Annotated in this window: 96 protein-coding genes, 1 tRNA gene and 1 riboswitch (1 of these 98 running past the window's edge); of the genes, 37 read left to right on the top strand and 60 right to left on the bottom strand. The window is 68.8% G+C overall.

The genetic code is table 11. The features are described 5' to 3' along the window. The 8 genes from ASC46_RS11585 to ASC46_RS11550 form a co-directional block, all read right to left on the bottom strand. A protein-coding gene (locus ASC46_RS11585) for an NAD(P)H-dependent flavin oxidoreductase (protein ID WP_055459473.1) crosses the window boundary here: on the bottom strand, positions 1 to 16 show its 5' portion. It extends 1043 nt beyond the left edge of the window; 16 of the gene's 1059 nt are visible here — the first part of the coding sequence; it begins with the start codon at positions 14 to 16; its stop codon lies off the left edge, out of view. A gap of 113 nt (positions 17 to 129) precedes the next feature. After that, positions 130 to 525, bottom strand: coding sequence for a Na+/H+ antiporter subunit G (locus ASC46_RS11580; protein WP_055459472.1), 396 nt, complete (start codon positions 523 to 525; stop codon positions 130 to 132). A gap of 21 nt (positions 526 to 546) precedes the next feature. Then, positions 547 to 816, bottom strand: coding sequence for a K+/H+ antiporter subunit F (locus ASC46_RS11575; protein WP_055459471.1), 270 nt, complete (start codon positions 814 to 816; stop codon positions 547 to 549). Next, positions 813 to 1304 carry a Na+/H+ antiporter subunit E gene (locus ASC46_RS11570; RefSeq protein ID WP_055459470.1) on the bottom strand — a complete coding sequence of 164 codons (492 nt, stop codon included), beginning with the start codon at positions 1302 to 1304 and terminating at the stop codon, positions 813 to 815. Before ASC46_RS11570 ends, ASC46_RS11575 begins: the two co-directional genes overlap by 4 nt. 3 nt (positions 1305 to 1307) lie before the next feature. Next, positions 1308 to 2843 carry a monovalent cation/H+ antiporter subunit D gene (locus ASC46_RS11565; RefSeq protein ID WP_055459469.1) on the bottom strand — a complete coding sequence of 512 codons (1536 nt, stop codon included), beginning with the start codon at positions 2841 to 2843 and terminating at the stop codon, positions 1308 to 1310. Next, entirely contained in the window at positions 2840 to 3211 is a 372-nt protein-coding gene (locus ASC46_RS11560) for a Na+/H+ antiporter subunit C (RefSeq protein WP_055459468.1), read from the bottom strand. Before ASC46_RS11560 ends, ASC46_RS11565 begins: the two co-directional genes overlap by 4 nt. Before the next feature lie 2 nt (positions 3212 to 3213). Continuing rightward, complete coding sequence (locus tag ASC46_RS11555; protein ID WP_055459467.1) at positions 3214 to 6084, bottom strand: monovalent cation/H+ antiporter subunit A; 2871 nt, start codon at positions 6082 to 6084, stop codon at positions 3214 to 3216. Positions 6085 to 6398: 314 nt separating this feature from the next. After that, positions 6399 to 6755 (bottom strand): hypothetical protein, encoded by a 357-nt coding sequence (locus ASC46_RS11550; RefSeq protein ID WP_055459466.1) that lies wholly within the window; start codon positions 6753 to 6755, stop codon positions 6399 to 6401. Between the two features lie 544 nt (positions 6756 to 7299). Between ASC46_RS11550 and ASC46_RS11545 the strand changes: the two genes are divergently transcribed. After that, complete coding sequence (locus tag ASC46_RS11545; RefSeq protein ID WP_157672334.1) at positions 7300 to 9882, top strand: glycosyltransferase; 2583 nt, start codon at positions 7300 to 7302, stop codon at positions 9880 to 9882. A 161-nt stretch (positions 9883 to 10043) separates the two neighbouring features. Continuing rightward, positions 10044 to 10241 (top strand): hypothetical protein, encoded by a 198-nt coding sequence (locus tag ASC46_RS11540; RefSeq protein ID WP_055459464.1) that lies wholly within the window; start codon positions 10044 to 10046, stop codon positions 10239 to 10241. On the opposite strand, the gene ASC46_RS11535 is transcribed toward ASC46_RS11540, so the two are convergent. Continuing rightward, positions 10216 to 12036 (bottom strand): glycosyltransferase family 2 protein, encoded by a 1821-nt coding sequence (locus ASC46_RS11535; protein WP_157672333.1) that lies wholly within the window; start codon positions 12034 to 12036, stop codon positions 10216 to 10218. The two genes, ASC46_RS11540 and ASC46_RS11535, sit on opposite strands and share 26 nt — an antisense overlap. Before the next feature lie 314 nt (positions 12037 to 12350). Between ASC46_RS11535 and ASC46_RS11530 the strand changes: the two genes are divergently transcribed. The 9 genes from ASC46_RS11530 (at position 12351) to ASC46_RS21255 (ending at position 21300) form a co-directional block, all read left to right on the top strand. Then, positions 12351 to 13190 carry a transporter substrate-binding domain-containing protein gene (locus ASC46_RS11530; protein ID WP_072249491.1) on the top strand — a complete coding sequence of 280 codons (840 nt, stop codon included), beginning with the start codon at positions 12351 to 12353 and terminating at the stop codon, positions 13188 to 13190. A gap of 122 nt (positions 13191 to 13312) precedes the next feature. Next, a complete protein-coding gene (locus ASC46_RS11525) occupies positions 13313 to 15016 on the top strand; it encodes a lysine--tRNA ligase (RefSeq protein WP_055459462.1) in 1704 nt (567 codons plus the stop codon). A 115-nt stretch (positions 15017 to 15131) separates the two neighbouring features. After that, the gene (gene ubiE / locus ASC46_RS11520; protein ID WP_055459461.1) at positions 15132 to 15890 is read left to right on the top strand and encodes a bifunctional demethylmenaquinone methyltransferase/2-methoxy-6-polyprenyl-1,4-benzoquinol methylase UbiE; all 759 of its coding nucleotides are present in this window, start codon (positions 15132 to 15134) and stop codon (positions 15888 to 15890) included. Positions 15891 to 15897: 7 nt separating this feature from the next. After that, complete coding sequence (gene ubiB, locus ASC46_RS11515) at positions 15898 to 17466, top strand: 2-polyprenylphenol 6-hydroxylase (RefSeq protein WP_055459460.1); 1569 nt, start codon at positions 15898 to 15900, stop codon at positions 17464 to 17466. 173 nt (positions 17467 to 17639) lie between these two features. Beyond that, positions 17640 to 18848, top strand: a complete 1209-nt coding sequence (gene coaBC, locus ASC46_RS11510; protein ID WP_055459459.1) for a bifunctional phosphopantothenoylcysteine decarboxylase/phosphopantothenate--cysteine ligase CoaBC — start codon at positions 17640 to 17642, stop codon at positions 18846 to 18848. Further along, a complete protein-coding gene (dut, locus tag ASC46_RS11505; RefSeq protein ID WP_055459458.1) occupies positions 18845 to 19315 on the top strand; it encodes a dUTP diphosphatase in 471 nt (156 codons plus the stop codon). The genes coaBC and dut overlap by 4 nt, the downstream gene beginning before the upstream one ends. 33 nt (positions 19316 to 19348) lie before the next feature. Continuing rightward, positions 19349 to 19801, top strand: coding sequence for an RrF2 family transcriptional regulator (locus ASC46_RS11500; protein ID WP_019402126.1), 453 nt, complete (start codon positions 19349 to 19351; stop codon positions 19799 to 19801). A 121-nt stretch (positions 19802 to 19922) separates the two neighbouring features. Further along, positions 19923 to 20909 carry a cysteine synthase A gene (gene cysK / locus ASC46_RS11495; RefSeq protein ID WP_055459457.1) on the top strand — a complete coding sequence of 329 codons (987 nt, stop codon included), beginning with the start codon at positions 19923 to 19925 and terminating at the stop codon, positions 20907 to 20909. Between the two features lie 229 nt (positions 20910 to 21138). After that, positions 21139 to 21300: a hypothetical protein gene (locus tag ASC46_RS21255; protein ID WP_157672332.1), complete on the top strand. Its 162-nt coding sequence runs from the start codon at positions 21139 to 21141 to the stop codon at positions 21298 to 21300. Between the two features lie 60 nt (positions 21301 to 21360). Here ASC46_RS21255 and typA read toward each other — a convergent pair whose 3' ends face one another. Further along, positions 21361 to 23190: a translational GTPase TypA gene (gene typA, locus ASC46_RS11490; protein ID WP_055459456.1), complete on the bottom strand. Its 1830-nt coding sequence runs from the start codon at positions 23188 to 23190 to the stop codon at positions 21361 to 21363. Positions 23191 to 23394: 204 nt separating this feature from the next. Between typA and ASC46_RS11485 the strand changes: the two genes are divergently transcribed. After that, positions 23395 to 23847 (top strand): MarR family winged helix-turn-helix transcriptional regulator, encoded by a 453-nt coding sequence (locus ASC46_RS11485; RefSeq protein ID WP_055459455.1) that lies wholly within the window; start codon positions 23395 to 23397, stop codon positions 23845 to 23847. After that, positions 23844 to 25187, top strand: coding sequence for a multidrug effflux MFS transporter (locus ASC46_RS11480; protein WP_055459454.1), 1344 nt, complete (start codon positions 23844 to 23846; stop codon positions 25185 to 25187). The genes ASC46_RS11485 and ASC46_RS11480 overlap by 4 nt, the downstream gene beginning before the upstream one ends. 4 nt (positions 25188 to 25191) lie before the next feature. Here the strand turns inward: ASC46_RS11480 and ASC46_RS11475 are convergent, their stop codons facing one another. From ASC46_RS11475 to fdxA, 4 genes are all read right to left on the bottom strand, one after another. Beyond that, positions 25192 to 26301 carry a site-2 protease family protein gene (locus tag ASC46_RS11475; protein WP_055459453.1) on the bottom strand — a complete coding sequence of 370 codons (1110 nt, stop codon included), beginning with the start codon at positions 26299 to 26301 and terminating at the stop codon, positions 25192 to 25194. Positions 26302 to 26396: 95 nt separating this feature from the next. Next, a complete protein-coding gene (argH, locus tag ASC46_RS11470; RefSeq protein WP_055459452.1) occupies positions 26397 to 27806 on the bottom strand; it encodes an argininosuccinate lyase in 1410 nt (469 codons plus the stop codon). 155 nt (positions 27807 to 27961) lie between these two features. Beyond that, positions 27962 to 28735: a ferredoxin--NADP reductase gene (locus ASC46_RS11465; protein WP_019402118.1), complete on the bottom strand. Its 774-nt coding sequence runs from the start codon at positions 28733 to 28735 to the stop codon at positions 27962 to 27964. Positions 28736 to 28877: 142 nt separating this feature from the next. Continuing rightward, positions 28878 to 29207 carry a ferredoxin FdxA gene (gene fdxA / locus ASC46_RS11460; RefSeq protein ID WP_019402117.1) on the bottom strand — a complete coding sequence of 110 codons (330 nt, stop codon included), beginning with the start codon at positions 29205 to 29207 and terminating at the stop codon, positions 28878 to 28880. Between the two features lie 137 nt (positions 29208 to 29344). Between fdxA and ASC46_RS11455 the strand changes: the two genes are divergently transcribed. Then, a complete protein-coding gene (locus tag ASC46_RS11455; protein WP_055459451.1) occupies positions 29345 to 30541 on the top strand; it encodes an amidohydrolase family protein in 1197 nt (398 codons plus the stop codon). Positions 30542 to 30577: 36 nt separating this feature from the next. Here the strand turns inward: ASC46_RS11455 and ASC46_RS11450 are convergent, their stop codons facing one another. The 13 genes from ASC46_RS11450 to ASC46_RS11390 form a co-directional block, all read right to left on the bottom strand. Continuing rightward, positions 30578 to 31009, bottom strand: coding sequence for a MarR family winged helix-turn-helix transcriptional regulator (locus ASC46_RS11450; RefSeq protein WP_055459450.1), 432 nt, complete (start codon positions 31007 to 31009; stop codon positions 30578 to 30580). 37 nt (positions 31010 to 31046) lie between these two features. After that, complete coding sequence (locus ASC46_RS11445; RefSeq protein WP_055459449.1) at positions 31047 to 31751, bottom strand: ABC transporter ATP-binding protein; 705 nt, start codon at positions 31749 to 31751, stop codon at positions 31047 to 31049. Continuing rightward, a complete protein-coding gene (locus tag ASC46_RS11440) occupies positions 31748 to 32521 on the bottom strand; it encodes an ABC transporter ATP-binding protein (protein ID WP_055459448.1) in 774 nt (257 codons plus the stop codon). The genes ASC46_RS11445 and ASC46_RS11440 overlap by 4 nt, the downstream gene beginning before the upstream one ends. After that, on the bottom strand, positions 32518 to 34479 hold the full coding sequence (locus ASC46_RS11435; RefSeq protein WP_245280534.1) for an ABC transporter permease: 1962 nt from the start codon (positions 34477 to 34479) through the stop codon (positions 32518 to 32520). The genes ASC46_RS11440 and ASC46_RS11435 overlap by 4 nt, the downstream gene beginning before the upstream one ends. A gap of 250 nt (positions 34480 to 34729) precedes the next feature. Beyond that, positions 34730 to 35935, bottom strand: a complete 1206-nt coding sequence (locus tag ASC46_RS11430) for an ABC transporter substrate-binding protein (protein ID WP_055459446.1) — start codon at positions 35933 to 35935, stop codon at positions 34730 to 34732. Positions 35936 to 35983: 48 nt separating this feature from the next. Continuing rightward, entirely contained in the window at positions 35984 to 36568 is a 585-nt protein-coding gene (locus ASC46_RS11425) for an amino acid synthesis family protein (protein ID WP_055459445.1), read from the bottom strand. After that, positions 36565 to 37149: an amino acid synthesis family protein gene (locus ASC46_RS11420; protein WP_055459444.1), complete on the bottom strand. Its 585-nt coding sequence runs from the start codon at positions 37147 to 37149 to the stop codon at positions 36565 to 36567. The genes ASC46_RS11425 and ASC46_RS11420 overlap by 4 nt, the downstream gene beginning before the upstream one ends. Further along, on the bottom strand, positions 37142 to 38062 hold the full coding sequence (locus ASC46_RS11415; RefSeq protein WP_055459443.1) for a UPF0280 family protein: 921 nt from the start codon (positions 38060 to 38062) through the stop codon (positions 37142 to 37144). The genes ASC46_RS11420 and ASC46_RS11415 overlap by 8 nt, the downstream gene beginning before the upstream one ends. Next, positions 38059 to 39552, bottom strand: a complete 1494-nt coding sequence (locus ASC46_RS11410; protein WP_055459442.1) for a hypothetical protein — start codon at positions 39550 to 39552, stop codon at positions 38059 to 38061. Before ASC46_RS11410 ends, ASC46_RS11415 begins: the two co-directional genes overlap by 4 nt. A 1-nt stretch (position 39553) precedes the next feature. Then, positions 39554 to 42343, bottom strand: coding sequence for a molybdopterin-dependent oxidoreductase (locus ASC46_RS11405; protein ID WP_055459441.1), 2790 nt, complete (start codon positions 42341 to 42343; stop codon positions 39554 to 39556). Position 42344: 1 nt separating this feature from the next. Next, the gene (locus ASC46_RS11400) at positions 42345 to 43196 is read right to left on the bottom strand and encodes an FAD binding domain-containing protein (RefSeq protein ID WP_055459440.1); all 852 of its coding nucleotides are present in this window, start codon (positions 43194 to 43196) and stop codon (positions 42345 to 42347) included. A gap of 257 nt (positions 43197 to 43453) precedes the next feature. Beyond that, positions 43454 to 44701, bottom strand: a complete 1248-nt coding sequence (locus tag ASC46_RS11395; RefSeq protein ID WP_055459439.1) for a TIGR03862 family flavoprotein — start codon at positions 44699 to 44701, stop codon at positions 43454 to 43456. Between the two features lie 6 nt (positions 44702 to 44707). Beyond that, entirely contained in the window at positions 44708 to 45133 is a 426-nt protein-coding gene (locus tag ASC46_RS11390; RefSeq protein WP_055459438.1) for an Lrp/AsnC family transcriptional regulator, read from the bottom strand. Positions 45134 to 45258: 125 nt separating this feature from the next. Between ASC46_RS11390 and ASC46_RS11385 the strand changes: the two genes are divergently transcribed. Then, entirely contained in the window at positions 45259 to 46374 is a 1116-nt protein-coding gene (locus tag ASC46_RS11385) for a saccharopine dehydrogenase family protein (RefSeq protein ID WP_055459437.1), read from the top strand. Positions 46375 to 46474: 100 nt separating this feature from the next. Here the strand turns inward: ASC46_RS11385 and ASC46_RS11380 are convergent, their stop codons facing one another. Then, complete coding sequence (locus ASC46_RS11380) at positions 46475 to 47260, bottom strand: SDR family oxidoreductase (RefSeq protein WP_055459635.1); 786 nt, start codon at positions 47258 to 47260, stop codon at positions 46475 to 46477. Positions 47261 to 47435: 175 nt separating this feature from the next. Here ASC46_RS11380 and ASC46_RS11375 point away from each other — a divergent pair, with 175 nt between their 5' ends. Further along, positions 47436 to 48566: an NAD(P)/FAD-dependent oxidoreductase gene (locus ASC46_RS11375; RefSeq protein WP_055459436.1), complete on the top strand. Its 1131-nt coding sequence runs from the start codon at positions 47436 to 47438 to the stop codon at positions 48564 to 48566. 102 nt (positions 48567 to 48668) lie between these two features. After that, positions 48669 to 49961 (top strand): nicotinate phosphoribosyltransferase, encoded by a 1293-nt coding sequence (gene pncB, locus ASC46_RS11370; protein ID WP_055459435.1) that lies wholly within the window; start codon positions 48669 to 48671, stop codon positions 49959 to 49961. Positions 49962 to 49970: 9 nt separating this feature from the next. Here pncB and ASC46_RS11365 read toward each other — a convergent pair whose 3' ends face one another. After that, entirely contained in the window at positions 49971 to 51569 is a 1599-nt protein-coding gene (locus ASC46_RS11365; protein ID WP_055459434.1) for a peptide chain release factor 3, read from the bottom strand. A 174-nt stretch (positions 51570 to 51743) separates the two neighbouring features. Between ASC46_RS11365 and pncA the strand changes: the two genes are divergently transcribed. After that, the gene (gene pncA, locus ASC46_RS11360) at positions 51744 to 52379 is read left to right on the top strand and encodes a bifunctional nicotinamidase/pyrazinamidase (protein WP_055459433.1); all 636 of its coding nucleotides are present in this window, start codon (positions 51744 to 51746) and stop codon (positions 52377 to 52379) included. A gap of 136 nt (positions 52380 to 52515) precedes the next feature. Here pncA and polA read toward each other — a convergent pair whose 3' ends face one another. From polA to ASC46_RS11335, 5 genes are all read right to left on the bottom strand, one after another. Beyond that, complete coding sequence (polA, locus tag ASC46_RS11355; RefSeq protein WP_055459432.1) at positions 52516 to 55524, bottom strand: DNA polymerase I; 3009 nt, start codon at positions 55522 to 55524, stop codon at positions 52516 to 52518. 110 nt (positions 55525 to 55634) lie between these two features. Further along, a complete protein-coding gene (locus ASC46_RS11350; RefSeq protein WP_055459431.1) occupies positions 55635 to 56690 on the bottom strand; it encodes an acyltransferase family protein in 1056 nt (351 codons plus the stop codon). 122 nt (positions 56691 to 56812) lie between these two features. Beyond that, positions 56813 to 57307, bottom strand: coding sequence for an MmcB family DNA repair protein (locus tag ASC46_RS11345; RefSeq protein WP_425349127.1), 495 nt, complete (start codon positions 57305 to 57307; stop codon positions 56813 to 56815). Positions 57308 to 57372: 65 nt separating this feature from the next. Further along, positions 57373 to 57951 carry a Yip1 family protein gene (locus tag ASC46_RS11340; protein WP_055459430.1) on the bottom strand — a complete coding sequence of 193 codons (579 nt, stop codon included), beginning with the start codon at positions 57949 to 57951 and terminating at the stop codon, positions 57373 to 57375. Between the two features lie 100 nt (positions 57952 to 58051). Next, positions 58052 to 59680 (bottom strand): GMC family oxidoreductase, encoded by a 1629-nt coding sequence (locus tag ASC46_RS11335; RefSeq protein WP_096335364.1) that lies wholly within the window; start codon positions 59678 to 59680, stop codon positions 58052 to 58054. Between the two features lie 222 nt (positions 59681 to 59902). On the opposite strand from ASC46_RS11335, the gene ASC46_RS11330 reads away from it, so the two are divergent. From ASC46_RS11330 to ASC46_RS11315, 4 genes are all read left to right on the top strand, one after another. After that, positions 59903 to 62452 (top strand): ABC transporter ATP-binding protein, encoded by a 2550-nt coding sequence (locus tag ASC46_RS11330; protein WP_055459428.1) that lies wholly within the window; start codon positions 59903 to 59905, stop codon positions 62450 to 62452. A 77-nt stretch (positions 62453 to 62529) separates the two neighbouring features. After that, complete coding sequence (locus ASC46_RS11325; protein ID WP_082464806.1) at positions 62530 to 63396, top strand: MBL fold metallo-hydrolase; 867 nt, start codon at positions 62530 to 62532, stop codon at positions 63394 to 63396. Between the two features lie 102 nt (positions 63397 to 63498). Next, a complete protein-coding gene (locus ASC46_RS11320; protein WP_055459426.1) occupies positions 63499 to 64530 on the top strand; it encodes an MraY family glycosyltransferase in 1032 nt (343 codons plus the stop codon). Continuing rightward, a complete protein-coding gene (locus ASC46_RS11315; protein WP_425349126.1) occupies positions 64527 to 65456 on the top strand; it encodes an NAD-dependent epimerase/dehydratase family protein in 930 nt (309 codons plus the stop codon). The genes ASC46_RS11320 and ASC46_RS11315 overlap by 4 nt, the downstream gene beginning before the upstream one ends. On the opposite strand, the gene ASC46_RS11310 is transcribed toward ASC46_RS11315, so the two are convergent. The 5 genes from ASC46_RS11310 to ASC46_RS11290 form a co-directional block, all read right to left on the bottom strand. Beyond that, entirely contained in the window at positions 65383 to 67350 is a 1968-nt protein-coding gene (locus ASC46_RS11310) for a nucleoside-diphosphate sugar epimerase/dehydratase (RefSeq protein WP_055459425.1), read from the bottom strand. The genes ASC46_RS11315 and ASC46_RS11310 overlap by 74 nt on opposite strands. Before the next feature lie 92 nt (positions 67351 to 67442). Continuing rightward, positions 67443 to 68078: a TetR/AcrR family transcriptional regulator gene (locus tag ASC46_RS11305; protein ID WP_055459424.1), complete on the bottom strand. Its 636-nt coding sequence runs from the start codon at positions 68076 to 68078 to the stop codon at positions 67443 to 67445. Positions 68079 to 68171: 93 nt separating this feature from the next. Further along, positions 68172 to 68963, bottom strand: a complete 792-nt coding sequence (locus ASC46_RS11300; protein ID WP_055459423.1) for an ABC transporter ATP-binding protein — start codon at positions 68961 to 68963, stop codon at positions 68172 to 68174. After that, on the bottom strand, positions 68960 to 70003 hold the full coding sequence (locus ASC46_RS11295; RefSeq protein WP_186438007.1) for a FecCD family ABC transporter permease: 1044 nt from the start codon (positions 70001 to 70003) through the stop codon (positions 68960 to 68962). The genes ASC46_RS11300 and ASC46_RS11295 overlap by 4 nt, the downstream gene beginning before the upstream one ends. Before the next feature lie 4 nt (positions 70004 to 70007). Continuing rightward, positions 70008 to 71984, bottom strand: a complete 1977-nt coding sequence (locus ASC46_RS11290; protein WP_072249497.1) for a TonB-dependent receptor plug domain-containing protein — start codon at positions 71982 to 71984, stop codon at positions 70008 to 70010. A gap of 34 nt (positions 71985 to 72018) precedes the next feature. Beyond that, positions 72019 to 72211: riboswitch (cobalamin riboswitch) on the bottom strand. A 384-nt stretch (positions 72212 to 72595) separates the two neighbouring features. On the opposite strand from ASC46_RS11290, the gene ASC46_RS11285 reads away from it, so the two are divergent. After that, positions 72596 to 73435, top strand: coding sequence for an ABC transporter substrate-binding protein (locus ASC46_RS11285; RefSeq protein WP_055459421.1), 840 nt, complete (start codon positions 72596 to 72598; stop codon positions 73433 to 73435). On the opposite strand, the gene ASC46_RS11280 is transcribed toward ASC46_RS11285, so the two are convergent. From ASC46_RS11280 to ASC46_RS11230, 11 genes are all read right to left on the bottom strand, one after another. After that, entirely contained in the window at positions 73432 to 74916 is a 1485-nt protein-coding gene (locus ASC46_RS11280) for a cobyric acid synthase (RefSeq protein WP_055459420.1), read from the bottom strand. The two genes, ASC46_RS11285 and ASC46_RS11280, sit on opposite strands and share 4 nt — an antisense overlap. Then, on the bottom strand, positions 74916 to 75530 hold the full coding sequence (cobO, locus tag ASC46_RS11275; protein ID WP_055459419.1) for a cob(I)yrinic acid a,c-diamide adenosyltransferase: 615 nt from the start codon (positions 75528 to 75530) through the stop codon (positions 74916 to 74918). Before cobO ends, ASC46_RS11280 begins: the two co-directional genes overlap by 1 nt. Beyond that, positions 75527 to 76060, bottom strand: coding sequence for a bifunctional adenosylcobinamide kinase/adenosylcobinamide-phosphate guanylyltransferase (gene cobU, locus ASC46_RS11270; protein WP_055459418.1), 534 nt, complete (start codon positions 76058 to 76060; stop codon positions 75527 to 75529). The genes cobO and cobU overlap by 4 nt, the downstream gene beginning before the upstream one ends. Positions 76061 to 76160: 100 nt before the next feature. Beyond that, positions 76161 to 76481 carry a thioredoxin gene (gene trxA / locus ASC46_RS11265; RefSeq protein WP_019403177.1) on the bottom strand — a complete coding sequence of 107 codons (321 nt, stop codon included), beginning with the start codon at positions 76479 to 76481 and terminating at the stop codon, positions 76161 to 76163. A gap of 136 nt (positions 76482 to 76617) precedes the next feature. Further along, positions 76618 to 80124 carry a double-strand break repair helicase AddA gene (gene addA / locus ASC46_RS11260; RefSeq protein ID WP_055459417.1) on the bottom strand — a complete coding sequence of 1169 codons (3507 nt, stop codon included), beginning with the start codon at positions 80122 to 80124 and terminating at the stop codon, positions 76618 to 76620. After that, a complete protein-coding gene (gene addB / locus ASC46_RS11255) occupies positions 80121 to 83282 on the bottom strand; it encodes a double-strand break repair protein AddB (protein ID WP_055459416.1) in 3162 nt (1053 codons plus the stop codon). The genes addA and addB overlap by 4 nt, the downstream gene beginning before the upstream one ends. 2 nt (positions 83283 to 83284) lie before the next feature. After that, entirely contained in the window at positions 83285 to 84031 is a 747-nt protein-coding gene (locus tag ASC46_RS11250) for a nucleotidyltransferase family protein (protein WP_210165994.1), read from the bottom strand. A gap of 20 nt (positions 84032 to 84051) precedes the next feature. After that, positions 84052 to 85641, bottom strand: a complete 1590-nt coding sequence (tsaE, locus tag ASC46_RS11245; RefSeq protein WP_245280533.1) for a tRNA (adenosine(37)-N6)-threonylcarbamoyltransferase complex ATPase subunit type 1 TsaE — start codon at positions 85639 to 85641, stop codon at positions 84052 to 84054. 27 nt (positions 85642 to 85668) lie between these two features. Continuing rightward, positions 85669 to 88125: a sensor histidine kinase gene (locus tag ASC46_RS11240; RefSeq protein ID WP_082464805.1), complete on the bottom strand. Its 2457-nt coding sequence runs from the start codon at positions 88123 to 88125 to the stop codon at positions 85669 to 85671. Positions 88126 to 88325: 200 nt separating this feature from the next. Further along, positions 88326 to 89726 (bottom strand): adenosylhomocysteinase, encoded by a 1401-nt coding sequence (gene ahcY, locus ASC46_RS11235; RefSeq protein WP_055459412.1) that lies wholly within the window; start codon positions 89724 to 89726, stop codon positions 88326 to 88328. A 93-nt stretch (positions 89727 to 89819) separates the two neighbouring features. Further along, positions 89820 to 91058, bottom strand: a complete 1239-nt coding sequence (locus ASC46_RS11230) for an MFS transporter (RefSeq protein WP_055459411.1) — start codon at positions 91056 to 91058, stop codon at positions 89820 to 89822. A 195-nt stretch (positions 91059 to 91253) separates the two neighbouring features. On the opposite strand from ASC46_RS11230, the gene ASC46_RS11225 reads away from it, so the two are divergent. The 3 genes from ASC46_RS11225 (at position 91254) to ASC46_RS11215 (ending at position 94110) form a co-directional block, all read left to right on the top strand. Next, positions 91254 to 91925: a response regulator transcription factor gene (locus tag ASC46_RS11225; RefSeq protein ID WP_055459631.1), complete on the top strand. Its 672-nt coding sequence runs from the start codon at positions 91254 to 91256 to the stop codon at positions 91923 to 91925. Continuing rightward, the gene (locus ASC46_RS11220; protein ID WP_141659681.1) at positions 91922 to 93268 is read left to right on the top strand and encodes a sensor histidine kinase; all 1347 of its coding nucleotides are present in this window, start codon (positions 91922 to 91924) and stop codon (positions 93266 to 93268) included. Before ASC46_RS11225 ends, ASC46_RS11220 begins: the two co-directional genes overlap by 4 nt. Before the next feature lie 203 nt (positions 93269 to 93471). Continuing rightward, complete coding sequence (locus ASC46_RS11215) at positions 93472 to 94110, top strand: outer membrane protein (RefSeq protein ID WP_055459410.1); 639 nt, start codon at positions 93472 to 93474, stop codon at positions 94108 to 94110. Between the two features lie 6 nt (positions 94111 to 94116). Here ASC46_RS11215 and ASC46_RS11210 read toward each other — a convergent pair whose 3' ends face one another. From ASC46_RS11210 to fabA, 4 genes are all read right to left on the bottom strand, one after another. Beyond that, the gene (locus ASC46_RS11210) at positions 94117 to 94773 is read right to left on the bottom strand and encodes a DsbA family protein (protein WP_055459409.1); all 657 of its coding nucleotides are present in this window, start codon (positions 94771 to 94773) and stop codon (positions 94117 to 94119) included. Between the two features lie 73 nt (positions 94774 to 94846). Further along, positions 94847 to 95692: an enoyl-ACP reductase FabI gene (gene fabI / locus ASC46_RS11205; protein WP_280949165.1), complete on the bottom strand. Its 846-nt coding sequence runs from the start codon at positions 95690 to 95692 to the stop codon at positions 94847 to 94849. 28 nt (positions 95693 to 95720) lie between these two features. Further along, entirely contained in the window at positions 95721 to 96938 is a 1218-nt protein-coding gene (gene fabB / locus ASC46_RS11200; RefSeq protein WP_055459407.1) for a beta-ketoacyl-ACP synthase I, read from the bottom strand. An 87-nt stretch (positions 96939 to 97025) separates the two neighbouring features. Further along, complete coding sequence (gene fabA / locus ASC46_RS11195) at positions 97026 to 97547, bottom strand: 3-hydroxyacyl-[acyl-carrier-protein] dehydratase FabA (protein ID WP_055459406.1); 522 nt, start codon at positions 97545 to 97547, stop codon at positions 97026 to 97028. A gap of 226 nt (positions 97548 to 97773) precedes the next feature. On the opposite strand from fabA, the gene irrA reads away from it, so the two are divergent. From irrA to otsA, 4 genes are read left to right on the top strand one after another with little or no spacing between them, the layout of a single operon-like run. Continuing rightward, positions 97774 to 98292: an iron response transcriptional regulator IrrA gene (gene irrA, locus ASC46_RS11190; RefSeq protein ID WP_096335286.1), complete on the top strand. Its 519-nt coding sequence runs from the start codon at positions 97774 to 97776 to the stop codon at positions 98290 to 98292. A gap of 19 nt (positions 98293 to 98311) precedes the next feature. After that, positions 98312 to 99079, top strand: coding sequence for a trehalose-phosphatase (otsB, locus tag ASC46_RS11185; RefSeq protein WP_055459405.1), 768 nt, complete (start codon positions 98312 to 98314; stop codon positions 99077 to 99079). Next, positions 99076 to 100860, top strand: a complete 1785-nt coding sequence (locus ASC46_RS11180; RefSeq protein ID WP_055459404.1) for a glycoside hydrolase family 15 protein — start codon at positions 99076 to 99078, stop codon at positions 100858 to 100860. Before otsB ends, ASC46_RS11180 begins: the two co-directional genes overlap by 4 nt. Further along, positions 100857 to 102281: an alpha,alpha-trehalose-phosphate synthase (UDP-forming) gene (otsA, locus tag ASC46_RS11175; protein WP_055459403.1), complete on the top strand. Its 1425-nt coding sequence runs from the start codon at positions 100857 to 100859 to the stop codon at positions 102279 to 102281. The genes ASC46_RS11180 and otsA overlap by 4 nt, the downstream gene beginning before the upstream one ends. A gap of 15 nt (positions 102282 to 102296) precedes the next feature. Here otsA and ASC46_RS11170 read toward each other — a convergent pair whose 3' ends face one another. Continuing rightward, on the bottom strand, positions 102297 to 102830 hold the full coding sequence (locus ASC46_RS11170) for an SH3 domain-containing protein (protein ID WP_055459402.1): 534 nt from the start codon (positions 102828 to 102830) through the stop codon (positions 102297 to 102299). 243 nt (positions 102831 to 103073) lie between these two features. Between ASC46_RS11170 and ASC46_RS11165 the strand changes: the two genes are divergently transcribed. Both ASC46_RS11165 and ASC46_RS11160 read left to right on the top strand, forming a co-directional pair. Further along, the gene (locus ASC46_RS11165) at positions 103074 to 104066 is read left to right on the top strand and encodes a 2-hydroxyacid dehydrogenase (RefSeq protein WP_055459401.1); all 993 of its coding nucleotides are present in this window, start codon (positions 103074 to 103076) and stop codon (positions 104064 to 104066) included. A gap of 36 nt (positions 104067 to 104102) precedes the next feature. Further along, the gene (locus tag ASC46_RS11160) at positions 104103 to 104912 is read left to right on the top strand and encodes a C40 family peptidase (protein WP_055459400.1); all 810 of its coding nucleotides are present in this window, start codon (positions 104103 to 104105) and stop codon (positions 104910 to 104912) included. On the opposite strand, the gene ASC46_RS11155 is transcribed toward ASC46_RS11160, so the two are convergent. Then, positions 104903 to 106009 (bottom strand): OpgC family protein, encoded by a 1107-nt coding sequence (locus ASC46_RS11155; protein ID WP_072249489.1) that lies wholly within the window; start codon positions 106007 to 106009, stop codon positions 104903 to 104905. The genes ASC46_RS11160 and ASC46_RS11155 overlap by 10 nt on opposite strands. Positions 106010 to 106237: 228 nt before the next feature. Between ASC46_RS11155 and ASC46_RS11150 the strand changes: the two genes are divergently transcribed. Together ASC46_RS11150 and ASC46_RS11145 are read left to right on the top strand one after the other, a co-directional pair. Continuing rightward, positions 106238 to 107350 (top strand): TRAP transporter substrate-binding protein, encoded by a 1113-nt coding sequence (locus tag ASC46_RS11150; protein ID WP_055459399.1) that lies wholly within the window; start codon positions 106238 to 106240, stop codon positions 107348 to 107350. A gap of 26 nt (positions 107351 to 107376) precedes the next feature. Beyond that, positions 107377 to 108093 (top strand): sulfate transporter family protein, encoded by a 717-nt coding sequence (locus ASC46_RS11145; protein ID WP_055459398.1) that lies wholly within the window; start codon positions 107377 to 107379, stop codon positions 108091 to 108093. On the opposite strand, the gene ASC46_RS11140 is transcribed toward ASC46_RS11145, so the two are convergent. The 3 genes from ASC46_RS11140 to ASC46_RS11130 form a co-directional block, all read right to left on the bottom strand. Next, the gene (locus ASC46_RS11140) at positions 108094 to 109098 is read right to left on the bottom strand and encodes a complex I NDUFA9 subunit family protein (protein ID WP_055459397.1); all 1005 of its coding nucleotides are present in this window, start codon (positions 109096 to 109098) and stop codon (positions 108094 to 108096) included. 124 nt (positions 109099 to 109222) lie between these two features. Then, positions 109223 to 111028: a translation elongation factor 4 gene (gene lepA / locus ASC46_RS11135; protein ID WP_055459396.1), complete on the bottom strand. Its 1806-nt coding sequence runs from the start codon at positions 111026 to 111028 to the stop codon at positions 109223 to 109225. A 175-nt stretch (positions 111029 to 111203) separates the two neighbouring features. After that, a complete protein-coding gene (locus tag ASC46_RS11130) occupies positions 111204 to 111680 on the bottom strand; it encodes an Lrp/AsnC family transcriptional regulator (protein ID WP_055459395.1) in 477 nt (158 codons plus the stop codon). Positions 111681 to 111825: 145 nt separating this feature from the next. Here ASC46_RS11130 and ASC46_RS11125 point away from each other — a divergent pair, with 145 nt between their 5' ends. Next, complete coding sequence (locus tag ASC46_RS11125; protein WP_055459394.1) at positions 111826 to 112836, top strand: 1-aminocyclopropane-1-carboxylate deaminase; 1011 nt, start codon at positions 111826 to 111828, stop codon at positions 112834 to 112836. A 168-nt stretch (positions 112837 to 113004) separates the two neighbouring features. Here the strand turns inward: ASC46_RS11125 and hrcA are convergent, their stop codons facing one another. Beyond that, positions 113005 to 114174, bottom strand: coding sequence for a heat-inducible transcriptional repressor HrcA (hrcA, locus tag ASC46_RS11120; protein WP_245280532.1), 1170 nt, complete (start codon positions 114172 to 114174; stop codon positions 113005 to 113007). A gap of 201 nt (positions 114175 to 114375) precedes the next feature. Here hrcA and ASC46_RS11115 point away from each other — a divergent pair. Continuing rightward, positions 114376 to 114460: transfer RNA gene (locus ASC46_RS11115), tRNA-Leu, on the top strand. A 372-nt stretch (positions 114461 to 114832) separates the two neighbouring features. Beyond that, on the top strand, positions 114833 to 115103 hold a 271-nt coding region (locus ASC46_RS11110), incomplete at its 3' end, for an IS5 family transposase (protein WP_055459393.1).

The following is a 115103-nucleotide window of genomic DNA, read 5'->3' as shown; positions in this document are numbered from 1 at the left end:
GGTGGAGGCGCTGCATGATATCGGTCCGTTCACTCGGGAATGGACGAACGATAGCGCCATGCCATCCATCAGGAAAAATGGTTTTCGACGATCCCTGCCATCTATGAAAGAGATGGCCCGTGGTTGTCCTTACTTGCGCTCGAAGCCAGCTAGCTCGTCCGTCGAGCCCGGGGAGGGGTCGAGTGTCGCCCACCCCTTCTCGCTGCCGGTGGGCGGCAGCTTTGCGCGCTCGCGCCTGTCCCGCAGGATATGCGCCTTGGCGACCATGAAGGCTGTCACCGGTGCCGTCAGGAAGAGGAAGAGCGTGATGAGCAGTTCGTGAATGGACAGGGTGCCGCGCACCACCGCCGCATAGGCCATCGAGGCGATGAGGATGGAGCCGACGCCGAGAGTCGTCGCCTTGGTGGGGCCGTGCAGGCGGCGCATCATGTCCGGCAGCTTGGCGAGCGCGAAGGAACCGACGAGCAGGAAGAAGGCGCCGACGACGATGAGGGCGGCGATGAGGAATTCAGCGACGATGGGCATCGGTCCGTCCCTTGCCGGGGGTCATTCGATCACGTTGCCGCGCAGCAGGTACTTGCAGAACGACACCGTCGTGAGAAAGCCGACCATGGCGAAGAGCAGCGCTGCCTCGAAATAGGTCGGCGCCTCGAACAGCATGGCGATGACGACGATGAGCGCGATGGCGTTGATCACCATGGTGTCGAGGGCGAGGATGCGGTCGAGCACGTCGGGCCCTGCGACGATGCGGTAGACGTTGAGCACCACCGAAAGCCCGATGGCGACGAGCGCGATCTGGCAGGCGAGCGTGATCATTCGAAGATCCTCTTCAGCCGGGCCTCGTAGCGGGCCTTGATCTGGGCCACGGTGCCGGCCGGGTCGTCGACATCGAGGCAGTGGACGAGCAGCGCCCGCCCGTCGGCGGACAGGTCGGTACTGACCGTGCCCGGCGTCATGGTGATGGTGCCGGCGAGCGTTGTGATCGCCTCTGGTGCCGTGAGCTCGAGCGGAACGGTTATGAAGGTGGAGCGCAGGGCGTCGCCCCGGTGGAAGAGGACGAGCCGGGCGACCTGCACATTGGAGACGATGATATCCCACAGCACGACCAGCACGTATTCGACGATCACGAGCGGCGCGCCGATCTTCGGTCGCTCCGGCCAGTAGACGCTGGTGATCTGGGGAATGCCGATGCCGAGAATCAGCCCGAGCACCACGTGGCCGGCCGAGAAGTCATTGGCGAGCAGCAGCCAGACGAGCGTGATGAACAAGGTCAGGATGGGATGGGGGACGAGGATCTTGCGCATGGCTCAAAGTCCCGTCGCGCGGGCGGTCTTGATGGTGCCGAGCACCGCCTCGACATAGGCGCGCGTGTCGAGTGCCTGCTGCGCCGTCTCCGTGACGGCACGCGAGACGGGCGCGGCGAAGACCGACAGCAGGATCATGCCGGCGACGAGGGCGCCGGCGGCCATCGTCGGCAGCGCCCGGCGCTTCGGCTCATCCTCTTGCTCCTGCGGCGGCTGGGCGGCGCTCTTCCAAAAGAGCACGCTGCCGGCCCGGGCGAAGCCGACGAGCATGATGAAGCTACTACCGAGCACGATGGTCCAGATCAGGCCAGCATGGGCGGTCTCGCGCGTCGCGTCGAGGATGAGCAGCTTGCCGAGAAAGCCCGACAGGGGCGGCAGGCCGACCATGGCTATGGCCGCGAGGAAGAACAGCCCGCCATAGACGGAGTCGCGCGGGAAGGGGGGAGCGGCATTCAGCCGGTCGCGCGCCCGGCCGCGCCGGACGGCGATGAGATCAACAAGGAGGAAGAGCGCCGCGCCGGCGAGGGTGCTGTGCAGGAGATAGTAGAGGGCGGCGGCGACGCCGACCTGGTCGAAGAGGCCGACGGCGATCAACAGCGTGCCCATCGAGGCGACGACGGCAAAGCAGACGAGGTCGAGAAGCGTGCGGCTGGCGAGGACGCCGATGGCGCCGATGGCCAGGGTGACGATGGCGGCGGGAATAACCCAAGGTGCCGCGACGAGAGCCAACGGCCCGGCATCGGTACCGAAGACGAGGCCGTACATGCGCAGGACGGAATAGGCGCCGACCTTGGTCATGATGGCGAAGAGCGCGGCGACCGGCGCCGAGGCGGCGGCATAGGTCGTCGGCAGCCACCAGTGCAGCGGCACCAGTGCCGCCTTGATGGCGAAGACCATGAACAGCAGGAGCGCGCCAGTGCGAAGAAGCGCGATGTCTCCCGCGGCAACTTGGCCGGCCTTCACGGCCAGATCCGCCATGTTGAGCGTGCCGGTGACCGAATAAATGATGCCGACGGCGAAGAGGAAGAGCGTCGAGCCGATGAGGTTGATGGTGACGTACTGGAAGCCGGCCTTGAGCCGGCGCGGCCCGCCGCCGTGCAGCATGAGGCCGTAGGAGGCGATCAGCATCACTTCGAAGAAGACGAAGAGGTTGAAGAAGTCGCCGGTCAGGAAGGCGCCGTTGATGCCGAGCAGCTGAAACTGGAAGAGGGCGTGAAAATAGCGGCCGCGGCGATCCCAGCCGTGAATGGCGTAGACGACGACGATGAAGGCGAGACAGGCCGTCAGCAGGAGCATCATGGCCGACAGCCTGTCGAGCACTTGCACGATGCCGAAGGGTGCCGGCCAATTGCCGAGCAGATAGGCACGCGATTCGCCATCGCCGGCCAGCTGGTAGAGGCCGAAGGTGAGGAGGACGAGCATTAGCGTCGCGGCGATCGAGACAATGCGCTGGTGGAAGATGTCGTTGCGCGCGAACAGGATGAGATAGGCGGCGGTCAACGCCGGCAGCAGGGTGGGGGCGACGATCCAGTGGCTCATCGGGACGCCTCCCCGCCACGGGATTCGATATTCGCGCCTTCGTTCATCTCTCGCATGGCGACGTTGTCCGATCCCGTCTCGAGGAAGCTGCGCAAGGCCAGGACGACAATGAGCGCCGTCATACCGAAGGAGATGACGATGGCGGTCAGCACCAGCGCCTGCGGCAACGGATCCGTATAGGTGGTGGCGAGGGGGTGGATGATCGGCGGCTTGTCCACCACGAGCCGGCCCATCGCGAAGAGAAAGAGGTTCACCGCATAGGAGAGGAGAGCGAGCCCGATGATGACCGGGAAGGTGCGCGCCCTGAGAGTCATGTAGACGCCCGCCGCCGTGAGCGTGCCGATGGCGCTGGCGAGGAGAAATTCCATGCTCATTCGCCCGCTCCTTCCGTGGCGGCCGGCACCGGCAGAGGCATCTCCTCCGGCTTCAGCTTGATGTCCATGGGCCCCTCCGGCACCGGCTCGCGCTCGGCCCGCTGCTCGACGCGGGAGATCTGCGCGAGCGACAGCATCACGGCGCCGACCACGGTGAGGAAGACGCCGGTGTCGAAGCCCATGGCGGAGGCAAGCTCGAACTCGCCGACGACGGGCAGGTGCACATAGCCGAAGGTGCTCGTGAGGAAAGGCGCGCCGAAGAGCCACGCGCCGATGCCGGTAAGGCCGGCGACGATGATGCCGGCGCCGATCATGGCCTGGGCGTCCACCCGGGCGCGGTCGGCCGCGAAGGTGTAGCCGCTGGCGATGTACTGCATGATATAGGCGATGGCGACGATCAGGCCGGCGATGAAGCCGCCGCCGGGCTGGTTGTGACCGCGCAGGAATATGTAAGCGGCGACGGTGAGGGCGAGCGGCAGCAGCACGCGCGTGGCGACGACGAGGATGAGCGGGTGCGCGTCCTTGCCTTCTTCGCCCTGCCGCATGGCATCGAGGCGGCGGGCCGCCGCTCCGCGCAGCGCGTTGTCGAGCAGGGCGAAGATCGTCAGGGCGGCGATGCCGAGCACGATGATCTCACCGAAAGTGTCGAAGCCGCGGAAGTCGACCAGTGTCACGTTCACCACGTTCGTGCCGCCGCCACCGGGCTTCGACTGGGCGATGTGAAAATCGGAGATGGTGGTGAAGTCCCGCGTCATCACGGCATAGGCGATGCCGGCGATGCCAAGTCCGGCGACGAGGGCGATTGCCCCGTCGCGCAGGTGCACGCCGAGGCCCTTCTCGAGCACCGTTTCCTTCGGCAGGAGGTTGAGCGCGAGCAGCAGCAGGATCGTGGTCACCACCTCGACGGAGATCTGCGTCAGGGCGAGATCGGGTGCCGAGAACTGCAGGAAGGCAAGCGAAACGATGAGGCCGATGACGCTGGTGAGGACGAGCGTCAGCAGCCGGTCCGCATGGCGCAGGACGATGGCGAGCGCCGCCCCGAGAAGGACGGCCCAGGCGATGACGGCCGGCAGGTTGACCGCCATGGGCACTCGCTCGCCGGCGCCGTGCGGCGCATCGAAGAAGGCGACGAGGCCAACGGTGACGACAGCGACGATGGTGGCGCCCGCATAGGCTTGCAGCGACCCGGCGTGCGAGGCGTCGATGAAGCGGCGCGAGGCGAGGACGAGCGCGCCGATCGTCCTGTCGAACAGGCGCTTGGCTTCCGGCCGCGGCAGCGAGAGGCGCAGGCTGTTGGCGGCGTCGAAAGCCGCGAAGAGTGCCGCGCCGCCGGCGATCGCGACAAGGCTCATGAAGAGCGCGGGCGTCAGGCCGTGCCAGAGGGCAAGGTGGAACTCCGGCAGCGGCCCGCCGACGATCGCCGTCGCCGTGCGGATGACGACGGGCTCGGCGATGGCCGGCAGAAGGCCGATGGCGACGACCGGGACGACGAGCACGGCGACCGGCAGCCACATGCCGAAGGGCGGATCGTGCGGGTGGTGCGGATAGTCGTCCCGGACGGGGCCGAGGAAGGTGCGGATGGCGAAGCGGGCCGAATAGGCGACCGAAAGGAGCGCGCCGAGCGTGGCCAGCGCGGGGACGAGCCAGGCCGTGCCGGCGTAGGCGGTGTGCGACGCCTCCTCCAGCATCATCTCCTTTGACAGGAAGCCGTTGAGGAGCGGGATGCCCGCCATGGACGCGGCGGCGACGAGGGCGAGCGTAGCGGTGATCGGCATCAGCGTCATGAGACCGCCGAGGCGACGGATGTCGCGTGTGTGCGCCTCGTGGTCGACAATGCCGGCGCTCATGAAAAGCGGCGCCTTGAAGGTGGCATGGTTGAGGATGTGGAAGGCGCAGGCGATGGCTGCCATGGGTGTGCCGAAGCCGAGCAGCATCACCATGAGGCCGAGGTGGCTGACGGTGGAGAAAGCAAGCAGGGCCTTGAGATCGTCCTTGAAGATGGCGATCCAGGCTCCGACGATCATGGTGACGAGGCCCGCCGACGTGACTGTGAGGAACCACATGTCGGTGCCGGCGAGCGCCGGCCACAGGCGCGCCAGCAGGAAGACGCCCGCCTTCACCATGGTGGCCGAGTGCAGGTAGGCGGAGACCGGCGTCGGCGCCGCCATGGCGTGGGGCAGCCAGAAATGGAAGGGAAACTGTGCCGACTTCGTGAAGGCGCCGAGGAGGATCAGCACCAACGCCGGGCCGTAGAGCGGAGATGCCTTGATGATCTCGCCGCGCGCGAGGATCTCCGTGAGCTCGTAGCTGCCGGCGATCTGGCCGAGGATGAGCATGCCGGCGATGAGGCATAGCCCGCCGCCGCCGGTCACCGCCAGCGCCATGCGGGCGCCCTGGCGCGCTTCGGGCAAGTGCCGCCAGTAGCCGATGAGCAGGAACGACGAGAGCGAGGTGAGCTCCCAGAACACAAGCATCATCAGGATGTTGTTCGACAAGGCGATGCCGACCATGGCGCCCTGGAACAGCAGGAGATAGGTATAGAACACGCCCATCGGATCCCGGCGGTCGAGATAGAAGCGGGCGTAGAGGATGATGAGCAGGCCGATGCCGAGGATGAGCGCGGCGAAGAACAGGCCGAGGCCGTCGACGAAGAAGGAGAAGCGCAGACCGACCGGCGCCAGCCACTCGACGCTCCAGGCCGGTACCTCGCCCCGGTAGACGGCGGGCACCTCGGTCAGGAGCAGCACGAGCGCGGCGAGCGTGAACGCCCCCGCGAGACTGGCGCATGCATTACGGCCGGATCGAATGGAGAAGACGGGGAAGACGGCTCCGAGAAACGGTAGCAGGGTGATGAGCGCCAGTTTCATGCGAGTGCGTCGTTCCCACCTTCGATTGACCGCATCCGGCCACCCCTCCCGGCGTGCCAGCGCGCCGGACAGGGCCGTTCACAAGGTCGTGAGTCCCTCTCGGGCCGGCATGCGGGAGGACTCCCGCTGCCGGGACGGGAGCCGGCGACGTCGTTGCCGACGGGCGCCCTTCTCATCCGGCCCGGTCGTCATCCAGCCGGAAGCCCGCGAAGGGCAGCGGAAAGATGCCGACGGGGGGATGTGCCATCCCCGTTGCGCGCGGGTCAAGACTTTCAGGCGCTGCGCCGGTCGTTTTGTGCAGCGCAGCAAAGACTTCAGGGCAGCCGCCGTTCCTCGAAGAAATCGGCAATGCCGGCGTTCGTCGCACTGTCGGCGGCCTCGATCGCTTCCTTGACGCGGTTACGGTAGCTCATCATGGCGTTGAGGAGCTGGGCCGCATCGTGGGACAGGCCGAAGCGCAGCCAGCTCTCGATGGTGCTCTCCGGCAAGCCTGTGCGGTCGCAGAACTCACGCATGGAGGAGAAGCCGAGTCCGGCCACGGTCGCACGGAACGCGTCCGGGCTCATGCGCTGCTTGAGCGCATGGGTATGAACGCGTTCCATGACATGGCCGAGGTCGTCGAGGGCCGTTTTCAGCGATCGCTTGGCAAGGTCGGGCAGGCGCGGTGCCATTGTCGTGCCTCCGTCGCAGCCGCTCCCATGGAGCGGACATCATGCGCCATGGCGGCGGCGGCGCAAGCTCCCGCCTCCCCATCCTTCCTGCCCAAAGCCGCCGCTCCTGCGTGATATGTCAGCCTCTTGGCCGGGTTCGCCAGTCGCTGGTGAGTCGAATTTGCCCCCGGCGCGCATACCATCAGGTTGGTGTCGGCCGCAACCGCATGCCGTCGGCCCCAGCGCCCGTTCGGCGGCAAGGAATCGCTGCAGGGAGAGGCTTTCTCCGCGTGCCCAACACCCTCTTTCCTTTCATGCATTGCGTCTTTTTCTTTAATCACGGTGGAATTTTCAGATGCAGCAGATTGTTTCCAGGCTGACACATGGCGTTCGCCAACAGACGGGCAGAAACGGATTTGCCTCGGATCTGGACAGTCTCATCTTGGCCTGTGCGACAAAAATCAACGCCGCATGCCTCTATCTGGCGCATGCCTTCCGGGTTCTCTTCTTTCGAGCCGGACAATACGGGGCGCAATGGGCCTACCTCCTTATCCGGCGGAAACTCGTGGGTGCCCTCGGCTACGGCGCTTTCCTGTCCGTCAATCTCCTGCACCGTGTGCCGGTCGTCGGACACGGCATCGCGATCACGCTCAGCGGGCTCATCCTCGAGAAATATGGCCGCTGGCTCTGCAGCGTCCACTTCCATCGGGCGCCCGATCGGGCCGGACGGCTTTCCGGAATGCAGGACCTGCTGCGCGGCAATGTGACCGTGGTGCCGATCCAGTTCTTCGATCCGGCCTATTACCAGCAGCATTTCCCCGGCCGATCCCTCATCACGATGGAGGCTCTGCTGCATTTCCTGCTCGTCGGCCGCTGGCGGCGTATGAGCCCGACGCCGTGGTTCTCTTATCCCGTCTACCTCAGGAAGAACCCGGATATCGCGGGCTGGGGAGGCGAGCCTTTCCGACATTTCGTCACCTTCGGGCTCCGGGAGGGCCGCAGCGCCAGCGACATGTTCAATCCGGCCGGCTATCTCGCTGCCAATCCGGACGTGGCGGCTGGCGGCATGCCGGCGCTGGAGCATTTCGTATGCTATGGCCAGGTGGAGCGGCGGCGCGGCGTGCCCCTGCCGCCGGGGCCCGAAGAGCCCCGTTTTGCCGGCAGCGACCACGATGCCGACCACTACCTGCGCAAGATCCTGGCTCTGCCACGCCCCGGCGCGATGCAGCACCTCTTCGGCTGGACCGCACGCGCGGCCGTCGATGTCATCATCCCCGTTTATCGCGGCAAGTGCGAGACCATCACCTGTCTCTACCGCGTGCTCTCGGCCGCCAACGGGACGGCCTCCTGCGTCGTCGTTGTCGACGATTGCTCACCGGAAGAGGATCTGTCGGACATCCTCAAGCTCCTCGCCAAGAAGGGCTACATCCGGCTGATCAGGAACCCTGTGAACGAAGGCTTCGTCAGGTCCGTCAACAAGGCGATGCAGCTTCACCCGGCCCGTGACGTCATCCTGCTGAACTCCGACACGGAAGTGTTCGGCGACTGGATCGACCGCTTGCGGAAGGCCGCGCAGGCGGATGCGCGCTTCGGCACCGTGACGCCCCTGACGAACAACGGGACGGTCTGCTCTTATCCCTTCTTCAACGAAGACAACGACCGGCCGCTCGAGGTTCCCTACGCGGAGATCGACCGCATCGCCGCCTCAGTGAATGCGGGAGAGCCTATCGAGCTGCCGACCGCCATCGGCTTCTGCATGTACATCAAGCGGGAGCTCATCGACAGGATAGGCTATTTCGATGCGGAGGCATTCGGGACAGGTTACGGCGAGGAGAACGACTTTTCGCTGCGCGCGATCGATGCTGGTTGGAAGAACGTCGCCGCCCCGAATGTCTTCGTCCGGCACCTCGGTGCGACGTCGTTCCGCGAAGAGCGGCGGGAGCGGATCGAGCACGCCATGCGGGTCATCGACGAGCGGCATCCGCACTATCAGACCGAGGTGCAGGCCTTCCTCAAGGCGGATCCACTGCGAAACGCGCGCGAGCAGATCGACCGGGAGCGCTTGCGACGTGCGTGCCGCGCCCAGAACGTGCTGCTCGTCAGCCATATTCGCGGAGGCGGTACGGAGCAGCACGTGCGCGAGGAGATGCGCCGCCTGGAGGCGGCAGGATATGGCGTCTTCCGTGCCGTGGCCGATCCGAGGTTCCATGACCGTTTCGATATCGTCGGCGCGCATGTCGCGAAGATGCCGATGCTTTCGGCGCTCCACACCGGGCTCGACCTGCAGCTGCTGCAACACCTGGCGGACGATCTGGCGATCACGGAGGTCCACGTCCACCACATCATGGATTTCGGCGCTCGTCCGGCCTCGAGCGTGACAAATCTCCTCAGACACCTGCAGCGGCCGTGGCGCGTCGTCGTGCACGACTATTTCGGCATCTGCCCGCGTGTGAACCTCATCGACACCAAGGGCATCTACTGCGGGGAGCCGGGTGACTCTGCCTGCCAAACCTGTTTGCAGGCCAGTCCGACCGAGTTCGGCGTGCCCGACATCCGGGCGTGGCGGGCCGATTACCATGAACTGCTCGCCGGAGCGCAGGCCGTGGTCGTACCCGATGAGGACGTGGCCAGGCGACTGCGCGGCTACTTTCCCGATATCGGCTTCCAGATCCGGCCGCACGACGATGTCATGCCGATGCCGCTGCTCAAGCGACCGCGTCCCGGTTCCCGCATCCTGCGCGTCGGCGTTCTCGGCGCCATCTCCGCCATCAAGGGTTTCGAGAAACTCATCGACTGCGCGACTGACGCCCGGCTGCGCGGTCTGCCCGTCGAGTTCGTCGTCATCGGCTATACCGAGAACGACGACAGGGCGGCGCAGGCCGGGATCACGATAACCGGACCCTACGACAATGCGACCGTTCTCGAAACCATCGATGCCCTCGATATCGACGTCATCTTCCTGCCTTCCGTCTGGCCGGAAACCTATTCCTACACCCTCTCGCTGGCATTGCGCGCGGCGCGGCCGATCATCGTGTTCGACGTCGGCGCCGCGGCGCGACGGATCCGCGGATTACACGGCCACAAGCTGGTTCCGCTGCATTACAACGGCTGGAGGATCAACAATACGATCCTCGAGCTTCTGCCCTAGAGTGATCGTGACCGGCTCGGACCGGATCTGACCTCGAACGCGGGGCTTGGCAGGGGGGCCGAGAGAGCCGCAGCGGCGCGAAACCTGCGGGACGAGACGGTTGGGCGTCCGGCCGCGACCTGCTATCCTGTCGACGTCACAGGGTCGAGACGAGGTGTGCTGTGGATGGCACGAAGCTGAGCGGCGGAGTACGGACCTCGGATGAGGTCGCGCTGACGAGCGGGCAGCGGCTGCTCCTGCTTGCCGTCTCGGCCGTTTTCGGCGTCGCGCTCATGGCGGCGGGGCTCTTCTTCTGGAGCCAGTCGTCCCAGGCCGTTTTCGCCGACTGGCTGCTCACGGCGATCGCCGGTTGCTTCTGACGGGATGAATGATCGCTTCGGCGGAAGCCGTGCGGCGCCGCGCCGCTTCGGATGTGCGCGCTAGCCCGTGTTCCGTCTTGTTCCAGCGGAACGGGCTGCAGATGAGTTCGATCGCACCCAGCCAGGCGGCGAAGGAAATCAGCACGAAATAGAGCGGCATGAGCGCGACATAGGGCGCGAGCCGCTGCAGCTTCCGGCGACGCAGGCCGATGCAGGCGGGTACGAGCATGGCAAGGCCGCCCGCCGCGAAGAGTGTGAGGCCGATGGCGGCGACGGCGCGGCGAACCGGCTCGTCGGCGGCGAGCAGGCTGCCGTCGGCGAGCATGCGCACCGATGCGATGAGGAAGATGGGGAAGAACAGCGCCGTCAACACGGTCCCGGCCACCGTTGCGAAGGCGCCCAGAGTGCCGGCGGGGCCCAGCTGCCGCAGCGCGGTTCGCGGTTCGCGCGTATGCGTGACGCAGACCTGGAGCCATCCCTTCATCCATCGCGCACGCTGGGCGAGCCAGGCGCGCAGCCGGGCCGGCGCCTCCTCCCGCGTCGTTGACGGCAGGTCCTCGACCGCGTAGCCGAGCCGCGCCAGCCTGAGGCCGAGGTCGGCATCCTCGGTGACATTCCAGGCATCCCAGGCATGGACCCTGCGCAACACCGCCGTCCGGAAATGATTGGACGTGCCGCCGAGCGGCACAGGGAAACCGAAGGTGGCAAGGCCCGGATTGATGACATCGAACAGCACCGCATATTCGATGGCGAACAGGCGCGTCAGCAGGCTGTCGTCGACATTGTCGATGGCGAGGTGCGCTTGCAGGCAGGCGACATGCGCGGGCGCGGCGGCCAGATGCGCGGCCGCTAGGCGCAACTGCTGCGGCTCAGGCACGTCCTCGGCATCGTAGACGACCGTATATTCGCCGCGTGCCAGTTGCAGCGCCAAGTTGAGCGCGCGGGGCTTGGTGCGCGGCAGGCCCGGTGGCGCGACGACGACCTCGAACCAGGGCGGCAGCGTCTGACGGCGCAGCGCCACGGCGGTCGTCGCGTCGTCGCTCTCGACGACGAGCTTGATATCGAGCTTGGCCGGCGGATAATCGAGATCCTCAAGGGCGGTGAGGAGCTGCGGCAGGACGCGCTCTTCCCTGTGCAGGGGTACGATGACGGTATAGGTCGGCAGCGCGTGATCCTCCGGGCTGCGCCGCGGCGGGTGCCGGGGCGGCTCCAGGCAGCAGGCGAGGCGCACCGTCACCATGGCGATGAAGACGAGGCCGCACAGCGAGGCGAACAGGCCGAAGGCTGCCGCCGGCGCCCGGACGAGGAAGAAGCTCATGACGCCCACGGCGAGCGCGAGCAGGCCGATTTGCGGGCCGCTCATCTGACCGCGGTAGGAGAGCGCGGCGGCCGCATCGGCAAGACCATTGGCGGCAAGATGGGCGATGTGTCGGGGAAAGGCACGCATCGCCAGCCTCGTCAGCAGACGCGGCGTCGTGAGCGCCACGCCGGCATCGTGCCAGCGGGCGTGCTGCTCCATGAACCGGCCGAGATGACGCACGCCCGGCGCGATGGCGAAGCGCAGGCCCTGCTCGTCAGGGTGCAGCGGCACAACCCCGGCGGTCAGACATTCGGGGAAACGTGCGCCGGTGCCAATGCGCATGTTGCGGCGCAGGAACGGCATGCCAACGGCCTCGGCGACGGCGGCATAGAGCCTCTCCTCGTCGATGGCGCCGCACGCGAGAAGTGCTTCGAAGGGTGAGACCCGCCATAGGTATGCACGTCGGCGGGCCTCGGCGAGAGCCTGTCCCGACACGCCGTGCTGCAGCAGAAAACCGATTTCGTCCGTGTCTGCCCCGCAATCAAAACTTGTATAGTTCAAATAGACATCTTCGCTTTGTTGATCTAAATGCCATTGATTTCCCCCGACGGCTTCGGAGGAGAGAATTTCACTCTTCATCTGTTATGCCCCGTAACCCGCAGACAGATTATCCACAGGCGGAATTTTGTAAATTTGTTTGTTTCGAAGAGCCGGGCTCGGTGCTCGGTAGCGCCGCGACCCCCTTGCCGGCACGGGCGCCCTTGGCGCACAACTGCAGATATCAGCCGGCAGGTTCTCAAGGAGGCGGAGTGTTCAAGGCATCGCTGCTTCGATTGCTCGTCCTCGTGTTCCTCGGCGGACCTGTCCTTGCGGCCGAGGCGGACGGTCCCATCGTGCCCAATTTCTGGGACACGCGGACGCGCATCGAGAAGCCGGACCTGTCCTGGGTCCGGGTCGTGCGGGTGATGACGGACGATGAGTTTCCGCCGCTGCATTTCGCGGGTCCCGACGGTGTGCCTACTGGCTTCGCGGTCGAGCTTGCGCGCGCCGCCTGTGAGGTGCTGTCGGTTGCCTGCACCATCCAGGCGCGCCGATTCGACACGCTGCTGCCGGCGCTTGAAGCCGGCCACGGCGACGTGGTGGCTGCCGGCATTGCCATCACCGCATCTCTGAGGGAGGGCTTTGCCGTCACGGCCCCCTTCCACCGCATGCCGGCGCGCTTCGTCGTGCGCCGTGAGAAGGCGCCGGACAGACTTACGCCCGAGGTGCTCGCCGGCCGCTCCATCGCGGTGATTGCCGGCAGCGCGCACGAAGCCTTCCTGAAAGCCTATTTCCCCGAGACCGAGGCGAAGCCCTATGCGAATCTGATCGCGGCGCGTGAGGCGTTGAGGGCGGGCGAAGTCGATTACCTGTTCGGCGACGGCATGAGCCTTGCCCTGTGGCTCAACGGGCGTGTGGCCGACGATTGCTGCCGCTTCGTCGGCGGCCCCTATCTCGAGAGCCGCTATTTCGGCGAGGGTGTGGGCTTCGTGCTGCGTAAGGACGACAAGGTGCTGAGGCGCGCATTCGACTACGCGCTGCAGCGCCTTTGGGACAACGGCACCTATGCCGAGCTCTACCTGCGCCATTTCCCGGTCGGCTTCTATTGACCTTTCCGGAATTTGGCGGGAAATGCCGCGTTGACGCGCGGGGGTGCCCTACCTAGTGTCCGCCCGCCCTGGCCTCGGCCCAGATCGGCGGCCGGCCCCTCATTCTTGAAGAGACCTGTATCATGACGCATCCGCTCCATCTCGATCCCGCGCTCGTCGAGGCCGCCCGCGCCTCGGCCGCCTGGCCGTTCGAGGAAGCGCGCAAACTCGTTGCGCGCCTGGAGCGGTCGGGCAAGAAAGAGGCGCTGTTCGAGACGGGATACGGCCCCTCGGGCCTGCCGCACATCGGCACCTTCGGCGAGGTGGCGCGCACCTCCATGGTGCGTCACGCCTTCCGCGTGCTGACGGAAGACCGCATCCCGACGCGGCTCGTCGCCTTCTCGGACGACATGGACGGGCTGCGCAAGGTGCCGGACAACGTGCCGAACCGCGAGATGCTCGCCGCGCATATCGGCAAGCCGCTGACGCGGGTGCCCGATCCCTTCGGCACGCACGAGAGTTTCGGCCACCACAACAACGCGCGCCTGCGCGCCTTCCTCGACGCCTTCGGCTTCGACTACACCTTCATGTCGGCGACCGAGTGCTACACCTCGGGCCGCTTCGACGCCACGCTGCGCCTCGTCGTCGAGCGCTATGACGAGGTGATGGCGATCATGCTGCCGAGCCTGAGGGCAGAGCGGGCGCAGAGCTATTCGCCCTTCCTGCCCGTCCATCCGAAGACCGGCATCGTGATGCAGGTACCGATCGAGGAGGTGAGGAAGGACAGCGCCACCATCGTCTGGCGCGATCCCGCGACGGGCGAGCGCTTCGAGACACCGGTCACTGGCGGCCATGCCAAGCTGCAATGGAAGCCGGACTGGGCCATGCGCTGGGTGGCGCTCGGAGTCGACTACGAGATGGCGGGCAAGGACCTCATCGATTCCGTGCGTCTGTCGGGCCAGATTGCCCGCGCGCTCGGTGCGCCGCCGCCCGAGGGTTTCAACTACGAGCTTTTCCTCGACGAGAACGGTCAGAAGATCTCGAAGTCGAAGGGCAACGGCCTGACCATCGAGGAGTGGCTGCGCTACGGCACGCCCGAAAGCCTCGCCCTCTTCATGTACAACAAGCCGCGCGAGGCCAAGCGCCTGTTCTTCGACGTCATCCCGCGCCACGTCGACGATTATCTCGGCTTCCTCAACGCATACGGCCGGCAGGAGTGGAAGCACCGGCTCGGCAATCCGGCCTGGCACATCCATGCCGGCGAGCCGCCGGCGCCCGAGACGATTGAGGCGGCCGGCGCCAACGGGACGTCGACGCAACTTACCTTCGGCATGCTGCTCAACCTTGCCGGCGTCGCCAATACCGAGGATCCGGCGGTGCTGTGGGGCTTCATCCGGCGCTATGCGCCTGGCGCGTCGCCTGAGACGCATCCGCGCCTCGACAAGCTCGTCGGCCATGCCGTCAACTACTTCCGGGACTTCGTGCGCCCGGCCAAGACGTTCCGGGCGGCGAGCGAGGCGGAGCGGGAGGCGCTCGCCGATCTCGACAACGAGCTTGCGGCGTTCGAAGGATCGAGCGACGCCGATGCCCTTCAGGCGGTCGTCTACGAGGTCGGTCGCCGGCACTTCCCCGATCTCAGCGGCAAGACGAAGAGTCCGGACGGGCGTCCGGGCGTCTCGCAGCAGTGGTTCTCGAGCGTCTACCAGGTGCTGCTCGGCGAGGAACGCGGGCCGCGCTTCGGTTCCTTCATCGCCCTCTATGGCGTCGCGGAGACCCGGGCGCTGATCGAGAAGGCACTGTCCGGCGCGCTCCTGGCTGAGCACGAGGCTTTCCTCGCGGCGCGTTGAGCCGGCCCAAGGTGCGGCGCGCCGTTTCCGGACGGCCCCGGGGGGCGCAACGTGCCGTGCCATGGCGCGACCGCGCCTGCCGGGCTATGGTCCCGGCGTTCGATGAGGTGGGACGATGACGGCAGCGCGCGACGAAGACACGCATTTCGGCTTCTCGAACGTGAGGCTCACGGACAAGCAGCGCCTCGTCGACGATGTCTTTCACAAGGTCGCCAGCCGTTACGACCTGATGAACGACCTCATGTCGGGCGGCCTGCACCGGGCGTGGAAGGATGCCCTCGTCTCCACACTGCGACCGCCGCGGCACCGGCCCTTTCACCATCTCGACGTCGCCGGCGGCACCGGTGACATCGCCTTCCGCGTGAGCGACGCCGGCGGGCCGGATACCAAGGTCACGGTGCTTGACATCAACGGCGAGATGCTCGCTGTCGGGCGCGCCCGGGCGGCGGCGCGCCATGCGCACGACATCGAGTTCGTGCAGGGCAATGCCGAGAGCCTGCCCTTTCCGGACCGCAGCTTCGATGCCTATACGATCGCCTTCGGCATCCGCAACGTGCCGCGCATCGAACTTGCCCTGAAGGAGGCGCACCGCGTGCTGAAGCGCGGCGGCCGCTTCCTGTGCCTCGAGTTCAGCCGGGTCGACGTGCCGGTGCTCGATGCGATCTACGACGCCTATTCCTTCAATGTCATCCCGGCGATGGGCCGCATGGTGACGGGTGACGGCGAGCCGTATCGCTATCTCGTCGAATCGATCCGCAAGTTCCCCAAGGCCCGCGCCTTTGCCGGCATGATCGAGGAAGCAGGCTTCGTGCGTGTCACCGCCCGGCCGATGACGGGCGGCATCGTTGCCCTGCATTCCGGCTGGAAGATCTGAGGCGCTCGTGATCTCAGCGCTCGTCCACTGCTTCAGGCTCGCCCGCGTCGGCTTCGTGCTGGCGCGCGAAGGGGCGCTCTCCCTGACCGACGTCGCCCCGCTGCCGCCGGCGATGCGCCTCATGATCTCGCTCGGTCGCACCGTCGAGCGGCGCGGCGCGCGCGAGAGCGGATCGCGCCTTGCGGCGGCGATGACGCGGCTCGGGCCCTCCTACGTCAAGTTCGGCCAGTTCCTGGCGACGCGGCCCGACGTCGTCGGCGTGCGCGCGGCGGCCGATCTCGAGAGCCTGCAGGACCGGCTGCCGCCCTTTCCGCGCGAGGAGGCGGTGCGCACCATCGAGGAATCCTTCGATGTGCCGATCGAAAGGCTCTTCAGCGACTTCGGCCCGGCGCTCGCCGCAGCCTCCATCGCCCAGGTGCACAGGGCACGCATCGGCGAGGGTGAGGGAGCGCTGACGGTCGCGGTCAAGGTGCTGCGGCCGGGGGTGCGCGAGCGCTTCGCGCGCGATCTCGCCTCCATGCGCTTTGCCGCCGCCATGGCGGAGCGCCTGTTCCCGTCCATGCGGCGCCTCAGGCCCATCGAGGTGGTGGAGACGCTGGCGCGCTCCGTCGCCATGGAGATGGACCTGAGGCTCGAGGCAGCGGCGCTCTCGGAGCTCGGCGAGAACACCCGCGACGACGTCGACTTCCGCGTACCTCAGGTGAAGTGGGACCTGACCGCTCGCGACGTCATGACGAGCGAGTGGGTGGACGGCACGCCGCTGTCAGACATGGCGGCGCTGGTCGCCGCCGGCCACGACCGCGTGGTGCTGGCGCGCACGGTCATCCAGTCCTTCCTGCGCCAGGCGCTGCGCGACGGCTTCTTCCATGCCGACATGCACCCCGGCAATCTCTTCGTCGATCCCGAGGGGCGGCTCGTCGCGGTCGACTGCGGCATCATGGGCCGGCTCGGCCACAAGGAACGGCGCTTTCTCGCCGAGATCCTCCTCGGCTTCATCACGCGCAACTACCGCCGGGTGGCGGAGGTGCATTTCGAGGCGGGCTACGTGCCGCGCCACCACAGCATCGCGGATTTCGCCCAGGCCATCCGCGCCATCGGCGAGCCGATCCACGACCGGCGCGCCGACGAAATCTCGATGGCGAAGCTCCTGACGCTGCTCTTCGAGATCACGGCGCTGTTCGACATGAACACGCGCACCGAGCTCGTGATGCTGCAGAAGACCATGGTGGTGGTCGAGGGCGTGGCGCGCTCCCTCGACCCGCGCCTCGACATGTGGTCGACGGCCGACCCGGTCGTGCGCCAGTGGATCGAGCGCAACCTCGGCCCCGTCGGCCGGCTGGAGGAGGCCGGGCGCGGCGCTTTGTCGATCGCGGGCTTCGCCGGGCACCTGCCGTCGATCCTCAACCGCGGCGAGCGCATCGTCGAGCAGCTCGAGATCGCCGGCGAGCGCGGCTTCCTGCTCGCGCCGGAAAGCGTTGCCGACATCGGCCGCGCCGAGGCCCGCCGCGCCCGTTGGGGCAATCTGGCGCTATGGGCTATCGCCGCCATCCTGGCCGCCATGTGGCTCGGCGGCTGAAAATCCGCCGCTCTGCACGTTAAGGTTGATTCTTCATTTCCGCTTCGAAGGCATCCTTGGAGCGCTGAACTGTTTGCGCGCTGTGCACGACGCGCTAGTTTGCGCGTCGCGCCGCGCCGGCCTCGCTCGCCGAAAGCGCCCGGCGCCGGATCGATCCTCGACGGGAGCGGCGCGTGACCAAGCGTATCCTTCTCATCATCGGTGGCGGAATCGCGGCCTACAAGTCGCTCGATCTCATCCGCCGCTTGAAGGAGCGCGGCCATGAGGTGCGTGTGATCCTGACGAAGGGCGGCGCCGAATTCATCACGCCGCTCTCCGTCGCCAGCCTGTCGCGCGAGCGCGCATTTACCGACCTCTTCTCGCTGACGGATGAGGCGGACATCGGCCACATCGAACTGTCGCGCTCGGCGGACCTCCTCGTCGTCGCGCCGGCGACGGCCGACCTGCTCGCGAAGATGGCCGGCGGCCATGCCGATGATCTCGCCTCGACGGCGCTTCTTGCCACCGACAAGCCGGTCCTCGTCGCCCCGGCGATGAACCCGCGCATGTGGCAGCACCCCGCGACGCGCCGCAACATGGCGCTCCTCCAGGCCGACGGCGTTACCGTCGTCGGACCGAACGAGGGGGCCATGGCCGAGCGCGGCGAGTTCGGCCCCGGACGCATGGCCGAGCCGATGGAGATTCTCGCCGCCGTCGAGCGGCTTCTCGGCGGTGCGGACCTGCCGCTCGCCGGCCGCCACGTTCTCGTCACGTCGGGCCCGACGCACGAGCCGATCGATCCCGTGCGCTACATCGCCAACCGCTCCTCCGGGCGCCAGGGGCACGCCATCGCGGCCGCCGCGGCCGCCGCCGGGGCGCGGGTGACGCTCGTGTCCGGGCCGGTCGCCATCGCCCCACCCGCGGGGGTGACGACGGTGGCCGTCGAGACCGCCCGCGAGATGCTGGCGGCGGTCGAGGCGGCGCTACCGGCCGATGCCGCAGTCTTCGCCGCGGCGGTGGCGGACTGGCGCACGGCGGGCGAAGCCGCTCAGAAGATGAAGAAGAACGGCAAGGGGGCGCCCAGGCTCACCCTCGTCGAGAACCCCGACATCCTCGCCACCATCGCGCATCGTGCCGAGCAGCGGCCCGGCATCGTCGTCGGCTTCGCGGCCGAGACGGAGAAGGTGGTGGAGCATGCCCGCCAGAAGCGTCTGCGCAAGGGCTGCGACTGGATCGTCGCCAATGACGTCGGCCCCGGCACGGGGGTGATGGGCGGCACGCGCAACACGGTGCATCTCGTCACCGGCGAGGGCGTCGAGGACTGGCCGACCATGGACAAGGACGAGGTGGCGCGCCGGCTCGTGGCCCGCATCGCCGCCGCCATGCCGAAGGGATCCGCATGACACCGACGCCGCCTGCCGAACCGCACGTGGAGGTCGTGCGCCTGCCGCATGCGGGTGACCTGCCGCTGCCGCGCTACGAGAGCGCGCATGCCGCCGGGCTCGATCTGATGGCGGCCGTGCCCGCCGATGGGCCGGTGACGCTGCCGCCCGGCGGCCGCGCGCTCGTGCCCACCGGTTTCGCGATGGCGCTGCCTCCCGGCTATGAGGCGCAGGTGCGGCCACGCTCCGGTCTCGCCCTGAAGCACGGCGTGACCGTTCTCAACGCGCCGGGGACTGTGGATGCGGATTACCGCGGCGAGATCGGTGTTATTCTGATCAACACGGGTGCAGCGGATTTTACGGTGAGCCGCGGTATGCGCATTGCACAGCTGGTCGTCGCGCCCGTGCGGCAGGTCCGGTTGGCGGAAGTCGACCGGCTGGGCGCGACGGAACGCGGCGCCGGCGGTTTCGGGTCGACCGGCATGTGACCCGCGAGAAGCAGACGAAGAGGAACGACGACAATGATCCTGCTCTCCCGGCGCAGCCTTCTCGCCATTGCCGCTGTCGTCGACGTGGCCATCCACGCACGGCCGAGCCCGGTGGCGGCGAAACTGCTCGCGGCCCGTCACAACCTGCCGCCGCGTCATCTTGAGACGGTGCTGCAGCAACTCGTGCGGGCCGGCATCCTCAAGGGAGTTCGGGGACCGCGCGGCGGCTATGAACTCGCGCGTGAGCGCCGCCGCATCACGGCCGGCGAGATCGTGCGGGCGGCGATGGCGACCTCAACGGAGGAATCGCTGCCGCCCGTGCCGGAATCCGCCCTCGTCGACCTCGTCGTCGGGCCGGTAGTGCGCGATGCCGGGGAGGCCTTTCTCAGGATCCTCGATGAATCGACGGTCGAAGACCTGTGCCGACGCGCCGAGGAGGCCGCGGTCTTCGGGCTCGTGCCGTCGTCGGTCGATTTTACGATATAGAATGTGATTATAGGAATATTATCGACAGTCTTTGTGTAAATATGCTATCGGGGCTGAGGTTCAATCACCTGGCCTGCCTTTCATTTCTGTGGCAGGCCGGCAGCAGGGTGGAGACGAGATCATGGCCGAACCAGCCACCAAGCCCGCAACGGACAAGCAACATGTGCCCGGGCGCGGGCGGATCTACAATTCGATCACCGAGACGATCGGCGACACGCCCCTGGTGCGGCTCGACCGGCTGGCGAAGGACAAGGGCGTCAAGGCCAACCTCCTCGCCAAGCTCGAGTTCTTCAATCCCATCGCCAGCGTGAAGGACCGCATCGGCGTCAGCATGATCGACGACCTCGAGGAGCGCGGCCTGATCAGGCCGGGCGCGACGCTCATCGAGCCGACCTCGGGCAACACCGGCATCGCGCTCGCCTTCGTCGCCGCCGCGCGTGGCTATCGCCTCATCCTCGTCATGCCGGAGACGATGTCGATCGAGCGGCGCAAAATGCTCGCCTTGCTCGGCGCCGAACTCGTCCTCACCCCCGGCCCGCAGGGCATGCGCGGCGCCGTCAACCGCGCCGAGGAACTGAAGAACGAGATCCCCGGCTCCATCATCCCCCAGCAGTTTGCCAACCCGGCCAATCCGGCCATTCACCGTCGCACCACTGCGGAGGAGATCTGGAACGACACCAACGGCGCGGTGGACATCTTCGTCTCGGGCGTCGGCACCGGCGGCACCATCACCGGCGTCGGCCAGGTACTGAAGCCGCGCAAGCCCTCGCTGCGCGTCGTCGCGGTCGAACCCGAGGATTCGCCCGTTCTTTCCGGCGGCCAGCCCGGCCCGCACAAGATCCAGGGCATCGGCGCCGGCTTCGTGCCGCAGGTGCTCGACCGCTCGGTCATCGACGAGGTGGTGACGGTGGGCAACCAGACGGCCTTCGACACCGCGCGCCTGGTCGCCCGCCTCGAGGGCATCCCGGTCGGCATCTCCTCCGGCGCGGCGGTGGCTGCGGCCCTCGAGATCGCCGCCCGTCCGGACAGCGCCGGCAAGACCATCGTCATCATCATCCCCTCCTTCGCCGAGCGCTATCTCTCGACGGCGCTGTTCGAGGGTCTGTGATCTTCATCCCTCTTTCCGCGAGTGGGGAGAGGGAACGTCGACGCTCCTTCAGGAGGCTTTTGCTCAACTGGTTTGCGAAGCGCAGGGGCGGCCATGTGGCCGCCCTTTTGCTTGTCCGGCTTCGGCGGGCCCCGCCGCGTGCGGGGGCGCACGCCGGCCCGTTCCGGTTCGGCGCATTTTGTCCCTGCCTGACGCGCCGATGCGGCGCCGGGCACCGGGGAGCCGAACCATGTACCGCCGCCTCGCACTTCTCTCGATGTTCGTGTTCTTCGCCGCGGCCTATGCGACGCAGGACCGGCTGCCGCGCTCGGCGGTGAGCTTGCTGCGCCGGGCTGGCGAGCATGTTGCGATCGTCTCAGAAACGGACGTGAGCATCGGTCCGGACATGTGAGCGTCGCCCAAGCGGGACATGAAAAAGGGCGCCTTCGGCGCCCTTTCATTTGGCCCGGCGTCAGCCCGCCGCCGCTTCCTTGGCGCGCTCGGCGCGCTTGCGGTCGTTGGGGTCGAGCAGGGTCTTGCGCAGGCGGATGGACTTCGGCGTCACCTCGACGAGCTCGTCGTCCTGGATCCAGGCGAGCGCCCGCTCCAGCGTCATGCGAATGGGCGGCGTCAGGCGCACCGCCTCGTCCTTCGACGTCGTGCGGATGTTGGTGAGCTTCTTGCCCTTAAGCACGTTGACCTCAAGGTCGTTGTCGCGCGTGTGCTCGCCGACGATCATGCCCTGGTACACCTTCCAGCCGGGCTCGATCATCATCGGGCCGCGGTCCTCGAGGTTCCACAGCGCATAGGCCACGGCCTCGCCGGCGTCGTTGGAGATGAGCACGCCGTTGCGCCGGCCGGCGATCTCGCCCTTGTAGGGGGCGTAGGCGTGGAACAGCCGGTTCATGATCGCGGTGCCCCGCGTGTCCGTCATCAGCTCCGACTGATAGCCGATGAGGCCGCGCGTCGGGGCGTGGAAGACAAGGCGCAGCCGGTTGCCGCCGGAGGGGCGCATCTCGATCATGTCCGCCTTGCGCTCAGACATCTTCTGCACGACGACGCCCGAGTGCTCCTCGTCGACGTCGATGACGACCTCCTCGATCGGCTCCAGCGTCTCGCCCGTGGCCTCGTCCTTCTTGAAGACGACGCGCGGGCGCGACACTGCGAGCTCAAAGCCCTCGCGGCGCATGGTCTCGATGAGGATGGCGAGCTGCAGTTCGCCGCGGCCGGAGACGAAGAAGGAATCCTTGTCGGACGATTCCTCGATCTTCAGCGTGACGTTGCCCTCGGCCTCCTTGAACAGGCGGTCGCGGATCATTCGGCTCGTCACCTTGTCGCCCTCGGTGCCGGCGAGCGGCGAATCGTTGACGAGGAAGGACATGGTGACCGTCGGCGGATCGATCGGCTGGGCCGGCAGCGGCGTGTCGACCTCGGGGGCGCAGAAGGTGTCCGCCACCGTGCCCTTTTCGAGGCCGGCGATGGAAACGATGTCGCCCGCCTCCCCCAGCTCGATCGGCTGGCGCTCGATGCCACGGAAGGCGAGGATCTTCGATACGCGGCCCTGCTCGATGACCTTGCCGTCACGGTCGATGACCTTGATGGCCTGGTTCGGCTTGACCTGCCCCGCCGAGATGCGGCCGGTGATGATGCGGCCAAGGAAGGGGTTCGCCTCGAGGATGGTGCCGAGCATGCGGAAGGCGCCGTCCTCGACGGTCGGCGGCGGCACGTGGTCGAGTACGAGGTCGAAGAGCGGCCCAAGCCCGGCCTCCTTCGGGCCCTCGGGCGAGGCCGCCATCCAGCCGTCGCGGCCCGAGCCGTAGAGGATCGGGAAGTCGAGCTGCTCGTCGGTGGCGTCGAGGGCGGCGAAGAGGTCGAAGACCTCGTTGATCACTTCCTGCGCCCGCGCATCCGGCCGGTCGACCTTGTTGATGGCGACGATGGGGCGCAGACCGATCTTGAGCGCCTTGCCGACGACGAACTTGGTCTGCGGCATCGGGCCCTCGGCGGCATCGACGAGCACGATGGCGCCGTCCACCATGTTGAGGATGCGCTCCACCTCGCCGCCGAAGTCGGCGTGGCCGGGCGTGTCGACGATGTTGATGCGCGTGCCCTTCCAGACGACCGAGGTCGCCTTGGCAAGAATCGTGATGCCGCGCTCCTTCTCGAGGTCGTTCGAATCCATCACGCGCTCGGCCACGCGCTGGTTCTCGCGGAAGGCGCCGGACTGGGCGAGCAGCTTGTCCACGAGGGTCGTCTTGCCGTGGTCGACGTGGGCGATGATGGCGATATTGCGCAGCTGCATGAAAACTCCTGCCGCGGCGGATGGGGCCCGGCTCATGACACGAAATGGCAAAGCGGATGGGACAGCGCGCGCTGCCTACGCGCCCTGGCACGCGGTTCCTATAATCCGATGTGCGTCAAACGGCAACGGAAAGTCTGTTGCGGCGCAGCAGCCCCTTGACCTTCGCCATTGATTTCATAAGGTGTACTTATATTAAGGCGAGCGATGAAATCCGGTCCAGCCACCTTCGGTTTCCTCTTGACGGATGCAGCGCGCCTCCTGCGCGCGCGCTTTGACCGCGCCATGGAGGAGGCGGGGCTCGGCCTCACGCCGGGCGAGGCGCGCGCCCTCGTCTTCGTCAGCCATTTCGCTCCGATCCGCCAGAGCCACCTTGCCGAGCGCATGAGCGTGGAACCGATGACGCTCGTCGGCTTCATCGACCGGCTGGAGGCACGCGGGCTCGTTGAACGTATGCCGGACCCGGAGGATCGGCGCGCCAAGACGGTGCAGCTCACGCCGGCGGCCCTGCCGCTCGTCGAGGAGATCAAGATCGTGCTGACGCGGGCCCGCGAGGACGCGACGCGCGACTTCTCGCAGGAGGAGATCGAAACCATGCGCCGGCTGCTCGACCGCATGCGCAGCAATCTCTGCAGCCGCAGCGGCGGGGAGGGAGCATGAAGCCGTCCGCCGCCACGCCGATGATGAGCGAGATGCGCACCGCCGTCATCGGCGCCTTCATCGTGGCGCTCGGGCCGGTGAGCCTGGCGCTCTACACCCCAGCTATGCCGGCGCTGGTCGGAGCCTTCAACACGACGCCGGCGGCGATCAACCTGACGCTGACGGTTTATTTCTTCGGCTTCGCCTTCGCCCAGCTCGTCTGCGGTCCGCTTTCGGACGCCTTTGGACGGCGGCCTGTGGCCATCGGCTTCTTCTCCATCTACCTGGCCGGCAGTCTCGTCGCCGCCTGGTCGCCGAGCATCGGCTGGCTGCTCGCCGGCCGGGCGCTGCAGGGCGTCGGCGCGGCGGCCGGCGTCGCCATCTCGCGCGCCATCGTGCGCGACCAGTTCACGGGCCAGACTTTGGCCCGCATCATGAACCTGATCGGCCTGATGCTGGCCGTCGGCCCGGCCGTCTCGCCGACGCTCGGCGGCATGACGGCGAGCGCCTTCGGCTGGCACGCCCTGTTCGTCATCATGGTCGTCTACGGCCTCGCCGTGGTCCTCACGCTCGCCCTCGCGACGCGCGAGACGAACCTTGCGCCCGACAGGGCGCTGGCGCGTCCGGCCCGCATGCTGACGAGCTACGGCGTTCTCCTGTACGATCGGCGCTTCCTGCGTGCGGGCCTCGTGCTCGGCCTCACCACCGGCGGGCTCTACACCCTCGCCTCCATGCTGCCCTTCGTCATGATCGACCGGGTGGGCCTGACGCCGACGGGTTTCGGCCTGTCGATGCTTTGCCAGACCGGAGCCTATACCATCGGCACGGTGATCGCCGGGCGGCTGCTGCGCCGCTTCGAGGCGAGCCGCCTCATCTCGGCCGGTCTCGTCTTCTCGCTCTCGGCCGCCCTCTGGTTCGCGGTGGGCCTGAGGCTGCTGCCGCCGGGCTTTGCCACCGTCATGGTGCCGGTTGCGCTGTGGGCTTTCGGCATCGCCCTCGTCATGCCTGGCGTCACGACCAATGCGCTCGCCGGTTTTCCGCATATCGCCGGCGCCGCGGCAGCCATGACGGGATTCATGCAGATCGGCGGTGGGCTCGTCGGCTCGGCGGTCGGCGCGGCCTTCTTCAGCGATCCCTTCGTCGCCATGACGACGGTCTTGCCGCTGATGGGTGTCCTGGCGGTTGCCGCCCATACCGGCCTCGCGCCGCGCCCGCTGCGCGCAGCCCCTCCCGCAGCCGAGGATCTGATGGCGGCTGCCGACCCCGCAGGCATCGTCGGCACGGGCGCGGAGGAGGCCATGCTGCTGGAGGAGGCGCGCCCGCGCGAACCCCGGACGGCGCGGGAGGACGCCCGCACCTGATCGGTCAGGCGCGCGGGTTGCGGTGGCCGAAGCGCCATTCCGGCTGCACGGAGCGCACCAGCATCATCTCGCCGATGTTCTCCGCCGTGAGGAGGCCGACGAGACGATCGTTTCCGTCGAGCACGCCGAGGGCCGGGGCCTTGGCCTCGTTGAGCTTGCGAAAGGCGGCCTCGAGCGGCTGGCGGTAGTGGATCGTCGGCACCTCGGCATTCATGACCTCGATGACCGGCGATGCGGCGCCGTGGTTCCTGAGCGCCATGACAAGGGCGTCGCGCGTCAGGATGCCGCGCAGGTGCCCGCCGCCGTCGACGACCGGGAATTCCTTCTGGGACGTGCGGATCATGGTCTCGACGGCATCGTCGAGCGAGCTCTGCGGGCCGAGCACCTCGAACTGCGTGATCATCGCCTCGCCGACCGGCAGGCCGCGGGTGACGTCGCGGAAGGCGACGTGCTCGGCCTCCGAGGAGGCGGCGAGATAGACGAAGATGGCGATGAAGATGAGGAGCGGGTTGAGGAAGAGGCCGGCGAAGCCGAGGAGGAAGGCGAAGCCCTGGCCGATGGTGGCGGCAAGCTGCGTCGCCCGCGAGAAGCCGACCCGCATGGCGAGGATCGCCCGCAGCACCCGGCCGCCGTCCATGGGAAAGGCCGGAATCATGTTGAAGAGGACGAGGATGATGTTGGCCCCGGCGAGGCGCGCGAGCAAGCTGACGCGTGGATCCTCGAGGCGCGCCATGTCCGTCAGATCGACCGTCGCGCCGAGGATGATGACGAGCACGAGGGCGATGACGACATTGACCGCGGGCCCCGCGACGGCGACGACCAGTTCCTCGCCCGGCTTTTCCGGGATGCGCTCGAGGCTCGCGACGCCGCCGATCGGGAAGAGCGTGATGTGCGGCGTGCGCACGCCGTAGCGCCGGGCGGCGAGCACGTGGCCGAACTCGTGGAGCAGCACGCACAGGAAGAGGAGCGCGATGAAGAGGACGCTGTCAGCGGCGGCGGCGGGTCCGCCGAGGCGGTATTGCGCGAAGCCGATCCACGCCAGGAAGAGCAGGAAGGTGACGTGGATGCGCACCGCGGTGCCGGCGATGGTGCCGACGTGAATGGACCAGGGCATGGGGGTTGAGCCTCCGCTTCATGCTTTGTCACAGCAAAGCATGAAGCGGACCGTTTACGCCATGGGGCCAAGGGGTTCGTCGTGCGTCTAGGCGTTCAAAGCCGGGCGCGCCACCAGGCGATCTGGGCGCGCACGTTGTCGGGGGCCGTGCCGCCGAAGCTCATGCGCGAGCGCACGGAGTTCTCGACGCCGAGGACGCCGTAGACCGCGTCCGTGATGCGCGGCTCCACCGCCTGCATCACGTCGAGCGACAGGTCTTCCAGGCCGCAGCCGCGCTGCTCGGCTTCGGCGACGAGGCGCCCGGTGACATGGTGGGCGTCGCGGAACGGCATTTCGAGCGCGCGCACCAGCCAGTCGGCGAGATCGGTCGCCGTGGCGAAGCCGGCGCCGGCGGCGGCCGCCATCCGCTCGGACACGGGCTTCAGGTCCGCGATCATGCCGGAGACGGCGGCGAGCACGAGCTCGTAGGTGTCGGCGGCGTCGAAGAGGCGCTCCTTGTCCTCCTGCATGTCCTTGGAATAGGTGAGCGGTAGGCCCTTCATCACCGTGAGCAGCGCCACCAGCGAGCCGATGATGCGGCCCGGCTTGGCGCGCACCAGCTCGGCCGCGTCCGGATTCTTCTTCTGCGGCATGATGCTGGAGCCGGTCGTCCACTGGTCCGACAGGCGCACGAAGCCGAACTGCGGCGTCATCCAGATCACGATCTCCTCCGCGAGGCGCGAGAGGTGCATGGCCGAGATCGAGGCGATCGACAGATATTCGAGGATGAAATCGCGGTCGGAGACGGAATCGAGCGAGTTGCGCGTCGGCCCGTCGAAGCCGAGCGCTTCGGCCGTTGCGTGCCGGTCGATGGGGAAGGAGGTGCCGGCGAGGGCGGCGGCGCCGAGCGGGCATTCGTTGAGGCGCTTGCGCGAGTCGCGGATGCGCGAGCGGTCGCGCCCCAGCATCTCGACATAGGCCATGAGGTGGTGGCCGAAGGTGACGGGCTGGGCGCTCTGCAGGTGGGTGAAGCCGGGCATCACCGTCTCCGCATGGGCGGCCGCCTGGGTGAGCAGCGTGTCCATCAGGTTGGTGATCTGGGCGTCGGCCCGGTCATGCGCCTCGCGCACCCACAGGCGCACGTCCGTCGCCACCTGGTCGTTGCGGCTGCGGGCCGTGTGCAGGCGCCCGGCGGCCGGGCCGATGAGGTCGCGCAGGCGGCCCTCGACGTTCATGTGGATGTCTTCGAGCGCCGTCGAGAAGGTGAAGTGGCCGCCCTCGATCTCCTCGAGGATGCGCTTCAGCCCGTCGTGGATGGCGTCGCGGTCCTCTTCCGAGATGATGCCCTGCTTCGCCAGCATGTCGGCATGGGCGACGGAGCCGCGGATGTCCTGCGCGGCGAGGCGTCTGTCGAAGCCGATGGAGACGTTGATGGCCTCCATGAGTGCGCTCGGCGAGGAGGCGAAGCGCCCGCCCCACATCGCATTGGCGTTCTTGTCCTGCCCGTTTGCCGGCTTGCCGCTCATGTCGCCTCGCTCGCTTCGTCTGGCGCCCCTTCGCCATCGGCGCGTCATAGGCCAGCAGCGGGCGGGGGGCAAGGCGTGGGGAGGGGGCGCAAGAGAAAAGGCGCGGCGGGTTCGCGCCGGCCGCGCCTCAGGCAGGGGAGAAAGCTGAACCGGGCTCAGCGCTCGGCGAAGGCCTTCTCGATGACGAAATGGCCTGGCTCGCCGTGGTTGCCTTCGTTGAAGCCGCGCTCCTCGAGGATGATCTTGAGGTCGCGGATCATCTGCGGGCTGCCGCAGAGCATCAGGCGGTCGTTCTCGGCGTCGATCGGCGGCAGGCCGATGTCGCCGAAGAGCTTGCTGGTCGTGATGAGATCGGTGATGCGGCCGCGGTTGCGGAAGGGCTCGCGCGTCACGGTCGGATAGTAGATCAGCTTCGAGCGGATCTCCTCGCCGAGGAATTCGTCCTCCGGCAGGTCGCGGGTGATCATCTCGCCATAGGCGAGCTCGGACACCTGGCGGCAGCCGTGCAGGAGGACGACCTTCTCGAAGCGCTCGTAGGTCTCCGGATCGCGGATGAGGCTGAGGAAGGGGGCAAGGCCGGTGCCGGTGCCGAGCAGGTAGAGGTTGCGGCCATGCATCAGGTTGTCGAGCACGAGGGTGCCGGTGGCCTTGCGGCCGACGATGATGGGATCACCTTCCTTCAGGTGCTGCAGGCGGGAGGTCAGCGGCCCGTCCGGCACCTTGATGGAGAAGAACTCCAGCTTCTCGTCGTAGTTGGGGCTCACGACGCTGTAGGCCCGCAGGAGGGGTTTTCCCTCCACCTCGATGCCGATCATCGTGAACTGGCCGTTCTTGAAGCGGAAGCCGGGGTCGCGCGTCGTCGTGAAGGAGAACAGCGTGTCCGTCCAGTGATGCACGCTCAGAACGCGCTCTTGGTTGAAGTTGCTCATGGCTTCTCGTCCATGCTCCCGGATCTGCGTCGCGGCCGGTGCCGCGGGGTTGAGTGCCGCGCCTTCACATAGCGGGGCGCCGCGCGGGGGAAAAGGGGTAACCAGCTTCTATTTGCACGATCTCGTACGGAATTGCAAGTATTTACATTTTTTCCGTACTAAATAGAAATTTCTCCTTGTCGGGGACGTCTTTCCACGCGTCCGCATCGTCCGGGACCGGTCCCTTATCGGTGATGTTGGGCCAGATCGCGGCATATTTCGCATTGACGGGCAGCCAGCGGTCGGCGCGCGGGTCAGTGTCGGAGACGATCGCGTCGGCCGGACATTCCGGCTCACACACGCCGCAGTCGATGCATTCGTCCGGATGGATGACGAGCATCGTCTCCCCCTCGTAGAAGCAGTCGACCGGGCACACCTCCACGCAATCCTGGTACTTGCAACGGATGCAGCCATCGGTCACGACATAGGTCATGCGAACCTCCGGAAGGGCTCTTGCTCGCCTCTAGATTGTTTGTATACTAACAAATTACCGCATCTGATCCGGCTTGTCAATCGGGTCGTGACGCGGGCGGCGAGAGGCTGGTCGAAGCAACGGGAGAGAGGGAACCTATGGCGCACGATGCGGTACAGCAGGGCGGGAAGGGCAAGCTCGTCATTCGCAACATCGGCCTGATTCTGAGCGGCGATCTCGAGCGGCCGATCCTCGACGGCGACACGGTGGTCGCGATCGACGGCCGGATCGCCGCCGTCGGCCGCGAGAAGGACGTCGACACCGACGGCGCGAGCGAGGTCATCGACGCCAACGGCACGGTGCTGACACCGGGCCTCATCGACAGCCACGTCCATCCCGTCGCCGGCGACTGGACGCCGCGCCAGCAGCAGCTCAACTGGATCGACAGCAATCTGCACGGCGGCGTCACCACCATGATCTCGGCCGGCGAGGTGCACACGCCGGGCCGACCGCGCGACGTCGTCGGGCTCAAGGCCATGGCGATCTACGCCCAGCGCACCTTCTCCGCCTTCCGCCCGAGCGGCGTGAAGATCCACGCCGGCGCACCCTGCATCGAGCCGGACATGACGGAACAGGATTTCAAGGACCTGGCCGACGCGGGCGTCAAGCTGCTCGGCGAGGTTGGCCTCGGCGGCGTCAAGGACGGGCCGACGGCGCGCAAGATGGTGGCCTGGGCGCGCAAGTACGGCATCCAGTCGACCATCCACACCGGCGGGCCGTCCATCCCCGGCTCCGGCCTCATCGACAAGGACGTGGTGCTGGAGGCGGACACGGATGTCGTCGGCCACATCAACGGCGGCCACACGGCCCTGCCGGACGACCAGATCCGCTGCATCTGCGAGGGCTGCAAGCGCGGCCTCGAGCTGGTGCACAACGGCAACGAGCGGGCCGCGCTCTACACCCTGCGCATCGCGCGCGAGATGGGCGACCTCAACCGCGTCATCCTCGGGACGGATGCGCCGGCAGGCTCCGGCGTGCAGCCGCTCGGCATCCTGCGCATGGTCTCGCTGCTCTCCTCGCTCGGCGACGTGCCGGCAGAGGTGGCCTTCTGCTTCGCCACCGGCAACACGGCGCGCATGCGCCAGCTCGACTGCGGCCTGGTCGAGGTCGGCCGCGCGGCCGATTTCGTGCTGATGGACAAGGCCCAGCACTCGGCGGGCAAGGACCTGCTCGAGTCCGTGCGCCTCGGCGACCTGCCGGGCATCGGCATGACCATCATCGACGGGATCGTGCGCACGCAGCGCAGCCGCAACACCCCGCCGGCGACGCGCATGCCGGAGATCGTGGCGCGATAGGGCGCACGCGTTTCCGGCCGCGGGGCCGGAAGCGCGTCAGAGCATCTTCTGCAGCAGGGCGATCAGCGTCGCGCGTTCCGCGGCGCTCAGTTCCTTCAGCGTTTCCTCGGAGATGGCGGCGGCCCGGGGCAGGCAGCGTGCGACGGTCGCCTCGCCCTCCGGCGTCAGGGCCACGAGCAGGCGCCGGCCATCGTCGGGGTCGGGGCTCGTCCCGGTCAGGCCGCGCTTCGTCAGCCGGTCGACGACGCCCTTGATGGTGGCGGCGTCCATGGCCGTCTGCCGGCCGAGGAGGTTCTGCGACAGCGGGCCGGCCTGGTGGAGCTTGGCGAGCGCAGCCCATTGGGTCGGAGTCAGGTCCTCGCCCATCATGGTCATGAAGATGGTCGTGTGGCGCTGGCTCACCTGGCGCAGGATGAAGCCGATCTGCTCGTCGAGAACATAGGCTGGCATCGAAACGGCTGAGGTCATCGATACTCCGGTCCGGGCGGCGATCTCTCGCCGCCTATCACACTGCAAGATAAGCGTCACGAATGTCGGGGCTCTCCTCGAGCTCGCGAATCGTGCCGCCGAAGCGGATGCGCCCGCTTTCGATGATATAGGCCCTGTCCGAGATCAGCCGCGCGAAATGCAGGTTCTGCTCCGACAGGACGATGCTGAGGCCCTCGTTCTTCATGGCGAGGATGGCGTTCGCCATCTCTTCGACGATCTTGGGGGCGAGCCCCTCCGACGGCTCGTCGAGGAGGACGAGGGAAGGGTTGCCCATGAGCGTGCGGGCGATGGTCAGCATCTGCTGCTCGCCGCCGCTCATGCGTCCGCCAAGGCGCCCCCGCATCTCGCCGAGATTGGGAAAGAGCGCATAGAGCTTCTCCGGCGTCCAGCGGGGGGCGCCCGTCCGCTCCGGCTGCTCGCCGACCATGAGGTTCTCCTCGACCGTCAGCTCGGTGAAGATGCGCCGGTCCTCGGGCACGTAGCCGAGGCCGCGGCGCACGATCTCGTGCGTCGGGCGCGCCGTGATGTCCTCGCCCTCGAAGAGGATGCGCCCCTCGCGCCGGGCGACGAGCCCGACGATGGAGCGGAAGGTGGTGGACTTTCCGGCACCGTTGCGGCCGAGCAGAGCCACCACCTCTCCGGCGCCGACATTGATGTCGACGTCGAAGAGGATATGGGCGGGCCCGTAGAAGCTGTTGAGCTGGTGGACTTCGAGTTTCATGCCGCGGCCTCTCCGCCGTAGACGCTGCCTTCGCCGAGATACACGGCCTTGACGTCCGGGTTGTTGCGCACCTCCGCCGGCGTGCCGCCCGCAATGAGGCTGCCGCGGTTCAGCACCATGATCCGGTCGGCATGCTCGAAGACCACGTCCATGTCGTGCTCGGTGAAGAGCACGCCGATCGACTGCTCGCGCGCGATCGTCGCGGTAAGGCGCATCAGCGCGACCCGCTCCCTCGGTGCCATGCCGGCCGTTGGCTCGTCCATCAGGAGGAGCTTCGGCTCATTCACGAGGGCGATGGCGAGTTCGAGGCGCTTCAGGTCGCCATAGGCGAGCTCGCCGCACGGTCGCTCCGCGAGGTCGCGCATGCCGACGAGTCCGAGCAGCCGGTCGGCCTCGGCGCGGTGGCGCGCGCCAGCAAAGCCGAACAGGCGACCGAGCTCGCGGTGGTGCGAGAGCAGCGCGACCTGCACGTTCTCGCGCACGGTCATCGAGGGATAGGTGGCGGTGATCTGGAAGGTGCGGCCGACGCCGAGGCGCCAGATCTCGCGCGGACGCAGGCCCGTCGTGTCGCGGCCAAGGATCTTCACCGAGCCCGTATCGCGGCCGATCTGGCCGTTGAGCATGTTGAAGCACGTGCTCTTGCCGGCGCCGTTGGGGCCGATGAGGGCGAGGATCTCGCCGGCGGCGAGGGTGAAGGAAACGCCTCTGACCGCATGCACGCCGCCATAGGACTTCGACAGCTTCTCGACTTCGAGGATGGGCGCGCTCATCGTGCGGCCTCCATCTTGGGGGCGGCGATCGGGGCGGCGCCGCTGCCGGAGGTCGCAGCGGGCGCCTTGGCGGGTGCCTTGGCGGGTGTGGTCCGCGCCGCGGCGCCGCCGTCGTCGGCCTTGGCGCGGCGGCGGGCCAGGAGGTCCTCCGCGAAGCCGACGATGCCCTTGGGGAAGGCGACGACGAGCAGCACGATGATGGCGCCGAGCACGAGCTTCGACAGGTCCGTCTGGCTGACGAGCCAGATGGCGAGCGCCTTGTAGACGATGGCGCCGACGACGGCCCCCGACACCGTCTCGATGCCGCCGAGCAGCACCATGACGAGGCCGTCGACCGACATCGGGATGGCGAGGTTGTCCGGGAAGACGCTGCCCTTCAGGAAGGCGAAGAGCGCCCCAGCGATGCCCGCGAACGTTCCGGCGATGACGAAGGCGGCCCACTGCACGCGCGAGCGGTCGATGCCGATCGCCTCCGAGCGCAGGGCGGAATCGCGCGTTGCCCTGAGCGCGTAGCCGAAGGGCGAGAAGACGAGTACGCGCAGCGCCACGATGCCGGCGACGGAGACGGCGAGGGCGAGCCAGTAGAAGGCGGCGGGGCTAGCGGCCCAGCTCGCCGGCCACACGCCGAGGATGCCGTTGTCGCCGCCGGTGACCTCGACCCACTGGAAGGCGACGGACCATGCGATCTGCGCGAAGGCGAGCGTCAGCATGGCAAAATAGACACCCGACAGGCGCACGCAGAACCAGCCGAAGAGGATGGCGCCGGCCACCCCGAGCAGCGGCCCGAGCAGGAGCGAGCCGATCATCGGCATGCCGAACATGGTGGTGGCGAAGGCCGCGCCATAGGCGCCGAGGCCGAAATAGGCCGCATGGCCGAAGGAGGCGAGGCCGCCGACCGTCATCAGGAAGTGCAGGCTCGCCGCGAAGAGGGCGAAGACGGCGATCTCGGCCAGCACCGTCAGCGCGTAGTCGCCGGTGACGAAGGGCGCAAAACCCGCGGCGACGACGACGGCGAGCATGACGAGGCGCTGGTTCTGGCTCATCGGCTGCCACGGGCGGATGCTGAGCCCGGCCGGCTGGCGCGCCGGCCCTTCGGGGCGCCCGAGCAGGCCCCATGGCCGCACGATGAGCACGCAGGCCATGACAAGGAAGACGAGGACGATCGAGATCTTGGGGAAGATCAGGATGCCGAAGGCGTTGAGTTCCGAGACGAGCACGGCGGCGATGAAGGCGCCGAGCACGCTGCCGAGGCCGCCGATGACGACGACGACGAAGACCTCGACGATGATCGAAAGGTCCATGAGATGGGTGACGGCGTTGCGCGGGATCTGCAGCGCGCCGCCGAGGCCGGCGAGGAAGATCCCGAGCGCGAAGACCGAGGTGAACAGCCAGGTCTGGTTGACACCGAGGGCCGCCACCATGTCGCGGTCCTGTGTCGCCGCGCGCACGAGCACGCCCCAGCGCGTGCGGTGGAAGAGGATCCACAGGCCGCCGAGAACGAGCGGGCCGAGCACGATGAGGAAGAGGTCGTAGGTGGGCACCGCGAGACCGAGGATATCGACGGCGCCGCGCAGGCCCGGCGCCCGCGGGCCTACGAGGTCCTCCGGCCCCCAGATCATGACGACGAGGTCCTGCACCATCAGCGTCACGCCGAAGGTGGCGAGCAGCTGGAACAGCTCCGGCGCGCGATAGATGCGGCGCAGCAGCACGATCTCCAGCAGCGCGCCGACGGCCGCGACGACGAGGGCCGCGGCGACGATGCCGCCCCAGAAGCCGAAGAAGCCCTCGAAGCGCTCCGTGAGCGTATAGGCCACATAGGCGCCGAGCATGTAGAAGGCGCCGTGGGCGAAGTTCACGATGCGCGTGACGCCGAAGATGATCGACAGGCCGGACGCGACGAGGAACAGGGAGGCCGCGCTGGCGAGGCCTGTCAGGAACTGGACGACGATGAATTCCACGGACGCGACCCTCTGGTTCTGGTCAGCCCCGGCGTCATGCGCCAGGTTCGGGCGGTAGCTTGCACGAACGTGAGCGACAGTGCCCCGGTCCCTCGCCGCCCTGTGTGGGAGGGCGGGAAAGGGTGCGCTGCAAGGGCTGCTGCCCGGGGCGGAGCGTCGGTCGTACCGCCCTCCGCCCCTGCCCCCGAGCGCGAGGGGAACAGCCGCTCTCGTTACGGCAGCGGCGCTCCCCGAGGCCTCAGCCGCAACTTCATCCCTGCGGCCGGAGCCGCTTCACGTCCTCTTCGGACGGCAGGTAGTTCGCGCCGTCGCGATAGACGGAATCGACCATCACGCCCTTGCCGTCGCGCACATCGGTCTTGCCGACATAGGCGCCGAGCGTCGACTGGTGGTCGGTCGCCCGGAAGACGATCTTGCCGAAGGGCGTGTCGACCTCGACGCCCTTGGCGGCGGCGACGAGCTTGTCGGTCTCCGTCGAGCCGGCCTTGGCGAGGACGGCCGCGACCGCCTTCATCGTGCCGTAGCCGACGATGGAGCCAAGGCGTGGATAATCGTTGAACTTCGCCTGGTAGGCCTTGAGGAAGGCGTCGTGTTCCGGCGTCTTGATGTCGTACCAGGGGTAGCCGGTGACGATCCAGCCCTTGGGAGTCTCGTCCTTGAGCGGGTCGAGATATTCCGGTTCGCCGGTGAGGAAGCTGACGACCGAACGGTCCTTGAAGAGACCGCGGGTGTTACCCTCGCGCACGAATTTCACCAGGTCGGCGCCGAAAGTGACGTTGAGGATGGCTTCGGGTTTCGACGCGAGCAGGGCCTGCGCCACCGCGCCGGCGTCGATCTTGCCTTGCGGCGGCCACTGCTCGTCCACCCATTCGATGTCCGGGCGGGCCTTCGAGAGAAGCTCCTTGAACACGGCGACGGCCGACTGGCCGTATTCGTAGTTCGGCGCCACCGTCGCCCAGCGCTTGGCCGGCAGCTTGGCCGCCTCTTCGGCCAGCATCGCCGCCTGCATGTAGTTGGAGGGACGCAGGCGGAAGGTGTAGTCGTTGCCCTTGGACCAGGTGATGGCGTCCGTCAGCGGCTCGGCCGCCATGAAGAACACCTGCTTCTGCTTGGCGAAATCGGCCACGGCCAGGCCGATGTGCGAGAAGAAGGTGCCGGTGATGAGCGCCACGCCCTCGCGCGAGACGAGCTCGTTGGCAGCCGTCACGGCCTCGGCCGGCTTGCCGGCGTCGTCCTTGGAAATGACGACGAGCTTCTTGCCGTCGACGCCGCCCTTGGCATTGATCTCCTCGATGGCGAGCTGCCAGCCCTTGCGGTAGGGCTCGGTGAAGGCCGGCAGGGCCGAATAGCTGTTGATCTCGCCGATCTTGATCTCGCCCTGGGCTCGGGCGACGCCGGTGGCCGCGACAATGGCCAGGGCTGCAAAGGCTACCGATTTTCGCAATCTCGTCCGCATGTGCTCTCTCCCGTTGTCGTCCGCGCCCGTCCCCTCTGGTCTGGACCGTCAGCGCAAGCCGTCCTCACCCTTGATCTCTTGTTTCGTCAGCCCGCCGACGCGCGGCAGCGGTCGGCCGGAATCGGTGACGGCGACCGCCACCAGGATTTCGCCGGCCCGCGGCGCGTCATTGAGGCTCACCTCCATGCCGTCGAAGTGGCTGCGCACATAGGCGGCATCCTTGTGGCCGAGCGGGATGTCGAGCACCGCGCCCGGCCCGCCTCGCTTCTTCGACGAAGGAATGAGGGCCGCACCCTTGCCCAGCACCTTGCGCACGGGTGTGCCCATGCGCGGGTGCAGGATGGCGGCGGCGTGCTCCAGTTCCCCGTTCTCGCCGACGAGAGCGGCCTTACCGTAGCTCTCGGCCGCAGTCCCCTCGATGCCCAGCGCCGCGACGGCCTTCTCCGCCAGGAGACCGCCGAGCTCCTCGCCGATGTCCATGAGCTCGCCGAGGTCCTCGACATAGCGCCCGGCAAAGGGGTTCTCGATCACGGCGACAGCCGCGGCCTTTCGGGTCGGCGGGCTCACCAGCCGGCCCATCTCGGTGTGGGTTTCCTCGACGAATGTCGCGATCTTGCGGATCTTCGCCTTCATCTCAGGCCGTCCTCTCCCTTGATCTCGCTCGCCTTCAGCCCGCCGACACGGGCGTGGATGCGCGGCCCCGTCGTCATGACGAGAATGACCGCCATCTCGTCGGCGCGCGGGGAATCGGGGATGCCCACCTCCATGGCGTCGAAATGGCTGCGCACGTAGGAAGCGTTGATGTGCGTGACCGGCACGTCGAGGCGCGCGCCCGGCCCGCCGACCTTCTTTGTCGAGGGCACGATGGCCTTGGCATCGCCCAGAGCCTCGCGCATGGCATAGCCGCCGGGCACGTGCCACAGCGCGCCGTGCTCCAATTCGCCCGCGGCGCCGACGATGGCGCCCTTGCCGTAGCCCTCGATCGCCGCGACGTCGCCGCCGAGGGCGGCGATGAGGTCCCGCGCCATGGCGAGGCCGAGGGGCTTCAGGTCGTCCATGAAGCCGGCGATGTCCTCGACATGGCGGCCGGCGAAGGGATTGGCGATCACGGCGACGATGGCGCCGCGCTTGAGGGGCCTTGCGGCCGGCCGGCCGCCCTCGTGGAAGATCTCCTCCACCGTGATCAGGCGCTTGCGGACATCGACGTCAGGCATGGATCGGACCCGTCTCCCGGAAAGTGTCAGCCAGCCGCGGCGCGGGCGCCGCGACGGTGGGTGCGGCCGGCAGCGAGCCTACCGTTCGCGTGTGACCTTGCAAATGCAATGCCGCGGCAACGATCAGTCCGCGGTGGAGAAGCGCCTGCGCGAAGCCGCAGCCGGCGTCGAGCGCCGCCGCGATGTCGATGGCGTCGAGGCAGCGCACGGCGCGCGTCACCGGGCGCTCGCCGAGGTCGCTCTCCGGCGCGAGGGCCGAGGCGGGCACGCGCATGACGGCGGGATGGCCCGGCAGGTCGACGGCGTTGGCGATCATGGTTGCGGCCGCATCCGCCGCCGCCGCGTCGCGGGCGAGCACGGTGACCGCGTCGGCGATGCCCAGCGAGAAGCTGCGCCCGTGCCGGCCGCTCGTCGCGATGCCGCCGACGCCGTGCGCAGCGGTGAGGCTGAGGGTGCCGAAGAGGCCCGGCTCGTCCGGTCTGTCGACCATGCCGATGGAGAAGGTGCTGCCCGCGCTAAGATGGAGCGCGATGTCGCCGCCGTTGTTGACATAGGCCTTGTCGAGCCGTGCCACGGTGAGCATGGCGGCGAGGACCTCGTCCGCATCGGCGCCGGCAACGGCCGCCATGGGCGTGATGAAGCCAGCCCCCGCATAGGGCATGACGGCTCCCTGCATGCGCCGCGCGACGGTGCCGGCGAGCGGCGGATCGCCGGGGCGCGCCTGCCGCCGCAGGGCCGGCAGTTCGGCGCACAGCTCGTCGAGCAGGGTCGCGAAGCGCCGCGCGGCCGCCTCGTAGGCGCGCGCCACCTCGCCCGCTTCGCCGAAGGCCTCGATGACGAGGTCGATCGGGCCGTGCTGCAGGTGCAGCCGGCGCCCGTCGGGCAGCATGCGGGCGGTGGCGGCGTCCCTCATCCGTGCGACCTTTTCGCCTTCTGCGGCGACAGCGGCCAGGGATTGTCCAGGCGGTGCGGCACCTGCCGGCGCGCCTCGCCCGGCTCGAGCGACGAAACCGGACGGACCTCGCCCATATGGCCGCCGAGCGCCTCGTAGTCGCTCAGCCGCATGGTGAACTCGATGGGCGCGACGAGGGCCGGTGTCGGCACGTAGCCGAAGGCGTTCTCCGGCACGCGCGTCACGTCCACCATGAAGGTGATGCCGCCGCCAGGCCAGACATAGACCGGAGCGCCGCCGCAGGTGACATAGGTGAGCGCGTCCTTGACGGAGAGGGTGAGGCGAACTGGGTTCTCGGTGACGCCGGCGCGCAGCGAGCCGCCGGCCCCGCCCATGAAGAGCACGGTGCACAGGGCGGGCTCGCAGTTCTCCTTGATGCGCTCGACCGACTGGCTGAGCGCCTCGGGCAGCGCGCGCTCGACCGGCGTGAGCGCCTCGTCGAGCTCGTAATAGGCATGGTGCTCGCCGGTGGTGGAGACCATGAGGAGCCGGAGGCCCGGTCGCGCCACCTCGGGATCGAAGGGGCCGAGGATCGACAGGGGATCGGAGATGTTGGTGCCGCCCCAGCCCGTGCCCGGCTCCGCCACCTGGAAGTAGCGGCCCGGGGTCGAGCGCCGGCCCTTCATCTTGATGCCGGTCTCGGGGATGTCGAGCAGCTTGCCGGCCTGGTGCTCGGAGAGAACGCCGGTGATGTGATCGTCGACTACCACCACCTCGTCGACCTTGCCGTGCCACTGCTTGGCGAACATGCCGATGGTGGCCGAGCCGCAGCCGACGCGCATGCGCTCCTCAGCGACGCCGTTGACGATCGGCGGCTTGCCGGCCTGAACGACGACGGTGGCGCCGTCGTCGATGGTCATTTCCACCGCCTTGCCGTTACACAGGTCGAGCAGCGCGTCGCAGGTGACGCGGCCCTCCTTCTTCGAGCCGCCGGTCAGGTGATGCACGCCGCCGAGCGACAGCATCTGCGAGCCGTATTCGCCGGTGGTGACGTGGCCGACGGCCTCACCCTCGACGCGCACGGTCGCCTGCTCCGGGCCGAGGTGGCGGTCGGTGTCGATCTTCACCTTGACGCCGCAATAGCTGAAGATGCCTTCGGTGACGACCGTCACCATGTCCACTCCGTCCACCTCGGACGAGACGATGAAGGGCGCGGGCTTGTAGTCGGGATAGGTGGTGCCGGCGCCGATGGCGGTAACGAAGGTCTCCTCCCCCTGGACGATGGTGCCGTCCCATTCGCCCCTGTTGAAGGGCACCACGTTGCCGCCCTGGGCGAGCGTACGCTCCAGCACGACGTGCGGGTCGACGCGGACCAACTCGCCCTCGTGGTTGGCGTAGCGGTCGCAGGCACCGGTCATGCCCGGCTTGATGTAGCACATCACGGGGCAGGCATCACAGCGGATCTTGTCGTCCCTGGCCGCGCCCGGGGCGGCCGCCTGGTCGTTCTGCATGTCAGCCTCGTACGCTTCTGGCGGCGAGAATCGCGGCGCGCACCCGGTCGGGCGTTGCCGGCACGCGGCGGATGCGCACACCGGCGGCGTCGTGAATGGCGTTGAGGATGGCCGGGGCGGTCGGGATCAGCGCCTGTTCGCCGATGCCCTTGGCGCCGAAGGGACCGATGGGCGAGGCATCCTCGATGAGAATGGACTCGACCGGCGGCATGTCCCCGGCCGAGGGGACGAGATAGTCGTGCAGGTTCTCCCCCTTGCCAGGGAAGAACTCCTCCATGAGGGCGAGGCCGAGGCCCTGCGCGGCGCCGCCCTCGATCTGTCCCTCGACGAGGGTCGGGTTGATGGCGCGGCCGACGTCGTGCGCCGCGGTGATCTTGAGGGCCTTCACCGTGCCGAGCGCGGTGTCAACCTCGACCTCCACCATATGGGCGCCGAAGCCGTAGACGGCGTAGGGGACGCCCTGGCCGTCGGCATCGAGCGGGCTCGTCGGCGGGTCGAAGGTGGCTTCGCCGGTCAGCAGGTAGCCGTGCTCGTCGGCCGGCAGATCGGCCAGGGCGATGGCGCGCTCGTGGCCGCCGTCGCGCACGGTGACCGTATCGTCGGCGAAAGTGACCGTCGCGCCCTCGCCGGCATTGGCGAGGCGCAGGATGGCGGCGCGCAGCGCGCGGCCCGCGAGTTCGGCGGCCTTGCCGGTCACGAAGGTCTGGCGCGAGGCGGAGGTCTTGCCGCAGTCGGGCGTCAGATCCGTGTCGGCCGAGACGAGGTCGAAGCGGGCAATCGGCGCGCCGAGCGCGTCGGCGCAGATCTGGGTGATGACGGTGTTGGAGCCCTGGCCGATGTCGACCGCGCCCTGATGCAGCCCGATGCGCCCGTCGCGCTTGAGGCCGACGCGGATGGTGGAGGGGTTGGGCAACGAGGTGTTGCCGCAGCCGTACCACATGCCGGCGACGCCGACGCCGCGGCGCAGCCGGCCGTCGTCCTTGCGCTCGCTCGTCGCATTGAAGGCGGCCGCCTCGGCCCGCGCGCGCTGCCAGTGCGGCACGAGGGCTTCGAAACAGGCGCGGATGCCGACGCCTTCGCCGAGCACCTGGCCGGTCACGGTCGGCTGGTCGGCGCGCAGCGCGTTGCGCAGGCGAAATTCCAGCCGGTCCATGCCGATCCTGTCGGCGAGCTCGTCGTAGAGTTGCTCCTGCGCGATGCTCGCCTGCGGCACGCCGAAGCCGCGGAACGCGCCGGCGGGCACCAGGTGCGTGTGCACGGCGCGCGTCAACGCCCGGTAATGCGGCACGTAATAGGGACCGGAGGCGTGCACCGGCACGCGGTTTGCCACCGTCGGGCCCCAGGAGGAATAAGCGCCGGTGTTGAAGTCGCCGTGGAAATCGAGTCCGACGAGCCTGCCGTCCTTCATCGCGCCGGCCCGTGCCCGTATACGCGCCGGGTGGCGCTTCGTGGTCGTCATGATCGACTCGGGGCGCGTGTAGGTCATGCGCACCGGCCGGTCGAGGTGCCACGCGGCGACGGCGACGAAGGGCTGCACCGAGAGGTCGAGCTTGGAGCCGAAGCCGCCGCCGACGGCGGTCGGTATGATGCGCACGGCCTCGGGCGCGATGCCGAGCACCTTGGCGACGTCGTCGCGGTCCATGTAGGGCGCCTGGGTGCAGGCCTGCACCTCGATGCGCTCGCCGACGCGGCGGGCAAAGCCGGCCTCCGGCTCGATATAGGCGTGCTCGACGAAGCCGGTTTCGAATTCGCCGTCGACAACCACGTCGGCCTTCTCGAGCGCGGCCTCGACATCGCCCCTGACGACGCGGCCGCCGACGAGGATGTTGCCCGCGCGGCCCGTGTGCACGAGCGGCGCGTCTTCCGCGAGCGCCGCATCGATCGTCGTATTGGCCGGCAGCTCCTGCCAGGTGACGGGGAAGTCGGACAGGTCGAGCGCGGCCATGGCCGCGGCCTCGCCGACGATGGCCGCCACAGCCTCGCCGCGGAAGCGCGCCTCCGTCTCGGCGAAGACCGGCTGGTCGGCGAAGGGCGGGATGACGCCGTAGCAGTTCTCGCCCGGCACGTCCTTCGCCGTGAAGACGCGCACGATGCCGGGATGGCGGGCGAGGAAGGCGTCGATGTCGCCGAAGGTGAAAGCGGCGCGGTGGTAGGGGCTGCGCACGGCCCGGAGGACGAGCGCATCGGCCGGCGCCTCGTCGGCGCCGAAGATGTCGGTGCCGCGCACCTTTTTCAGCCCGTCGAGACGGCGGATGCGGGCGCCGACGGCCTCGCCGCCCTCCGGCAGCACTTCGGCCCGCGCCTCGGCCGCCACGTCGAGGATGGCGGCGACGATCTTGCGATAGCCGGTGCAGCGGCAGAGCACGCCACCGATGGCGTCGAGCACCTCGACCTCGCCCGGCCGTTCGTTGCGGGCGAGCAGCGCGACGGCGGCGACCAGCATGCCCGGCGTGCAGATGCCGCACTGGGCGGCGCCGTGGCGTAGAAAGGCTTCCTCGAGGCGCCCGGCGACGGGGTGGTCGGTCGGCAGGCCTTCGACAGTAGTGACGCTGCAGCCCTCGACCTGCCCGGCGGCGACGAGACAGGAGCAGACGGCCTCGCCGTCGACGAGCACGGAGCAGGCGCCGCAGTCGCCGGCGTCGCAGCCGACCTTGGTGCCCGTGAGGCCGAGGTCGTCGCGCAGCACCCTGGAGAGGCGCGCGGCGGGCGAGGCGGTGACCTCGACCGTCCGGCCGTTCACGGTGAGGGCGAGGCCGGCGTGGCTCTCGGTTGCGGCAACCCGGTCGAGCATGTCAGGCGGCCTCCTTGGCCGCATCGCGCACGCAGGCTTCGAGCGCGCGGGCGACGAGCGTCTCGGCCGCATCCGCGCGGTAGGCACCGGTGGCGCGCACGTCGTCAATGGGGGAAAGGGGGGCAAGATGCGCGGCCGCGACGGCCGTGCCGATACCGGCCGCGGCCGGCTTGCCGATGAGCGCCGCTTCCAGCGCCGGCAGGCGCTGGGCCACGGCCGAGCAGGAACCCACCGCGACGCGCGCCGCGTCGATGCGGCCCGTCTCGTCGGTGCGCAGCATGGCCGCGACCATGACGATGGAGATGACGAGATAGCGCCGCGCGCCGAGCTTGAGGAAGACGGAGCGGGCATCCGTCATGGCATGGGGCACGAGCACCGCCGTGACGATCTCGTCCTCGCGCCGCTCCGTGCGGCGATAGCCCGAGATGAAGGCGGCGAGCGGCAGGCGGCGGATGCCGGCGCGGGAGGCGAGCTCGACCTCGGCATCGAGCGCGATCAGCGGCGGCACGCCGTCGGCGGCGGGCGAGGCGTTGCAGAGATTGCCGGCGATCGTGCCGCGGTTCTGGATCTGGATGGAGCCGACCTCGCGTGCAGCGGCCTTCAGGGCGTCGAAGCCGCGCGGCAGGTCTGCCCTCGCGACCTCGGTCCAGGTGGTTGCGGCGCCGATGCGCACATGGTCCGGCCCCATGCCGATGCCGCGCAGCTCCGGCAGCGCCGAGATGTCGAGGAAGGGGCGCGCCTGCGGCCGGTCGCCGAGGGCCGGAAAGACATCCGTGCCGCCGGCCAGGACTTGCGCGCCCGTTGTCGCGAGCGCGCCGAGCGCTTCGTCGAGGGTCCGCGGACGGAGGTACATCGATGCCTCCCGAAACTGATGTTCACCCTCTGACGGCATCAGCAATGCCGATCAGTTTTTTGTTGGTATACAAATAATCTGCAACTGGATGAGCGGCACTGTCAAGCGGCAGCCGTCCCGCTTTTTCGGGCAAGGGCGAGGCGTGTCGCATGGCAACTGCCCAAAAGCGCGGCAGGCGCGGCCTGGGGCCCCCTGCACGTCGCTGTGCCTGATGAAGAAAGGATTTCCGATCGCGGCGCCAAGGTCTATGCGGAGGGCTATTTCGGCCCCGCTTCGCCCGACGCTTGCTCTACGCCGAGCCATCGCTGGATGCCCTGGGCAGCGGCCACCCCGGTCGCGAAGGTGGCCTGCAGCAGGTAGCCGCCGGTCGGCGCCTCCCAGTCCAGCATCTCGCCGGCGGCGAAGACGCCGGGCAGGGCCTGCAGCATGAGGTTGTCGTCGAGTGCCTCGCGGCGGATGCCGCCGGCGCTGGAGATGGCGCGGGCGATCGGCCGCGGCGCGGTGAGGGTGAGCGGCAGGGCCTTCGCCGCCTTCGCCAGCGCCGCAGGCTCGGCCGGCAACTCGCCCAGGACCTCCCTGAGGAGATTGACGGCAACGGGCATCAGGCCGCCCGCCTTGCGCAGAAAGGAGGCGGTGGATTGCTTGCCGCGCGGCCGCGCGAGGCGGGCGGCAAGATGCGACGGGCTGAGATCGGGCCTGAGGTCGAGCGTCACCGTCTGCGGGCCGTGCGCGGCGATGGCCTCCCGCAACCGCCCCGACAGGGCATAGATGGCGCCGCCCTCCAGCCCCTCGCGCGTGATGACCGCCTCGCCCATGACGCTCATGCCGTCGAAGCCGATGGCGATGCGCTTCAGCGGCGTGCCGGCGAAGCGCTCGGCGAAATGGTGCGACCACGCATGCTCGAAGCCGCAGTTGGCCGGCGCGAGCGGGGTGAGCGCGACGCCGCGTGCGGCAAGAATCTCCGTCCACGTCCCGTCGGAGCCGAGGCGCGGCCAGCTCGCGCCGCCGAGCGCCAGCAATGTGGCGTCGGGCGCGAGGTGAAGCGCATCGCCGTCCTCCCTCTCGAGGAGGAGGCGTCCGTCCCCGTCCCAGCCCTGCCAGCGGTGGCGCGTCGCCAGGGCCACGCCGAGCCCGTCGAGGCGGCGTAGCCAGGCGCGCAGGAGCGGCGAGGCCTTGAAGCTCTCCGGGAAGACGCGCCCGCTCGAGCCGACGAAGGTCTTTTCGCCGAGCCCCTCGCACCAGGCGCGCAGCGCGGCCGGCGGAAAGGCCTCGATCATCGGGGTGAGCCACGGCTCGGCGGCGCCGTAGCGGGCGAGGAAGGCCTCACGCCCTTCCCCGTGCGTCAGGTTGAGGCCGCCGCGCCCGGCCATGAGGAGCTTGCGCGCCGGCGAGGGCATGCCTTCGTAGACGGTGACGGCAAGGCCGGCCCGCACCAGCTCTTCCGCCGCCATGAGCCCGGCCGGGCCGGCTCCGATGACGGCCACCGTTTTCCTGTTGTCCGTCATGAGGCTCTACCGGCTGATGCGTGTGGACAGGATGATCGAGGACATGGTGCGCTCCACGCCCTCCAGCGCCCCGATGTGGTCGATGAGTTGGTCGAGCTCGGCGATCGAGGGCGCCGCGACGACGGCGATCATGTCGTAGCTGCCGCTGATGGAGTGGAGGGTGCGCACCTCCACGATGCCGGCGAGCGCCTCCTCGACCTTGCGGGCGAACTTGGGCAGCGCCGTGATGAGCACATGCGCGCGCACGAGGCCGCGCTCGTAATCGTCCGCCAGGCGCACCGTATAGCCCGCAACGATGCCGCGCCGCTCCAGCCGCTCGATGCGGCTCTGCACCGTGGTGCGCGACAGCCTGAGGCGCCGCGCGAGATCGGCCGTCGGCGTGCGGGCATTCTCGCGCAGGAGGGCGATGAGCTGGCGGTCGGTGTCGTCCATCGACGTTTCGCAGGAACGAATCGTCGTTTTTACTAAGCGATCTTCGCGTTTCGGCGAAGCGGAATCTTCAATTCGACGGCCAAGGTGCGATCCTGAGGGCAATTGCCAGATGGGGAACCACAGCCATGCGTGACCGCAAAGCCATTCTCGTCGTCGGGGCCGGCAAGATCGGCGCCACCATCGCCGACCTGCTGACGGGCTCCGGCGATTATGACGTGACGGTCGTCGACCGCGATCAGGCCCAACTCGACGCGCTCGACGCTGCCCTGCCCGTTGCCAGGGTCCGGCTCGACATCGCCGAGGACGGAGCGCTCGACCGGCTGCTCCCGGGGAAATTCGCCGTACTCAGCGCCGCGCCCTATCACCTGACGACGCGCATTGCCCAGGCGTCGGCCAAGGCCGGCGTGCACTATCTCGACCTCACGGAGGACGTCGCCAGCACGCGGTGCGTCAGAGAACTCGCGGCGAGTGCGAAGAGTGCGTTCATTCCCCAGTGCGGGCTGGCGCCGGGCTTCATTTCCATCGTCGCCCACGACCTCGCCCGGCGCTTCGACACGCTCGACAGCGTGCGCATGCGCGTCGGTGCCCTGCCGCAATATCCGTCCAACGCCCTCAACTATAACCTCACCTGGAGCACGGACGGCGTCATCAACGAATATTGCGAGCCGTGCGAGGCCATCGTCGAGGGCGAACGGGTCGAAGTGCCGGCGCTGGAGGAGCGCGAGGAATTCTCGCTCGACGGCGTCACCTACGAGGCCTTCAACACCTCGGGCGGGCTCGGCACCCTGTGCGAAACGCTGAAGGGCAGGGTGCGCACGCTCAACTACCGCACCATCCGCTATCCCGGCCACTGTGCCATCATGAAGGCGCTCCTGAATGACCTCGGCCTGCGTCACCGGCGCGAGCTGTTCAAGGACATTCTCGAAAGCGCGCTGCCGACGACCTTGCAGGATGTCGTCGTCATCTTCGTCACCGTAAGCGGGCGCCGGGGCGGACGCCTGGTGCAGGAGACCTACGCCAACAAGATCTACAGCGCGCGCGTCAACGGTATCATCCGCAGCGCCATCCAGATCACCACGGCCTCGGGCATCTGCGCGGTGCTCGACATGCTGGCGACGGGCGAACTGCCGCGGCGGGGCTTTGTGCGACAGGAGGACATCGCGCTCGATGCCTTCCTCGCCAACCGTTTCGGCCGAGCCTACGGACAGTCGGCGCCGCAGCCCCACAGCGCTGCGGCGTGAGCATCCTTCGAACCGTGCGTCATTCCCTCTCCCTGCAGCCGGGGAAAGGGTTCTGACGGCTGCGGCCAGCCCGGCTACCGTTGTTTCTCGCCTTGCCGCCTCAGATGCCGCGGGTCGCGCCGCCGTCGATGCGGATCTTGGCGCCCGTGACGTAGGAGGCTCTCTCGCTCGCGAGAAAGGCGACCACATCGGCGAATTCCTGCGGCGTGCCGTAGCGGCCGGCCGGGATCGTCGCCTTGGAGGCTTCCGCCACCTCCTCTGGCGTCTTGCCCTGGCGCTGCGCATTGGCCGCGTCGAGCTCTTCCACCCGCTCGGTTTCGATGCGCCCGGGCAGCACCACGTTCACCGTCACCCCCTGACCCGCCACCTCGCTCGCCAGCGTCTTCGACCAGCCCACCACCGCCGAGCGGATGCCGTTCGACAGGGCAAGGCGGGGAATCGGCTGCTCGACGCCCGAGGAGGCGATGGTGATGATGCGGCCCCACTTCTTCGCCAGCATGCCGGGCAGGAGGCGCTGGGTGAGATGGAACAGGTTGGCCGCCATCGCCTCGAACTGGACCAGCCAGTCGGCGCGCTTGGCCTCGCGCGCATCGGCCGGCGGAGGCCCGCCGGAATTGTTGACGAGGATGTCAACGCCGCCTTCCGCGATCAGCCGCTCGACGAGCGCCTCGACGCTGACGAGGTCGGCGAGGTCGAGCCGCGCGGCGGTGATGCGCCCGCCGGTTTCGGCCGGCAGGGCCTCGGCCCAGGCCCTGATCTTCTCCTCGCTGCGCGCGGCCGCGACGACGCTCGCGCCCTCTTCCGCCAGCGTGCGGGCGATCGCCGCCCCAAGGCCGCGGCTCGCCCCCAGAACCAGCGCCCGCTTGCCCTTCAGTCCAAGATCCATCGCCATATCTCCTCGTGGCCGGTGCGGCCGCATGTCGGCGCCGTTGTGCCAGCCGGGTGCGGCGCGTGGCAAGCCCGGGCCGGCGGCCCGTGCGAGAAGCGCCTTTCGCGGCGCGCCGGCCACCGCTAGATACGCGCCCAAGGACGGCGCTCGGGCAGGGGAGATTCGGCCGGCGATGAGCGAAGCGGATGATTTTGTCGACGCGATCGTCGTCGGCGCGGGGGTGGTCGGGCTGGCCGTCGCGCGGGCGCTCGCGCTATCCGGCCGCGCGGTCGTGGTGCTGGAGCGCGAGGGTGCCATCGGCACCGGCACGTCCTCGCGCAACAGTGAGGTCATCCACGCCGGGCTTTATTATCCACCCGGAAGCCTGAAGGCGCGCCTTTGTGTCGAAGGCCGGCGCGCGCTCTATGCCTATTGCGCCGCGCGCGGCGTGCCGCACCGCCGTTGCGGCAAGCTGCTGGTGGCGGCGAGCGAGGACGAGATCGCCGCCGTCGCGACGATCGCCGAGCGCGGCCGCGTCAACGGCGCCGAGGACCTCGTCATGATCTCCGGCGCCGAGGCGCGGCGCATGGAGCCCGAGCTGACCGCGGTCGCTGCCCTGTGGTCGCCGCAGACCGGCATCCTCGACAGCCACGCCTACATGCTGGCGCTACAGGGCGACGCCGAGAACGCTGGCGCCGTTGTTGCCCTCAACACGCCCTTCGTCGCGGCCGAGCCTGCTGCCCAAGGGTTTCTCGTCAGGACGGGCGGCGTTGAGCCCATGCGCCTTGCCTGTCGCGAACTCGTCAATGCTGCCGGCCTTTCCGCATCGGACGTGGCGGATTGCATCGCAGGGTTGTCATCGAATGCGGTGCCGCGCACGCACTTCTGCAAGGGCAGCTATTTCATCCTCGCCGGTCGGGCGCCCTTCTCGCGGCTCATCTATCCGGCGCCCAGCGCCCACGGCCTTGGCGTGCACCTGACCCTCGACCTCGGCGGGCAGGCCCGCTTCGGGCCAGATACCGAATGGGTTGACGCCATCCGATACGAGGTCGACGGCGGGCGCCGGGCGGCCTTCGCCGCGGCCATCCGCCGCTACTGGCCCGGCCTCGACGAGGAGGCCCTGTCGCCCGGCTACAGCGGGATCCGCCCCAAGATCGTGGGCGAGGGAGAGCCGGCCGCCGATTTCCGCATCGACGGGCCCCAAACCCATGGAATCGCCGGCCTCGTCAATCTCCTCGGCATCGAGAGCCCCGGCCTCACCGCCTCGCTCGCAATCGCCGACGAGGTTCTGGCGCGCCTCGAGGGAGGACGGCCACCCGCCTAACGCGGCGCCGGCATGCGCGTGCCGTTCTTGCGTGCGACGCAAGGCAAAGCCTAGTTTCGGCACGGGAGAACAGCGAATGAGACGGGCCGACGGAGCCGGAGCATGACGGACATCGCCACACGTGTCTACAATCACAAGTGGAAGATCGACCCGATCATCCGTTCCCTGCTCGACACGGACTTCTACAAGCTGCTGATGGCGCAGACCATCTTCCGGCGCCATCGCGACACCCGCGTCACCTTCTCGATCCTCAATCGGTCGAAGGACATCCGTCTCGCCGAGCTCGTCGAGGAAAGCGCCCTGCGCGAGCAGCTCGACCATGCCCGCAGCCTGAAGCTCACCCGCGGGGAATCGACCTGGCTGCGCGGCAACATGTTCTACGGCAAGCGCCAGATGTTTGCGCCCGAGTTCATCGAATGGCTGGAGGGCTTCCAGCTGCCGGCCTACGACCTGCGGCTGCGCGACGGCCAGTACGAGCTCGAGTTCGACGGACCGTGGCTGGAGACGACCTTCTGGGAAATCCCGGCGCTCGCCATCCTCAACGAGCTGCGTTCGCGCGCCGTACTCGCCGCCATGGGCAAGTTCGAACTGCAGGTGCTCTATGCCCGGGCCATGACTCGGGTATGGGAGAAAGTGCAGCGCCTCAAGGTCCTTCCCGGTCTGCAGATCGCCGATTTCGGCACGCGCCGCCGGCATGGCTTCCTGTGGCAGGACTGGTGCGTGCAAGCGATGATCGAGGGGCTGGGCGATGCCTTTACCGGCACATCGAACTGCCTCATCGCCATGCGCCGGGAGGTCGAGGCCGTCGGCACGAACGCGCACGAACTGCCGATGGTCTATGCGGCGCTCGCCGACAGCGATGCGGAGCTCGCCGCCGCTCCTTACCAGGTGCTGCGCGACTGGCAGGAGGACTACGAGGGCAACCTGCTCATCATCCTGCCCGACACCTATGGCACCACGCATTTCCTGGCCGCCGCGCCGAACTGGGTGTCGAGCTGGACGGGCATCCGCGTCGATTCCAAGGATCCGATCGAGGGCGGCGAGGAGGCGATCCGCTGGTGGCGCGAGCGCGGCGAGGACCCGCGCAAGAAGCTCGCCATCTTCTCGGATGCGCTCGACGTCACCGCCATCGAGCGCATCCATTATCACTTCGCCGGGCGCATGCGCTTCGGCTTCGGCTGGGGCACGCTGCTCACCAACGACTTCCGCGGCTTCGCGCCGGACGGGGCGCTCGATCCCATATCGATCGTCTGCAAGGTGGTTTCGGCCAACGGCCGCCCGGCCGTGAAGCTCTCGGACAATCCCGCCAAGGCCATGGGCCCGGCGGCCGAGGTCGAGCGCTACAAGCGCGTCTTCGAGCTCGAGGAGCGCACCGAGCGGCCGGTGCTCGTGTAGGGGCCGGCCTCAGGCCGCCTTCTTCTGGTAGTCCTTCACGTCCGAGAAGCGGATGGTGGGCCAGCGCTCCTCGTCGTAGCGCAGCGAGAAGGGGCTCGAGGCCATGAAAACCGGCGCCCCGTCGAGGTCGGCGGCCATGGCGGAATTGTTCGCCGTGGCGAACTTGTCGAGCTCGGCCTTATCGTCCGCGCTCACCCAGCGGCAGACGGAGAAACGCGTCGTCTCGTAGGCGGCGTCGAGGCCGTATTCCGTCTTCAGCCGCTCGATCAGCACGTCGAGCTGCAGCGCGCCGACAACGCCGACGATGGCGCCCGAGCCGTCGTTGGGGATGAAGAGCTGCACGACGCCCTCCTCGGCGAGCTGCTCGAGCGCCTCGCGCAGCTTCTTTGCTTTCATCGCATCCTTGATGGAGATGCGCCGCAAGATCTCGGGGGCGAAGCTCGGCACGCCGCGGAAGACGATGTCCTCGCCCTCGGTGAGTGTGTCGCCGATGCGCAGCGTGCCGTGGTTGGGGATGCCAACCACGTCGCCGGCATAGGCCTCGTCCGCCACCGTGCGATCCTGCGCGAAGAAGAACTGCGGCGCATTGAGGCTGATAGCCTTGCCGGTGCGCACGAGCTTGGCCTTCATGCCGCGGGTCAACCGTCCGGAGCACACGCGCATGAAGGCGATGCGGTCGCGGTGATTGGGGTCCATGTTCGCCTGGATCTTGAAGACGAAGCCAGTCATCTTCGGCTCGTCGGCCTCGACCGTGCGCTTGTCCGCCTCCTGCCCGCGCGGGGAGGGGGCATAGGCCGCCATGGCATCGATGAGCTCGCGGATGCCGAAGTTGCGCAAGGCGCTGCCGAAGAAGACGGGCGTCAGGTGCCCCTCGCGGAAGGCGGCGAGGTCGAAGGGCTTCAGCGCGGCCTCGGCGAGCATCGCCTCCTCCTGCCAGGCCCCGGCCTCGTGCGCCGGCAACAGTGCTGCCACAGCCGAATCCTCGGCGCCGCTGACCGTCATGGTCTCATCGTCGGCGATACGCCGCACCGTCTTCGTGCCGAAGGTGTAGGTGCCGGCGAAGCTCTTGCCGGCGCCGATCGGCCAGTTGATGGGGGCGGTGTCGAGCGCCAGCGTCTTCTCGATTTCGTCGAGCAGGTCGAAGGGGTCGCGACTCTCGCGGTCGAGCTTGTTGACGAAAGTGACGATGGGGATGTCGCGCAGGCGGCACACCTCGAAGAGCTTGCGCGTGCGCGCCTCGATGCCCTTGGCCGCGTCGATGACCATGACGGCGGCATCGACGGCGGTGAGCGTGCGGTAGGTGTCCTCCGAGAAGTCCTCGTGACCCGGCGTGTCGAGCAGGTTGAACACGCAGCCGCCGTACTCGAAGGTCATCACCGAGGTGACGACCGAGATGCCGCGTTCGCGCTCGATGCCCATCCAGTCCGAGCGCGTCTGCACGCGGTTGCGCTTGGCCTTGACCTCGCCGGCGAGCTGGATGGCGCCGCCGAAGAGCAGCAGCTTCTCGGTGAGCGTCGTCTTGCCCGCATCCGGGTGGGAGATGATGGCGAAGGTGCGCCGCCGCGCGATGGGGTCGGCGGGCCCGCCGTTGACGAGGGGGCTATGCATGGGACATCGAAAAATTTTGCGGCGGCGGATGGCAGGGAGGACAGGCCTCGCCGGCTCCGGCAGCCTGGAACCACGGTTGGCGCGTTCTTCCCAGCCATTGGCGGCCGTGTCAATGGCGGGGATTGACGGAGTGTCCGGCGCGCCGGATGCTGGGGACGCGAACAGGGGCGGGTCATGGCGGGTATCAAGGTCGACGAAACGGACGTCCTCCTCGTCGTAGACATGCAGAACGACTTCTGCCCCGGCGGGGCGCTGGCCGTCGATGGCGGCAACGCCATCGTGCCGGTGGTCAATGCGCTGGCGCGGCGCTTCGCCCACGTCATCCTGACGCAGGACTGGCACAAGCCGGGCCACCTGTCCTTCGCGTCGGCCCATCCCGGCCGCAGGCCCTTTGAGACCGTCGAGATGTCCTACGGACCGCAGGTGCTGTGGCCGGACCATTGCGTCGAAGACACGCCGGGCGCCGAATTCCACCCGGACCTCGACGTGCCCCATGCCGAACTCATCCTGCGCAAGGGCTTCGACCCGGCGATCGATTCCTACTCGGCCTTCTACGAGAACGACCGCATGACGCCGACGGGGCTCGGCGGCTATCTCAAGGAGCGGGGCCTGAGGCGCGTCTTCCTCGCCGGCCTCGCGCTCGACTTCTGCGTGCGCTACTCGGCCGAGGACGCGCACGGCCACGGCTTCGCGGTCACCGTCGTCGAGGACGCCTGCCGCGCTATCGATCTCGACGGGTCGCTGGCCGCGACCGAGGCGGCGTTCGCGGCGCTCGGCATCGCCCAGGTGGACGTGGCTGATATCCGCTGAGCCGAATGGCCTCCCCGTCATGCCCACGCTTGTCCGGGCGCGGCCCTTTTGACCTGCTTCTGCCTGTCAGCCGAAAACCACCGTCTCGCCCTGCGGGGCATGGTGGCGCCCTGCTGGAAGCGTCCGCAGCCGCGGTTCAATGCGCCTCTTCCCAATTGCTCGCGGCTCTCGCCTCGACCTCGAGCGGCACGGCGAGCGCCACGGCGGGCTTGGGCGCCTCGCGCATCACATGGGTGATGACCGGCAGCGTCCTGTCGACCTCGCTCTCCGGCACCTCGAAAACGAGTTCGTCGTGAACCTGCAGCAGCATGCGCGCATTGAGGCCCGCCTTCTCGAGCGCCTCGTCCATGCGCACCATGGCGCGACGGATGATGTCGGCGGCAGTGCCCTGGATCGGGGCATTGATCGCCTGGCGCTCGACGAAGGCGCGCTCGGAGGGGTTGGACGACCTGATCTGCGGATAATGGCAGATGCGGCCGAACAGCGTCGTTACATAGCCGTTCTCGCGGCAGAAGCGCTTGGTCTCGTCCATGTAGTCGCGGATGCCGGGGAAGCGCTCGAAATATTTCCTGATATAGGCCGAGGCCTCCTCGCGCGGGATGCCGAGCTGGTTAGCGAGACCGAAGGCCGAGATGCCGTAAATGATGCCGAAGTTGATGGCCTTGGCGCGCCGGCGCACCAGGGGGTCCATGCCCTTCACCGGCACGCCGAACATCTCCGAGGCGGTCATGGCGTGAATGTCGATGCCGTCGGCGAAGGCCTGCCGCAGCTGCGGGATGTCGGCGATATGTGCAAGGACGCGCAGCTCGATCTGGCTGTAGTCGGCCGATACGAGCTTCGTGCCCGGCGACGCGACGAAGGCGGTGCGGATCTTGCGCCCTTCTTCCGTGCGCACCGGGATGTTCTGGATGTTCGGCTCCGATGATGACAACCGCCCGGTCGTGGTCGCGGCGAGCGAGAAGCACGTGTGCACGCGGTGCGTCTCGGGATTGACGTAGCCGGGCAGCGCATCGGTGTAGGTGGACTTCAGCTTGGCGAGCTGCCGCCATTCGAGGATCTTCGACGGCAGCGGATGGCCCTCGGCGGCGAGGTCCTCCAGCACCCCGGCGCCGGTCGCCCACTGGCCGGTCTTCGTCTTCCTGGCGCCGGGCAGGCCCATTCTGCCGAAGAGGATGTCGCCCAATTGCTTGGGGCTGCCGATGGTGAAGCGCTCGCCGGCCAGGGCATAGATCTCCTCCTCGAGCCCGGCGAGCTTCTGGGCGAACTCGCCGGACAGACGCGAGAGGATGGCGCGATCGATGGCAATGCCGCGGCTCTCCATGCGTGCCAGCGTCGCCACCATCGGCCGCTCCAGGGTCTCGTAGACGCTCGTGCGGCTCTCCGCGACGAGGCGCGGCTTCAGAGCGAGCCACAGGCGCAAGGTGACGTCCGCATCCTCGGCGGCATAGGCGGTCGCCTTGTCGATCGCCACCTTGTCGAAGGTAACCTGCGTCTTGCCGGAACCGGCGACCTGCGAGAAGGCGATGGGCGTGTGGCCGAGATGCTTCTCCGACAGGGCATCCATGCCGTGCAAGCCGCGGCCGGCATCGAGCACGTAGGAAATCAGCATGGTGTCGTCGTAGGGCGCCAGCGTGATGCCGTGGCGGGCGAAGATCAGCCAGTCGTATTTCAGGTTCTGGCCGATCTTGAGGACGGAAGGGTCCTCGAGCAGCGGTTTCAGCCGCGCTACCGCCTCGCGCAACGGAAGCTGGCCGGCGGCGAGGCCGTTGCCGAAGAGGTCGTCGCCGTCTCTGTGCTGCAGCGGTACGTAGCAGGCCTTGCCGGGATCGGTCGCGAGCGAGAAGCCGACGAGTTCGGCCCGCATGGCGTCGACCGAGTTCGTCTCCGTATCGACGGCGACATGGCCGCGCTCGCGCGCCTCGGCGATCCATTCGTCAAGGCGCGCGAGGCTCGTTACCGTCTCGTAGGCATTGCGGTCGACCGGGACGGCGGCCTCGGCCGCGCGGCTCGCGACGAGAGCGGCCGGGACGAGGAGTTCGTCGCCTGGCCGGGCCGATGCGGCCGACGGGGTGGCAGGCGCGGTTGCCGCGGCCGTCTCGCCGGGGCTCCAGCCAAGGCCGGCGCCTGGGGCGGCGAGGCGCGCGTCTGGCTCAACGGCGGCGATGTCGATTTCGTAGAGCTCGGCAACGCGCCTGGTGATGGTTGTGAACTCCATCGCCTTCAGGAAGGCGACGAGGTTCCGCGGATCCGGCGGCACGAGCGCGAGGTCGGCGAGCGGGGTTTCCACGGCCACGTCGTCGACGAGCGAGACGAGCCGACGGGAGATGAGGATCTGCTCGACGATGTCCGGGTTCGTCAGCGTCTCGCGCCGCTTGGGCTGCTTGATCTCGCCTGCGCGCGCGATGAGCGTGTCGAGATCGCCGTATTCTGCGATGAGCTGGGCGGCCGTCTTGATGCCTATGCCGGGAGCGCCGGGCACGTTGTCGGTCGAATCGCCGGCGAGCGCCTGCACGTCGACCACCTTGTGCGGCTCGACGCCGAAATATTCCAGCACCTCGTCGCGGCCGATACGCCGCTCGGGCCGGAAGCTGCCCTTCGACTGGGTGCCGGAGGCCGGGTCGTACATGGCGACACCGGGCCGGATGAGTTGCATGAGGTCCTTGTCTGCGGAGATGATGAGCACGTCGGCGCCGGCCTCCGTCGCCTCGCGCGCATAGGTGGCGATGAGATCGTCCGCCTCGTAGCGGTCCTGCTCCACCGGCTTGAGGCCGAAAGCGCGGACCGCCTCGCGCATCAGCGGGAACTGCGGGATGAGATCTTCCGGCGGTTCCTGCCGGTTTGCCTTGTAGGGCGGATAGATTTCCTTGCGGAAGGACTGCTCCGACTTGTCGAAGATGATGGCGAGATGGGTCGGGACGATGCCGACCGCGCCCTCGCGGATGAACTGGAACAACTTGGTGCAGAACAGGCGCACGGCACCGGTGGGCAGGCCGTCCGAGCGGTAGTTGTATTTCCGGTCCTGGTTCATGGACTGGAAATAGGCGCGGAAGACGAAGGATGAGCCGTCGACGAGAAAGACGTGATCCCCCGGCTTCAGCGCACGGGCGGCGTGGACGGCAACGGCGGGGGCGGCTTGCTCGGACATGGCTCTCGGACGGATGCTTTTCGGGAATCGCCGGTAAGGTCGGGGCGGGACTATGCCACGCCTTGTCCGCGTTCGCGATCCGTTTCGCTCGCCGTCCCGGAAAGCCGCCTTTAGCCGGCCGTCGCGAGGCGTGCCGGCGCGGCGATGTGGCAGGCCCGCGGCCGCACGAAAAGCGCGTCGAGCATCGTGCCGCGGATCAGCCGCTCGAAGATGAGGGGCGCAACGACCCCCGCCGCCGTGACGACGGCGGCGCCCCAGCCGACGCCGATGACCTCGACGAGGCCGGTCTTGACGAGGATGAGGCGCATCACCGCCATGGGCAGGAAGAAGGCGAGATAGACGACGATGGAGCGCTCGCCGCAATAGGTCAGCGGGCCGGCGAGGCCGCGCGCGACGAGCAGCGCGGCGATGGCCGTGATGGCGATGGCGCCGGCGAGACCGAGGACCAGGCTCACCCCCGGCAGGGCCGCGACCGTCGCGTGGCCGCTCACCCCGCTCGGCGCGAAGGCGGCGAAACCGTTGACGAGCGCCCAGAGGGCGAGCCCGAGGAGCGCGAGCGCCGCGTTGCGGCCCGCCCAGGCGGCAATGGCGAAGACACGCGGGGCGAGGACATAGCCGGCGGCGAAATAGACGAAATAGGCGGCGAAGGCGTCGATCACGAGCCAGCCGCTCTCGACGTGGGCGATCTGCAGGGCGGCGGCGCCGGCGAGGAGCACGGCCGGCGGCAGGCGGCGCAGCAGCTTCACCGCCACCGAATAGACGGCGAGCATGTAGATGAACCACAGGGTGCCGAAGGGCTCGATGAAGCCGAGCGCGAAGAGGCGGACAAGCTCGGCCGGATCGCCGCCGGCGAGGCCCCAGCCCTTCATGGCGAACTGGATGACATACCAGACAAGGTAGAAATAGAGGAAATGCACGATGCGCCGGTCGGCGAAGGTGCGCCAGTCGCGCGCCACGGCCCGGCCGAGGAAGAGGCCGGAGACGAGGAAGAAGTCGGGCATGCGGAAGGGCTTGGCGAAGGCGACGACCTCATGCATCCAGCCCTCGCGACCTACCGCCTCGCCGAGGCCGAGCGTCGCATGCATCATGACGACGAGGATGATGCAGATGCCCTTGGCGGTATCGACCCAGGCGATGCGCTCGCCGGTCGGCAATGGCGACGTCATGCTGGCTGCTCCCGTTATGGCACGCCCTGTCCCGCAATGCGACGCCGGCCCGGTCGGTGTCCGGCGTACGCTCTCTTCCGGCCTTTGCCCAGCAAGCGGCGTGCCGGATGGCGGAGAGGACCTCAGATGATGCCGCGCGCGCCTTCGGGATCGAAGGCGGCGTGGAGGCGCGAGGCGGCGGCGCGGGCAAAGCGCAGCGTCACCTCCTTGCGGCGGACGCCGGGCAGCGGATGGAGGGGCGCCTCGCGCAGTACGGCGGCGCCGTACTGGTCGGCGACGATGAGCCCTGTGGCCTCCGGCAGCACCTCCTGCGGGAAGTCGTCGGTGACGGCGAAGAAGAGGCGGTCGCAATAGGCCCGGTAGTCCTGCCACTTGCCGTCGGTGCGGAAGTCGGCGAGGCACGACTTGACCTCGACGACGGTGATGCGCCCGTCGGGGGCGAGCGCCACGACGTCGGCCCGCCGGCCGGAGGCAAGGGTGAGCTCCGTTACCGTCACCTGCCCGAGACCGGCGAAGAGCCGGCGCACGCCCCGCTGGACGGCGAGTGCGACGGGCGACTGGCGCCCGTCCTCCGGCAAAACCAGCACGCTCCCCGCCCGAGAGGCCATGTCACCCATCGATATCATCCGCCCGTCACTTCGCCGTTCTTCGCCGGCGCTCCTGCCTTCGCACAGCTTTGGTCTCACATCATGGCGGGCATGGGCATCAAGGAGGCGATCACGAGCGACAGGATGAAGCTCATGACGAGCGCGATGATCACGACGATGGCGGTGAACAGGCCGGCCTTGCTCTCGGCCACCCCCATGAGCCGCGGCGCCCCGACATAGAGCAGATAGATGCCGTAGAGCCCGAGGATGGCGAGGAAGCCGAGCACCGGCACGAGGAGGAAGACGCCCGTCAGCCAGGCCGGCGTGTAGGAATAGGCCGCCAGCTTGAAGGCGGGAAGCATGCCCTTGCGGCCGCCGAAGCTGGGCGCCAGCGCATCAATGACAAGTGCCACGAGATAGACGATGAGGAGCCCGAGCCCGAACTGCAGGGCCGCCATCACGAGGCCGCTGAAGAAGGGCATGCGCATGTGCCCCTCGCCCATGCTGAAGCCCAGCACCGACATGCCGATGAAGCCGCAGACGGCCGGGATGAGCGCAAGCGGGACGACGTAATTCCGGTAGATGTCGCCGACCGTGCCCCCCTCGGCCGCGATCATGGGCCACTCGGTTCGTGGCGTGACGATGATGTTCCTTGCCCTGTCGACCAGCCCCATGTGACATTCTCCCTGCCGGAGGCCGCAGCTCCCGCCGCGGCGAAACGACGCAACATATGCCGGAAACGCCCGGGCGGAAACCGGCTGCGGTCGCGCCCGCTCAGGCGACGCGCGCATCCTCCGCCATCATGGCGGCCGCCTTGTCGGCGATCATCATCGTGGGCGAATTGGTGTTGCCGGAGGTGATGGTCGGCATCACCGAGGCATCGGCGACGCGCAGGCCGGCGATGCCGCGTACCCGAAGGCGCGCGTCGACGACGGCGAGGGGATCGTCGTCACGGCCCATGCGGGCCGTACCGACGGGATGGAAGATGGTGGTACCGAGATCGCCCGCCGCCCCGGCGAGATCGTCGTCGCTCGTCAGATGCGGCCCCGGTTTGAATTCCTCGGGCGAGAAGCGCGCGAGCGGCGGCGCGGCGGCCAGCCGACGCGCGAGGCGAATGGCGTCGACCGCGACCCGCCGGTCCTCCTCCGTGGCGAGGTAGTTCGGGGCGATCGCCGGCGGCATACGCGCCTCCGGGCTCTTCGCATGAACCGAGCCGCGGCTCGTCGGGCGCAGGTTGCAGACGCTCGCAGTAAAGGCGGGGAAGGGATGCAGCCGGTCGCCGAACTTGTCGAGCGACAGCGGCTGAATGTGGAACTGAAGATTCGGCGTCTCGTACTCCGGCGAGGAGCGGGTGAAGATGCCGAGCTGCGACGGGGCCATGGTCAGCGGCCCGCGTCGGAAGAGGGCAAATTCGAGCGCCATGGCAGCGCGTCTGACGAGCCTTGCGTAATCCTCGTTGAGGGTGCGCACGCCGGAGACCTTGAAGATGGGGCGGAGCTGCAGATGGTCCTGCAGGCTCTCGCCGACGCCCGGCAGGTCGCGCACGGGATCGATGCCGAGCCCGGCGAGCCGGGCGGCATCGCCGATGCCGCTCACTTCGAGCAGCTGCGGCGTGCCGATGGCGCCGGCGGCGAGCACCACCTCGCCGCGGGCCCGCATGGTGAAGCGCTCGCCGCCGCGCGAGAAGACGACGCCCGTGGCGCGGCCGTCCTCGACGAGGATGCGCTCCACGTGCACTCCCGTCTCCAGACGAAGGTTCCGACGGCCGAGGACCGGCTTCAGGAAGCCGCGCGCCGCGCTCCAGCGCCGGCCGTTCTTCTGGTTAACCTGGAAGTAGGAGGAGCCGAAATTGTCGCCGGTGTTGAAATCGTCAACCTTGGGGATGCCGAGGCTCTCGGCGGCGTCCTGCACGGCGTCGAGCAGGTCCCAGCGCATGCGCGGATAGTCGACGCACCATTCCCCGCCGCTGCGGTGCAGCGCATTGGGCGGGGCGACGTGGTTCTCCATCGACAGGAAATGCGGCAGGACGTCGTCCCAGCCCCAGCCGGGAAGGCCCATCTGCCGCCAGCGCTCGTAGTCTGCCGCCTGGCCGCGCATGTAGATCATGGCGTTGATGGCGGAGCAGCCGCCAATGACCTTGCCGCGCGGATAGGCGAGCGCGCGGCCGTTGAGGCCGGCCACGGCCTCCGTGCGAAACATCCAGTCGGCGCGCGGATTGCCGATGGCGAAGAGATAGCCGACGGGGATGTGGAACCATATCCAGTCGTCGCGGCCGCCGGCCTCCAGAAGGAGGACGGACCGCTTCGGGTCCGCCGACAGGCGGTTGGCGAGCACGCAGCCGGCCGAGCCGGCGCCGACGACGATGTAGTCGAAGGTTTCCCCCTCCCCGGTCGCAGGTGCCACGCCGTCCTCCCCGAGCCTTGCTGTTATCTGGTGTGCAGAAGGACACGGGGCGGCGGCTCATGGCAAGCCACGCTGCGGTGATGCTTTGGCCAGACCGCAGTCGGCTCGCCGCACCGCGCCCGGCCATCGTCCTGCAAAAGCGGTTCAAACTTTTGCGAAACGTCAGTAGGGTCGGGGCCACGGGTTGCCGCACCGCGGCCCGCCACTGGCCGCCGGAGAACCATGGAACGCGATCCCCTACGACTTGCTTGGCGCAGCAATCGCGGCCTTAATCTGGTGATCGCTCTTGTCGGCCTCATGCTGGCGGCCGCCGTCCTCCTCTTCCTCGTCGTGCTGGCGACCCTGATCGATGACGTCATCATCGGCGGGGGTTTCACCGATATCGATGCGCAGGCGCCTTTCCTGCGCCTCGCCTTCGGGCTGCCCGCGGTCTTCGGCGGCGGTGAGGTCGTCGTGTCCGAGGGCATTCTCCTTGGCCGCGATGCCTATATGGCGGCGGCCATCGCGACGCTCATTGCCCTCGTCCTCCTGCAGGTGGGGCTCAGGGCGCTGGTCTCCCTTCTTGCTGCGACGGCAGCGAGCCGCGCCACGAACGGGCTCAGGAAGGATATCTTCGGCCGCATCGTCACGGCCCGGCCCTCGGCGCGGGACGAGGCGGAGGCGGCCGCGCGGCAGATCGGCGAGGGTGTCGGCCGCCTCGCGTCGGTGCTCGGGGAAGCGCTCGCCGTGCCGCTCAGCGTCGGTCCGGAAATCCTCGTCATTCTCGCCTTCGGCTTCGCGCAGCATCTGTTCATCGGGCTCCTGTTCCTCGGCGGGGCCATCGCTGCCGCCGTCCTGATGCGGCCTCTCGACGAGGCAAGGGCCGCGCTGGGCTTCGTTGCGCGCGAGGGCGATCGCGAATCGGGGCGCATGGCCCAGGAGGCGGCGCGGCGGCTGCCAGCCATCCGCATTCATGGCACGGGCAAGGCGGAGCTCTCAGGCTTCGGCGCCATGCTGGCGCACCTGTCTGCCCGGCAGGCCGCGCAGGCGCGGCGCCACATTGTCCTGCAGGCGCTCGTTGCCGTCGTCCGCTACGGCCTTCCCGCGCTCTTCATCGTGATCGCAGGCAATCTCGCGGCCGAAGGGATGCTGTCCGCCGGTGCCTTTGTCGCCGCGCTCTTCGCCGCCTTCCTGATGCTACGGCCTGTGGATGTGCTCACGCGCTGGATCGCCGGGCAGCGCGAGGGCCGGGCCGCCCTCGAGGAACTGGCCCGCGCCGTCGGCAGCCTCAATGCGCGTGGCGAGCGGCGCCGGCGGGCGGCGCGCCTGCCGCAACCCTCGCCGCAGCGCATCGAGGTCAAGGGTCTCGCGGCCTTCGATCCCCATTCCGGACACAGGCTCGAGGACGTCGACCTGGCATTCGACCTGCCGGCACACGTCGCTCTCGTCGGGCCGCCAGGGTCCGGCGCGGATGTGCTCGCCGCGATCCTCGGCGGCGCGCTCGATCCCACGGAGGGGCGCGTCCTCTTCGACGGTGTCGACGTCGGCGAGATGTCCGACGGCTACAGGGCGGCCGTCATCGCCTTCGCCGGGGCCGATCCCGTGATGCTCGACGGCAGCCTCAGGGACAACCTGACCTACGGCGTGCCGCCGGAGCTGACGCGGGACGAGGATGCGTGCGATGCCCGGCTCATCGCCGCGCTTAAGCTCGTCGGGGTCGATGCGGAGGTCTACAGCCTGGGGCTCAATGGGGCCGTCGGCGCCCATGCGGCGGGCCGCCTCGCTCCCTTCATCGCCGACGCTCGGCGGGCGGTGAGGGAGGAACTCGCTTCCGACGGAACCGAAAATCTCGTCGATCCGTTTGCGGCCGAGCGCTACAACCGCCACGGCACCGTGGCCGAGAACATCCTTTTCGGCGTGCCCGTGGGCGACACGTTCGAGGAGCGGCGTCTCGCCCGCAACCCCTTCCTCAGGGCTGTGCTGGAGGCGGAGGAATTGACGCGGCCGCTGACGGAGATGGGGCTCGCCATCGCCACGCAGATGGTGGAGATGTTCGCCGGCATTCCCGACGACAACGCTCTCATCGAGCGCTTCTCCTTCTTCAGCGCCGAGGAGCGCGGCCGCTACGAGGGCCTGATCGCACGCCGCGCCCAGCGCCGGCGCAGCGAACAGGCCGAGGACCGCGATCTCTTGATCGCGCTTGCCCTGCGCTATGTGGAGACGCGGCACCGCCTCGGCCTGCTCGACGAGACGCTGGAGGCGCGCATCGTTGCGGCCCGGCGCACCTTCGCGCGCCTGCTGCCGCCGGGCCTTGCGCCGGCCATCGAGTTCTGGGAAGCGGAGCGGTTGTGCAGCGCTGCCTCGCTCAGCGACAACCTGCTCTTCGGCCGCGTGGCCTACGACATCGCGGGGGCGGAGGAGCGGGTGCATGCCGCCGTGCGCCGCGTCCTCGCCTCGCTCGGTCTCGACGCCGAGGTGCTGCGGCTCGGGCTCTCCGCCCGCGTCGGCCCGCGCAAGGGGCTCGTCTCGCCGGTGCCGGACCGGCTGGTCGATCTTATCCGCTGCCTGGCGCGCGAGCCGCAGGTGCTCGTGGTCAGCCACATTTTCGACGGCATGACGCGGAGCGATGCCGAGGCACTCGTCGGCCGTCTGCGCCAGGGGTTCGAGAGCCGCAGCCTCGTCGCCGTGCTGCCGCCGGGCCTGTCCGAAGACTGCCTTGGCAGGACCGTCCATTTCTCGCGCTCCGGGCTGGCGCAGCCACGGACGGCGGCGGAAATGGCGGAGCAATCATGACTCTCCCGAATCGTGACTTGCATGTGCGCTAGCGCACGTCGTTTGCGGTTTTTCTAAGGTAGAGATGATGGATGGCTATGGACAAGAAACCGACGGAGAGTGATCTCAGCGTCCGCTTCTGGGGCGTCCGGGGCTCGCATCCCGTGTCGGGGCCGGACGTATGCACGTTCGGCGGTCATACGGCCTGCGTCGAGGTACGTTGTGGTGAGCGGCTGTTTGTCATCGACGCCGGCACGGGCATCACCCGCCTCGGACAGACGCTCGGCGCCGATGCTCCGGCGCACATCGACCTGCTTCTGAGCCACCTTCATCTCGACCATGTCATCGGTCTGCCCTTCTTCCGGCCGGCTTTGATGAAGGGCACGACGCTGCGGCTGCACTGCGGCAATCTCGGCGGCGAGAGTGCCGAGGCGGCGCTCAACCGGCTGTTTGCGCCGCCGCTCTTCCCAGTGACGCTCGCCCAGTTGCCGGCGACGATTGAGCACGTCGGCTTCCATGCCGGTGAGACGCTGACCTTCGACGATGGGCTCAGGGTCCGCACGTGCCCGCTGCAGCATCCCTCCGGCGCCACCGCCTATCGCTTCGACCACGGCGGGCGGGCCGTCTGCTACGTCAGCGACATCGAGCACGACGAGCTCGGCCCCTGGCCGCACGAGGAACTGCTCGCTTTCGTGCGCAACGCCGACCTCGTCATCTACGACGCCATGTATACGGAAGCGGAATATTGCCGCTGCCGCGGCTGGGGCCACTCGACCTGCGATGCGGGCGTCGCGCTCTGCCGGGCGGCCGGCGTCGGCCGGCTCGCGGCCTTCCACGTGCATCCCTGGCACACGGATGCCGATCTCGCCGACATGGAGCGGCGCCTCGCCGCCATGCTGCCCGGTTCGTTCGTCGCGCGCGAGGGGCAGGAGGTTCACCTCGCCGCCGCGCGCGTAGCCGCCTGATCGCGACCGCACGACAGCCTCGCCGCTTGCGGCTGTGGCACCATCGGCTATTGTCGCGCCGCCCGCCGGAGAGCGGGATCGGTTCGTCATCCGGAGCGCGACGTGACGGCGCTGTTCGCCACCACCTGCCTCGGCGCCGCCCTGCTGGCAGGGCTCGCCATCATCCTGCTGCGCCCGCTGCTGCAGCGTTATGCGCTGGCGCGGCCCAACGCGCGCTCGAGCCATCGCATCCCGACGCCGCAGGGCGGGGGCATCGCCGTGCTCGGTGCCGCGCTCGCGGCCGGTGCGGTGGCCTTCGCGATCGGCCTGCCGCCGCTTGGTGCCGGTGGCGGTGCCGCGCTCCTCGCCGTCGCAATAGCAGCCATCGTGCTCGCGGGGCTTGGCGCCTTCGACGACATGCGCCCGCTGCCCGTGCTGCCGCGCCTCGGCGCGCAGTTCGCCGCTGTCGGTCTCGTGGTCGTCGCAGCGACGAACGTCGCACGCATCGGGCCGGACTGGCTACCCCTCGGCTGCGAGCAGGCCCTGCTGGTGCTCGCTGGCGTCTGGTTCGTCAATCTCGTCAATTTCATGGACGGGCTCGACCTGATGACGGTGGCGGAATTCGCGCCGCTGTGCGCCGCGCTCACCACCTTCGCCCTGTCCGGCCTACTGCCACCGGCGGAGGGCGTGCTCGCGGCGGCCCTGCTTGGCGGTCTCCTCGGCTTTGCGCCCTTCAACCGGCCGGTGGCCCGGCTCTTCCTCGGCGATGTCGGCTCGCTGCCCATCGGGCTCATCGCCGGCTACCTGCTGCTCGTGCTCGCCGCCCATGGCGGGCTCGCCGCCGCCGTCCTCCTGCCGCTCTACTATCTGGCCGACGCCACGCTGACGCTCTTCAGGCGGCTCGCGCGCGGCGAGCGCGTATGGCAGGCGCACCGCAGCCATTTCTACCAGCGCGCCACCGATAACGGCTATTCGGTGCCGGCCGTCGTTGGCCAGGTGCTGGTCCTCAATCTCTTCCTTGCCGTGCTGGCGGCGATTTCGCTGGGCGTCACCTCTCCGGCGCTTCAGGTGGCCATCGTCGCGCTCGGGGCGGCGGGCGTCGGTTTTGTGCTGCTGCGCTTCTCGCGTCCGCGCGCTGGCATCGCCGCGGCATGATGACGGGCGCGCGCGGCACGGTTCTCCTCACCGGAGCCTCCGGCTTCGTCGGCCGGCACGTGGCTGCCGGCTTGCGCGAAGCCGGCTATGCCGTCCGCGCTGCCGTGCGCGATGCGGGCCGCGTGCCGCCCGGCAGTGAGCCTTTCGTCATCGGCGATCTTGCCGGGCCGGTCGATTGGGCGTCGGGGCTCGGCGGCGTCGACGCCATCGTGCACGGGGCCGGCATCGCCCATGTGGGGCCCGGCGTCGCGGAGGCGCGCTATCAGGCAGTCAATACCGATGCGACGCTCGCGCTGGCCGATGCCGCGGCCGGCCGCGTGCGCCGTTTCGTCTTCCTGTCCTCCGTCCGCGCTCAGAGCGGAGCGAGCGCGACGGCGACTGTCAGGGACGACGATTCGCCCGCCCCGGTCGATCCTTACGGCCGCTCCAAGCTCGCGGCCGAGCGCGGCCTTGCCGAGCGCGGCATCGACCATGTGTCGCTACGGCCCGTGCTGGTCTACGGTCGGGGTGTTGCGGGCAACATGGGGGCCCTCGTCAGGCTGGCGCGCCTGCCGTTGCCGTTGCCCTTCGGCGGGCTCGGCGCCCGGCGCTCGCTTCTTGCGGTAGAGAACCTTGCCGATGCTATCGTCCATGTGCTGGCGCAGCCCGGCCCGCTGTCAGGGGCCATGCTGGTGGCCGATGCGGCACCCGTCTCGCTGGCGGAGATTATCGCGGCGCTAAGGGCCGGGATGGGACGGCGCCCGGGGGTCATCGACATTGACGAGCGGTGGATCGCCAAGCTGTTGCGGCTTGCCGGCCGCCAGGCAGTGCTCGAGCGTCTGGCCGGCTCGCTCGTCGTCGAGCCGGGCCGCCTCACGGCGCTCGGCTGGCGACCGCTTCTGACGACACCGGAAGGCCTGCGGCGGCTGGGGGCTGCCGGCGGCTGAACTCGGGGATGGCCTCCGCCATCACCGCCTCGGCGCTGGCGCGGTCGTAGGTGCGCGCCGCCTTCTCGAGCCGCGCCAGCCAGCCCGCGATGCGCGCCTTGTCGGCGAAGACCGGCTCGGCCGCCATGACACCGTCGATGCCCGTCTCCGTCATCGGCTCCTCGCGGGCGAAGAGGATCTCATGCAGGCGCTCGCCGGGGCGCACGCCGGTGATGGCAATGTCGATATCGACGCCGGGCTCGAAGCCGGCGAGTCGGATCATGCGCTGGGCGAGGTCGTAGATGCGGACAGGCTGGCCCATCTTGAGGACGTAGACGGCGGCGCGCCGGCCGGCGCCGGTGGCCATGCGGCCCTCAGCATCGGCATGGGAGGCGGCGGTAAGGACCAGGTCGGCGGCCTCGCGCACCGTCATGAAATAACGGACCATGTCCGGATGGGTGACGGTGACGGGGCCACCGCGGGCGATCTGGGCCTTGAACTTCGGTACCACCGAGCCGACGGAGCCGAGGACGTTGCCGAAGCGCACGGCGATGAGGCGCGTGCCGCTGCCCCCATTCGCTGCCGTCTCGGCATCGAGCGCCTGGGCATACATCTCGGCGAGGCGCTTCGTCGTGCCGAGCATGGATACCGGCTCGATGGCCTTGTCGGTCGAGATCATGACGAGCGCGCGCACGCCGGTAGCGACTGCCGCATCGGCGACGTTGACGGAACCGAAGACGTTGGTCTTGATGCCCTCGCTCCAGTCCTGCTCCAGATAGGGTACGTGCTTCAAGGCCGCGGCGTGGAAGACGACGTCGGGTGCGAACTGCCGGAAGAGATGCTCGATGCGTTCGCGGTCGCGCACGTCGGCGATGCCGCCCTCGATCCGCGTCGGCGCGTCGAGCACGGCGAGCTGCTCGGTCACCGCATGCAGCGCCGGCTCCGAACTCTCGAGCACGTAAAGCGCATCGGCGCCGAAGGCGGCGACACGGGCGCAGATCTCGCTGCCGATGGAGCCGCCGCCGCCCGTGACGAGTACGCGCTTGCCGCGGATGAAGCGGGCGAGGCGCGCCTTGTCGATCTCGACCGTCGGGCGCAGCAGCAGGTCCTCGATGTCGACGGGGGCAAGGGTGAGGTCGCGCAGGCCTTCCTCATCAAGGCCCTGCAGCCGCGACAGCGGCAGGCCGAGGCGCCGCGCGCGGGCGAGCAGGGCGTCGGCTTCGGGGGCGTTGATGGCGCTCGGCGTCATCACGAGACGGCGCACGTTGATCCCGCGCTCGGCGAGATCGGCGATGACCTGCTCAAGTTCGACGAAGGTGCCGAGCACCGGCACGCCGCGAATCGCCTGGTCGAGATCAGACTCGCGCGGCGACAGGATGCCCTTGGCCGCGATCTTCGAGAAAGCACCGCTCTCGATGGCCCGCAGCGCGACCTCCACCTCGGCGCTGCGCCCGAGGACAAGGGAGGCGGTGGCGTCCTGCCGCTCGATGCTGTGGCGCGACTGGGCGTATTTCAGATAGCGCCAGGCAAGCCGAGGCCCGCCGAGCAGGAACATCTGCAGCACCCAGTAGAGCGCGATGGTGATCTTGCCGAAGAAGAAGTAGCCGTAGAAGCGCGACGAGGCGAGGACATAGTCGCCGACGAGCAGTGCCAGCGCCAGGATCGTGACCGCCTTGAAGATGTTCGACAGGTCGGGCAGCGAGGCGAAGCGCCAGCGCGAGCGGTAGAGGCCGAAGTACCAGTAGGTGACGGCGGCGAGCGGCACGAAGACGACAAGGACGTGCGGCAGCAGCGCCAGGCGCTCGCCGAGCTGCGGGCCCTCGAAGCGCACGATAAAGGCCAGGACCACGGCAAGGATGGTCGCGCCGAGGTCGTGGGCAATGATCAGCGTCTTCTTCGCCAGGAGTTGTGCCAAGAATCTGGAGCCGTTCTGAATGGATGTGTGCGCGGTATCAGCCTGACGGGGCGGTTTGTCAACGCGCCGAACCGACGGGAGCTGCGGGCGGTTCAGGTTGCGCGGGTCGCCTCGCGGGCCCGGCGCGGGGTCTCCTGCCGCCCCGCACCGAGGGCCGCCAGGATGAAGTCGATCTGCTCGTCGAGGGTCGGCTGCGGGATGTCACGGCACATCACGAGCACGCTCGGATGGCAGAAGCGTGTCATCGCCGCGCGCACGCAGGGGCCGGCCACCTCCGGATCCACATCCGAGAATTCGCCTTCGGCGATGCCCTCGCGCACCACATTGGCGATGATCGTGTCGATGTCGCGGATGTGGTCGTGGATGACGCTCCAGCTCTCGGCGATGGCGACGGCCACCATCTCCTGGATCTTGGCATCGGCATCGGCGAATTCCGCCATCATGATGTGCATCTCAGTCAGGAGGCGGCGCATGCGCTCGCGCGCCGTGCCCGGCTCGCTGGCGACGGCTTCGAGCCGGATTCGCTTGCGGCCGGTCATGCGCTCGGCCACCGCCTCGTTGATGTCCTTCTTGGAGGCGAAGAAACGGTAGACGTTGGCCGGGCTCATGGAGAGCGTCTTGGCGATGTCGGCAACGGTCGTCTTCTGGAAGCCGATGTCGCGGAAGAGCTGTTCGGCGGCGGCGATGATACGCGCGCGGGTGTCCGGGCTTGGGCTGCCGTCCTTCATGGCAGATGATCGACTTCTCTCGAACCGAATGCTCCGTCCCGCCTTTCGGGACCGGGGTATGTCGATTAGAGGTATGACGTTGTGCGTCAGTCGTCAAACAGGGGACGCGGGCGCAAGCGGGCGCCAGGGCAGGACGAGCAGCCCGTCCGGCCGCTCCTCGCGCAGAGAGGCGACCCCGAAGACCTCCGCCAGCAGGGCCGGGGTCAGCACCGCGTGCGGCGTGCCGGCGGCGACGAGATGTCCCTCGGCGAGGATGACAACCCGGTCGGCATGGCGCGCGGCAAGGGCGAGGTCGTGCATCACGACGGCGACGGCGCGGCCCTTCCGGGCCTCGGCGGCGAGCACGCCCATCACCGCGAGCTGGTGACGCGGATCGAGCGCGGCGACCGGCTCGTCGCAGATGAGCACCGGCGCCTCGACGGCGAGCGCGCGGGCGAGCAGGACGCGCGCCCGCTCGCCGCCCGACAAGGTGGTGACGGCCCGTCCGGCGAAGGCCTCGCTGTCGGTGGCGCGCATGGCGCGGGCGACAGCCGGATCAATCCGGCCCGTTCCCGGCCCGCCGCCGTGCGGCACGCGCCCGAGGGCGACGACGTCGGCGGCCGGCAGCGGCCAGGCGACGGTGCCACCCTGCGGCAGATAGGCAATGGCGCGGGCCCGCTCGCGGGTCGAGAGCGCCGGCAGCGGCCGTTCGCCGAGGAGCACCGTGCCTACCTCCGGCCGCACGAGCCCGGCCATTACCCGCACCAATGTCGTCTTGCCGGCGCCGTTCGGGCCGATGATGGCAGTCAGGCTGCCGGGCGAAAGTGTCAGGTCGACGCCGGCGAGCACCTGCCGGCCGCCGAGGCGCGCGGCGACGGCGCGGGCGGCGAGAGTGGGACCCGTCATGCCGGCGCTCCCGTCAGCTCGGCCCGGCGGCGCACGATGATGTAGAGGAAGAAGGGGACGCCGACGATGGCGGTGAGCACGCCGAGCTTGACCTCGGTGGCGGAGGGGATGACACGCACGGCGCAATCGGCCGCAGTCAGCAGCACCGCCCCGGCGAGCGCTGCCGGCACGAGCGTGCGGCCCGGGTCATGACCGACGAGCGGGCGCACGATGTGCGGGGCGACGAGGCCGATGAAGCCGATGGTGCCGGCGACCGCTACGCTCGCGCCGACGCCGACGGCCACCCCGGTGACGACCGCAAGGCGCAGCAGGCGCACGTCGATGCCGAGGCTGCGGGCGGCTTCCTCGCCGAGCGCCAGCGTGCGCAGCGCCCCACCCTGGGAGAGGAGGAGCGCGGCCCCGAGAAGCGCGAAGGGCGCCACGAGCGCGACGTGGCGCATGGTTCGGTCCTCCAGCGAGCCCATGAGCCAGAAGACGATCTCGGTGACGGCGAAGGCGTTGGGCGACAGGCTGATGGCGAGCGAGGTGGCCGCCCCGGCGAGGCTAGAGATGGCAAGCCCCGCAAGGACGAGGACGACGAGGCTCGCACCCTCACCGGCGATGAGGATGACGACGAGCACCGACAGGAAGGAGGCGGCGATGGCGGCGAGCGGCAGGGCGGGCGAATAAACCTCCGCATAGCCGAAATAGATGACGACGACGGCTCCGAGCGCCGCCGCCTGCGGCGCACCGAAGACGGAGGGTGCGGCGAGCGGGTTGCGCAGCAGACCTTGCAAGGCGGCGCCCGCAAGGCCGAGCGTCGCGCCGATGATGACGGCGAGCAGGGTGCGCGGCAGGCGGATGTCGCGCACGACGACGCCCGCACCACCGCTGTCGCCGAGGAGGCCCTCGATCACCGTGGCTGGCGTGAGCCGCGCCGGGCCGAGCATCAGCGACAGGACGCACAGGACGAGGAGGATGACGACGAGCGCCGGCACCAGCCAGCGCCCGGAGCGGCGGGCCGCCTCCTCCTCGATCTCCCTGCCCCCTGCGCCGTCCATCGCCTCACCAGCTGGCCTTGAGGCCGGCGTAGAGCGAGCGCCCCGCCGTGCCGTAGTTCTTCACCTCCTCATAGCGCGCATCGGTGAGGTTTTCACCGCGCAGGAAGAGCGACACGCCCTCCGACACCTCATAGGAGGCGAAGAGGTCGAGCCGGGCATAGGGGGCGAGCCTGTCCTTCTCGTGCGCCGCGGAATAGCGCGCGTCGACGAGGACGAGCGCCGGCGCGATGACGAGGCCCGGCGCGGGCGTCAAGGTGAGGCCGATGCGCGCGGTGTTCTCCGGTCTGCGGGCGAGCCTGAGGTCGGTGGTGCGGTCGATGGCGACAAGGTTCGTATAGGCGATGTCGAGCCCAAGCCTCCCGGGAATGAGCTCGGCCTTCGCCGCCAGTTCGAAGCCGCTGGTCTCGGCCCGCGCCACATTGACGTAGCAACCAAAGGGCTGGTCCGTCCGGCAGGACGGATCGCTCTGGAAATTGATGAGGTCGCGGAAACGGTTGAGGAACAGCGTGCCGGAAAGGGTGAGCCGCCCGTCGAACAGCTTCTGGTCGATGCCGGCGTCGATGCCGAAGGAGCGCTCCGGGCTGAGCGCCGCATTGCCGTAGAGCGGATCGAGGCGCTGGTAGAGCGTCGGAGCCTTGGCGCCCGTCCCGGCGCTTGCGCGCAGCACGGTGCCGCTCTCCGCGATGTCGTAGGCGAGGGTGGCGCGCCAGGTGGCGAAGCGGTCCGCCCCCTCGATGTCGTCAATGCGCCCGCCGAGCGACAGGTTCAAGTGCTCGGCGAGGGCGATCTGGTGCAGGGCGAAGAGCGAGCGGGTGGTCTGGGCGGCATCGTCGAGCGTCGTGCGTAGGCCGGGCACCGGCAGCACCGGCTGGCTCGTGCTCGTCAGCGTCTCGCGTTCCACCTGGCCGCCGAAGGTAAGGAGGCCGAAGGCATCAAGCGAGAGATCGCCCTGATAGGAGGCGCCGACGCGCCCGCCGACATAGCCATCCTTCGACCAGTCCGTCACCGGCGCTGCCGTGCTGCCGTAATAGCTGATGGAGCGATAGTCGCGCTCGGTGCGGTTGGCATAGACGAGAAAGGTGTTCTTCAGCCGCCGGTCGAAGGCGTGGACGGTCGCCCTGGCATGGACCTGCCCGAGGCGCTGGACGCTCGACGACGGGGTGTCGGGAAAGGCTCCGAAGGCCGCGTCGTATTGCGTGGCATTGACATAGGCCGAGCCGCCGACGTCGAAGGCGACGTCTTCGCTCGGCGAGAAGCCGAAGCGCGCGGAGAGGCCGAAGCGGCGCGCGCCGTCGTTCTCCAGCGGCCATGGGTGCCGGGCGCGGAGGCGGCCGATGCGGTGGCCCCAGCGCGAGAAGCCGGCGGTGTCGTAGCCGTTGAGGGAGATGGCATAGTTGAAGCGCGGATCGCCGCCGGACACGGCGGCCTGCACCCCCCTGCTGCCGTAACTGCCGCCCTCGGCGGCGATGGCTGCGCGCGGCTCGCCGCGGCCCTTGCGGGTGATGATGTTGACGACGCCGCCCATCGCGTCCGAGCCGTAGAGGGCCGATTGGGGGCCGCGCAGCACCTCGATGCGCTCGATGCCGGTCGGCACCAGCAACGAGAAGTCGAACTGGCCGTTGCCGGTGGACGGATCATTGACGCGCACGCCGTCGATCAGCACCAGGGTCTGGCCCGGCTCGCCGCCGCGCAGGCGCACAGAGGCGGTGGCGCCCGTGCCGCCACTCTCGGTGAGGTCGAGGCCGGGCACGCGGCGCAGGGCCTCGTTGAGCGTGCGAGCGCCCGCGCGGGCGATCTCCTCGCCGGTAATGACGGTAACGGCGCTGCCGCTGCGGGCAATGGCCTGCGGGCCGCGCGTCGCCGTGACGACGATCTCGCGCAGGGTGATCTCGTTGCCGGCGGCGCCGGTGGCGGCAAGGATGAGGGAAGACAAAAGGAAGATACCGCCGGAGAGCGTCCGGCGGCCGGCGGAACCGGCCATGAAAACCTCCATTCCGCCCCTCCGGCGGATGTCAGGGTTGCCTCGCGCGCTGGCCGGTCTCCTGGCTTGCGGGTCCCTGCGGCGATTCGGCCTTCCCGGTGCCCGATGGCCCCAGTGGCTTCGTCGAATCGCCGCTCGCCGCTCACAGTTGCGGGGGCAGCCACGGTCTTGCACCGTGTTCCCGTTTCACCCCGCTGCGGCGGGGCACCAACGCAGGGCCTCTTTACGCAGACCGCGGCTCGGCCGCAAGCACGCGGAGCGGATACACCGCCCGTGCATTTGCGCCGGCGCAAGGAGCGCCGTAAGGCTGCGGCGGAGATTGCGCCCGTAAGGGCAGGCAAGGACATGAGGATATGAGGACGGCTGTCGCGTTCGCGATCGTGCTTGCAACAGGGCTCGGCCTTGGGCCGGCTTCCGGCAGCAGCGAGCCGGAGCGCCTCTCTCCTCCCTCCCCCCACGCAGTGGCGGGGAGGGCCGGGGTGGGGGGCGGTTCCGCCGGCGGGCGTTCGACGATTGCAGGTGGTGTGTCCGTCGGCCCGGAAGGCTTCCGGCCTGCACCCGCCGGCCCCCCACCCCTGACCCCTTCCCGCCGCGAGCGGGGGGAGGGGGATATGGTGCGCCTCGCCGCGGCCGGCCGATCGGAAACCGTGCCGTCCGTTGTCCGCTACACCGAAACGCCTCCGGCGCGGGTCGTCTCGCTCAACCTGTGCGCTGACCAACTCCTGCTGGCACTCGCCGACCGCGGCCAGATCGCCTCGCTCAGCCCCCTGTCGCGCGATGAGGATTATTCCTTCCTCGCGGGGCTGGTTGATGACCTTCCGGTCAACGGCGGCACGGGGGAGGAGATCCTTGTCGGCGAGGCGGACCTCGTGCTCAGTGGCCGGTACGGGACGCGCGTCAAGCGCGAGCTTTTGGAGCGCCACGGCGTGGAGCTGATGGTGCTCGACCCCTGGCGCGACATCGCCGGGGGGCGCGAGCAGCTCAGGGCCGTTGCGGCCCGGCTCGGCCATCCGGAGCGCGGCGCGGCGCTTGCCGCCGAGATCGAGGCGGCGCTCGCGCGCACCAGGGGCATCGCACGGCGCCCGGCCACCGCGCTCATTCTCTACCGGCGCGGCTATGTGCCGGGGGAACGCTCGCTCGTCGGCGAACTCCTCGGCCACATGGGCCTTCAGCCGATGCAGGCCCGCCTCGGCCTGACGCAGGGCGGCCTCGTGCGCCTCGAGCAACTCGTCATGGACCCGCCGGACTTCGTGGTGATGGACGAGGCCGATGCCCGCGCCATCGACAACGGCACGGCCTTTCTCGTCCACCCGGCGCTTGCCCGCGTGCTGCCGCCCGAGCGGCGCCTCTTCCTGTCCGACAGGCTCACCATCTGCGGCGGGCCGTCGACGCCGGCCGCCATCGAGGCGCTTGCGGCCGAGGTGCGTGCCAAGGTGAACGGGGAGCGTTAGCGGATCGACTCGCCGCCTCGCTCCTGCGCGATGGCGAGGAGTGCGGCGACGTCCATGTGCCGGCCGACATGGGCGGCGAGCCTGTCGAGGGCTTCCTCGATGCTGCGCTCGTAGGCGAGGCTGGCGCGGAAGGTGCCGCCGCTCGCCTGGGCGAGGAAGGCCCGGCGGAAGTCGTCGGCGGCGAACATGCCGTGCAGATAAGTGCCGATGACGAGCCCGTCCGGCGACATGGCCCCTTCGCGTTCGCCGGCGACGCGAAAGGGCGCGCGCATGCAATCGGGCCCTTCGCTGCGGCCGAGGTGGATCTCGTAAGCGGTGACCGCATAGCCCGTCCCTGCATGGACGGCCTCGACCGGCCGCACGGTCTTATCGCCCGTCAGGACCGTGTCGATGTCGAGAAGGCCGAGCCCCGGCACGACACCGGCCGTGCCCTCGATGCCCTCGGGATCGGCGATGGTGCGGCCGAGCATCTGGTAGCCGCCGCACAGGCCCACGACGCGCCGGCCGCGGCGCACATGGGCGAGGATGTCGATGTCCCAGCCCTCGTCCCTGAGATGGGCGAGGTCGGCGATGGTCGCCTTCGAGCCGGGCAGGACGATGAGGTCGGCGTCGGACGGGATCGGCCGGCCGGGCGGCACGAGGACGAGGGAGACGCCCTCCTCCAGCCTGAGCGGGTCGAGATCGTCGAAATTGGCGATGCGCGGCAGGACGGGGGCGGCGACGATGAAGGTGTCGCCCGGCTTGCGGCCGGTGCCGGTGAGGTCGAGCGCATCTTCCGCAGGTAGCCGGCTCGCCTCCGGAAGCCAGGGCAGCAGGCCGAGCGGCTGCCAGCCGGTGCGTTCGGCGATCGCCGTCATGCCCGCGGCGAAGAGGGCGGGGTCGCCGCGGAACTTGTTGACGAGGAAGCCGCGCACCATGGCCCGGTCGGCCTCGTCGAGCACGGCATGGGTGCCGACGAGGCTGGCGATGACGCCGCCGCGGTCGATGTCGCCGACGAGCACCACCGGCACGTCGGCCTCGGTGGCGAAGCCCATGTTGGCGATGTCGCCGGCGCGCAGGTTGATCTCGGCCGGGCTGCCCGCGCCCTCGACGATGACGAGGTCGGCCCCCTCGCAGACCTTGGCGAAGCTGCCGAGCACGAAGGGCATCAGGGCTTTGCGTCGGCCGGTGAAGTCGCGTGCATCGAGATGGCCGTGGCGCCGGCCCTGAACGATGATCTGGGCGCCACGGTCGCTCTCGGGCTTCAGCAGCACCGGGTTCATGTGCACGGTAGGCTCGGCGCGGGCGGCCCGCGCCTGCAGCGCCTGGGCGCGGCCGATCTCGCCGCCGGCCACTGCAGCGGCGTTGTTCGACATGTTCTGCGCCTTGAAGGGGCGCACGGTGAGCCCGCGGCGGGCGAAGAGGCGGCACAGGCCCGCGACGATCAGCGACTTGCCGACGTTGGAGCCGGTGCCCTGGAGCATCACCGCGGGCGTTGCCATCAGAATTCGATGCCTTCCTGTGCCTTCACCCCGGCGGCGAAGTGGTGCTTGACGAGCCCCGCCTCCGTGACGAGATCGGCGGCGGCGACCATCTCGGGCTTGGCGTTGCGACCGGTCACGACCACGTGCAGGTCCGGCCGCCGCGCCGCGAGCGTCGCCACCACCGCGTCGAGCGGCAGGTAATCATAGCGCAGGGCGATGTTGAGTTCGTCGAGAATGACGAGGCGGACGTCGTCCCGCGCCATCAGCTCCTTCGCCTTGTCCCACGCGCGCGAGGCGGCGGCGATGTCGCGGGCCTTGTCCTGCGTCTCCCAGGTGAAGCCCTCGCCCATGGCGTGCCATTCGACGAGGTCGGAAAAGCGCTCCATGGCGCGGCGCTCGCCCGTCTCCCAGTTGCCCTTGATGAACTGGACGACGCCCACCTTCCAGCCGTGGCCGAGGGCGCGCAGCATGAGGCCGAAGGCGGCGGTCGACTTGCCCTTGCCGGGGCCGGTGTTGACGATGAGGAGGCCCTTCTCGCGTGTCTTTGCCGCCACCTCCGCATCCTGCACCGCCTTGCGCTTCACCATCTTCTCGCGATGGCGGGCGGCTTCCTCGGGGGAGATGGCGGTCATCGGTCGCGTCCCTTCACGGTGAGCGGCAGGCCGGCGACCACGAGGGTGACCTGGTCGACGACGGCGGCAAGGCGTTGGTTGAGGAGGCCGGCATGGTCGCGGAAGCGGCGGGCGAGCGCATTGTCCGGCACGATGCCGAAGCCGACCTCGTTGGCGACGAGGACGAGCGGCCGCCTTCGGCGGGCTACCGCCTCCGTTAGTTGCCGGCAAGCGGTCTCGACATCCTCGTCCGAGAGCATGATGTTGGTGAGCCAGAGGGTCAGGCAGTCGACGAGGACGGGCGCGCCCTCCGGCGCCGCGGCGATGGCCGCGACGAGGGCGCGAGGCGCCTCCACAGTCCGCCATTGGGGTTCCCTGTCATGACGGTGGCGGGCGATGCGCTCCAACATCTCGGCGTCGCGCGCCTCGGCAGTGGCTATATAGATCCACGGTCCCGGCATCGCCCTGACCAGCGCCTCGGCATGGCGGCTCTTGCCCGAGCGGGCGCCGCCGAGGACGAGATGGGCGATGGGGAGGTCCGTGTCCTGCATGGCTCCGGCATGCCACGGCGGCCCGGCGGCGGCAACAGGCAATCGCGGCAAGAAAAAAGGGCCCCGGCGGGCCCTTCTTCCAGCGTCGATGCGCCGCGACTCAGACGGCGGTCGAGATCCACTTGGACAGTTCGCTCTTCGGCAGGGCACCGACCTTCTGGCCGGCGAGCTTGCCGTCCTTGAACATCATGAGGGTCGGGATCGAGCGGATGCCGAACTGGGCGGCTGTGTTCGGGTTCTCGTCGACGTTGAGCTTGACGACCTTGACCTTGCCGGCCATCTCGGTGGCGATTTCCTCGAGCGCGGGCGCGATCATGCGGCAGGGTCCGCACCATTCGGCCCAGAAATCGACGACGACGGGCTCTGCGGACTTCAGGACATCGGCCTCGAAGCTCGCATCTGTCACCTTCGCAGTCGCCATGATGAGTTCCTTTCCATATGCGCGGCGCAGTCTGCGCAGCAAGTCGATCCGAACGTAGGAAGGCCCCCCGTTCCGGTCAAGGCAACTTGTGTGCGTGCCCACACGTTGACGCTAGATCTGGTGGCACCCTGGCCGTTCACAACACCGGGATCCGGCCGAGCGCGGCGGCGAGCGCCTCGCCGGGAACCTCCAGCACACGCGGCCCGGCGGTGTAGACGAGAAGGGCCCTGAGGCTGCGTCCGGGGAAGATGTCCGCAAGCAGCGCCGCATAGACGGCGAGCTGCACGACATGCGCCTCGGGCACCGCCGCGAGATCCGCCGGAGGGCGGACGCTCGTCTTGAAATCGGCGAAGACGACGGTCTCGTCGCTCACCACGAGCCGGTCGATCTGTCCCGAGACGGCGCGCCTCGTGCTGCCGACGGCGATCTCGCCGGCAACGGCGACCTCGGCGCGCGCGTCAGGGCCAAAGAGGGGCGCGAGCGCCGGCTCGTCGAGAAGGGCGAGGGCCTGGGCGACAACGCCGGCCCGCTTCGCCTCGTCGAGGCGCCCGGCCCGCGCGGCGACGAATCGCTCGGCCGCCGTCCGGCGCGCCGCGGCAGGCAGGCCGGGCAGATGCTCGACGAGCTGGTGTACGAGCGTGCCGGCAAGGCGCGCGTCGGCGGCGAAGGGCCCGTCACCCGGACGGTGCGGCCTGTCGGCGGCGGCGAGCGCGCTCGAGGGGCTGAGCGGCGGCGGCGCCTCCGGCTCCGCAGGCGCCAGCCGATCGAGCCAATCGGGCATGGCGATGCCGGCGCTATCCTCGGCGGAGGCCGGCGCGGCTGCGAGAGCGTCGAGGGGGCCGCTTCGCCAGCGCTGGACCCTCAGGCCGTCCACCTCGACCTCTTCCAGCCGACCCTCCAGGCCGCGGCGGATCATGCGAGTCCAGCACATGGCGGGCAGCTCGGGCCAGTTGCCGTCCTTGCCGCGCTTGCCGTTGCTATAGGAAGCGACGACGAACCGGTCCTTCGCGCGGGTCATGGCGACGTAGAGGAGGCGGTTGTGCTCCTCGGCCTCGCGCGTGCGTACCGCTTCCCTGAGCCGTGCAATGGCCGGAGTGTCCTCGTCGCGCTTCGGCGACCACACCGGCACCGTGGCCGGGCCGGCGCGGCCGCGGTGCTGCAGGGGCAGCGCGAAGAGTTTGGGATCATGGCGGCCGTTGGGCTGTCTGCAGTCGTCGGCGAGGATGACGAAGGGCGCCTCCAGCCCCTTGGCACCGTGCACCGTCATGACGCGGACCTCGTCGCGTCCGGCGTCGAGGTCGCGCTTGATCTCGCGCTTCACCTCGCGGCCGTCGCTCTCGAAGGAGAGGAGAAAGGCTTTCAGCGACGGCGCGTGGCGGTGCTCGAAGTCGAGCGCCATGGCGAGAAAGGCGTCGATGGCGTCGCCCGCCTCCTGGCCGAGCCGTGCGACGAGCCGTTCGCGGCCGCCTTCCGGGCCGATCAGCCCGGCATAGAAGGCGAAGGGACCGCGGCGGGCGGCGGCATTGCGCCAGCGCGCGAGCGCCTCGCCCGCCCGTGCAGCCGCTGCATCGCCGGCCGCGCTGGTCCGCGCGATGGCGTCGGCGAGGCTCTCGCTCTCCTCCCGCCGTGCGGCGATGCGCATCAGATCGTCGTCACCAAGGCCGAGGAGCGGACTCTTAAGGGCGGCGGCCAGCGTCAGGTCGTCGTCGGGCAGGACGGCGGCCCGCCCCGCGGCGACGAGGTCGCGCACGGCGATGTGCTGGCCGACGTCGAGACGGTCGGCGCCGGCGACCGGCACGCCGCGTCGCTTCAGGGCCCGAATGACAGCCTCGAAGAAGGCGCCGCGGCTGCGCACGAGAATGAGGATGTCGCCCGGGGCGAAGCGCTGGCCGGTATCGTCGCCGTGCCGCGTCAGCCGCTCGACGGTACGGGCGATGCGCTCGGCCACGCGGATGGCGGGCGCGCTTTCGGTGACTTCGTCGAGCGGCAGCGCCCAGGCTTCCGGCTCCTCGCTATCTGCCGGCCGCTCCGTCTCCCATATCTCGACGAGGCCCGGGGCATCGGGGCGCGCGCTCTCATGCGCGGTGCCGACCGCGACATCAGCGAAGCTGAGGCCGCGATAATGGGCCTCGACCGAGAAGACGGCATCGACGGCGCTCAGCACCGCCGGCGCGGAGCGGAAGGAGACGGTGAGCTCCACCGGCTCGAACAGGAGGTCAGCCTGCTTTGCCCGTGTCTGGAAATAGCGGCCCGAGCCCTCGAATTCCTGCGGTGCAGCGCCCTGGAATCCGTAGATCGACTGCTTGGGATCGCCTACGGCAAAGAGCGTGCGTGTCTTCGCGACGGCGCCCTCACCGGCAAAGAGTTCCTCCGTCAGCCGCTTCAGGATGGCCCATTGCGTCGGACTCGTGTCCTGCGCCTCATCGACGAGGAGGTGGTCGATGCCGGCGTCGAGCTTGTAGAGCACCCAGGCCGTATCAGCGCGCTCGAGCAGGGTCAGCGTGCGCTCGACCAGATCGTCGAAATCGAGCGCGCCCTTCGCCCGCTTGACAGCCTCGATGCGAGCGAGGACAGCCTGCGCGAGGGTGAGCAGGGCCTGCGTCCGCTCAAGCGTCCTTGCGCCCTTCATCCGCTCGTCGAGGGCGGCGAGGCGATCGCGCTCGGCAAAAAGACGCTCGGCAAGATCGCGCGGGACGCCGGCCGTCGCCACGCTGCTGTTGGCCGCCGGCGTTCCCTTCTGGGTGAAGAACAGCGAGCGGTAATGCGCCAGCCGTTCCCACGGATCGTCCGCCCGCGCCGCCAGCGACAGCGCTTCGGCATTCGTCTGGTCGGTCTTCTTGCCGCCGCGCAGCACCTCGGCGATCGCCGGCCATTCGGCCGGGGCGATGCCGTCCTCGCACATGGCGCGGGCGATGGTCTGCAGTGTCTCGCCCTCCGCGAGACCAAGGGCAGTGGCAAGGCTGGCCATAGTGTCGGCGAAGGCGTCGGGCTCGCGGAGGGCGAGGAGCGCCGTGCGGTGGCGCAGCGCCTCGCGGATCGTCTCGGCGATGGCTGTGTCCGAATGGTTCTCGGCGAGCAGCGTCAGGGCCTCGCGCAGGCCGGGTTCGCGGCCGAGGGCGGCCCGGGCCATGACTGTGGACAGCGCCTCGGCGAGCAGAACCGCGCTCTCGTTGTCGTCAAGCACCGTGAAGCGCGCCGGCACGTTCGCCTCGAAGGGGAACATGTGCAGTAGGCGCTCGCAGAAGGCGTGGATGGTCTCGATCTTGAGGCCGCCGGGGGTTTCGACGGCATGGGCGAAGAGCCGGCGAGCGCGCGCGAGCCGGGCCCGGTCCGGCCGGCGGCCCTCGAGCTTCTCGAGCGCGGCGGTGAGCGCCTCGTCGTCGAGCCGCACCCACTTGCCGAGCTCGGCGAAGATGCGGTTCTCCATGTTCGCCGCCGCCGCCTTGGTGAAGGTGAGGCAGAGGATGCGCGAGGGCTCCGTGCCGGAGAGCAGGAGCCGCATGACGCGGTCGGCGAGCACCTTGGTCTTGCCCGAGCCGGCATTGGCCGACACCCAGGCCGAGGCGTCCGGCCGGGCGGCGCGCTGCTGGTCGAGGATCGTCTTCGTCGGGACCTTGAGCCCGCCGGGCGCCGGGCCGCTCATGCCTCGCCTCCGAGTTCGCCAAGATCGGCCTCGTCGCCGGCGAGCGACCATTCGCGCACGCGGGCGAGATGGTCGTAGGCGCCGAAGCGGCCGGCGAATTGCGGGAAGGGTCGCGACGCGAAGCCGATCTCGCCGGTGACGTAGCGCGACAGAAGGGTCGTCAGCTTCCTCTCGTGCTCGACGACGATCTCGGCGACGGAGCGCGTCTCGTCGCGCGGCGGCTTGACCGGGCAGGGCCTCAGAGGGTCACGGGCGCCGCCGGCGTGCATGTAAAGAAGCTCACAAAGCCCGGGGGGCACTGGTGCAACGTCGCGGAAGCCGCTTGCGGCAAGGACGGCAGCCTCTAGCGTGAGCTGCGGGGAGAAGCCGGCGAAGACCTGCTTTGAGCTCGGCGGCTGCCCTGTCTTGAAATCGACGATCACCACCCGGCCGTCGCGCAGGCGCTCGATGCGGTCGGCGCGTGCCGTGATGCGGAAGGGGTTGCCGTCGGCTAGCGCCAGTGCGAGGGCGCCGGCCACCTCGGCCTGAACGACATCGATATCCGCGCGTCGCTCCGTCTCCCAGGCGATGAAAGCCCCGGCGAGGCGCAGGAAGCGGGGCCACCACAGCGCCGCGACATCCGGATAGGCGGCGATGGGGGCAAAGGCCTGCCGGCCGATGGCGACCAGTTCCTCGGCTGCTTCGGCCGGCAGCGTCACGGGATGGCGGGCGGTGAAGGCGCCGAGCGCCTCGTGCACGATGGTGCCGCGGTCGGCGGCGCCCGGCGGCACGGCGATGGGATCGAGCGGATCGAGCTTCAGCACATGGCGGGCGAAGATGGCATAGGGGTCGCGCACCAGCGTCTCGACCTCGGTGACGCTGAGGCGGCGCGGGATCAGCGCCGGGTCGGGCTTCGGCCGCGGCCGCTCGATGGGCCTGAGTGCGGGCGGGCGCGTCAGCGCCCCGGCGTAGCGGCGCAGGCGCTCGCCCCGTCGCCTCAGCTCCGCGCACAGCTCGTCGCCCGCCAGCGCCTGCATGCGCTGCAGGAAGCGCGAAGGGACGGTCGGCGCATCGCCGCGCTTCAGGGCCCGGGTCAGCACCACGTCGCGCGTGCCGAGCGCCTGCACGAAGTCGTGGGCCGTCTGGCCGATGCGCCGCTCGGGCGGGGCGAGGCCGAGGGCGGCGCGCATCGGCCGGTTGAGGAAGGCATCGGTGCGCGCCGTCGGCGGCCACACCTCCTCGTCGAGCCCGCCGAGGACGAGGCGATCGGCCTCGACGAGGCGCGCCTCGAGCAGGCCGAGGATCTTGACGCGCCGGTGGCCGGACATCGGCCGGCGCACCACCGCGTCGGCCATCAGCGTCGCGAAGAAGGCCGGATAATCGGCGAAGCGGCCGGTGAGGCCGTCGACCTTCGCGCTCGTTGCCGCGTCGAAGACCTCGGCCAGGGCCTCTCCCGCCTCTCCCGCGGCGAGGGGCAGCGGCTCGTCGGCGCCGGGGCGCGCCACTGCATCGAGCGCGGCGCGGTGGGCGCCGACGAGGGCGACGAGGTCGAGTTCCTCTCCGTCCTCGGCGCGAAAGCCGGAGAAGGCTTCGCTAAGGCGCGTAAGGAGCGTCTCGGCGAGGTCCCAATCCGTGTCGGTCAAGCGGCGCAGCGGCCGCGGCGCGCGGTGGTCGCTTGCTTCCGCCCGCCGCTCGGCGAGCACGGCGGCGATACCGGCAAGGCCCGGCGGCGGCGCGGGGCCGCGCAGCACTCCGATCTCGAGCGTGCGGGCAGCGCGCTCCATTGTCGCCCGTGGCCAGCCGAAGCGGGCGAGGGGATGGGCGACGAGGCTGGCGAGGATCGTGGGCTCGTGGTCGGCGGCAGCCGCATCGGCGACGAGGCGGGCGAGCGTGCCGTGCGGGCTGCGCCGCAGCGGCAGGCCGGCCGAATCCTCGGCGGCGATGCCCCAGCGGGCGAGCTCGGCGGCCACGCGCTCGGCGAGCGCCCGGTCCGGCGTCACCAGCGCCGCCGTCGCCTTCGGATCCTCCAGCGCCTCGCGCAGGGCAATGGCCGCGCACAGCGCCTCCTCCCGCTCGTCCGCCGCCTCGACGAGGGCGAGGCCGTCGAAGGCGGCGTGAAGATCGGCCTCCGACGGGCGGTGGGCGGGCTCGGCCCACAGGTCCGTGGTCTCCGCCGGCCGCATGGCCTCGGAGAGGAAGCGCGAGCGAGCGGCAAGGCCCGACGGGGGCGCGCCGAGGACGGCGACGTCGGCGCGCGGAATGCCGATGGTGGCGAGAAGGCGGGCGAGCATCGCCTGCGGGTGGTTATGCACCGTTAGGTCGGCGCCCGCGCCGATGAGCGCGAAGGTGTCGTCATCGAGCCCGGTGTCGAGCCCCGGCAGCACCACGGCGCCCTTGGGCAGGCGTGCGATGGCGGCGATGAGCCGGGCTGTGGCGGGGATGGAGCCCGTCGAGCCGGCGACGATCACCGGTCTTTGGGGCGCCGCCGCCGCGAGGCTGGCGGCCCGCGCGTCGATGAGGGCCGAGCGGCGCCGGGCGGGGTCGCTCGCCTGCCGCTCGGCGAGGATGGCCGGCCACATCTCGGCGGCGATCTTCACGAAGTCGAGCGTGATGCCGTAATAGCGCGAGTAGCGCTCCTCCACGAGGCCGGCGAGCGCCGCCCAGGGGATGTCCTCGGTCGCGAGCCCGTCCATGAGGGCGGCGAGATCGTCGGCGAGGGCAAGGGCGTCGGCCGGCGATGCGGGCACGAGCAGGGGCTCGTGCGCCTCGGCCGGCAGGATGGCGCCGTCGAGGGCGCGGGCCCATTGCAGCACGAGGCGGGTAAGGATGAGGCGCCGCTCAGTCGGCGCCAGCGCCGGCGGCAGATGCACGGCCGCGTCGCCGAAGGCGCGCTCCGCCTCCCCCGCGAGGGCGAGCTCCGCGGCATCGAGGTCGCCGAGCGGCTGGATGTCGGGCAGCAGCACGCTGCGCTGCGGCAGCCGCTCGGCGAGGGTCGCGGCGAGTGCGCGGGCGGCACGTCGGGTCGGCAGGTAGATGGTGGCCGAGGCGAGCGCGAGGGGATCGTCGGTGCCCGGGAAACCGGGCACGATGCGGCCGGCGAGCAGCGCATCGGCGAAGGTTGCGAGGAACGGCGCCCCCGGGGGGATGGTGAAGACCCGTGCCGGCGCCTGCCCTGCCATCGTCAGTCCGTCGTGGCGAAGCGGGCCTCGGCCGCGCGCAGTGCCTCGGGCGTGCCGACATGCAGCCACTGGCCCTCGATGCGTGCGCCGTGAAGCCGGCCCCGCTCCGCCACCTCATCGAAAATGCGGTTGAGCGAGAACGGGCCCTCCGGCGCGTCGGCGAAGAGCTGCGGCTTAACGATGGCGACGCCCGCATAGGCAAACGGCACGACCTCGCGCTCGGGACGGCGCGTCAGGCGGCCGGAGGCATCCATGGAGAAGTCGCCGCGTCCGTCGTAGCCGAGGCTCGTCGCAGTCGGGGCCATCAGCAGCAGGATGTCCATCCGCTGAGCGTCCCATTCGTCGGCCAGGAGGTCGAGGTTCGGCAGCGGGCCCTCAAGCCACAAGGTGTCGCTGTTGACGAGGAAGAACGGCTCCTCGCCGAGGAGGGGCAGCGCCTTGCGGATGCCGCCGCCGGTGTCGAGGAGCTTCTGCCGTTCGTCGGAGATGTGCACCTTCGGCCCGCCCTTGCGCCGGCGAGCGTGCTGCTCGACGAGGTCGGCGAGATAATGGACGTTGATGACGACATCCTCGACGCCAGCGGCCGCGAGCCTGTCGAGCGCCCGGTCGAGCAGGGAGCGCCCCGCCACGCGCACGAGTGGCTTCGGCGTCGTGGCGGTGATCGGGCGCATGCGCTTGCCGAGCCCGGCTGCGAGGATCATGGCACGGCGAGGCATGGTGCGGCGAGGCATGGCGGCAGGGCGGCTCATCGTGTTCGCATCGCGAAAGGTCAGGTGTCGGCGACGAGCGCCGGCAGGTGCGTCTCATACCAGAGCCGCAGATCGGACAACACCGGATGGGCCAGGTTGCGCACCAGATAAGTCCTGAGCCGCGGCAGGTGGTTGAGATAGATGCTCTTGCCGTCGCGCTTGGCAAGGCGCGCGAAGGTGCCGAACAGCTTGGTGCCCCGCTGGGCGGCAAGGACGGCATAGGCAGCGGCGAAGCCGCCGACGTCGAAGTCCGGATCCTGCCCCTGCCGGGCCCGGGCATAGGCGCCGAGCAGCGACAGTTCGAGCTCGGCCGGCACGGTGACGCGCGCATCCTGCAGCAAGGCTGCGAGGTCGTAGGCCGGGTGGCCGAGGACAGCATCCTGAAAGTCGAGGAGGCCGAGTCGGGCGAGCCCCTGTCGCTCCGGCAGCCAGATGAGGTTCGGTGAGTGGAAGTCGCGCAGCGTCCAGGTGGAGGGGGCAGTCACGACATCCGCCAGCAGGCGCGTCCACAAGGTGTTGAACTGAGCGCGGGCGACGGCGGACAAGGCCTTGCCGCCGATGTGAGGGGCATACCAGTCGATGATGAGCTCGACCTCCGTCAACAGCGCCTCGAGGTCGTAGGGCGGGATGACGTGATCGATGCCGTCTGCCACGGGCAGGACGTCCGGCAAGGTGGTGCCGTGGAGCTTCGCAAGCAGCAGGGTCGCCTCGCGGTAGCGCTCCGGGATGGGGGAGCCGTCGGCGATGACTGGCTCACTGCCGAGGTCCTCGAGCAGCAGGAGGCCGGTGTCGAGATCGGCGGCGTAGATGTCCGGTGCGCTGAAGCCGAGGGCCCTGAGACCTTTGTCGACGGCGACGAAGGGATGGACGGTGAGGGCGAGCTTCGCCGCGATCGGATAGGGCTTGATGCCGCGGAGCACGGGGCCCGGCGGCCGGGGCGGCGAGATCATCAATACGGCGGTTGCGCCGTCCGGCCTGATGAGGCGCTCGTATTCGCGATAGGAGGCGTCGCCCTGGATGTGCCGGCGCTCGGCGTCGCCCCAGCCGGCAGCGTCGAGCAATGTGCGGATCGCGCGCAACCGGAAGAGCCGCGGCGCGAAGCGGCCGTAGCCGGTCATCACGATCCGGCGGCGCCCGGGATGCTCGTGCGGCAGGAGATGGAAGGCGATGTCCAGCCGGTCGGGTGACAGGGCCTCCTCGGCCTTCTGCGGCCATTCGACGAGGACAAGTGCGCCTTCGCAGGCCTCCTCCCAGCCGAGGTCGGTGAGCTCATCCGCGCCGCCGAGCCGGTAGAAATCGGCATGCACCACCGGCGGGCACGCGGTGTCGTAGAGCTGCATCAGGGTGAAGGTCGGGCTCGGCACCTCGAGGCCCGCATCGCCCGCGAGGGTGCGGATGAGGCTGCGGGCGAAGGTGGTCTTGCCTGCACCGAGGTCCCCCGACAAAGTGACGAGATCGCCCGCCTTCAGCTCCTCGCACAGCACCTCGGCGAGGCGCTGCGTCGCGGCCTCGTTCGGCAGGTCGAGCTGCCAGGTAGCCGTCGCCGCCTCGCCGCCGCCGCGCGTGCCGGAAGCCGCAGCCTGCCCGGCCGGGAAGGGAGAACTCACCATCGTCTCGTCCACTCGAAAGCCAACTCGTTACTCCGCTGCCGCGCGGCTCGGCACGCGGGGAAAGCGGCAGGTCACTGTGGTGCCGCGGCCGGGCGCCGAATCGAGCGCCACCGTGCCGCCGTGCAGCTCGACGAAGGAGCGCACGATGGAGAGACCGAGCCCGACGCCGCGGTGGCCGGAGCCGAGGGTGTGGCTCTCGAAGCGGTCGAAGACGCGGGCCCGAACCTCCGGCGCGATACCCCGCCCGGTATCGCTGACCGTGAAGACGACCTCCTCGCCCTCGCGGCGCGCCGTGACGGTGACGGTCTGGCCGGGATCGGAGAAGCCGATGGCGTTCGACAACAGGTTGAACAGCACCTGACGCACGCGCTTGGCATCGGCGACGAAGCGGCCGATGTCGGCCGGCACGTCGATGACGACCCCGATGTCGCGCTCTGCCAAGCGGTCCTGCAGGCCGGTGAGCGCGGCATCGATCGTCTCGCGGATATCGATCTCCTCGCAGGCGAGGGCGATGGCGCCGTTGTCGACCGTGGCGAGATCGAGAATATCGTTGATGATGGCGAGCAAGGCCGCCGAGGACTTGGTGATATGCGAGGCGTATTCGCGCTGCTTGTCATTGAGTGGGCCGACCGTCTCGGCATCGAGCAGCTGCACGAAGCCGATGATGTTGGTCAGCGGCGAGCGCAGTTCGTAGGAGACGTGGTGGACGAAGTCCTCGCGCAGGCGCGAGGCCTGTTCGAGCGCCTGGTTCCTTTCCTTCAGCGCCCGCTCCACCTCCACACTCGCCGTCACGTCGGTGAAGGTGAGGAGGGTCGAGCCATCCGGCAATGGCGCGGTGACGCAATCGATGACCGTTCCGTCGCGCCGGTCCATGCGCGCAGCGAAGCCGGTGCGCGTGTCGTGCACGCCGGCGACGGCGCCGCGGATGACGTCCCAGGCCTCCTGCCGCGGGGCCAGTAGGCCGCACAGACGGATCACGTCGTCGATGTGCGGCAGGTCGGCCAGCACGTCTTCCGAGAGCTGCCACAGGTGGCCGAAGGCCGGGTTGCAGAGTTTGAGATGGCCGTTCGAGCCGAAGACAGCGACGCCCTCGCGCAGGGAGTTCAGGGTCTCGCCCTGGGCGCTGAGCAGGGCGTTGAAGCGCGATTCGAGATTGAAGCGCTCGCTCACGTCGTCGAACAGGTACGTGACGCCGCCCTTCGGATTGGGGTTGGCGAGGACGCGCAGGGTGCGCCCGTCCGGCAGGTACCACCAGTGCTCCTGCGGCTCGACCGAGCGGTGCGCGGCGAGAACGTCGGCCTTCCATGCGCGAAAGTCAGCCTGTTCGGGCAGCCGGCGGCGAGCGCGCAATTCATCGAGCACCTCGCTGTCCGTCGGGCCGGCCTCGAGGAAGGTGGCGTCGAGCTGCCACAGTTCGCGATAGGCGGCGTTGCAGAAGGTGAGACGCTGGCCGGCATCGAAGATGGCGACGGCAGTCGGCAACTGGTCGAGCGTCCGCACATGCGCCGCCATCTGCCGCTCGAGATCGGAGCGGACGGCTTCGAGCTCGGACACGTCGATGGCGATGCCGGCGGTGCCGTCGACGCTCGGCGTCTCGGTCACGTCCAGCACCCGCCGCGCCCCGGCCACGACAGCGGTGACGCGGTCGCGATAGGTTGCGCCCGCCGCACGTTGGCGTTCCATGGCTTTGCGTGTCGGCGCATCAAGCAATTCGAGGCTGCGGCTCACCGCCTCGGCAGGATCGGCCGCCTCGACGGCCTTGGCATAGGCGCGATTGACCCAGATGAGCCTGCCTTCGGCATCCCGACGCCAGGCAGGCTCGGGCAGGCCATCGAGCACGCCGGCGAGCGCGCGCCTTTCCGCCTGAGCTTCGGCGAGGGCGTCGCGATGGCGCAGCAGGTCGAGACGGTCGCCTGTGACCTCACGCAGACGGAGCACGGCACGGCCGCCAATGGCCCGGCCCTCGGCCTCGTAATAAGCGCCGCTGGTGGCCCTCAGATTCATCTGGAAGCGCTCGCCGCGCTCCTTCAGGCGCTCCAGCGCCCGTTCCAGCGCCTGCGCCCCGGCCGCGGGCAGCCAGGAGCCGAAGGCGAGCACCCGACGGCCCGAGGCGCCTTCACCGAGGATGCCGACGTCGCCTTCTATCTGCGGCTCGGCGTCGCGCCCGTGCCAGCTCACGAGCAGCTGCGGCTCGGTGGCGACGAGCAGGGCGACGCGGTCGGCGCGGGCACGCAGCTCCTCGTTCTCGCCGGCGAGCAGCGCCTCCTGCCGCGCCCAGCGGCGGCGCTCCCTGAGGTGCACGAGGGCGGTGGTGGTGGCGAAGGCGATGAGGCCGAGCACGAGGGCAAGGCCGGCGAAATCCTGCGGTGCGGCCCGGCTGATGAGCGGCGCGAGTCCTTGAGCCGCGGCGGGTGCGGGAAGGCCGGCGAGGCTGACGGCGAGGGCCGTGGACGAGAGCGCGGGGATCGCACGGGAGGAACGCATCCCCCGCCGTTCGCCAGCCCTCGTTGCTCCCTGCATCGTCCGATCCTCGCTTCCGCCGCCGCGCGCACGCGCTCGCCCAGGCCGCGAATCGAGCCACTGTAGCGTTTCAACGACTTCTGCAGGAAGTGGTTAACAAAAGGCAAATCGCCCGGTGGCGGCCACCGGGCGATCCATGTGGATGCGTGTGGAGAACGCCGGTGTCAGTAGCGGTAGTGCTCGGGCTTGAACGGGCCCTGCGGCGTGACGCCGATATAGGCCGCCTGCTCGTCCGAGAGCTTCGACAGCTTCACGCCGATCTTGGCGAGGTGCAGCATCGCGACCTTCTCGTCGAGATGCTTGGGCAGCGTATAGACGGTCTTCTCGTACTTGCCCTGCTTGGTGAAGAGCTCGATCTGCGCCAGCGTCTGGTTGGTGAAGGAGGCACTCATCACGAAGGAGGGGTGGCCCGTGGCGTTGCCGAGGTTCACGAGGCGGCCCTCCGACAGGAGGATGATGCGCTTGCCGTCGGGGAACTCGATCTCGTCCACCTGCGGCTTGACGTTGTGCCACTTGAAGTTCTTGAGGCCGGCGACCTGGATCTCGTTGTCGAAGTGGCCGATGTTGCAGACGATGGCGCGATCCTTCATGGCGCGCATGTGGTCGACGGTGATGACGTCCTTGTTGCCGGTGGCCGTCACGAAGATGTCGGCGCGCGGGGCGGCGTCCTCCATCGTCGTCACCTCGTAGCCCTCCATCGCCGCCTGCAGGGCGCAGATGGGGTCGACCTCCGACACCATGACGCGGCAGCCGGCGTTGCGCAGCGAGGCGGCCGAGCCCTTGCCCACGTCGCCGAAGCCGGCGACCATGGCCACCTTGCCGGCCATCATCACGTCCGTACCGCGGCGGATGCCGTCGACGAGCGACTCGCGGCAGCCGTAGAGATTGTCGAACTTCGACTTCGTCACGGAGTCGTTGACGTTGATGGCGGGGAAGAGGAGCTTGCCCTCCTTGGCCAGCATGTAGAGGCGGTGCACGCCCGTCGTCGTCTCCTCGGACACGCCTTTGATGGAGCGGGCGACCTCGCCGAACCAGCCCTTCGGCTTCTCGACGAGCATGCGCTTGATGAGGGCGAAGAAGATCTCCTCCTCCTCGGAGCCGGGCTTGTCGAGGAAGGCGGTGTCGCCCGCCTCGGCGCGCACGCCGGCATGGACAAACATGGTGGCGTCGCCGCCATCATCGAGGATCATGTTGGGCACGCCGCCGCCGTGCCAGTCGAACAGCCTGGCGGTGTAGTCCCAGTAGTCCTTCAGCGTCTCGCCCTTGACGGCGAAGACGGGGATGCCGGCGGCGGCGATGGCCGCGGCGGCATGGTCCTGCGTCGAATAGATGTTGCACGACACCCAGCGGATGTCGGCGCCGAGCGCCTTCAGCGTCTCGATCAGCACGGCGGTCTGGATGGTCATGTGCAGGGAGCCGGCGATGCGGGCGCCCTTGAGCGGCTGGCTCGGGCCGAACTCCTCGCGCACGGCCATGAGGCCGGGCATCTCGCTTTCGGCGATGGCGATCTCCTTGCGGCCCCACTCGGCCAGCGAAATGTCCTTGACGATATAGTCCTGGGTCATGGCGGGACGATCCGTGATTTCAGTACGGCGTTAGGTTCGGCGCGACCTATAGCAGCCGCGCCGCCCGCAGGCAATAAAGACATAAAGAAGTCTTTATATGTTCGTCACCCGCACGGCGGCCCGGCGCGTGCCCCACTTGACGAGGAAGGCCGCGGTGATGGTGCCGATCAGCGCCGCCGCCATGAAGGCGAAGGCAAGATGCGCCTGCCCTCCATCGAGGAAAAGGCCGATCGCGACCGGGGCCAGCATCGCCCCGAGGTCGAGGCCGGAATAGACGAAGCCGAAGATCTTGCCGGTCGAGCCGGCCGGCGTCGCCGACCGCACCAGCATGTCGCGCGAGGGGATGGTGATGCCGGTGAGGAAGCCCGCCACGGCCACCGTCGCGAAGGCGGTGGCGAGCGCCAGCGGGATATAGCCGAGCGCGAGCGTGAGCACGCCGGCGCCGACGAGGCCGCCGCCGACGATGCGCTCGTGATTGCTCGTCCGGTCGGCGAGGAAGCCGCCGATGAGCGAGCCGGTGGCGCTGGCGACGAGATAGACCGTCGTGGCGGTGGTCGCGAAGGCAAAAGTGATCGCCTGTACGTGCGGCATCAGGCTCGGCAGGAAGCTCTGCATGCCGGTCTGCGCGATCGACAGCAGGGTAAAATAGACGAAGCACAGCACGACCGGTGCGGCGAAGAGCAGTTGCGCCGTGCTGGCGGCGCCCTGTGCCGGCCGTGTCGTGTCGGCGGCATGAGGCTCATGGGGCGCGACGCGCAGGAACAGGTGCTGCGTGGCGACATAGAGCGCGAAGACGATGCCGGCCGCGCCGGTGACGATGAGCGCCATGCGCCAGTCGAGGAGGTCGTTGAGGAGGAGCAGCGTCACCGGCGCCGCCGCCCAGCCAAGCGTGCCGGAGACCGTGTGGATGCTGTAGGCGCGGGCAAGGCGCGAGGGTGTCACGCGCGCCGTCATCACCGAGAAGTCGGCCGGATGGAAGACGCAGTTGCCGAGGCCGGCGACGATCGCGACGACGATCAGCATCCAATAGGCAGCTGCGAGGCCGGCGAGGATCGTCGCGAGGCCGAAGAGCGCGATGCCCGCGGGCAAGATGCGCTGCGGGCCGTAGCGGTCGACGAGAAAGCCGGCGGCCACCTGGCCAATGCCGGAGACGGCATAGAATACCGCCATCGCAACGCCGAGCTGCGTATAGCTGACCCCGAGCCCGTCACGGATGAAGGGGAACAGTGGCGGCAGCACCAGCTGGAAGAAGTGGCTCGCAAAATGGGCCGCGCCGACGAGGCCGATGATGCGGACGTCGCGCTGCGGCAGGGCGCTCGCCTGCTGCGTCATGTTTCCTCCGCTTCCGTTGCGGCGCACCGTATCGGAAAGCCGTTTTTTTTGTGCATCCAGCCAATAGGACGAACGGCCGCGGATGGCCAGTCCGCCCGCGCAGGGCTGCACTGCCCGGCGCGCGCGGCGGGTGGCCGGTCATGCTGGCGTAATGTTGCGCCGCCAATGCGGGAGCGGCGGATCAAGGGGCTGATCATGCGTGTACTCGTCATCGAAGACGATCCCGAACTCGGGGCGTGGCTGCGCGCCACGCTGACGCAGGCGCTCGGGCCGTGCGACCTCGTCACCTCGCTCGAGGACGCGCGGGCGGCGATCGCCGTCGCCGCCTTCGATCTCGTCGTCATCGACCGGCAACTGCCGGATGGTGAGGGGATGAGCCTCCTGGCGGAACTGCGGGTGCTCCGCCCCCAGCCGGGCACCATCCTCCTCACCGCCCTCGACGACCCCGAGGAGATCGCGAACGCCCTCGACGGCGGTGCCGACGACTATGTCGGCAAGCCCTTCGAGCCGGCGGAGCTCATTGCCCGCATGCGAGCCGTCCTGCGGCGCCTCTCGGCGGCGCGCGACACCGTCATCCGCGTCGGCAACCTGCGCTTCGACAGCGTGCAGCGTTCGGTGCACCGCGACGATACGCCGATCGTACTGCCGCGGCGCGAACTTGCGCTGCTCGAACTGCTCGCGCGCCGGGCGGGCCGCGTCGTCCTGCGCGAGGCGCTGGAGGGCGCCGTCTATTGCTTCGACGACGATATCCAGTCGAACGCGCTCGATTCGCACGTCTCGCGGCTGCGCCGCCGGCTGCGTGAGGCCGATTGCGAGGTCGTCATCCGATCGGTGCGGGGTGTCGGCTACATGCTGAGCGCGTCGTGAGGTTGCCCCGCTCCATCACCTTCCGCGCGAGCGTGGCCGTGGCATGCCTCACGGCCGTACTCCTCGTGGGCGTCACTGTCCTGCTCATCTCGGTGCTCGTCACCATCGGCGATCCCGACAAGTCGCCCGAAGGCTCAAAATATGCCGCGCGTATCCTGCGCGACGCCGTTGACCGGGACGCGGACGGCCGCCTCATCCTGAAAGCGAGCAAGGCGCTCGCCGCGCTGGAAGCGGACCGGCCGTTCTTCTGGTACGTTGTGCGCGCGGGCGACGAGGCCGTCTCCGGTGGACCGGCGCAGCCACCGGCCGGAGCCTGGCTGCAGGGCTGGGCCGGGCGGATCGACCATGCGCAGTTCGAGTATGTCGTCGGCGAGAGGCGCCTGCTCGGCTATGCCGCGAGCGAGGAGACACGCGCCGGCCCGGTGATGATCGAGCTCGGCGGCGTCACCTTCTCGCTGGTCGAGGAACTGCTGTTCGGCTTTGGCCACAATACGCCGCTGATCGTCGCCTATGGCGTTTTCCTCCTGCTCGTCATGATCGCCGCCGTCTGGGCCATCCCGCGGCTGATCGCCCGGCCGGTCCACGCCATGGCCGGCGCGGCCGAAGCCATCGACGGGCTGCCGGCCGGCCGACGGCTGCCGGCGGCGCAGGCCCCGGCGGAGCTCAGGCCGCTCGCCGGCGCCTTTAACCGAGCGCTCGAGCGGATCGACGCCGCCGCGCAGGCGCAGCGGACCTTTCTGTCGAACGCCGCTCATGAGCTGCGCACGCCGCTGACGAGGATGCGCATGCGCCTCGAGCGCGTGCGGGACGTCGGCCTGCGGGCCGAGCTGATCGCGGACGTGCAGCGCCTGTCGGGCATCGTGGCGACATTGCTGCATCTGGCGCGCCTGTCCGGCCAGCCCCTGGCGCGGGCGCGCGTGGACCTCGTGGCGCTGGCGCGCATGGTCGTGGCGGAGCAGGCGCCGGCGGCGCTCGCCGCGGACACGGAGCTGGCGCTCGAGGCGCCGCGGCCGGTTATCGTCACCGGCAGCGAGATGGCGCTGAGACTGGCCCTGACCAACCTTGTCGAAAATGCCGTTCGTCACGGCGGCGGGCTCGTCACCGTCAGCGTGGCCCATGGTGAGATTGCTGTCACGGACCGCGGAGCGGGTGTGCCCGAGGCCCTCAGGGCGGAAGTGATGAAACCCTTCGCGCGCGCCGGGGCGGGCGCCGGCGCCGGGCTTGGCCTCGCCATCGTCGCGCAGGTCATGGCGTTGCATGGGGGCACCGTCACCATCGGCGAGGCCGAGGAGGGCGGCGCACGGGTCTCGCTGCTTTTTCCGAAGGAAGCATCCGTTCCGTAATGGAGCGGCAATGCCCGGCGGCGAGAGAAGCATTCGTCAGTGCCGTCCCGACGGTCTGATGCGCGCCGCAGCCGGCGCGGCGCGCAGGGCCTCCCATCCCTGCCGCCGCCCGCAACGCAATGGCCGGCTGCGGCGCGTCCTGCACGGGACGGCGCAGCGGCAGGCCATGGCCGCCGCATTCCTCCCACTTGGAGCAACTTTTCATGCATCTGCGTATATTCGCCGTCCCGGCCCTCGTCCTCGCCGGCACCGCCGGGGCTCTCGCCGCGGACCCCGCCCCGCGCCTCTACGACACGACGTCGTCCTATGCTGCGCCGCCCACCTTCACATGGAGCGGCGCCTACATCGGCGTCAATGGTGGCTACCGGCGGGCGAGCTTCGGCCGCGGCGCCAGGTCCGAGGGTGGCTTCACCGGCGGCGCGCATGCCGGTTATCTCACGCAGCTCGGCTTGTTCGCGCTCGGCGGCGAGCTCGAGGCCGCCTATCTCGGCGGCAAGAGCGGCTCGGGCCCGGCGCTCGGCGGCGCACGCATCGACCAGAGCTGGATGCTCGCGGCCAAGCTCCGTGCGGGTGTTGCCGTCGGCCGGCTCCTCGTCTTCACCACCGCCGGCTATGCCCGGTCCAACATCGACGTCAAGGACGGCCATACGCGCGATGGCTGGCGTGGCGGCTATCTCCTCGGCGGCGGCGTCGAATATGCGATGACCGATCGCCTGGCCCTGCGGGCGGAATACGACTTCGTGCGCTATGGCGGCCAGAAGATTGTGCTCGGCGACGGCGCCCGGGTGAAGGGGGACCTGACCAACCATCTCGTCCGGGCGGGCGTCAGCTACCGGTTCTGACGCCGCTCAGCAGGTGACGGCCTCGCAGGCGCGCAGGTTGGCGATGACGGCGCGCTTGTCGGCGAGGGGAACGAAGCCGTGGAAGGCCTCCGTCATCACCGTGTAGGAGGGGGTGGCGTTGAAGCCGAGGTCGGAGCCGAGCGTCACGGCCTGGCCCAGGGCGTTCGTCACCGCCTCCGAATCGGCCCGCTTCAGGAGCTCGTGCTTGTCGAGCGGGAAGGTGGCGGCGATGTCGAAGGTGCGCTGCGCATCGATGCGGCCCTTGAGGCCGAAGATGCGCTGGTGCAGCTCGAAATAATCCGCCGGCCGCATCTCGGCAAAGGCGAGGGCGATGCGTGCGGCCTCGACCGATTGCTCGCTCAGGATCGGATAGTTGACGAGAACATAGGCGAGGTCCTGCTCGCTCTTGAGAAGGGCGGCCGCGTCCCGGCACGACTGCCGGCACCAGGGGCAGTTGTAGTCGAAGAACTCGACGATCGTGATGTCGGGCTGGGCGCTGCCCACCGCGATGCGGATGGGCAGGAGCGCGATCTCGTTGACGAGCTCGCTGGGCACGCGGTTGTGCGGTGCCGTGATGGCGGCGGCGAGCGCCTGTGCCGAGCCGCCGGCGACGAGTGCGCCGGCGAGGCCCTGGATGATCGTACGGCGTGAAGGCTGGACCATGGGCCTGTGGGTGCACCGGCTCGCGGGTCGCGTCAATCGCTGCGGCCTCACGAGACGGTGAACGCCCGTCCGTTCAGGCCGTTGCCGGATCGGCGAGCCGCTCACTCGCGGCTTCCGCCTTCTCCTGGGCCTTGAGCACGTCAGGCCGCGGCATGGAGATGATGTTGTAACCGGAATCGACGTAGTGGATCTCGCCCGTCACCCCGCTCGACAGGTCGGACAGGAGGTAGAGGGCGGAGCCGCCGACCTCCTCGATGGTCACTGTGCGACGCAGGGGCGCATGGGCCTTCTGGTAGTTGAACATGAGGCGCGCGTCGGCGACGCCGGCGCCGGCCAGCGTGCGCACGGGTCCCGCCGAGATGGCATTGACGCGGATGCCCTCGGCGCCGAAATCGGCGGCGAGATAGCGCACGCTCGCCTCGAGCGCGGCCTTGGCGACGCCCATGACATTGTAGTTCGGCATCACCCGCGTCGAGCCGCCATAGGTCAGCGTGAGCAGGGAGCCGCCGTTCGGCATCAGCGCCGCGGCGCGCCTGGCGATCTCCGTGAAGGAGAAGCAGGAGATGACCATGGTGCGCGAGAAATTGGCGCGGGTCGTGTCGGCGTAGCGGCCCTTGAGCTCGTTCTTGTCCGAGAAGCCGATGGCGTGGACGACGAAATCGAGGCTGCCCCAGGCGTCCTTCAATTCGTCGCAGACGGCGTCGACGGTGGCGATGTCCTCCACGTCGCAGGGCATGATAAGCGTCGAATCGAGCGATTCGGCGAGCGGCGCCACGCGCTTCTTCAGCGCTTCGCCCTGGTAGGTGAAGGCGAGTTCGGCGCCGTGCTGGCGAAGTGTCTTGGCAATGCCCCAGGCAATCGAGTGATCGTTCGCGACGCCCATGATGAGGCCGCGCTTTCCGTGCATGAGCCCTGTCAAGGAGGCACTCCCGGATATGGCCCGCCGCTTACGCGTCGAGCTGCTTCATGACGATGGTTGCGTTTGTGCCGCCAAAGCCGAAGGAATTGGACAGCACGCAGCCGAGCTTGGCGTTGTCGATGCGCTCGCGCACGATGGGCATGTCGGCGAAGATGGGATCGAGCTCCTCGATATTGGCGCTCTCGCAGATGAAGCCGTTGTTCATCATGAGCAGCGAATAGATCGCCTCCTGCACGCCGGTGGCGCCGAGCGAGTGGCCGGTCAGCGACTTGGTCGCCGAGATCGGCGGGCACTTGCCGCCGAAGACCTCGCGGATGGCCTCGATCTCCTTCTCGTCGCCCACGGGCGTCGAGGTGGCGTGCGGGTTGATGTAGTCGACCGGCACCTTCACGCTCTCGAGGGCCATGCGCATGCAGCGCACGGCGCCCTCACCGGAGGGGGCGACCATGTCGTAGCCGTCGGAGGTGGCGCCGTAGCCGACGATCTCGCCGTAGATCTTGGCGCCGCGCGCCTTGGCGTGCTCCAGTTCTTCGAGGACGAGCACGCCCGCGCCGCCGGCGATAACGAAGCCGTCGCGGTTCCTGTCATAGGCGCGCGACGCCGTGCGGGGCTGCTCGTTGTATTTGGTGGACATGGCGCCCATGGCGTCGAAGAGCATGGACAACGTCCAGTCCAGTTCTTCGCAGCCGCCGGCGAAGATCACGTCCTGCTTGCCGTACTGGATCGTCTCGTAGGCATTGCCGATGCAATGATTGGACGTCGCGCAGGCCGAGGAGATCGAATAGTTGACGCCCTTGATCTTGAACCAGGTGGCGAGCGTCGCGGAAGCGGTGGAGGACATGGCCTTCGGCACGGCGAAGGGGCCGATGCGCTTCGGCCCCTTGGTGCGGGCGATGTCGGCGGCCTCGACAAGCGTGCGGGTGGAGGGACCACCCGAGCCCATGATGATGCCGGTGCGCTCGTGGCTGACCTCGCCGGCCTCGAGCCCGGCGTCCTGGATTGCCTGCTCCATGGCGACGTGGTTCCACGCTGCCCCGGTGCCGAGGAAGCGCATGGCGCGCCGGTCGACAACCTCCTCCGGGTTCAGCGCCGGCGCGCCATGGACCTGGCAGCGGAAACCGAGCTTGGCATAGTCGTCGGCGAAGACGATGCCCGACCGCGCTTCGCGCAGGGAGGCGAGCACCTCCTGCGTGTTGTTGCCGATGGACGAGACGATGCCCATCCCGGTGACGACGACGCGCCTCATGGCAGCCGTATCCTTTCCTCAGATCAACCAAACGGGCTCAGTGCCCTATGTGGGGGGCCCGAACGGGGCTGTCTACCTGCCGTGCAATCAGGCCGCGCTGCCGGCCTCGGCCTGGAACAGGCCGACCCTGAGGTCCCTGGCCTCGTAAATGCGCTTGCCGTCGGCCTCCACCCAGCCGTCGGCGATGCCAAGCACGAGCTTGGACCGGAAGACGCGCTTCAGATCGACGCCGTAGACCACCTGCTTGACGGTCGGCAGCACCTGGTCGACGAACTTGACCTCGCCGACGCCGAGCGCCCGCCCGCGTCCCGGGGAGCCGAGCCATCCGAGGAAGAAGCCGACCATCTGCCACAGGGCGTCGAGGCCGAGGCAACCCGGCATGACCGGATCGCCCTTGAAATGGCAGCCGAAGAACCAGAGGTCCGGGCGCACGTCGAGCTCGGCACGCACCAGGCCCTTGCCGTTGGCGCCACCCTCCTCGGCGATCGCGGTGATCCGGTCGAACATGAGCATGGGGGGCAGCGGCAGTTGGGCATTGCCGGCGCCGAACAACTCGCCGCGGCCGCAGGCGAGAAGTTCCTCGTAGCTGAAGTTCGACTGCCGCTCCATAATCCTCGGACGATCCCTTCATTCGATTGTCACGAACCAGGCGCTATGAGCCCGATGCACCGGGCTCTCCTAACATAGTGACCGCGAGGCCGAAAGCGGGGAACGGCGCTTTTGCGCCCACCGAGCGGAGGCGACGCCCTGGGCATCACCTCCCGCGGGTTGCGATCGCGCGAGCCAATCCATATGATAATGCGAACAGATAGCAATTTCCGGGCCATTGGCAGACATGAGCGAGCAAGTGCATTCCCGCCGGGAGACGGACGTTCCCGCACGCCTGCAGGAGGGCTCTCGAGCCCCGTCGCAGGCGCCTGCGACCGTCCACGGTGAGCGTCGGGGGTGCCCGTTCCACGAACTGCGCGAGAAGCTGCGCCGGGTCGGGTTAAGGCCCACCCGCCAGCGCGTCTCGCTCGGCTGGCTCCTCTTCGCCAAGGGGGATCGGCACGTCTCGGCTGAGATGCTCTACGAGGAGGCGACGCGGGCGCGCGTGCCAGTCTCCCTCGCCACCGTCTACAACACGCTGCACCAGTTCACGCAGGCTGGCCTCCTGCGCGAGCTCGCGGTGGACGGTTCCAAGACCTATTTCGACACCAACCTCTCGGACCACCATCACTTCTTCGTCGAGGGCGAGGACAAGATGATGGACATTCCCGGCCCCGCCATCACGGTGGGAGACCTGCCGACGCCGCCGGAGGGCATGGAGATCGCCCGCGTCGATGTCGTGGTCCGTCTGCGGCGCAAGGACTGAGCGCCGCGCGCTCGCGCCCATGATGCACGCATTCGAAGAGATCATCGCCCGCGCCGACGCTTTCGCCCTCTTCTTCGACATCGACGGGACGCTCGTCGACATGGCGGCCCGACCGGACGACGTCGTCGTGTCGGACGCGCTGTGCCGAGACCTCGTCCGGGCGCGGCTGCGCTACGACGGGGCGCTGGCGCTTTTGAGCGGGCGCTCGCTCGCCTGGATCGACACGCGCTTCGGCGATGCCGTCGCCGCCGTCGGCGCGCTGCACGGGCTGGAGCGGCGCAGCGCGGGCGGCGTGTGCCAGCGCTTTCCCGCGCCTCCCACCCTCGCCGCCGCGCGACAGGCCATCTGCACCGCCTTCGCCGCAGTGCCGGGCATCATCATCGAAGACAAGGGCCTGTCGATCGCCGTGCACTACCGCGCGGCGCCCGAGGCCTTCGAGGCCGTCAGGTCCCTTGCGGAAGATCTCGCGCGCGAGAGCGGCGGCACCCTCGCCGCACTGCCCGGCAAGTGCGTGGTGGAACTGCGCACGACCGGGGCGCACAAGGGCTCGGCGCTCGACGCCTTCATGTTGGAGGAGCCCTTCTTCGGCCGGCGGCCCGTCTTCTTCGGCGACGATCGGACGGACGAGGATGCTTTCGCCGCGGCACGGGCCCTCAACGGCATTGCCGTCGCGGTAGGCCGGGAACCCGAAGCGGTCGGAGCAGATTTGTATCTGGATGATCCGCCCGCCGTGCGCGCCTTCCTGGCAGATGCGGCCGCGGGCGGGAGGCAGGGGGGCAGGGCATGAGCGATCTCGATCTCGGCGTCGTCGGCAACAGCGCCATCGCTGCGCTGATCGACCGGCGAGGACGGATCGTGTGGTCCTGCTTCCCGCGGCTCGACGGCGACCCCGTCTTCCATAGCCTGCTCGGCGCCTCCGCGCAGGGCGACGAAGGCGTCTTCGAAATCGACCTCCAGGGCTTCACGCGCAGCGAGCGGCGCTATTGGCCCAACACCGCCATCCTCGAAACCGTCCTCGAATCCGAGGACGGCTCCAAGGTGCGCATCGTCGACTTCGTTCCGCGCTTCAAGATGTACGGCCGGCTCTTCCGCCCGGCGATGCTCATGCGTTCGGTCGAGCCCCTCGTCGGCTCCCCCATGATCAGGGTGCGCATCAGGCCATCCCATGACTACGGCCGCGAGCGCGCCGAGACGACACGCGGCTCCAACACCATCCGCTATCACCTCGGCGAGCAGGTGCTGCGCCTGACGACCGATGGCTCGCCGGGCCTCATCCGGGACGAGGTGCCGTTCATCCTCGAGCGGCCTTTGACGCTGATCCTCGGTCCCGACGAAACCCTGCCCGAGGCGCCGGCCACGCTGTTCGGCAAGTTCTGCGAGAACACGGAGGACTACTGGCGCGAGTGGGTGCGCTATCTCGCCATTCCCTTCGAGTGGCAGGACGTCGTCATCCGCGCCGCCATCACGCTCAAGCTCTGCGCCTACGAGGAGACGGGCGGCATCGTCGCGGCCCTGACGACCTCGGTGCCGGAATACGGCGCCAGCGGACGCACGTGGGACTACCGCTACTGCTGGCTGCGCGATTCCTTCTTCACCGTGCGGGCCCTCAACCGGCTCGGAGCGACCCGTACCATGGAGGACTACATCAGCTACGTCTCCAACGTGGTTGCGCGCAACGGTGACCGGGAGCTGCAGCCGCTGTTCGGCCTGCAGTTCGAGGCGCAACTGCACGAGGAGATCGTGCCGGCGCTGCCGGGCTATCGCGGCTTCGGCCCAGTCCGGCGGGGCAACGACGCCTTCCGCCAGCGCCAGAACGATGGCTACGGCTCTGTTGTCCTCGCCATTTCCCAGTGCTTCTTCGACGAGCGGCTGATCCGCAAGGGCGACGTGGCGCTGTTCGAGCGGCTCGAGGGTCTCGGCGAGCACGCCGCCCGGCTGTGGGCGGAGCCCGATGCGGGCCTGTGGGAATACCGCACGCTCGCCAACGTCTACACCCACTCCTCCGCCATGTGCTGGGCAGCCTGCGACAGGCTGGCGCGTATCGCCGGGCGGCTCGGCCTGCCCGACCGGGCGGTCTACTGGCGCGAGCAGGCCGACGTCATCCGCGAAGGCATCTTCGCCCGTGGCTGGAACGCGGAGCTTGGCACTTTCGTGAGCCGCTTTGGCGGCGACGATGTCGACGCCAGCCTCCTGCTGCTCGCCGACATCGGCCTCGTCGACGCGGAGGATCCCCGCTTCATCTCGACGGTCGACTTCATCGGACAGCGGCTACGGCATGGAGCGCACCTCTTCCGCTATGCCGGAGAGGACGACTTCGGCGAGCCGGAGACGGCCTTCACCATCTGCACGCTCTGGTACATCGAGGCGCTCGCCAAGGTTGGCCGGCGCGAGGAGGCGCGCGTCCTGTTCGAGGACGTGCTCGGGCGGCGCAACAGTCTCGGCCTCCTGTCGGAAGGCATCCACGTCGAAAGCGGCGAGCTGTGGGGCAATTTCCCGCAGACTTATTCGATGGTGGGCCTCATCCACGCGGCCCTCTCGCTGTCAGCATCCTGGGAGGACGCGTTTTGAGCAGGCTCATCGTCGTTTCAAACCGTGTCGCGGTGCCCTCGCGCAAGGGCGGGGCCACCGCCGGCGGACTCGCCGTCGCCCTCAACGATGTCCTTGCCCAGCGGGGCGGCCTGTGGTTCGGGTGGAGCGGGCGCATCGGCGAGCGCCAGAAGACCGCGACCCTCGTTGCGCACGGGAACGTGACCTATGCCGTCTGCGACCTGTCGCAGGAGGACCACCAGGAATATTACAATGGCTTCGCCAACCGGGCCCTGTGGCCCCTGTTGCACTACCGGCTCGACCTGACCGAGTTCGCCCGCAAGGACCTTGCCGGCTACCGCAGTGTCAATAGCTATTTCGCGGATCTGCTGGTCGAGCATGTTGCGCCCGACGATCTCATCTGGATCCACGATTACCATCTCATTCCGCTCGCGGAGGCGCTGCGGGAGCGCGGCGTCAACAACCGCATCGGCTATTTCCAGCACATCCCCTGGCCTTCGCTCGACATCTTCCTTGCCTTGCCGAACCATGCGGAGATCGGTCGCGCCTTGACCGCCTGCGACCTCGTCGGCTTCCAGACGCGCAAGGATGCCGACAATTTCGGCTCCTACCTCGTCGAGGAGGCCGGCGCCTTCGCGAGCGGCAAGCGCCTGTTCGCCGTCGGTGGGCGGGCGCTGCGCACGGGGGTCTATCCCGTCGGGATCGACCGCCTCGGCTTTGCCCGCACAGCGGCGCGCGCGGCGCGCTCGCGTTTCATCCAGGAGGTGGGTGAGAGCCTCGGCGGCCGCACGATGATGATCGGCGTCGACCGGCTCGACTATTCCAAGGGCCTGACGCAGCGCCTCGACGCCTTCGAGCGTATGCTGCAGACGGCGCCTGACTGGCGCACCCACGTCACCTTCCTGCAGATCACCCCCAAGAGCCGGGCCGACATTCCCGAATATGCGGCCATGCAGCGTGCGTTGGGCGAGGCGGCCGGGCGCATCAACGGCCAGTACGGCGAGGTGAGCTGGACGCCGATCCGCTATATCAACCGCTCCTACAACCGCAGCGAGCTCGCCGGGCTCTACCGGCTCGCCCGCGTCGGCGTGGTCACCCCCCTGCGCGACGGCATGAACCTCGTCGCCAAGGAATATGTCGCTTCGCAGGATCCGGACGATCCGGGCGTGCTCGTCATCTCGCGCTTTGCCGGCGCCGCTTCGGTCCTCGACGGGGCGCTCATCGTCAATCCCTACGACATCGACGGCACGGCGGCGGCCTATGTGAAGGCGCTGATGATGCCTCTCGACGAGCGTCGTGCGCGCTGGCGGCGCATGTGGCAGGGGCTCGCCAATACGGATATCGGCGGCTGGGCCGATCGCTTCCTGTCCGACCTCGAGGATGTCGACCGCGACCTGCCCTACCGCGGCTTCCCGCACGGCAACGGCACCGTGACCGCCTGATGGGGCGGGCCTGGATCACTCGATGCGCTCGTTGGGATAGACGCCCCAGAGCTTGTCCTGCGCCACGAAGCCGCGGCGGTTGGAGACGGCGACTTCGCACCAGGTGCCGGTGCAGCGGCGCACGTCCACGACGACGCCCGCTTCGAGACGCGCCACCACCGCGGCTTCCTCGGAGGCGCGCTCGCGCATCGTGAAGATCTGGCCCTTGCTCCAGGGGGAGACGAGCGCCGTACGCCGGCCGGACAGCAGGCTGTGCAGCACCCAGCCGTCGCTGCCCTCCGAATCCCGGATACGCCGCCACGTCTCGAACTCGGCGATGATCTCCACCGGCAGGCCGGCGCGTGTAAAGACCCAGGTGACGCGGTGATCCTTCGACGGCCCCTCGCGCAGATTGACGCGATCCGACTTCAGGCTGACGTAGCGCGGCAGCGGTAGCCCGCTCACCGTGCCGCGCGCCACTGGCGCGTCTGCGGCCTGCGCCGCGACCCTCCCACACGGAGCGACGGCGACGACGAAAAGGGCGAGGACGAGGCGGGCAAGGTGGGGCATCGCTGTACTTTGCGGGGGGCTCGGCGGGTGGGAACGTCGGACGAAGGCGTCGGGGACGGCCGGAGCGACCTTAGACTTCTCTACCGGTTGTCTTTCAGACTTCCTTTGCTACAGAGGCGACGTGTAGAAGTGGAATGAAGGGCCGGCTGCAGGGGGCTGAGCGCAACCCGTGTTCAACTCAATGTCTTGCCGATTGTGCTTAACGTGGGGTGAACACGTCGCCCCGGATGCGAGGCCTCCCTCATGAAAAAGAAGCCGCTCGTCGTCGTCACACGTCGCCTGCCGGACATCATCGAGACGCGCATGCGCGAATTGTTCGACGCGCGCCTCAATGTCGACGACACACCCATGACGGCGCAGCAACTCGTCGAGGCGGTGCGCACCGCGGATGTGCTGGTGCCGACCATCACCGACAGGATCGACGCGGCCCTGCTTGCCCAGGCGGGGGAGAGCCTCAAGCTCATCGCCAATTTTGGCAACGGCTTCGACCATATCGACGTTGAGACGGCCCTGTCGCGGGGTATCACCGTGACCAATACGCCCGGGGTGCTGACGCAGGACACCGCCGACATGACGATGGCACTGCTGCTCGCGGTCGCCCGGCGCCTGCCCGAGGGCGCTCGCATGATGACGGACGGCGACTGGCCGGGCTGGTCGCCCACCTGGATGCTGGGCCGGCGCATCACCGGCAAGCGCCTCGGCATCGTCGGCATGGGGCGCATCGGCCAGGCGCTGGCACGCCGCGCCAAGGCCTTCGGCCTGTCGATCCACTATCACAACCGCCGACGGGTCAGCGCCGCCGTGGAGGAGGAACTCGAGGCGACCTACTGGGATTCGCTCGACCAGATGCTGGCGCGCATGGACATCGTCTCCATCCACTGCCCGCACACGCCCGCGACCTACCACCTGCTGTCGGCCCGGCGACTCAAACTGATGAAGCGCGAGGCCGTGCTCGTCAACACGGCGCGCGGCGAGATCGTCGACGAGGTGGCGCTGGCCCGCATGCTCGAGGCGGGGGACCTCGCCGGGGCGGGACTCGACGTCTTCGAGCACGAGCCGTCGGTGAACCCGCGCCTGCTGAAGCTCGCGCGGCAGAACCGGGTGGTGCTGCTGCCGCACATGGGCTCGGCCACCATCGAGGGGCGCGTCGACATGGGCGAGAAGGTTATCGTCAACATCAAGACCTTCCTCGACGGCCATCGCCCGCCGGACAGAGTGCTGCCGTCCATGCTCTGAGGCCGCGAGCGGTCGCCGCGCGGGGAGGAGAGGGCCATGGTCTCGAGCATTCTTGCCGGCATCGGCCGCGGGCTCGTCGGCTTCCTGACGCGGCCCATCAAGGGCTATGCGCCGGCCTTCCCGCCGGATCTCGATGCCCTGTCGCGAGTCATCCAGCCGGGCGACGTGCTCCTTGTCGAGGGCAACACGCGCATCGCTGTTGCCATCAAGTACCTGACACAGTCCACATGGTCGCACGCCGCGCTGTGCGTCGGCGACAGGCTCGGCGTCCGCGAGGCGGACGGCGAGCCGCATGTGCTCGTGGAGGCTACCGCCGAGGCCGGCGTGACGACAGCCCCGCTCACCAAGTACCGTGACATGCACGTGCGCCTGTGCCGGCCGGTCGCGCTGACGCCGGCAGACCGGGAGGCGGTCATCCGCTTCATGGTCGAGCGCATCGGATACGGCTACGACGTGCGCAACATCGTCGACCTCGCACGCTACCTCCTGCCAACGCCGCCGGTGCCGGTGCGCCTGCGCCGCCGTATGCTGGCGCTCGGTTCTGGCGAGCCGACGCGCACGATCTGCTCGACGCTGATCGCCCAGGCTTTCCAGAGCGTGCGCTATCCGATCCTGCCGCGCGTCAAGCACTGGGACGATGACCGGCGGGTCAAGTCGGCCTACGGGCGGGCAGAGGTGCTCCACATCCGCCATCACTCGCTCTACACGCCGCGGGACTTCGACATCTCGCCCTATTTTGCCATTGTGAAGCCGACCATCGAGACCGGCTTCGACTACAAGCGCTTCCTGTGGGGCGAGGACCGGCCGGTCGAACTGCACCCGCCGGCAGGCACGCCTCAGGCCTGACGGGGCTGGGCCCGGCGGGCTGTGCGCTCCGCGAAGGCGCGTGCCACCAGATAGTGCAGGACGATGCCGATGCCCACGAGGGCCGCTTCGTCGAGGAATGCTGGCGGGCGCACGTGCTGGATGATCTGGCCGAGCGCGCTCAGGAGCGAGCCGGCAGCAAAGACCGGCAGGCTATGGCGGCCGATGAGGCAGAGCGGAGCGTGGACCGGCGTGCGCGCGAGGAGCTTCGACAGGCCGAGATGGCTGATGACATAGGCAAGCGCGAGGAAATGCAGCAGCCGCGCAAGACCGAGGTTGGTCTTGCTGATGTCGAGCGTTTCGCGCAACCCGTCCCACAGGCCGGGCACGAGATGGAAGCCGTTGGTCACCACGAAGAACGAGGCGGCAAGAATGACCAGGCAGACGGCGAACAGCAGATTGTCCCGCGTCACCATCACGTCGCGCAGGTGAAGGCCGATGAACAGGCCGATGCAGAACAGGAACTGCCAGGCGAAGGGGTTGAAGAACCACTCGCCCTCGACCGGCCACGTCGGCAGGTTGAGGCCAGCCGTGCGGGCGCCGACATAGACGAGCGCCGACACGATCAGCATCAGGAAGCTGTTGATGCGAGCGAGCGCCAGGATCGCGGGGGTCGCGAGCAGGAGCACGATGTAGAGCGGCAGGATGTTGAAATAGCCGAGCTGGTGGCTGAGCCCGACGATGGCGAGCAGCGCCCGGACGGGATCCGTCACCACGATGTCGCGTCCGTGCTCTGCCAGAAGCCCTTCGTCGTCGAATACGATGGCGGCGGTGACGAAGAGGGCGACGGCGATGAGCGACAGCGCCACCTGGACGCCGTAGATGGTGAGCGCGCGGCGCCCCAGGGCGCGGGTCGGCGTACCCGGTTCGCCGCTGAGAAAGCGTCGGCCATAGGCGAGCGCCACAGAAACGCCGGACAGGAAGACGAATGCTTCGGCTGCATCGGAAAGTCCGATGTTCTTGTGGGTCATGTATTCAAACACGTTGCCAGGAACGTGGTTGATAAAGATCGAAACAAGCACGATTCCGCGCCAGAAATCGATCGAATTTATTCTCTGATTCGAAGTGGACTTAGCCATCGTCAGCCCGATTCGTCTGTCCGCCGAAATTCTTGCGCGGCCTGTGGTCGAAATGAGGCACCAGCCTCGAAACGCGGGGAAAAGATCGATTGTTCCCTTCACGAAAGGGCGAGGCGTGTGTGCAGGCCGCTTGCGGCCCAGCCGCAAAAGCCGGTTTCACCCGGCTTCGATCATGCTCTAAAGTCCGCGACCGATCGCGGTGCAGGCCGCATGGGGATGAGGAACGCCATGACCAGGGAATACGAGGCAGGACGATCGACAGTGGCGCGCCGCGGCGTCATCGGGGCGCTGGCGGCGGGCGCGGTGGGGCTCGCCGCCCCGCATGTGGCGCGGGCCCAGGGCGCCGTTTCCTGGCGCATGGCGACCTCCTGGCCGAAGAACACGCCCGGCGTCGGCGTCAATGCCCAGCGCCTGGCCGACATGATCACGGCCATGTCCGGCGGGCGGCTCAAGGTGCAGCTCTTCGCCGCAGGCGAGCTGGTGCCGCCCTTCGAGGTCTTCGACGCGGTCTCCTCCGGCGCCGTCGAATGCGGCCATGCCACACCCTATTACTGGCAGGGCAAGAGCCCGGCCTTCCATTTCTTCACCGGCGTGCCCTTCGGGCTGTCGGCCAACGAGCACGCGGGCTGGATCGCCTTCGGCGGCGGCCAGGCCCTGTGGGAGAAGGCCTACGAGCCCTTCGGCGTGCTGCCCTTCTACACGGGCTCCTCCGGCGCCCAGGCTGGCGGCTGGTTCCGCAAGGAGATCAACAGCCTCGACGACCTCAAGGGCCTCAAGATGCGCATCGCCGGGCTCGGGGCGGAGGTGCTGCGCCGGCTCGGCGTCAACACGCTGCTGACGCCGCCGGGCGAGATCTTCCAGGCCATGCAGGCCGGCACCATCGATGCCGCAGAGTGGGTCGGCCCGTGGAACGACCTCGCCTTCGGCCTCTACCGGGTGGCCAAGTACTACTACCTGCCGGCCTTCCACGAGTTCGGCCCGGCGCTGGAGATGCTGGTCAACAGACAAGCCTACGAGGCGCTGCCCGACGACCTGCGGGAGATCGTGCGCCGCGCGGCGCAGGCCATCTCTTACGAGACGCTTGCCGATTTCACCTTCCACAATATCGAGAGCTATCAGCCGCTTCTTGAGAAGGGGGTGGAAGTGCGTGCCTTCAACGACGATATCGTCAAGGCGCTCGGCCGCCAGTCCGAGGCGGTTCTGTCGGATCTCTCCAAGACCTCGCCGCTCGCGGGCGAGGTCTATGCCTCATTCACCGCCTTCCGTGCCAAGGCGATGACCTACGGCAAGGTGATGGACGGGGCGATCTATTCCATGCGCGAGACCGGGCTGGGGGCATAAGCCCCCGCTCTTTTCCTGGGAGTGCCATGTATCCCGATGCCATCCTGAAGGCGTGGCGGCAGATCGTCTCGCCGCCGTTCCGCCGCATCCTGTGGCGCTCGCTGGCCCTGACGCTGGCGCTGATCGTGCTCGTCTGGCTGGCGCTGACGCGCGGCGTCGCCCTGCTGATGGACCGCTATGCGCTGCTGGTGGACTATCCACTGATCGACAGTTTCGCGCTCATCTTCGCCGGCATCGGCATCTTCATCGCGCTCGCCTTCCTCGTCCCGCCGATCTCCGCGCTCGTCGCCGGCTATTTCCTCGACGACGCGGCGGAGATGGTGGAAGGGGCCCACTATCCGGCAGATCCGCCGGGCCGGCCACTCTCCTTCGGCCGGTCCATCCTCTACGGGCTGCGCTTTGCCGGCCTGTCGCTGATGGTCAATGCCATCGCGCTGGTGCTGCTCTTCGTGCCGGGCGTCAATCTCATCGCCTTCTTCGGAGCGAACGCCTATCTGCTGGGCCGGGAATATTTCGAGCTCGCCGCCGGACGTTTTCAGCCGATGCCCGAGGCTGCGGCCATGCGCCACCGCAACCGCGGCACGGTGCTGCTCGCCGGCCTCGTCATCGCCGGTTTCGTCGCCATTCCCGTCATCAACCTGATGACGCCGCTCTTCGGCGTGGCCTACATGGTGCACGTGCACAAGAAGCTGGCCGCCCGCGAGGCGCGGGCGATGGCGACTGCCACGGTGCGGGCCGGCTGATCAGGCGAGGTGCGTCTGCTCGAACTGGCCGCGTTCGCGGAAGCGCCAGAGATAGGTCGGCACGATGGCCTCGACGGCTTCCGGCTGGATGCCGAGGCCCTCGAGCGTGCGACCTTCGGCGATGGCGACATCGGACACCACGTTGTCGGTCCTCAGCAGCGTCACCTGGTCGCGGGTCAACACAAATTCGTCGGGCATGAGGCCGAAGGTGAGCTTGTCGAGCGTCTCGAGCACCGCCGCCTGGGCCCGGCCGAGTCCGAAGGACAGCGGCAGCACCAGCCGGCTTCGGCCCGTGACCTTGAGGATGTAGTCGAGGATCTCGCGCAGGCTCCGCACCTGCGGACCGCCGAGCTCGTAGACGCGCCCGTCGGCCACTGTGCCGTCGACGGCGCGGGCGATGGCCTCGGCGACGTCACCGGCGAAGACCGGCTGGAAACGCGTGTCGGCGCCGACGAGCGGGATGACGGGCAGCATGCGGGCAAGCGCCGCGAAGCGGTTGAAGAAGGCGTCCTCCGGGCCGAAGACGACGGAGGGACGGAAGACGATCGCCTCGGGTACCGTGGTGAAGACCGCCTCCTCGCCTGCCGCCTTCGTGCGGGCGTAGAGCGAGGCGGACTTGGGGTCCGCCCCCAGCGCGGAAACGTGCACGAGCGAAGCGCCGGCACCGGCCGTCGCCTGGGCGACGGCGCGCGCGCCGAAGGCCTGCACGGCGTCGAAGCGCTGGCGCCCGGTCTCTTGCATGATGCCGACGAGGTTGATAACGGCATCGGCCCCCTGCACGGCGGCCTCGACCGAGTTCTTGAAGCGCAGGTTGGCCTGGACGGCGTGGATCTGGCCGACGCGACCGAGGGGCTGCAGGTGCCCGGCAAGATCGGGCCGGCGCACGGCGACGCGGATGCGATAGCCGCGGCGGGCGAGGGCCCGCACCACGTGGCGGCCGAGGAAGCCCGAGCCGCCGAAGACCGTGACGAGCTTGGAGAGGGGATCGAGCGCTTGCGCCGCCATGGTTGTCTCCACGAGTGCTGATCCGACGTTGCCGGCCGCCGGAAGGGTCGCGGCTTCCTTAGAGCATTTTTGAGGGAAGTGGAATCCGCCGCGACGAAAGGCGGCGGGGCTGAGGCCGGACGCCTCAACTGTCCATCTTCAGCGCGGCGATGAAGGCTTCCTGCGGGATCTCCACCTTGCCGAACTGGCGCATGCGCTTCTTGCCCTCCTTCTGCTTCTCGAGGAGCTTGCGCTTGCGCGAGACGTCGCCGCCATAGCACTTCGCCGTCACGTCCTTGCGCAGGGCGCGGATGGTCTCACGGGCGATGATCTTGGCGCCGATCGCGGCCTGGATCGGGATCTGGAAGAGGTGCTGTGGGATGAGGTCCTTCAGCTTCTCGCACATGGCGCGGCCGCGCATCTCGGCGCGGGTGCGGTGCACGAGCATGGAGAGCGCATCGACCGGCTCGCCGTTGACGAGGATCGACATCTTGACGAGGTCGCCGGGGCGATAGTCGGTGATCTGGTAGTCGAAGGAGGCATAGCCCTTCGAGATCGACTTCAGCCGGTCGTAGAAGTCGAACACCACCTCGTTGAGCGGCAGGTCGTAGACGACCATGGCGCGCTTGCCGACGTAGTTGAGGTCCACCTGCTCGCCCCGCCGGTCCTGGCACAGCTTGAGGATGGCGCCGAGATAGTCGTCCGGCGTCATGATGGTGGCGCGGATCCACGGCTCGGCGATCTCGGCGACCTTCATCACCTCCGGCATGTCGGCCGGATTGTGCAATTCGCGCTCGCTGCCGTCGCTCATCTTGAGGCGGTAGACCACCGAGGGGGCGGTGGAGATGAGGTCGAGGTTGAACTCGCGCTCCAGCCGCTCCTGGATGATCTCGAGGTGGAGAAGGCCGAGGAAGCCGCAGCGGAAGCCGAAGCCGAGCGCCGCCGAGGTCTCCATCTCGTAGGAGAAGCTGGCGTCGTTCAGTCTGAGCTTGCCCATGGCCGCGCGCAGGTCCTCGAAATCTGCGGCATCGACCGGGAAGAGGCCGCAGAAGACGACGGGCTGCACGGGCTTGAACCCGGGCAGTGGCTCGGCGCAGGGCTTCCTGTCGTCGGTGATGGTGTCGCCGACGGCGGTGTCCGCCACCTCCTTGATCGAGGCGGTGAGGAAGCCGACCTCGCCGGGGCCGAGCGAGTCCACATTGGTCATCTTGGGCCGGAAGACGCCGACGCGGTCCACCGGATAGGTCGCGCCGGTGCGCATCATGCGGATGGTCGTGCCCTTCTTCAGCGTCCCGTCGATGATGCGCACGAGGACGACGACGCCGAGATAGGCATCGTACCAGCTGTCGACGAGCATCGCCTTCAGTGGCGCCTCCGCGTCGCCCCTGGGCGGCGGCAGGCGGGTGACGATGGCCTCCAGCACGTCCTCGATGCCGAGGCCGGTCTTGGCCGAGATCGGCACGGCGTCGGAGGCGTCGAGGCCGATTACCTCCTCGATCTGCTCCTTGACGCGGTCGGGCTCGGCGGCCGGCAGATCGATCTTGTTGAGGACGGGCACGATCTCGTGGTTAGCGTCGAGCGCCTGGTAGACGTTGGCGAGCGTCTGCGCCTCGACGCCCTGGGAGGCGTCGACGACCAGCAGCGAGCCCTCGCAGGCCGCGAGCGAGCGCGAGACCTCGTAGGCGAAGTCGACGTGCCCGGGCGTGTCCATCAGGTTGAGGACGTAGGTCTTGCCGTCCTTGGCCGGATATTCGAGGCGCACGGTCTGCGCCTTGATGGTGATGCCGCGCTCGCGCTCGATATCCATGGAATCGAGCACCTGCTCCTGCATCTCGCGGTCGGACAGCGCGCCCGTCTTCTGGATGAGCCTGTCGGCGAGCGTCGACTTGCCATGGTCGATATGCGCGACGATGGAGAAGTTGCGGATGGTCTCGATGGGCTTCGTTGTCATGTCGGAACGTCGTTTCGCTCGCCCGCCTGTCCCCGCGGCTGTGACGGCCTTCCTGCGCAGGCGGGGGCGGGAGCGCGGCCGTGATCGTCAAGCCGCGGGAATAGCAGCGTGCGGGCCATCCGCCAAGAGGTGCGCCGCTAAGGGGCCGGCAAAGTCCCTCGCGCGGGGCGGCGCTTCAGAAGGCGAGTGGTGCGTTGTCGACCACCTCCTTGAGGACGAAGAAGGTCCGCGTCTGGCGCACGCCGGGCAGGGCGATGAGCTTTTCCCCGTGCAGGCGGTTGAAATCGACCATGTCGCGCACGCGGATCTTCAGGAAATAGTCGAAGTCGCCGGCGACGACGTGACAGTCGAGCACCACCGGCATGGCGCGCACCGCCTCCTCGAAGGCGGCGAAGCTCTCGGGCGTCGAACGGTCCAGCACCACGCCGACGAAGACGAGTGTGCCGCGTTCGACCCGCCCGGGCGCCACGAGCGCCCGCACGCCCGACACATAGCCCTCGGCGAGGAGGCGCTGGATGCGCCGGTGGCAGGTCGCCGCGCTGGTATTGACGCGCTTGGCGATCTCGGCATTGCCCATGCGCCCGTCGGCCTGCAGCAGCCTGAGGATGCGCAGGTCGGTGCGGTCGAGTTCGCGTGTGACGGATTCTTTCATTGAATGGCCTGTTAATGAAGCATTCGGAAGATACTAGGCGGATCGACCGAAACAGCAAATCATAAATGACGCTTACTTCGGAAGGACCTTTCATAGGTACTGTTGCTAGGCTTTCCCCATCCATTTCCAAGGGGAAGACCGCGCCATGCTCGAAAAATTCGACCGCTATCCGCTTACCTTCGGCCCGACGCCGATCGAGAAGCTGGAGCGTCTCAGTAAACACCTCGGCGGCAAGGTGGAGCTCTATGCCAAGCGCGAGGACTGCAACTCGGGCCTCGCCTTCGGCGGCAACAAGCTGCGCAAGCTCGAATATATCGTGCCGGACGCGATCAGGAGCGGTGCCGACACGCTCGTCTCCATCGGCGGCGTGCAGTCCAACCACACGCGCATGGTGGCGGCGACGGCAGCCAAGATCGGCATGAAGTGTCGCCTCGTGCAGGAGAGCTGGGTGCCGCACGACGATGCGGTCTACGACCGGGTCGGCAATATCCTTCTCTCGCGCGTCATGGGGGCGGAGGTCGAACTCGTCGACGAGGGCTTCGACATCGGCATCCGCGAGAGCTGGGAGCGGGCGCTCGAAGACGTCCGCGCCCGGGGCGGCAAGCCCTATCCCATCCCGGCCGGCGCCTCCGTGCACAAATACGGCGGCCTCGGCTATGTGGGCTTCGCCGAGGAGGTGAGGGCGCAGGAGGCGGCGCTCGGCTTCTCCTTCGACTTCATCGTGGTGTGCACCGTCACCGGCTCCACCCACGCCGGCATGGTGGTGGGCTTCGCCAAGGACGGGCGCCAGCGCCGTGTCATCGGCATCGACGGCTCGGGCACGCCGGAAAAGACGCGCGCCCAGGTGCTCGATATCGCCCAGAAGACCTCAGCCCTCGTCGGCGGCAAGGACATCACCGAGGAAGACATCGTGCTGAAGGAGGACTACGCCTATCCGGCCTATGGCGTGCCCTCGAAGGAGACGCTCGCCGCCATTCGCCTCTCGGCGCGCCTCGAGGGCATGATGACCGACCCGGTCTACGAGGGAAAATCCATGCAGGGCATGATCGACCTCGTCGCGCGCGGCTTCTTTCCGGCCGGGTCGAAGGTGCTCTACGCGCATCTCGGCGGCGTGCCGGCGATCAACGGCTACAGCTACACCTTCCGCAACGGCTGACCGCACCGTGGCGGCCTCCTCTTCATCGGGCGGCCGGCGACCGCCGCCGCCTGGCCGGAGGAGGTCGTCGCCATGCGTTTCGCGACGCTGCCGGCGGCAGAGCTCATCGCCCTCGACGAGGCGTCCGGAGCCGAGGCGACGATGATGCTGTTCCCGTGAGGGGGGCGCCTACCGCCCCTCCAGCAGCCGCGACACCACGCGCGCCGTATAATCCACCATCGGCACGATGCGGGCATAGTTGAGCCGCGTCGGGCCGATGACGCCGACGACGCCGACGATGTGCTGGGTGCCGTCGCGGAAGGGGGCGGCGATCATCGACGAGCCGGACATGGAGAACAGCTTGTTCTCCGAGCCGATGTAGATGCGCACGCCCTCGCCCTCCTCGGCGCGGGAGAGGAGGTCGATCACGTCCTTCTGGGTCTCGAGGTCGGCGAAGAGCAGGCGGATGCGCTCGAGGTCCTCGGCGGCCCGGAGGTCCTCGAGCAGGTTCGCCTGGCCGCGCACGATGAGCTGACGCTCCTCGGCCGGGCCGACGCTCATGGCGACGCCGGCCTCGACGAGCCGTGCCGTCAGTGCGTCGAGCTCGCGGGCGATCTCCTCGCGCCGGCGGGCGATCTCCTCGCGCACCTCGCTCAGGGTGCGGCCACGGATGCAGGCGTTGAGGAAGTTCGTCGCCTCGGTCAGCGCCGAGGCGGGCAGGCCCTGCGGCAGGTCGAGCAGTCGGTTCTCCACCGAGCCGTCCTCGGCCACGAGCACGACGAGGGCGCGGCCGGGGTCGAGCCGCACGAACTCGATGTGCTTGAGGCGCAGGTTCTGCTTGGTGGTGACGACGACGCCGGCCCCGCGCGACAGGCCGGACAAGAGCGTCGTCGCCTGGGCGAGCACGCCGTCGAGCGAGGCGCTGCCGGTGCCGGCGCGCACCTGGCTCTCGATATTGGCCCGGTCGGCCGCCGTGAGGTCGCCGATCTCGAGCAGCGCATCGACGAAGAAGCGCAGGCCGAGCTCCGTCGGCAGGCGCCCGGCGCTGGTGTGGGGCGCGTAGATGAGGCCGGTCTGCTCGAGATCGGCCATCACGTTGCGGATCGAGGCGGGCGAGAGCTGCAGCGGCAGCATGCGCGAGAGATTGCGCGAGCCCACCGGCTCGCCCGTGGCGAGATAGCTCTCGACGATCTGGCGGAAGATTTCGCGCGAGCGCTCGTTGAGCTCGACGAGCGGGCGCGACCCTTCCGCCACCGTACCGGCGGTGGTGCCGGCAGCGGCGCCGGAATGCGCGCTCGCGCCCGGCGACGCGCCGCCGGGAGGCAAGGCACCGCGTGGCGTCACGTTCATGGCCGTCATGCTCCTGTCGTCCTTGGGATTATGGGCCCGATCGGCCGCTTTTCAAGCAACGGCCAGCGCCTCGCAGTGGATCCCTGCGGCCGCGCGCCCGCACTCCCGCCCCGCTGCGGCCGATTGTCCACCGCACGGGCGGGCGCCCGTGCAAAAGCGCCGTTGACAAGCCCGGGGCGCATGCTTAGACAGACGCCTGCCCTGACATGGGCCCAGGTGGCGGAATTGGTAGACGCGCTGGTTTCAGGTACCAGTGGTGAAAGCCGTGGAGGTTCGAGTCCTCTCCTGGGCACCATCGCTTCCCTACGTTGCGCCCTCGCGTCAGCGCGGACCCCGGTGAAGGGCTCACGGAGTTCGTTTGATGGCTCGGCCAGGGTAAAGGGCATCCAACGCCAGTGCGGTTTTTTGGCGTATGGCCGCTGCGAGCTGTCCGGCGCCTCTCCCCTACGATTTGTCAGCCGTCACCTGTTCTGATCCTCCTGAATTCACGTTGAATGGATAAAAACTCCAGGAACTTGGTATACAGTATATCTAAAGTCACTAAGCATTCTTTCAAACTCTTGTTTGAAGTGAACCGCCTCTTATAGCTAGGCCGTAAACCCATAAACGGCTCTGGGTTCCCTGACGGTGGCAATTGTGATTCAAGCTCCTTTTCGGGAGCTTTGCGATGGGCCGCTACGATCTGACGGATTTCGAATGGGAGGCGATCCGGCCTCACCTTCCCAACAAGTCGCGGGGCGTGCCTCGCGTGGATGACCGGCGGGTTCTCAATGGCATCTTCTGGTGCCTGCGCTCGGGCGCGCCGTGGGCGGACATGCCGGCGCGCTACGGGCCGCCGACCACGATCTACAACCGCTTCAACCGATGGCGGAAGGCGGGCGTCTGGGATCGGCTCATGGACGCGATCACAAGGGCTTACGATGGTGACGTGCAGATGA

This window comes from Chelatococcus sambhunathii (genome assembly GCF_001418005.1).
GTDB classification, from domain to species: domain Bacteria; phylum Pseudomonadota; class Alphaproteobacteria; order Rhizobiales; family Beijerinckiaceae; genus Chelatococcus_A; species Chelatococcus_A sambhunathii.
The sequence above is the reverse complement of the archived record's forward strand: the minus strand, read 5'-3'. Positions and strand labels throughout refer to the sequence as shown.

Bases quoted from the DNA above. Each gene is read 5' to 3' on its own strand.
- ASC46_RS11580 (WP_055459472.1), bottom strand. From the start codon at position 525: ATGCCCATCGTCGCTGAATTCCTCATCGCCGCCCTCATCGTCGTCGGC.
- ASC46_RS11575 (WP_055459471.1), bottom strand. From the start codon at position 816: ATGATCACGCTCGCCTGCCAGATCGCGCTCGTCGCCATCGGGCTTTCG.
- ASC46_RS11570 (WP_055459470.1), bottom strand. From the start codon at position 1,304: ATGCGCAAGATCCTCGTCCCCCATCCCATCCTGACCTTGTTCATCACG.
- ASC46_RS11565 (WP_055459469.1), bottom strand. From the start codon at position 2,843: ATGAGCCACTGGATCGTCGCCCCCACCCTGCTGCCGGCGTTGACCGCC.
- ASC46_RS11560 (WP_055459468.1), bottom strand. From the start codon at position 3,211: ATGGAATTTCTCCTCGCCAGCGCCATCGGCACGCTCACGGCGGCGGGC.
- ASC46_RS11555 (WP_055459467.1), bottom strand. From the start codon at position 6,084: ATGAAACTGGCGCTCATCACCCTGCTACCGTTTCTCGGAGCCGTCTTC.
- ASC46_RS11550 (WP_055459466.1), bottom strand. From the start codon at position 6,755: ATGGCACCGCGCCTGCCCGACCTTGCCAAGCGATCGCTGAAAACGGCC.
- ASC46_RS11525 (WP_055459462.1), top strand. From the start codon at position 13,313: ATGACGCATCCGCTCCATCTCGATCCCGCGCTCGTCGAGGCCGCCCGC.
- ubiE (WP_055459461.1), top strand. From the start codon at position 15,132: ATGACGGCAGCGCGCGACGAAGACACGCATTTCGGCTTCTCGAACGTG.
- dut (WP_055459458.1), top strand. From the start codon at position 18,845: ATGACACCGACGCCGCCTGCCGAACCGCACGTGGAGGTCGTGCGCCTG.
- ASC46_RS11500 (WP_019402126.1), top strand. From the start codon at position 19,349: ATGATCCTGCTCTCCCGGCGCAGCCTTCTCGCCATTGCCGCTGTCGTC.
- cysK (WP_055459457.1), top strand. From the start codon at position 19,923: ATGGCCGAACCAGCCACCAAGCCCGCAACGGACAAGCAACATGTGCCC.
- ASC46_RS21255 (WP_157672332.1), top strand. From the start codon at position 21,139: ATGTACCGCCGCCTCGCACTTCTCTCGATGTTCGTGTTCTTCGCCGCG.
- typA (WP_055459456.1), bottom strand. From the start codon at position 23,190: ATGCAGCTGCGCAATATCGCCATCATCGCCCACGTCGACCACGGCAAG.
- ASC46_RS11485 (WP_055459455.1), top strand. From the start codon at position 23,395: ATGAAATCCGGTCCAGCCACCTTCGGTTTCCTCTTGACGGATGCAGCG.
- ASC46_RS11480 (WP_055459454.1), top strand. From the start codon at position 23,844: ATGAAGCCGTCCGCCGCCACGCCGATGATGAGCGAGATGCGCACCGCC.
- ASC46_RS11475 (WP_055459453.1), bottom strand. From the start codon at position 26,301: ATGCCCTGGTCCATTCACGTCGGCACCATCGCCGGCACCGCGGTGCGC.
- argH (WP_055459452.1), bottom strand. From the start codon at position 27,806: ATGAGCGGCAAGCCGGCAAACGGGCAGGACAAGAACGCCAATGCGATG.
- ASC46_RS11465 (WP_019402118.1), bottom strand. From the start codon at position 28,735: ATGAGCAACTTCAACCAAGAGCGCGTTCTGAGCGTGCATCACTGGACG.
- fdxA (WP_019402117.1), bottom strand. From the start codon at position 29,207: ATGACCTATGTCGTGACCGATGGCTGCATCCGTTGCAAGTACCAGGAT.
- ASC46_RS11455 (WP_055459451.1), top strand. From the start codon at position 29,345: ATGGCGCACGATGCGGTACAGCAGGGCGGGAAGGGCAAGCTCGTCATT.
- ASC46_RS11450 (WP_055459450.1), bottom strand. From the start codon at position 31,009: ATGACCTCAGCCGTTTCGATGCCAGCCTATGTTCTCGACGAGCAGATC.
- ASC46_RS11445 (WP_055459449.1), bottom strand. From the start codon at position 31,751: ATGAAACTCGAAGTCCACCAGCTCAACAGCTTCTACGGGCCCGCCCAT.
- ASC46_RS11440 (WP_055459448.1), bottom strand. From the start codon at position 32,521: ATGAGCGCGCCCATCCTCGAAGTCGAGAAGCTGTCGAAGTCCTATGGC.
- ASC46_RS11430 (WP_055459446.1), bottom strand. From the start codon at position 35,935: ATGCGGACGAGATTGCGAAAATCGGTAGCCTTTGCAGCCCTGGCCATT.
- ASC46_RS11425 (WP_055459445.1), bottom strand. From the start codon at position 36,568: ATGAAGGCGAAGATCCGCAAGATCGCGACATTCGTCGAGGAAACCCAC.
- ASC46_RS11420 (WP_055459444.1), bottom strand. From the start codon at position 37,149: ATGCCTGACGTCGATGTCCGCAAGCGCCTGATCACGGTGGAGGAGATC.
- ASC46_RS11415 (WP_055459443.1), bottom strand. From the start codon at position 38,062: ATGAGGGACGCCGCCACCGCCCGCATGCTGCCCGACGGGCGCCGGCTG.
- ASC46_RS11410 (WP_055459442.1), bottom strand. From the start codon at position 39,552: ATGCAGAACGACCAGGCGGCCGCCCCGGGCGCGGCCAGGGACGACAAG.
- ASC46_RS11405 (WP_055459441.1), bottom strand. From the start codon at position 42,343: ATGCTCGACCGGGTTGCCGCAACCGAGAGCCACGCCGGCCTCGCCCTC.
- ASC46_RS11400 (WP_055459440.1), bottom strand. From the start codon at position 43,196: ATGTACCTCCGTCCGCGGACCCTCGACGAAGCGCTCGGCGCGCTCGCG.
- ASC46_RS11395 (WP_055459439.1), bottom strand. From the start codon at position 44,701: ATGACGGACAACAGGAAAACGGTGGCCGTCATCGGAGCCGGCCCGGCC.
- ASC46_RS11390 (WP_055459438.1), bottom strand. From the start codon at position 45,133: ATGGACGACACCGACCGCCAGCTCATCGCCCTCCTGCGCGAGAATGCC.
- ASC46_RS11385 (WP_055459437.1), top strand. From the start codon at position 45,259: ATGCGTGACCGCAAAGCCATTCTCGTCGTCGGGGCCGGCAAGATCGGC.
- ASC46_RS11380 (WP_055459635.1), bottom strand. From the start codon at position 47,260: ATGGATCTTGGACTGAAGGGCAAGCGGGCGCTGGTTCTGGGGGCGAGC.
- ASC46_RS11375 (WP_055459436.1), top strand. From the start codon at position 47,436: ATGAGCGAAGCGGATGATTTTGTCGACGCGATCGTCGTCGGCGCGGGG.
- pncB (WP_055459435.1), top strand. From the start codon at position 48,669: ATGACGGACATCGCCACACGTGTCTACAATCACAAGTGGAAGATCGAC.
- ASC46_RS11365 (WP_055459434.1), bottom strand. From the start codon at position 51,569: ATGCATAGCCCCCTCGTCAACGGCGGGCCCGCCGACCCCATCGCGCGG.
- pncA (WP_055459433.1), top strand. From the start codon at position 51,744: ATGGCGGGTATCAAGGTCGACGAAACGGACGTCCTCCTCGTCGTAGAC.
- polA (WP_055459432.1), bottom strand. From the start codon at position 55,524: ATGTCCGAGCAAGCCGCCCCCGCCGTTGCCGTCCACGCCGCCCGTGCG.
- ASC46_RS11350 (WP_055459431.1), bottom strand. From the start codon at position 56,690: ATGACGTCGCCATTGCCGACCGGCGAGCGCATCGCCTGGGTCGATACC.
- ASC46_RS11345 (WP_425349127.1), bottom strand. From the start codon at position 57,307: ATGGGTGACATGGCCTCTCGGGCGGGGAGCGTGCTGGTTTTGCCGGAG.
- ASC46_RS11340 (WP_055459430.1), bottom strand. From the start codon at position 57,951: ATGGGGCTGGTCGACAGGGCAAGGAACATCATCGTCACGCCACGAACC.
- ASC46_RS11330 (WP_055459428.1), top strand. From the start codon at position 59,903: ATGGAACGCGATCCCCTACGACTTGCTTGGCGCAGCAATCGCGGCCTT.
- ASC46_RS11325 (WP_082464806.1), top strand. From the start codon at position 62,530: ATGGACAAGAAACCGACGGAGAGTGATCTCAGCGTCCGCTTCTGGGGC.
- ASC46_RS11315 (WP_425349126.1), top strand. From the start codon at position 64,527: ATGATGACGGGCGCGCGCGGCACGGTTCTCCTCACCGGAGCCTCCGGC.
- ASC46_RS11305 (WP_055459424.1), bottom strand. From the start codon at position 68,078: ATGAAGGACGGCAGCCCAAGCCCGGACACCCGCGCGCGTATCATCGCC.
- ASC46_RS11300 (WP_055459423.1), bottom strand. From the start codon at position 68,963: ATGACGGGTCCCACTCTCGCCGCCCGCGCCGTCGCCGCGCGCCTCGGC.
- ASC46_RS11295 (WP_186438007.1), bottom strand. From the start codon at position 70,003: ATGGACGGCGCAGGGGGCAGGGAGATCGAGGAGGAGGCGGCCCGCCGC.
- ASC46_RS11290 (WP_072249497.1), bottom strand. From the start codon at position 71,984: ATGGCCGGTTCCGCCGGCCGCCGGACGCTCTCCGGCGGTATCTTCCTT.
- ASC46_RS11285 (WP_055459421.1), top strand. From the start codon at position 72,596: ATGGTGCGCCTCGCCGCGGCCGGCCGATCGGAAACCGTGCCGTCCGTT.
- ASC46_RS11280 (WP_055459420.1), bottom strand. From the start codon at position 74,916: ATGGCAACGCCCGCGGTGATGCTCCAGGGCACCGGCTCCAACGTCGGC.
- cobO (WP_055459419.1), bottom strand. From the start codon at position 75,530: ATGACCGCCATCTCCCCCGAGGAAGCCGCCCGCCATCGCGAGAAGATG.
- cobU (WP_055459418.1), bottom strand. From the start codon at position 76,060: ATGCAGGACACGGACCTCCCCATCGCCCATCTCGTCCTCGGCGGCGCC.
- trxA (WP_019403177.1), bottom strand. From the start codon at position 76,481: ATGGCGACTGCGAAGGTGACAGATGCGAGCTTCGAGGCCGATGTCCTG.
- addA (WP_055459417.1), bottom strand. From the start codon at position 80,124: ATGAGCGGCCCGGCGCCCGGCGGGCTCAAGGTCCCGACGAAGACGATC.
- addB (WP_055459416.1), bottom strand. From the start codon at position 83,282: ATGGCAGGGCAGGCGCCGGCACGGGTCTTCACCATCCCCCCGGGGGCG.
- ASC46_RS11250 (WP_210165994.1), bottom strand. From the start codon at position 84,031: ATGAGCCGCCCTGCCGCCATGCCTCGCCGCACCATGCCTCGCCGTGCC.
- tsaE (WP_245280533.1), bottom strand. From the start codon at position 85,641: ATGGTGAGTTCTCCCTTCCCGGCCGGGCAGGCTGCGGCTTCCGGCACG.
- ASC46_RS11240 (WP_082464805.1), bottom strand. From the start codon at position 88,125: ATGCGTTCCTCCCGTGCGATCCCCGCGCTCTCGTCCACGGCCCTCGCC.
- ahcY (WP_055459412.1), bottom strand. From the start codon at position 89,726: ATGACCCAGGACTATATCGTCAAGGACATTTCGCTGGCCGAGTGGGGC.
- ASC46_RS11230 (WP_055459411.1), bottom strand. From the start codon at position 91,058: ATGACGCAGCAGGCGAGCGCCCTGCCGCAGCGCGACGTCCGCATCATC.
- ASC46_RS11225 (WP_055459631.1), top strand. From the start codon at position 91,254: ATGCGTGTACTCGTCATCGAAGACGATCCCGAACTCGGGGCGTGGCTG.
- ASC46_RS11215 (WP_055459410.1), top strand. From the start codon at position 93,472: ATGCATCTGCGTATATTCGCCGTCCCGGCCCTCGTCCTCGCCGGCACC.
- ASC46_RS11210 (WP_055459409.1), bottom strand. From the start codon at position 94,773: ATGGTCCAGCCTTCACGCCGTACGATCATCCAGGGCCTCGCCGGCGCA.
- fabB (WP_055459407.1), bottom strand. From the start codon at position 96,938: ATGAGGCGCGTCGTCGTCACCGGGATGGGCATCGTCTCGTCCATCGGC.
- fabA (WP_055459406.1), bottom strand. From the start codon at position 97,547: ATGGAGCGGCAGTCGAACTTCAGCTACGAGGAACTTCTCGCCTGCGGC.
- irrA (WP_096335286.1), top strand. From the start codon at position 97,774: ATGAGCGAGCAAGTGCATTCCCGCCGGGAGACGGACGTTCCCGCACGC.
- otsB (WP_055459405.1), top strand. From the start codon at position 98,312: ATGATGCACGCATTCGAAGAGATCATCGCCCGCGCCGACGCTTTCGCC.
- ASC46_RS11180 (WP_055459404.1), top strand. From the start codon at position 99,076: ATGAGCGATCTCGATCTCGGCGTCGTCGGCAACAGCGCCATCGCTGCG.
- ASC46_RS11170 (WP_055459402.1), bottom strand. From the start codon at position 102,830: ATGCCCCACCTTGCCCGCCTCGTCCTCGCCCTTTTCGTCGTCGCCGTC.
- ASC46_RS11165 (WP_055459401.1), top strand. From the start codon at position 103,074: ATGAAAAAGAAGCCGCTCGTCGTCGTCACACGTCGCCTGCCGGACATC.
- ASC46_RS11160 (WP_055459400.1), top strand. From the start codon at position 104,103: ATGGTCTCGAGCATTCTTGCCGGCATCGGCCGCGGGCTCGTCGGCTTC.
- ASC46_RS11155 (WP_072249489.1), bottom strand. From the start codon at position 106,009: ATGGCTAAGTCCACTTCGAATCAGAGAATAAATTCGATCGATTTCTGG.
- ASC46_RS11150 (WP_055459399.1), top strand. From the start codon at position 106,238: ATGACCAGGGAATACGAGGCAGGACGATCGACAGTGGCGCGCCGCGGC.
- ASC46_RS11145 (WP_055459398.1), top strand. From the start codon at position 107,377: ATGTATCCCGATGCCATCCTGAAGGCGTGGCGGCAGATCGTCTCGCCG.
- ASC46_RS11140 (WP_055459397.1), bottom strand. From the start codon at position 109,098: ATGGCGGCGCAAGCGCTCGATCCCCTCTCCAAGCTCGTCACGGTCTTC.
- lepA (WP_055459396.1), bottom strand. From the start codon at position 111,028: ATGACAACGAAGCCCATCGAGACCATCCGCAACTTCTCCATCGTCGCG.
- ASC46_RS11130 (WP_055459395.1), bottom strand. From the start codon at position 111,680: ATGAAAGAATCCGTCACACGCGAACTCGACCGCACCGACCTGCGCATC.
- ASC46_RS11125 (WP_055459394.1), top strand. From the start codon at position 111,826: ATGCTCGAAAAATTCGACCGCTATCCGCTTACCTTCGGCCCGACGCCG.
- hrcA (WP_245280532.1), bottom strand. From the start codon at position 114,174: ATGACGGCCATGAACGTGACGCCACGCGGTGCCTTGCCTCCCGGCGGC.